Raw genomic sequence first — 114,932 nt, 5'->3', positions numbered from 1 at the left:
TCGAAGGATTGTAGGCCTCTGCAGTGGAATTGACCCGCACGGGCGTACCGAAGGTTTGCCCTCCATCAGTGGATTTTGAACACCAGGTCCAGCCGTTGGAGGTTATCACGTAAACCGTGTCCCCCCTCACTCCGATGTAATGCTGACCTGAGCTTTGAAAACCCAATAGGAACTGCACTCCCAGGTCCACATCGCCGGAGAAGGTGTAGATATTGGGGGGTTGGGAAAAAACCAAAGTTGCGTTAGCGATAACAATTAAAAAGAGAAACGCCCACGTTTTCCTGCCCCGGCACGGTATGCGCATACCATCCTCCTTTACTTCTGATACGCAGCGAACCGGACACATTATAACACTCCTCACCTCTTAACACTAATATAATCAGCAGATTTAGATAATCCACTGACTCTATTAGTATAAATACCAGCCCCCCTGTGTCAAGAGATTTTTAGAGCGTCTCGCTTGATTTCCGTCAAGCATCACTAAGGGAGCGAAGAAGAAGGTTTTTGATTTAAACCAATGAAGGTCAGCTTGTTGCAATGCGAAAGGGAACGATTTGAAAGTTGGCAGTTACTCCGGCAAATGCAGGGCGGCCATTTTGAGGCAGGTCATTTCCTCGATGGCGTAGCGCACTCCTTCGCGGCCGGAGCCGGATTCCTTGACGCCGCCGTAGGGCATCAAATCGGCGCGGTAGGCGGGGGAATCGTTGATAATGACGCCGCCGACTTCCAGTTCGCGGAAGGCGGCAAAGGCGCGGTTCAAATTCTTGGTGAAAATGGCGGCCTGCAGCCCGTAGCGGGTGGCGTTGACGGCGGCTGTGGCTTCTTCAAATTTTTCATACGGCGTGACGGTGACCGCCGGGCCGAAGAGCTCTTCCGTGCCGATGCGGCAGCCGGAGGGGTCGCCGTATAAAACGGTCGGCTCGTAGAATGCGTTCTTGCGGCGGCCGCCGCATTTGGCCTCCATTCCCGCCGCTTTGGCTTCCGCCACCCAATCCTCCACGCGGCGGGCGTCCGCTTCTGAAATGAGGGGGCCGACGTCCGTGGTGCCCAGTTTGGGGTCGCCGGTTTTGAGATTTTTGGCCAGCTTCACCAGCTTATCGACGAAGGGCTGTGCGACCGATTTTTCGACGTAAATCCGCTGGAGGGAGATGCAGACCTGGCCGGCATAGGCAAAGGCCCCGGCGGCACATCTTTGCGCCGCCCAGTCCAGATCGGCGGTCTCGTCCACAATGGCGGCGGAGTTGTTCCCCAGTTCCAGAAGCGTTTTCTTAAGCCCGGCTTTTGCGCGAATTTCTTTTCCCACCTCGGCCGAGCCGGTGAAGGTGACCATCGCCACATTGGGATGGGTTACCAGCCAGTTGCCGACCGTTCCTCCGGAGCCGACCAAGACGTTGAACGCGCCGGCCGGAGCGCCAGCGAATTCGACAATTTTGGCGATCTTCAAGGCGGTCAGCGGCGTCAAGGAGGATGGTTTGAGAACAACCGAGCAACCGGCGGCGAGCGCAGGGGCGAGTTTGTGGGCGACCAGATTCAAAGGGAAGTTAAATGGGGTGATGGCGGCGACGACGCCGACGGGGAAACGATGGTAGAAACCGAATTTTTTTTCCGAGCCGCTCTGGGCGTCCAGCGGTACGGTTTCGCCGTGGATGCGCTTGGCTTCCTCGGCGGCAAATTTGAAGGTCTGGATGCTCCGTTCCACTTCCTGGCGGGCCAGACGGGCCGGCTTGCCCGCTTCGGCAATTAGTCCCGCACCGAATTCATCCGCCGCTTCGCGCAGGGCGCCGGCGATTTTCTCCAGCAATTCGGCGCGTTTTATGGCGGGGAGGGTTTTCATGGCGGCAAAGCCGGCCTCCGCGGAGCGGACGGCCATTTCCACCAACTCCTCGTCGGCCGTGGAGATGGCGGCTATTTGCTTGCCCGTGAACTTGTCGGTCACCTCGAGGAAGTTTCCTCCGGAAACCCAGGCCCCCCCGATGAAGAGCCGTTCCCCCGGATGTTCCCTAACCGTCGGCGATTCCATCAGTTATAGTAATATCGGCATTTTAGGTCAGGGGTGCACCTGGTAAATGATGCCCCAGATTTCGTTGTCAAAGGAGCCGCCGGTCAAAGTGGAATGGGCTATGGCATCCACCGCCACGCGCCAAAAGTTGTAATCCAAGCGGGAATCGGCGACCAGTTTGAAACCGCCCTGAAATTCTCCCGGACTAACTTCCCCGAGTTGTATTCGCCGGATGGAGGAGAAATCATTGATATGACAGAAAACGTATACGGTATCGAAGGTCGAGATTTTCACCCAGACGCGGACCTCGACCGAGTCGCCCGGAAGAAACTGGTAGGGATTCGTACGGACTTTGAAGACCTGCGGATCGGAAAGAGGGTCCAGGTTCGCATTGCGCGCCTGGCGGATGATCAGCGTGTCCCGGTTTGAGTTGATTCCGACCAGTTGCACGGAATCCATTATGCGATCAACACCCACGAAGGTCTGGGTGGCACCGAGCACCAGCCAGCCGCGGTTTACGAAGGCATCTGACTGCAGTTTTTGAAAGTAGCCGAACTTGGTCACCGGGAGGCGGAAATTCCGGACGGGTTTTTGGTTGCCCGCGCTGTCGATTTTCAACTGGCCGATCAACGTGTCGATGATTTCGGCGCCGGCATCGCGGGGGGATTTGGGGACGACGTTCAAGGGGCTGATCGAAATGGTATCCAAATCGTTCAAGGTGATGACGGTGTCCAGCGATTTGACCGTAAAACTGCGGGAAAAGAAAAAATCGCTGCCGGCGGCATTGACCCGCGTAGTGTCCAGAAAGGAGTTGGAAAAGATGCCGGGATTGTCGCGGATTAAAAAGCGGATGATGTCACGGGTGGTGAAGCTGACTTTTACCGATTTTTCGCAGCCGGAGGTGAAGAGCGAAATCAGGAGGAGGGCCCCGATGAGGAGAAGAACAAGCTTGTTGAAGTTTAGCAATAGCATCCGTTTCAAAAACATACCACCAGAGGCAATATAAGCCCGACGAAAGAAAAAAGAAATCAGCTTCTTTTGCCGGTTTTTTTGAACCGGGCCTTCAGCTTGGCGATTTCGTCCCGGTAGGCGGCGGCCTTTTCGAACTCGTACTGGGAGGCGCGGCGCTTCATCTCGCGGGTCAGGGCGGCGATGCGTTCCTCCAGCTCCATCCGCTCGAACAAGTCCAGCTTTTCCTCCTTCGCTTCCGGCGGGGTTTTGGAGTCCGCAAACAGGGTGGCTTTCATGATTTCCTCCCTGCTTTTGAAAATGGTCTGCGGCTCGATGCCGTGCGCGCGGTTGTACTCTTCCTGAATTTTTCGGCGGCGCCCGGTTTCGGCAATTGCTTTTTTCATCGAGTCCGTGATGGCATCGGCATACATCACCACCTCGCCGGCCTTGTTCCGGGCGGCCCGGCCGGAAATCTGGATGAGCGAACGGTCGGAGCGCAAAAATCCCTCCTTGTCGGCGTCCATTATCGCCACAAGGGAAACTTCCGGCAAATCGAGCCCTTCGCGCAAGAGATTGATGCCGACCAGAACGTCGAATTCCGCCAGGCGTAGGTCGCGCAAAATTTCGGTGCGCTCGATGGCATCAATTTCGGCATGCAGGTAGCGTACTTTTATTCCCATCTGCGCCAGATAGTCGGCCAAGTCCTCCGCCATCCGTTTGGTCAATGTCGTCACCAAAACCCGCTCCCCCTTGGCCACCCGCTTGCGGATTTCCTCCAGCAAATCGTCCACCTGATGGGCGAGCGGCTTGACGGTAATCTTGGGGTCGATGAGTCCGGTTGGGCGGATAATCTGCTCCACCACCACCCCTTCCGATTTTTCCAGCTCCACATCCCCCGGCGTAGCGGAGACATAGACAAACTGAGGAATCAGAAATTCAAACTCTTCGAAGAAAAGGGGGCGGTTGTCCAAAGCCGACGGAAGACGGAAGCCATACTCCACCAACACCTCCTTGCGGGCTCGGTCGCCGTTGTACATACCGCGAATTTGGGGCAGGGTTTGATGTGACTCGTCAATAATGCAGAGAAAATCCTTGGGGAAAAAATCGAGCAGGGTGAACGGTCTTTCCCCGGGCTTTCGGCCGGCCAGATGGCGGGAATAGTTTTCAATCCCGGTGCAGTAGCCAACCTCCTTCATCATTTCGATGTCAAAACGGGTGCGGGACTCGAGCCGCTGGGCTTCCAAGAGCTTTCCCTGCGAACGAAAAAACTCCAGTCGTTGGGCCAGTTCCTCCTCAATGGTTTTTACAGCCCGCTCGATTTTGGGCATCGTGGTTACAAAATGCTTGGCGGGGTAAATGCTGGCCTTCTTTTTTTCCTCCAGCACTTCGCCCTTCAAAATATCGATGACCGAGATTTTTTCGATTTCGTCGCCGAAGAACTCCACCCGGGCGGCGTTTTCCTCGTAGGCCAGGTGCACCTCCACCACGTCGCCGCGGACGCGGAAAGTGCCGCGGCCGAATTCGAAATCGTTGCGGTTGTAATGGATATCTATCAACATCTTCAAAAACTTGTCCCGGTCGATTTTCTGGCCGACTTCGACAAACACCATCATTTCGCGGTAGTCCTCCGGCGACCCCAAGCCGTAGATGCAGGAGACCGAGGCGACGATAATGGTGTCCTCCCGTTCCAAAAGGGAACTGGTGGCGCGCAGGCGGAGCCGGTCGATATCCTCGTTTACCGAGGTGTCCTTTTCGATGTAGGTGTCCGACTGGGGAACATAGGCCTCCGGCTGGTAATAGTCGTAGTAGCTGATGAAAAACTCAACGGCGTTTTTGGGGAAAAAACTTTTCAGCTCACCGTAGAGCTGGGCGGCCAGCGTCTTGTTGTGGGAGATGACCAAAGTCGGCTTTTGCACCGCCTCCACGACCTTGGCCATGGTGAAGGTTTTGCCGCTGCCGGTGACGCCCAAGAGGGTTTGATAGCGGCGGTTTTCCCGGATCCCCTTGGCAAGAGCCTCAATCGCCTGCGGCTGATCCCCTTTCGGCTCGTAGGAGGAGATTACTTGAAACGGAGACATCGGTTCTTATTGCGGGTTTAAAGGCCGACTATTTTCTTGAAGTCGGGATCGTTCCAGAGCGAGTTGAAGGCGCCGTCTTTTTGGGCTTCCATTTTATAAAAATCCCCCCCCCACTGGATCGCCTTTTCCAGGGCGGCCAGCGATTCGGCTTTCTTTTTCAGCCGGGCGTAGCAGCCGGACTGCCAGAAGAGGGCCCAAGGGTTGGCGGGATTCAGCTCCAGCGATTTTTCGAAACTCTTTATGGCCTCTGAATAAAAGCCGGTCTGGTTCTGGACTTTTCCCAGTCCCTCGTAGTTTTTGGGATATTTGGAGGCGGCGGCGATTCCCTTTTTAAAAATTTCGGTTGCCTCCTTGAACTGCTGATGGTTGGCCAGAGTCGTCCCCCAGTTGAAGTAGGCGTCGCCGTACGTGGAGTCGATTTTTATCGCCTCCTGGTACTTGGCAATCTCCTCCTCCGTGCGTCCCAAATTGGCCAGGGCGATCCCCCATTCGGTCCAAGCCTCCGGGAAATTGTGGCGGATGATGACCGCCCGTTTGAACTTCAAAACCGCCATCCGGTAGTTGGCGGAATCGCAAAGGGCTTTGGCCCATTTGAAATAGAAATCGGCAGAGTCGGCAGTCTTGGCCTGAGGGGGCTGGACAGCCTTTCCGGAAGTTTCCAATGAATTGGCTGGCTTTTGCTCCTGGGCCGGGGCGGTGGAAAAAAGGATTACGAGAATCAAGCCGGCGAACGGGATTTTCATATCAGCCACCTAATATAACAGTTTTAAGCGCATAAAACGGGCCCGGTAACCGGGCCAAATAGGTTTTGACAAAGGGGGCCTGGCCCTGCTTTTTGGCCGTATGGCCGGGCTTGTTTTAGCTTTGGATATAGGAAACACCACCTCAACGGCGGGGCTTTTTCGGGGTTCCCGGCTGATGCATTCCGACCGGTTCGGCTCCCGACTGGAGCTGGCGGTTGAAGAATGTGCGGAAATGCTTTCCACCTTTCTTGCAAAAAAGCTTTCAAGCACCCCCTACCTCGAGAAGGCCGTAGTCGCCTCGGTAGTGCCGCGCCTGACCAATGTTTATACCACGGTCATCCAGACAAGGTTCGGGATAAAGCCGCTTTTGGTTTCCGCCGCCCTGCCGGTTGGACTGAAAATCGGCTACCGAAAACCGGAACAGTTAGGAACGGATCGGCTGGCGAATGCCATCGCGGGGTTTTATCTCTACGGCGGGCCCATCGTTGTGGTCGATTTGGGGACGGCGACCAAGTTTGAGGTCGTCACCAAGAAAGGAGAGTATCTGGGGGGCGCCATCGGGCCGGGGGTGGAGACCGCCTCGGCGGATTTGGTGCGCAGGACAGCGCTTTTGCCCAAAGTGGCTTTGAAAAAGCCGCGGAAGGCCATAGGGCGTTCAACGGAGGAGGCCCTGCAATCCGGAATTCTCATTGGCGCGGCGGGGGGGATTGACCGGATGGTGATGGAAATTGAAAAGGAATTGCGCACCAAAGTCAAGGTCATAGCCACGGGGGGACTGGCGAAAACAGTGACCGGGTTGTCCAAGCGGATACAGAAAGTTGATGCGGATTTGACGCTGAAGGGGTTGAGAATTATAGCAGACCTTACCCCCTAACCCCCTCTCCGATACAGAGAGGGGGAATGAGGATGCACTGCAATACATCCCTACATTTGTGCGCCTCCTTGCACAGCGGTTTTTTGACGCTTCCTCGTCAATTTCCGCCGTTTTGGATGGACGGAAAAAGTATGGGGATTCGCCCATACCATAATCGGCTTATCCGCAACTGATTAACGGGAATTTTTAATGGGGTTTTTCCGTCGAATATTCGTCTCCAAAATTCGGTTCTGTGGCACAGCGGTTGCAAAATGCAGAAAGCGGAGGGTTAAAGGAGAAAATGGGGAATGCTTTCCAACGGAATAGCGCCGGGATTCACACCGGAAAAAATGCGCTTCCTTTCAGACCCTCGCGTGGGGAAAGATGAAGCAGGGCTTTACATCCTTTCCGTCAACGAAAACGTAAAAGTTCATTTTGCCGATTACTATCGCTTTTTAGAACAGGTAGAGCTGCGCTGTCTGGAGGAAAAAGAGGCCCTGAACGCCAAACTCGCGGCCACCGACCCGCGGATGAGCGAAACAATTGCCTATTACCGGGCGCGCAAGGTCATCGTGGACGTGGTTTTGAAAACCGTTTATGCCTTTTACCCCGAATCCGGCAATCTGGCCGTGGTGATGAGCCCGTGGTGCTTCGGCACAGTCGTTTTGGAGCGGGTGGAGATTTACAAGGAGCGGCTGGCCAAAGGGGAGACGACCGACCCGAACATTCCCGACTTTCCGTTTTATGTCTTGAAATACGTGGAGGAGATTTACAAACGGACGCTACTCGAGCTTTTCGAATTCCCGGAAAAGGCCTTTTCGATGCGCTGGCAGTACACCGAGCTTTTGAAACGCTATTCCAAGGTTTTGACCAACGTCACCACCTCGCTGCAGAACATTCTGTCCATCGTCAAGAAGGAGAAAAACCCGTAGGTTTTTGAGTTCAACCCGCGGCTGCGCCCGGGATAAAGCTTGGCCTTTTTCCTCCCAAGGCAAAATGGGTCTTCCGTCCCCCTCCTCCGGAAGGCCCGTTTTTGTTTCCAAAAAAAGAGCGGGTGTTCCAGCGAGGGTGGTTTTTCTTGACTCCCCTCGGATTTCCCCTAATATTCGCTGTCTATGACGGAAGTGCCGGAACAATCAAGGGGGCAAGAACAACACGAAAGACCTTTGAATGGGCTTTTGGCGCACCGGCGGGAGAAGCTGGGGCGGCTGGTCTCCAAAGGGATAAACCCCTACCCCCATAAGTTTGAGCGGACGCATTTTTCGGAGGAGATAAAAGCCGGCTTTGCCGCTCATGAAGAAAAAGAAGTAAAAGTCGCCGGGCGGATCCGGTCGTTCCGGGAGCACGGCAAGTCCACCTTTTTTCATATCCAAGATGATTTGGGGCAGATTCAAATCTACGCCAAGGCGGATGTTTTGGGGAAGCAGTATGAATTGCTTAATGATTTGGATGTCGGGGATTTCGTCGGCATCACGGGCGCAGTTTTCAGAACCCACAAGGGAGAAATTTCGGTGCGGGCGGCGCGTCTCGAAGTTTTAGCCAAGTCACTCCGCCCCTTGCCGGAAAAATGGCATGGGCTGAAGGATGTGGAGCTGCGCTACCGGCAACGGTACGTCGATTTAATCGTCACCCCCGGCGTCCGTGAGGTTTTTGTCCAGCGGACGGCCATCTACCGGGCGATGCGGGAGTATCTGGATGGAGAGGGATTCCTTGAAGTGGAGACCCCGATTCTGCAGCCCCTCTATGGAGGGGCGACGGCAAGGCCTTTCAAAACCTTTCACAACGCCTTGGGCATCCCCCTTTACCTGCGGATTGCGGATGAGCTGTACTTGAAGCGGCTGGTCGTGGGCGGGTACGAGAAGGTATACGAGGTGTGCAAGGACTTCCGCAACGAGGGGATTGACCGCTTCCACAACCCGGAGTTTTCGATGATGGAGCTGTACTGGGCGTACCACGACTACCGGGATATTATGAAGCTCACTAAAAATCTCATCCTCCACATTGCGCAGAAAGTTTTGGGGAAGCTGGAAGTGCCGCATCAGGGGAAAACCATCAATCTGGCCGGGGAGTGGAAGGAGATTTCGCTTCTGGATTCCATCCAAGAGGCGACCGGTGTGGATTGTCTTTCGCAAGACGAGAAAGCGCTGGCTTCCGCCGTCAGAAAAATGGGGCTGGAGGTGCCCGCGAATCCGACCTGGGGGGTTCTGGTCGATATTCTCTTTTCGGAAAAGGTGCAGCCGGGGCTGCAAAATCCGACTTTTGTGACCGATTATCCGGCGGAGATTTCGCCCCTTGCCAAGAAACATCGTTCCAATCCCCGCCTGACCGAGCGGTTTGAGCTTTTCATCATGGGACAGGAGATGGCCAACGCCTTTTCCGAACTGAACGACCCGCTTGACCAGCGGGAGCGGTTTATGCAGCAATTGGCTTTGAAAGAAAAAGGGGATGAGGAGGCGCACGAATTGGACGAGGATTATTTGAACGCGCTCGAATACGGGATGCCGCCGACCGGCGGGCTGGGATTGGGGCTGGACCGGCTGGTGATGTTTTTGACCGACCAGAGCTCCATCCGGGATGTTTTGTTCTTCCCGCAGATGCGCCCTCTCGGACACGAGCCGCCGGAGGAGACATAGTGCGCTGGGAGTTTCTGGTGGCGGGGCGCTACTTCCGTTCCCGCCGCCGGGAGCGCTTTGTTTCCGCCACAAGCTTCATTTCCATCGGAGGGATCGCCATCGGCGTGGCGGCCCTCCTTTTTGTTTTGTCGATGATGAACGGCTTCGAGGCGGAAGTCAAAGACCGCATCCTCGGAACCACCGCCGACGTGGTGATTTTCACCTCCGGCGACGTGGGACTTACCGACTGGCAATCCCTCGACTCGCTGCTCGCTTCATTTCCCGGATTCGTAGCCCGGGCGCCGTTCGTTTACTACAAGGCCGCGATCTCTTCCCGCTTGGAAAACGACGGCATCATCGTGCGAGGCATTTTGCCGGAGGAAGAACCGAAGGCAACCAAAATTGCGGAGCGAATCGTCGCCGGGGATTTCAACTTAAACGCTGGCCCCGATTCGCTGCCGAAAATTCTTTTGGGAAAGGGACTGGCCCAGCGGCTGGGGGTCACGCTCGGGGATTCGGTGCTGCTCTTTTCCCTGCGGGGGCAGGTTTTTATGGGGGGGAGTGTTTCCCCCAAAGTAAAGAAGTTCAAGATGTCGGGCGTTTTCGAGACCGGGATGTACGAGTACGACGCCAATTTGGCCTACGTGCATTTGTCCAAAGCGCAGGAACTGTTTGATTTCGACGGGCGGGTGACCGGGCTGCAGATTCGTCTCCAAAACCCCAACGAGGCGGAGCGGTATTCGGAAACGTTAAACCAATTCTTGCCGTCGCCCGCTTACAGCGTTTCTTGGCAGGAGATGCATAAAAATCTTTTTTCCTGGATGAGCTTGGAAAAATATGCGATGTTCGTGGCTTTAAGTTTAATCGTGGCGGTGGCGGCTTTCAGCATCGTTTCTTCTTTAGTGATGCTCGTTTTGGAGAAGAAAAAGGAGATTGGGATCCTGGTGGCGATGGGGGCAACGGCCCAAAACATCCGCACCGTTTTTATAAGTTTGGGGACGGGGATTGGGATTCTGGGGATTTTCTTCGGCAATCTCTTGGGGTATGCCGTGGCCTGGCTGCAGTACCAATACCATTTCATCCGGCTGCCGGCGGAAATTTATTTCATCGATTTCCTGCCGGTGGGGTTCAAGCTGGCGGACTTTGCGGCGGTTTCGGCCGCTGCCATTTTACTTTCGTTTTTGGCCACTTTGTATCCGGCGAAAAAGGCCTCGTCCCTTCCGGCCGTGGAGGCAATTCGTGCCGGCGGATAAAGGAAAATTATTTTCGGGCGACAATAAAAACAGAGGCCGGCGGCGCGGCAATCGCGCAGATGCAGGACGGGGGAGCCGGCTTGACGGGGGATTTTCGGGAGGAGATATTTAAAGATGCCGGTTTTGCAGGCGGTCGGTTTGAAAAAAACCTACGCGACGGCGGCCGGACGGCTGGTGGTTCTGGACGGGCTCGATTTCTCCGTCGAACCCGGGGAGATGGTGGCGGTGGTGGGGGCCTCCGGCGTGGGAAAAACGACCCTGCTTAATTTGCTGGGGCTTATGGATCAATCGGAGGGAGGAGAAATCATCTTGGACGGCGAGCTAATCGGCAAACTGTCGGGCGAAAAACAGGCCCAAATCCGCAACCGAAAATTCGGGTTCATCTTCCAATTTCATCATCTTCTGGCCGATTTTTCGGCCGGGGAAAACGCCGCCTTTCCGCTCTTGATGCGGGGAGAGGAAAAAACGTCGGCTTTGGCGACCGCCTTCCGTTATTTGGAGCGGCTGGGGCTGAAGGAAAAAGGGGCGGAACCGGTGTATAATCTTTCGGGAGGGGAGGCGCAGCGGGTGGCGGTGGCGAGGGCCTTGATCGGCTCTCCGCGCGTGGTTTTTGCCGACGAGCCGACCGGAAATCTGGATTCCTCCACCGCCGGGGAACTGCATGCGCTCTTTTCCGAGTTAAAACAAGAGGGACGGACCTTCGTGGTCGCAACCCACAATCCGGAACTGGCCCGCCGGGCCGACCGGGTTTTGGAACTTAGAGATAGAAAGCTGGTGCAACAATAATGCTCTGTCAGGAATGCGGAAAAAACGATGCGGGGGTCCACCTGACCCAAATCGTAAACAACAAGAAAACGGTGTTGAATCTGTGCCGGGAGTGCGCCGAGAAGCGGGGAATGACCGCCAATCCGCTCGTGCAGGTTCCCTTTCCTTTGGCCGAAATTTTGTCCTCCATGATGGGGGAGGCGACGGAAAAGAAAAGGGGGCGGGGGGGAGAGGCGCGCTGCCCGGGATGCGGCTTCACTTTTGCCGAGTTTTCCAAGGTGGGGCGTTTTGGCTGCGGGCAGTGCTACCGGACCTTCCAGCCGCAGGTTTCCGATTTGCTCCGGCGAATTCACGGTTCCACCCGGCACATCGGGCGGAAGCCCACCCAGGTGCCGCAAAAAGAGACCGTTTTAATCGAGGAAAAAAGATTGGAAGACGAGCTTAAAAAAGCGATTGCCGCCGAGGATTTTGAAAAAGCGGCCCGGCTCAGGGATCGCATCAAGACTTTGATGAGGCAGGACTGACATGTTCGAAGAACTTTCCGGCAAACCGGCCGCCTGGCTTTCCGGCATCGGTCCCCAGGCGGGCATCGTTCTCTCCTCCCGCATCCGGCTGGCGCGCAATTTGTACCGTTTCAAATTTCCCCCCGCGACGGACGCCGAACTGCGGAAGAAGGTGGTGGGTGAGGTGCGCTCGGCCGTGGAGCGTTCCATTTTGTTGAAAAGCGGCAAGTTTTTCCAGAACGGGGAACTGGCGGGGATGGACCGGGACTTTTTGGTGGAGCGGCACGTCATCTCCCCGGAGTTTATGAAAAGCGGCGAGGGATACGGACTCTTTTTGGGGGAGGATGAGTCGCTCTCCGTGATGGTCAACGAAGAGGATCACTTGCGGATTCAGGCCCTCACTTCCGGACTGGAGGTGGGAAAGGCGCATGAGCTGGCGACCCAGGCGGATGCCGAGCTTTCCGCCAACCTGGCCTTTGAATATGATGAAGAATTCGGGTATTTGACCGCCTGTCCGACCAACGTCGGCACGGGGATGCGGGCCTCTGTTCTCATTCACCTGCCGGCTTTGGTTTTGACCCGGGAGATCGATTCGGTCATCAACCGGGTCACCAAGGTGGGCTGGGCGGTGCGGGGGTTCTACGGCGAGGGGACGGACGTTCTGGGGAATTTGCTGCAGCTTTCCAACCAGACCACCCTGGGGCGCTCGGAAGAGGAGATTTTGGAAGGGCTGGAAAAGGTGACCCGCCAGGTGATCGAATACGAGGAAAACGCCCGCTACGTGCTTTCGCGGGACGCCAAGGAGCAGATCGAGGATAAAATCTGGCGGGCGTACGGGATTTTGCGCTTCGCCAGGGTTTTGACCTCCAGCGAGGTGATGAATCTGCTTTCGGCCGTGCGGCTGGGGCTGGGAATGGGGGTCATCAAGGACGTCCCCCTTGGACTGGTCAACGAGCTGCTTTTGCTCTGCCAGCCGGCCCATTTGCAGAAGTTCGCCGGGCGGGAGATGGAGCCCGGGGAACGAGACGCTTTGCGGGCGGAGCTGGTCCGCTCCCGCATCGAAAAAGGGGCCCCCAACGGGGCGGGGAACTCCAAGACGGTTTAAGGGGTTTTAGTTTTTAAAGGGGAAAATGATTGCATTTTCCTTGAACGAGCGTATTATTGGATAGGAGAAGGAAGGATAACGCATGAACGAGATGTTCACCGAAAGAGCCCGCCGAGCGATCGAATACGCCCGGGACGAGGCGGCCCGTTTAAAGCACGACTACATCGGAACCGAGCATTTGCTTCTGGGGGTAATCAAACTGGGAGAGGGCCGGGCGGTGGAGATTTTAACCAACATCGGGCTGGATCTAAACGAGTTGCGTCAGTCCGTGGAGGACGTGGTGCAGCCCTCCGGCGGGACGATGGTGATGGGGCAGCTTCCCCTGACCGCCCGGGCCAAGAAGACGCTCGAGCTGTCCGGGCAGGAGGCGCGGGCTTTAAAATCGAAGGATATCGACACCGAACATATACTTTTGGCACTCCTGAAAGAAGAAGAGGGGGTCGCCGCGCAGGTGCTCTCCATGTACGACGTGGATTACAAGGAGGCATACGAAGAACTCAAGAACATCATCACCGGAAAGCCCTCCGCCTTCGGCAAAAAACGGAAAAAGAGCAAAACGCCGGCTCTGGACCATTTCGGCCGGGATTTGACCGAGCTGGCCCGCCGGGGGAAACTGGACCCGATTATCGGCCGGGAGAACGAAATTGAGCGGGTGACGCAAATTCTATCCCGCCGCAAAAAGAACAACCCGGTGTTAATTGGCGAACCCGGAGTCGGCAAGACCGCCATCGTGGAAGGGCTGGCCGAGCGGATCGTTGAAGGAAAAGTTCCGCAAACCCTCGAGAATCGTCGGGTGGTGACCCTCGACATGGCATCCCTGGTGGCCGGCACCAAGTATCGCGGTCAATTCGAAGAACGGCTCAAAGCGGTGATGAACGAAATTGTCAATTCCAAAGACGTCATCATCTTCATCGACGAGCTGCACACCATCGTAGGTGCGGGGGGGGCGGAAGGGTCGCTCGACGCTTCCAACATTTTCAAACCGGCCCTTTCACGGGGAGAATTACAGTGTATCGGCGCCACCACCTTGAACGAGTACCGCAAATACATCGAAAAGGACGGAGCTTTGGAACGGAGATTCCAGACCGTGATGGTGGAGGCCCCCTCGGCAGACGACACGCTGAAGATTCTGCAGGGGCTGCGCCCCAAGTACGAAGAGCATCACAAAGTGAAAATCTCCGACGAGGCGTTGGACGCCGCCGTCAAGCTTTCCGACCGGTACATATCCGGCAAGTTCCAGCCGGATAAATCGATCGACGTTCTGGACGAGGCGGGGAGCCGGGCGCATTTGTCCAGTTTCACCAAGCCGCCGGTATTTTCCGAACTGGAGCAGGATATTCTGTCCATCCAGAAAGACAAGGAACAGGCGGTCAAAAACCAGGAGTTTGAGCGGGCCGCCCAGTTGCGGGATGAATTGAAGTTGAAAAAGGAAGAAGCGGAAAAGATGAAGAAGGGTTGGGAGGAGGAGCGGAACAAGCAGATGGTGGAGTTGAAAACCGAGGAGATTGCCAAAGTCGTCTCCGTGATGACCGGCATCCCGATTTTCCGCCTCGAGGAAAAAGAATCGCAGAAGCTGCTCCGGATGGAAGAGGAGCTGACCCGGCGGGTGGTGGGGCAGAAGGAAGCGATTGAAATTGTCTCCAAGGCGATCCGGCGCAGCCGGGCCGGGCTTTCCGACCCGCGCCGCCCCATCGGCAGTTTCATTTTTTTGGGCCCCACGGGGGTCGGCAAGACCGAACTTGCGCGGGCTTTGGCCTCCTTCCTTTTCGAGGACGAAAACGCGCTGGTGCGGATTGACATGTCCGAGTACATGGAAAAATTCGCCGTCTCTCGTTTAGTCGGCGCGCCGCCGGGGTATGTGGGCTACGAAGAAGGGGGACAGTTAACCGAAAAGGTGCGGCGCAAGCCGTACTCGGTCGTGCTTTTGGATGAAATCGAGAAAGCCCATCCGGAGGTTTTCAATATTTTATTGCAGATGTTGGATGACGGCGTTTTGACCGATTCATTCGGGCGCAAGGTGGACTTCAAGAATACCGTTGTGATTATGACTTCCAACGTGGGGGCGCGGGAAATCCGCCACTCCAAGTCGCTCGGGTTTGCCAAGGAGTCGGAAGAATCCTCCTACGGGCAGATGAAAACCAAGGTCACGGAAGAGCTGAAGCGGCTTTTCAACCCGGAACTGTTAAACCGGATTGACGAGACGGTGGTTTTCCATGCTTTGGGACGGACCGAGATTCTTTCCATCATCGACATCATGCTGGCGGACGTGGCCAAGCGGATTTCCGAGAAGGGAATTTCGTTTGCCCTGACCGACCGGGCCAAGGAATTTTTGGTCGAAAAAGGGTTTGATCCGGTCTTTGGGGCGCGCCCCTTGCGCCGGGCCATCCAGAAGCACTTAGAAGACCCGCTGGCGGAAGAACTGCTCCGCGGACAGCACACCTCGGACGCCGACGTTTCCATCGACTGGCCGGAAGGGGCGGAAAAGCTGGTCTTCACCTTCAGCCCCAAAACCCGTAAAAAGCTGGAAAAAGCGGCGCGGTAAATTAGACGCGAAACGAAAAAAGCCCCGCCAAAGCGGTGCTTTTTTGTTTGATTCGGGTTTAGTTCTGTCGTGATTTAATACCGGCCGCGCCGGCCGCCGCCGCCACCGCCCGGACGCCGGGGACCTCCCCCGCTGCGCCGGCCACCGCCCCCGCCGTACCCACCGCCAAAACCGCCCCCTCCGCCGCCTGTGCGCGGGGCCTGGGGACGGGCTTCGTTCACGACTATCGGCGAGCCGCCCAAAACCTGGCCGGAGAGTTTTAGAATCGCCTCATCCGCCTCTCCCTTGCTGGACATTTCCACAAAGCCGAAGCCGCGGGAACGGCCGGAGAACTTGTCATTGATGATGTTCACCGACTCCACCGTGCCGACCTGGGCAAAGAGGGCTTGCAGCTCCTCCGTGGTGACCTGCGGGGAGAGTCCACCTACGTACAACTTTACTGCCATACCAAAAACTCTTTTCCGTTTCCACTTTTGGAAACGGCAATCCCTTCCGCAATTGTATGGCCTCTTTGAGGCGGAAGAAGCCCAGGGAGGCAGAACCCCGTACCGACGGAGTCGGGGGGCAGTATAGCGGATGGGGAGGGCAATAACAAGGGACGGGCCAAAATCAAAAGGCTTGACCTAAGGCGGAAAACTTCTTTTTTCCCCGATATGCTGAAATACGCCCGGCTGGTGAAAATCGAGCATACCCTGTTTTCTTTGCCGATGGTGTACGCCGGGGCCTTTTTGGCCAAGGGGTTTTCGGTAACGCTGAAAGAGTATTTGTTGATTCTTCTGGCCGCGGCCGGGGCGCGCTCAACGGCCTTTGCCCTGAACCGCATCATTGACGCCCGGATTGATGCCTTGAACCCGCGCACGGCGACGCGGGAGCTGCCGGCGGGAAGAATCAAAGTCGGCGAAGCATGGGGATTTGCGGTCGTTTCCGCACTCGTTTACATCATCGCCGCGGCGATGCTAAATTCCTGGTGCTTCATTCTTTCGCCGATTCCCTTGGTCATTTTCTTGGTTTACCCGTATATGAAGCGCTTTACACCCTTGGCGCATTTTGGGCTCGGCGCGGCTTCCGCCATCGCACCTTTGGGGGGATGGATGGCGGTGATGGGCACCTTTTCCGGCTGCGGGCCTTCGATTCTGCTCGGACTTTTCTCTTTTTTTTGGGTTTCCGGGTTTGACATCATTTATGCCGTTGGGGACGAGGAGTTTGACCGGAAACAGGGTTTGCATTCGCTCGTCGTTTTGCTTGGAAAGGCAAAGGCGCTTGTGGTTTCAAGCATATTGCACGTACTCGGTTTTGCTTCGCTTGCGGTTTTAATGGTCTGGCAATTTCCCAACCTCTGGTCGGCCGCGCTACTTGTGGCCGTGGGGGTGCTTTTGGTCTGGCAGCATCGGGTGGCGGAAAATATTGAACTGGCTTTTTTCAAAATCAACGCCGCCGTGGGGTTTGTCGTTCTGGGCGTGGTGGCAGTTGGGAGAGCAAACTTTTGAGAACCATCATTGCGATGACCGGGGCTTCCGGCATCATCTACGGGGTCGATTTTCTCAAACGCTGTCCGGGGGAGAAGTATCTGGTTATTTCCGACTGGGGGAAGGCGGTTTTAAAGATGGAGACCGGGCTTTCGCCGGAAGATTTGGCATCCCACTGCGCCAAGATTTTTTCCAACAAGGAGCTGGCGGCGCCGTTTTCCTCCGGCTCCAACCCCTTCGACTATCTGGTGGTGCATCCCTGCTCCATTTCGACTCTGGCCAAAATCGCGGCGGGGATTGCTGACACCTTGATTACCCGCGCGGCGGAAGTGGCGCTGAAGGAGCGCCGAAGAATCATTTTGGCCGTGCGGGAGACGCCGCTGTCCTCGATTGCTTTAGAAAACGCGCTTAAAGTTTCACGGGCGGGAGGGATTGTGATGCCGATTTCGCCGCCGTTCTACACCCTGCCCAAAACGCTCGAGGATACCTACCGGGATTTTTCCAACAAAATTTTTCGTTTGATGGGGGTGGAAGTGCCGGGCGGCTGGAGAGAAGAGGAGCTTTGAGCTTCCACTCGCTTCGATCTTTTCTTGATTTCCTCGAATCCAAAGGGGATTTGCGGCGGGTCAAAGCGGAAGTCGATCCGTATCTCGAAATCACGGAAATCGTCACGCGGGTGGTGAAAAACGAAGGCCCGGCTTTGCTTTTTGAAAACGTCAAGGGGTCGTCGTTTCCTCTGGCGGTGAATATCCTTGGCGCAAAAAGGCGGGTTGAATGGGCGTTGGGAGTTCCCCCGGCGGAACTGGGAGCGTCGCTTGTCCGGTTGGCGCAGGATGTTCCGAATTTTTCGTTTAAAAGAATGTTTGGACATCGGCCGCTGATTAAGCGCTTTTTAAAAAGCGGAACGAAAAGACGCTCCGCCGCGCCGGTGCAGGAAGTCATCGAAGAGCCGGATTTGGACAAACTCCCCTTTCTTTTTTGCTGGCCGAAGGACGGCGGGCGGTTCGGGACACTGGGGTTGATGTTCACGGAAAGTCCCAAGACCAGAATCCGCAACGTCGGCATCTACCGTATGCATGTTTATTCGCCGACTACGACCGGGATGCATTACCAGATTCAAAAAGGGGGCGGGTTTCATTATTTCGAGTGCGAGAAGATGGGAATTCCGCAGGAAGTGGCGGTAGTTTGCGGCGTGGATCCGGCCTTGATTCTATCCGCCGTGGCGCCCCTGCCGGAAGGGATAGATGAAGTGCGGCTGGCGGGGTTTTTGCGGCAGGGAGCGACGCGGATGGTGAAGGCCAAAAGTTTGAATTTGGAAGTGCCGGCTGAAGCGGAACTGGTCATCGAAGGAGTTTGTCCGCCGAATGAACGCAAAGAGGAAGGGCCGTTCGGCGACCATTTCGGCCATTATTCCCATCCGGCCCCCTTCCCGGTTTTTCACGCCCAAAAAATCACCCGCCGCCGGGATGCGATATTTGTCGCCTCCATTGTCGGCAAGCCGCCGCAGGAGGATCGCTGGATGGGGGACGCCGTACAGGAGGTGCTGGGCCCCTTGATAAAACTGATGCATCCGGAAATCGAGGATATGTGGAGCTACTACCAGGCGGGGTTTCACAATCTTTTGGCCGTTTCGGTGAACAATCGTTTTGCCAAGGAAGGGGTGAAAACGGCGCTTTCGCTTTTGGGGCAGGGGCAGTTGGGCTTGACCAAAATCGGCGCGGTGGTTTCCGGCGGGGTGGAGGTCAAAAACTTCCGCGCCGTTTTGCGCGAAATTGCGGCGAATTTCGATTCGGCGGAAGATTTCCTGCTTCTGCCCGGCGTGCCCTTGGATACGCTCGATTTTACCAGCTTCAAAATGAATCTGGGAAGCAAGATGATTCTGGACGCCACCCGCAAATCGGGTGCGGCGTCTGTATCCGAAAAGCCAAAGCTGGATTGGCTGAAATCCGTGCCGGGAATAGAGGAATTTGTTCTTTTGGAAAATTGTCTGCTGGTGGTCAAAACTAAAGTTAACGGCCGCCGATTGGTGGAGGATTTGGTGCAGAAGCTGGATGCGCCGGTCAAACTGGCCGCGGCCGTCAGCGCAGACGTGAATTTGCAGGACGAAGAGAATCTGCTCTGGGGAATTTTCACCCGCTTTGATTGCGCGCGGGACATTGTTTTCACCTCCGCCAAACTCATTGGTGCCGCGCCCGTCTACCGCGGAGTTTTAGGTATTGACGCCACTTTTAAAAGCGGTTATCCTCCCCCCATTGAAATGGACTTAAAAGTGGTCAAAAAGGTGGATGCGCGTTGGAACGAATACCGGATATAAGATTCAAAGATAAAAAACTCGAGCCGATCTGGGAAAAGGTCACCTCCGGCAGGCCGCTTGAAAGGGAGGATGGGCTTATCTGTTTGCAGACGCGCGATTTGATTGCGCTCGGCAAAATGGCCTCCTGGGTCAAGGAGCAAAAATCGGACAACTACGTCTATTTCGTCATTAACGCCCAACTGAACCCCACCAATCTTTGCGTTCTGGACTGCAAGTTTTGCGATTTTGCGGCCAAGCCGGGGGACAAACATGCCTACAACATGACCACCGAGGAGGCGTTGGCGCGCCTGAATGATGAGTTGCACGAAGTGCACATCGTAGGCGGGCTTTGGCCGGATTGGGATTTGAGTCACAGCTTGGAATTGATGGACCGGATTCGTGTGCATTTTCCGAAAGCGCAATTAAAAGCGTTCACCGCCGTCGAAATCGATTTTTTCGCCAAACGGGCCAAGCTTTCCATCGAGGAGGTTTTGAAAAAACTGATGGAGCACGGGCTGGTCGCCCTGCCCGGCGGCGGAGCAGAGGTCTTTTCGAAACGTGTGAAGAAAGAACTGTTCGACAAAAAAATCGGCGAGGAGCGCTGGCTGGAGATTCATGACACGGCCCACCGGCTAGGGTTGAAATCGAATGCGACACTGCTCTACGGCCATATCGAAACGCTCGAAGAACGGATTGACCATCTGCTCAAGCTGCGGGCCCAACAAGAACGCTCCGGCGGCTTTTTGACCTTCATTCCGCTGGCCTTTCAGCCCGGCAATACCGGCATCACCGACCGGTTTACTTCGGCCATCGACGATTTGCGCACCTTGGCCACCAGCCGGCTCGTTCTGGACAATTTCCCCCATATCAAATCGTACTGGGTAATGTTGGGAGAAAACACAGCTTCCATTGGTTTGAACTTCGGCGGGGATGATTTGGACGGCACCATCGGGGAGGAGAAAATCGCCCATCTGGCCTTGGCGGAAAGCCCGGCGGGGCTTACGCGCAGCCGCTTGATGGCGATGATTCGGGAATCGGGGAGAATTCCGGTGGAGCGGGACGCCTGCTACAACGTGTTGCACGTGTACGAAAACGGCGCCGCGCCAAAAAAGGAATTGCAGCCGCAGGTGGCATGAAGCCGGTCATTGGCAAAATCCCCTATTTGAATTCCTTTCCGTTTTATTCCGGCTGGGAAAGGCTGCCGGTCGAAACGGTGGAGCTTTTCCCCGGCCAACTGGGGAATCTGGCGCGGGAGGGGAAAATCGACGGCGGACTTTTGTCCCTTTACGACTTTTTCACCGTCGAGGATGAATTTTCCGCTCTGGACTTGGGGATTGCCGCCCGGGGACCGGTAAAAAGCATTCTGCTTTTCACCGACTGCCCGCTGTGGGATTTGAGCGACAAGCAGATTGCCGTCACCGACCAGACCGCCACCTCGTTCCGGCTTATGCGTCTCATTTTGGAAGGGAAGGAAAAGCAAACGGGGCTGCGCTACACCACCGACATTACCCAAAAATCGGCCGGGATGCTTTTAATCGGCAACCAGGCGTTGGCGGAGAAACGGAAAAAGCTGCGCACGTATCGTTACCTTTACGATTTGTCGGAATTCTGGTATCACTGGACGGGGCTGCCTTTTGTTTTTGCCGTCTGGGCCTTCCGCAAAACGCTTCCGTCCGCCGTTTTGGAAAAAATAAAAATCCAACTGGAAAGTTCGCTGGAAAAATGTCTGGCGAATCTGGAAAATGTGGCGGCTCTGGGTTCGGATGATTTGGGGACGCTGGAAGAACGGACGGCCTATCTGCGGGGCATTATCTATCGTCTCGGCCCGGAAGAGAAAAAGGGGCTGGAACTCTTCAAGTCGGCTTTGGTTAAGGCCAAAATGTTGGAGGAGGCGGGTGCCGTTGTTTGAAGTCTTAAAAGAAAAAATCCGCATCGGGGAACGGCTTTCCTTCGACGAGGGCGTTCTCCTTTACAAGGAAGCGTCCCTTTTGGATTTAGGGGAGCTGGCGGCGGAGAAAAAAGCGGAGCGGCTGCCCGAGGATGTGGTCACCTTCGTGGTTGACACCAACCCGAACTACACGAACGTCTGCAACTACGACTGCGTTTTCTGCGCTTTTTATCGCCACGCCGATGCGGCGGATGCCTATACTCTGGAGCACGATGAAGTCCTGAAGAAAATAAAATGGTCGGAGGAACAGGGGGCGACAACCGTTTTGTTGCAAGGAGGCGTACATCCCGATTTACCGATGGATTACTACACCGGTTTGGTTCGCAAAACCCGGGAGCTTTTTCCGAAGTTGACGCCGCATTTCTTTTCGGCGCCGGAAATTTGGGGGATGGCGGAGGTTTCCGGACTTTCCACGCGGGAGGTTCTGCGGCGTTTGAAAGAGGCGGGACAGTTCACCCTGCCGGGGGGTGGGGCGGAGATGCTTTCCGACCGGGTGCGGCGGAAATTTTCCCGCATTAAAGGGACTTCCAACAAATGGCTGGACGTGCACCGGGAAGCGCATGAGTTAGGTTTCCGTTCCACTGCCACGATGATGTACGGGCATATCGAAACGGCGGAGGATGTCATCACCCACCTCGATTCAATCCGCACCCTGCAGGATGAGACCAAAGGGTTTACGGCGTTTGTTCCCTGGAGCTTCAAGCCGGGGAACACCAAGCTGGAAAAGCATATCCCCTTTTACGCCGGGGCGAACGCCTATTTGCGGATGATTGCCGTCTCCCGTTTGTATCTTGACAACTTCGATCACATTCAGGCCTCCTGGTTTTCTGAGGGGAAAAAAGCGGGGCAGGCGGCACTCTACTTCGGAGCGGATGATTTCGGCGGGACGCTTTTTGAAGAGCATGTCCACGAGGCAACCGGGTTTGTAAATCAGGTGACGGTAGAAGAAGTTGTTACTTTGATAAAGGAAGCGGGCTTCCGTCCCGCCCAGCGCACCACCCTATACGAGATTATCCGGTACTGCTAAACCAGTTCCACTTCCGGTTTAGTTTTTAGAATTCCCTTTTTAGCTGCTTTGTCGAAAAGCAGCTTCAAGGCCCTCTCCCCTTTTTGTCCCATATCGAGGGTGTAGTCGTTGACATACATCCGCACAAATTTGCGGCCCGTGGCCATACCGATGCCGCGGCCGAACTGCAGGGCGTAGTCCAGTGCCGCCGGTTCATGGGCAAAGCCGTATTCAATGCTTTTTTTAAGTCCGGTGGAAATTTCCTCCGCCAGCGTTTTTCCCAGATCCTTGCGCACCACGTCCAGCCCCAAGGGGAGAGGGAGTCCGGTTTCGGCAAACCAAAGCTGGCCAAAGTCGGCGATTTTGTGCAAACCGGTTTCCGGATAAGTCAACTGCCCTTCGTGGATGATGACGCCCGCTTCCGCCTTACCACTCTTGACTGTTTCAAACACGTTGGCAAAATCGACCGGCACCGGTTCAAACGGCGGCAAGTAGATTTGCGCCAAAAGATAAGCCGTCGTCCAAACGCCGGGGATAGCCACTTTTTTTCCTTTCAAATCCTCGGTTTGAATCGGTTCACGCGCCACCAGAATCGGGCCGTAGCCCTCCCCCATGCTGGCGCCGGTTTTCATTATCCAGTAATCCCCGGCCATCTGCGTGAAAGCAAAGGCGGAAACGGCGGTGACTTCCAATTCCTTTTTGAAGGCCCGCTCATTTAAGGTCTGAATGTCGGCCATAACATGCTCGATTTCAAAGTCCCGGATTTTGACCTTTCCCTTGGCCAGCCCGTAAAACATAAAAGCATCATCTGGGTCAGGGGAATGGCCGATCTTAAGCATTTTCTTTTCCACGTCTGGAAGATAGAGAATTCTGGCCGTTACGCCATATTGCCATCCATTCGGGCATACGTATATTCCCGTCTTAAATGAAAGAACGGCCGGGAGGGTGCGGGCCGTTGAATTGTTTGCTCAAGGGAGGATGTATGCGCCGTTGGTTAGCCGCCGGACTTTTCGTACTCGTTTCGATTCCCCCCCTTGCGGCCCGCGGGCGGTGGGGGGACCGGTATTCCGATTTTCACTACGCCCGCGACCGGGTCTTCGACTTAATCCACGTCAAACTGGAAATTGCCTTCAACGAAACGGAACGCTCGTTATCCGGCAAGGTCACCCACACCTTTACGCCCCTTTTGCCCGACCAGCGATATTTGTTTCTGGATGCCGTCGGGCTGGAGATTAAAAAGGTCACCGACCCGACCGGGAATTTGCTCCTCTTCGAGCAGTTGGAGGAAGGGCTGAAAATCGATTTGCGGCTGCCGTACCGGGCTTTTGCCGACACGTTTGCCGTCACCATCGAATACGGCGGCCGGCCAAAAGCGGGGCTTTATTTCATCCAGCCGGACGCCAAATACCCGCGCAAGCGCCGCCAAATCTGGACGCAGGGGGAGACCGAAAACACCCGCTTTTGGATTCCGATTTACGATTATCCCAACGACCGGGCGACTTCGGAAATGATTGTCACCGTGCCGGAGAAATATCTGGCGGTCTCCAACGGGGAGCTGGTTTCCGACACGCGCGCCGGCGGCAAGCGAGTTTTCCACTGGCGGGAAAACGTGCCGCACGTCCCATATTTGATATCGCTGGTGGCCGGGGAATACGAAATGCACGCCGAGACAACCACCGTCTATGCCGGCGGGGAGACCAAAGTGGTGCCGGTTCTGTTCTACTACCCGCCGGGTGAAAAGGAAAAAGCGATTCGTTCTTTCGGTAAGACCGGCAAGATGATGCGCTTTTTTTCCGAAAAAATCGGCGTGCCGTATCCGTACGAAAAATATTCCCAAGCCACGGTGGACGAGTTTATGTGGGGGGGGATGGAAAACATCTCCGCCACCACCCAGACGGAAAGGACTTTGCACGACCGGCTGGCGCACCAGGATTACAAATCGGAAGGGCTGGTGGCGCACGAGCTGGCCCACCAGTGGTGGGGGGATTTGCTCACCTGCCGGGACTGGTCGCATATCTGGCTGAACGAGGGGTTCGCCACCTACTTCGACGCTTTGTTCCAGGAGTATGATCTGGGCCCCGATTATATGCCGGTGGAGATGCGGGACAGCCGGGATGATTATTTGCGGGAAGACAAACAGTACCGCCGCCCGATCGTCACCCAATACTATACCGACCCTTTGGATGTGTTCGACTCTCATGCCTATCCCAAAGGGGGATGGGTTTTGCACATGCTGCGCAACTATCTGGGTGAGGAGCTTTGGTGGAAGGGAATCAATCACTACTGCAAAAAGCATTACGCCGGCAGCGTGGTCACCGCCGATTTCGAAAAAGCGATGGAAGAAGCGAGCGGCAAGAATCTTGACTGGTTTTTCCAGCAGTGGGTCTATAAAGGAGGGTATCCGGAGCTTAAAATCCGCTCCCGTTGGGATGATTCCGCCAAGGCCACCAAAATCACCGTCCAGCAAACGCAGACAACTGATTCCCTCACACCGCTTTTCCGGATGCAGTTGCCAATTGTCGTTACGGCTGCAAAAGAGACCATTCATGACACGCTCTGGATAGATCAAAAGGAGGAAGTTTTTTACATCCCCGGTTCGGAACGCCCAAAAATGGTGGAAATCGACCCCCGGCTCACGGTTTTGAAAAAAGTGGATTTTGAACGGACGGAGGGGGCTTTGCGCTACCAGTTGGCTCAAAGCTCCTTTGCCGAATCCCGGCGGGAGGCAGCGGAGGCGTTGGGAAATTTCGTTTCAGACGAAACGGTCGAAGCACTGGCCAAGGCGCTGAAGTCCGGCCGGTTTTTCGATGTTCGCCGGGAGGCGGCTTTGTCTCTCGGCAAAATTCGCGGCGAGAAGGCCAAAAAAGCGATTTTGGCCGGTTTGTCGGATGCCGATTCCCGCGTCCGCCGCAATTGTGTAAAAGCGCTTGGAAATTTTCCCGAAGATGGGGAAGTCGTTGCCCGGCTGAAACAGGTTTTTGCCGCCGATACGAGCTACGCCGTGGCGGCGCAGGTAATGACCACTATTGCCGAACTGCAGCCAAAAGACGCCTTCGAGTTTTTGCAAAAAGGGCTTGGGCGTTCCTCCCACAACGAGGTCATCGCCACGGCTGCCTTGAAAGGGTTCGTGGAATTGAAGGATGCCAAAGCAGTCGATATTCTGTTCGCGCACACGGCCTACGGCCGTTCCTTCCCCATCCGCTCGGCCGCCATCGAGGCCTTGGGAAAACTGGGGCATTATCTGGGAAGGGATGAAGGGCTGGCCGCCTCCCGCTTGAAAGAGAAAATCAGAAAAACGCTGGTGGGTTTTTTGAGCGACCCCAAGTACAATGCCCGTCTTTCAGCCATCGAGGCCTTGGGGACTTTCGGCGACCCGGAATCAATTGAAGAGTTAAAAAAGGTTGAAACGAGCGAAGCGCACTACCAACTGGTCAAGGCCGCCCGCCATTCCATCGAGGAAATCCGCACCGGCCGAAAGGACTTTTCCGATATGGACGAGCTGCGGGCCCGCTTGGAAGGGCTGGAGGATGAAAACAAGGGGCTACGACAGCGTATTGAAGCCTTGGAAAAGAAGCGGTAATGGTCAAGACCCTGATTTATGAGTCCGGGATTGTCCGGGAAGGAAAACTGGAGGAGATAGCCAAGCCGGGAGTCATCGGCTGGGTTGATTTTGAAAACCCAACCGATTTGGAACTAACGCAGGCGGCCGGGCTCTCCAAGTTGGAAGTTCAAGAGTTGAAGGACAATCTGGGCCGGACGCAGGGGGCGGTCACCAAAAACTACGAACAGTACACCCTTTTAATTTTCCGCTCCGCCTTGCGCGGGGAGCGGGAGGCGTACACCCAGCCGTTCGTGATTCTGATTTCCAAAAAACAGAAGGACTTCATCACGCTACACCGCCACCCCTCCACCAGCATGGAGCGGATTCGACGCTATCCGCCCCAGCGGCTGGCTTCCATTTTCGCCAAGGGGCCGACGATGCTTTTGTACGTTTTGCTGGATGAGTTCATCGAAAGCTACCGGGCGGCTTTGGCGGCGGTGGAGGATGTGGTCGAAGAGGTGGAGGAGGAAGTGATTGCCGGCACGTCCCGGGATGTCGTTTTAAAACAGGTTCTGGCCATCAAAAAAGCGCTGGTTTTTTACCGCAAGGATTTGGCCGCCAACCGGGAGGTGATTTCCAGCATCGAGAAGGAGTACGCCGAAAATCTCGATCGAGGCCTGCTCTCCAAATTCCGGCTGCACTACGCCGATCTGGCCGCGCTTTACGACAGCGTTTCCATTTATCATGATGTTTTGTCGACTGCTATCGAGGTGCACCTGTCCATCGTTTCCAACAATTTGAATCAGACGATGAAAAAGATGACCTCCTGGGGAGCCATTATCTTGGTCCCCTCCCTAATCGCCGGGATTTATGGGATGAATTTCGCCCATTTGCCCCTTTCCGACAGCATCACCGGTTTTTGGATTCTGCTCGGATTTATGGCCGGCTCGGTTCTTGGGCTGGTGCGGTATTTCAAAAAACGGGACTGGATTTAATGGTTTCCGGTTCCTGATACCTTTTCCCAAAAACGCCACGCCGTTCGTTGCAAATTTGCGAGGAAAAAAATTGTTTCACGCGAAACAATTTGGATAAGTGCCGGTTTTTCAGCGGCTTGGTTGGGAGAAAAAGGATTTTTTTACGGCTCGATTAAAACCGTTCGGATGGAAAGCGTTTTTTGGAAGGGTTGACGCCGGGGAGAATTTTGCGGATATTAAGAGCGAAAAAAGACCCAAACTTGGACAAAAACCGGGGAATTATGTACGAAATTTCGGTCTTTACAACCTTTGCCGCTTCCCACCATTTGGCGGGATACAACGGGGACTGCGCCCGCGACCACGGCCACAACTGGAAGGCCGAAGCGGTGGTGACCGCCAATGGATTGGATGATGTCGGCATCGCCATCGATTTCAAGGAGGTCAAAAAGCTGTTGAAGGAGATCACCGAGCCGCTGGACCATCGCAATCTGAACGACCTGCCGCCGTTTGACCAGAAAAATCCGACGTCGGAAAACATCGCCGCCTGGATTTACGGCGAGCTGGAAAAACGGCTTCCGTCCGGCGTCAGGCCGCTAAAGGTACGGGTCTGGGAAACGGAAAAATATTCAGTCACCTATTCCAAATGAGTTTGAAGGTCAACGAAATCTACTTTTCCATTCAGGGGGAATCCTCCTACGCCGGGCTCCCCTGCGTTTTCGTCCGGCTGACCGGATGCAATTTGCGCTGTGTATGGTGTGACACGGAATACGCCTTTTACGAGGGGGAATGGAAAGCGCTCGACCAAATCGTGGCGGAAGTGAGTCAGTTCGGCTGCAAGCTGGTGGAACTGACCGGCGGGGAGCCGCTTTTGCAAAGGGAAAGCTTTGTCTTGGTGGATAAACTAATAGTAGCCGGATTCAAAGTGCTTATCGAGACCAGCGGCTCGATTTTGCTCGACAAATTAAATCCGGCAGCCATCAAGATAATGGACATCAAATGTCCTGGCAGCAAGATGGAACACAAAAACCGCTGGGAGAACATCCATTTTCTGACTCCCAAGGACGAAGTGAAGTTCGTTCTGGCCGACCGGGGGGATTATGACTGGGCGGTTGCCGTTTTGCGCAAGCATCAACTGGACAGAAGGGCGACAGTTCTTTTCTCCACCGTTTTCGGAGCGCTGGAGCCTGTGAACGTGGTGGAGTGGATTTTGCAGGACAGGTTGCCGGTGCGCTTTCAACTGCAAATGCACAAGTTCATCTGGCATCCGGAGACTAAAGGCGTATGAGGAGGCCGTTGGCCGTTGTTTTAATAAGCGGGGGGATGGATTCGGCCGTGGCGCTCGCCATGACTTTGAAGGAAGGGTTTGCCGCCGCCGGGCTGCATTTGAACTACGGGCAGAAAACAGAAAGGGGGGAGGAGCGCGCCTTTCAAGAAATTTGTGATTTTTACGGCATCCACCGGCGAATGGCGGTTCCTCTTCCCTACTTTTCACAAATCGGCGGTTCCAGTTTGACGGACGAGAAAATTCCGGTATCGACCGCCGGTGTCGATTCAACGACGATTCCGACTTCCTACGTGCCGTTCCGCAATGCCCACGGGCTTTCAATCGCCGCTTCCTGGGGGGAGGTTTTGGGAGCTTCCCGACTCGTCATCGGCGCCGTGGAGGAGGACAGCTCCGGCTATCCCGACTGCCGGGAGGTTTTTTACAAGGCGTTTGAAAAGGCAATCGATTTGGGAACCAAACCGGAGACGAAAATTGATATTTGGATGCCGGTGATTCATTTTTCCAAGGCGGAAATCGTCCGCAAGGGGAGCGAATTGGGTGTTCCGTTCCATTTGACCTGGTCTTGTTACCAAAATGAAAATTTGGCCTGCGGGGTGTGCGACAGCTGCCGGCTGCGGCTTAAAGGATTTGCCCAAGCGGGGATCGAAGACCCGATTCCCTACAAAAAGAAAGAGAGCATCCATGCGTGATTTGCAGAGCGAAAAGGATTTCCGGAACGTCCCCTTGAACCGGGTCGGCATCAAAAACCTGCGCTATCCAGTGGAGGTTTTGGACCAGAAGGCGGGGCGGCAGAAAACGGTGGCCAACATTTCGATGTTTGTCGATTTGGCCGGTGATTTGCGGGGCACCCATCTTTCCCGCTTCGTGGAGCTGGTGCACAGGCATAAAGATGAAATAGGGGTTTCCAATCTGGCTTCCATTCTTTCGGACACCAAGGAGTCATTCGGCTCTCGGGATGCTTATCTGGAACTTGCTTTCCCCTACTTCATCGAAAAACAGGCGCCCGTAACGGGGGAGCGTGGGCTTTTGGAATATCGGGCGTTTTTTGCCGCTTATCTGTCTGATTCTTATCGCGGCACGGTGGGGGTTTCGGTGCCGGTGACCACGCTCTGCCCCTGTTCCAAGGAGATTTCGGCAGCCGGGGCGCATAATCAAAGAAGTTTGGTCGGGTTGTGGGTGGAGGCCTCCCGCTTTGTCTGGTTCGAAGAACTGATTGCACTGGTGGAGGAAAAGGCCTCGTCCGAACTGTTTTCCCTTTTGAAACGGGAGGATGAGAAATTCGTGACCGAAAGGGCGTATGCCAATCCCCGATTTGTGGAGGATTTGGTGCGGGAAATCACGCTCGAACTGGAGGATGATGAAGAGGTTTCCGGTTTCCGGGTGGAGGTGGAATCGCTCGAATCAATACACAATCACAATGCTTACGCCTTGGTCGAGCGTGGGTCTGTCCTCGGCCCGGTTTCCACAATTCCCTTCTGGGCGCCGGAAAAAATAACCACGGCGTTTTAGTTCCTTGGCGAGCCAGAAAGTTTTGCTTATCGACGACCAGCTTCTGTTCATTTCGCAAATTTCGTCCGGGCTTGCAGCTTTGGGACTGGAAGTCGAATCAACCTTGCCGGGCAATAACGGACTCGTTGGAAAAGCGGCGCAAAGTTCGCTCGTTTTGGTGAATCTTGGATTTGGAGGTGAAAAAGCGCTGGAAGTGGTGCGGAGCTTGCGGAAAAATTTGCCGGATTTGCCGATTGTGGGCTACTGCGGTCACGAGGAGAAAACTATTAGGGAAGCGGGGCTGAAAGCTGGAGCGACGACGGTGGTGCCGAATTCACAGGTCACGCTGAATCTCGGGAAAATCGTTGGTCAATTCGTCAAATTTGGATGAAAAGGAAAAGTGTAAAAGAAGAAGCGGAAACAAAGCCGGAGGGTTTGTTTGTCCGAATTTACCGGCTGGTGAACACCATTCCGCCGGGAAAAGTGACCACGTACGGCACCATCGCGCGGGTTTTGGGGAATCCGCGGCTTTCCCGCCGGGTGGGGTTTGCGATGGCTTCGCTACCGCAGGGTTCGAAGGTTCCCTGGCACCGGGTTCTCGGGAAAAACGGCATTACCGTTCCTCCTCCCTATAACGCCCTTCAAAAGGCGTTATTGACGAAGGAAAAGGTGCGCTTCGACAAAAACGGCCGGCCCCTGGAGAGGCATTTTCATCTGTTTTGAAAGGGGGCGGGCTTGATTTTTCGACTAAAATTCTTACCTTAACAGTGCCCATTAAAACGGGTTTGACCCTGCTCCCTCCAAGCCCCAACGCTCGGAGGCAGCTGAACTTTTGACCGAAGGGAGAGGAATGCAAAACTACGAAACGACTTTGATTTTGTCCCCCATTCTGCCGGAAGCGGAATGGGAGGCGAAGGTTTCCCGCTACGAAGGGCTGATTACGGCCGCCGGCGGGGAAATCAAGAAGAAAGAAATTTGGGGGGTGCGCAAGCTGGCCTATCCCATCCGCCACCGCTCGCAGGGGTATTACGTCTTTTTCCAATATCAGGCGCCCGGGGAACTGCCGCGGGAGCTGGAGCGGAACATCCGGCTGGACGAGGAGATTCTGCGCCATTTGACCGTGGTGGCCAAGCCGGTTCCCACCCGCCCGGAGCCGCCGACGCCGCAGCTTGAAGCGAAAGGAGTGGAATAATGCCGCGCCGCTTTGAACGGGAAGAGGAACATTCGAGGGAAAGGGGAGATCGGGGAAGCCGTCCGCCGGCCGCCAAGAAAAGCTGCCGCTTTTGCGCCAACCCCTTTGACCCGATCGACTACAAGAACGAGCGGCAGGTGCGCCGTTTGGTCTCCGAGCGGGGAAAAATTCTGCCCCGCCGGGCCACGGGGAACTGCGCCAAGCACCAGCGGGAGGCGGCCATTGCCGTCAAATACGCCCGGCATCTGGCGATTTTGCCGTTTGTTTCGGAATTTCATAAATGAAGCAAAACGCCTTTCTTTTGGCCTTAACTTTCGGCCTGGCCGTCTTGGCCACCAGCGGCTGGGTGCCGGCGGGGCTGGTATTCGTCATTAATCTGGCGCTTACGGCGGCCTTGATCTTCCTTTTCGGGCGGCTGCCGGTGAAGACCTCGCTCGGGTGGATATTCGTTCTGACGGCGGCTTCCGGCTGGATGGGAAAAAGCTGGATGACCTCGGCGATCTATTTCGCCTTGATCCTCCTTCCGGCCGCCGCGGCCGGACTGGCGGTGGCGAAAAAAATGGCATACGGGCGGGCGTTTTGGGTCATGGCTTTTTCGGCGGTGGTTCCGACGGGTCTTTTTGTGTCGTTTGCCTATGATTCGGTCAAGCTCCAGCTTGCCTCCATGGGTGAAACGATGAAACAGCTTTTTGCCGGGTTCGGTTCGTCGGTCCAAGCCGCCGAGTTGCAGAAGGCGGTGCAATCGTATCTGGAGTTCATCATCGACGTGATCCCGGCCCTCTACTTTATATCCAGTTTTTTCTTTTTGGCGATGGCTCATCTTTTGGCCCTCTGGGCCCTGGGGCGGGCGGGTGTTTTTTCCCCGGGGCCGAAGAAGTTTGTCACCTGGCAGGCGCCCTTCTTTTTGATTTTTCTGCTTGGCGCCGGGCTGGCGGGGCATCTTTTTCTGCAGAATGGCTGGGTGCGCGCGGCGGACAACCTGCTTTTGATCGTGGTTTTCGTCTACGCCATCTGCGGAACCTCCAATCTGGAGTATTTTTTCAAAAAGCTGCGCACCCACTGGGCCATCAAGGGGCTTTTTTACATCTGGCTGGTGCTCTTCGGGCTGGCCTCTTTTTTCATTCTGTCGGCGGTCGGGTTTTTGGACAGCCGGTTTGATTTTCGGGGGCTCAAAAAAGTTGGTTTGGCAAAGGAAAGCGAGGAATAAATGAAAGTCATTTTAAAAGAAGACGTGGAAAAACTGGGAAAGGTGGGAGAGGTGGTCAGCGTGGCGGACGGCTACGCCCGGAACTTTTTGATACCGCGTCAGCTGGCCACCGTGGCCACCAAGGGAACTTTGCGCGCGGTCGAGCACATCACCCGGGAAAAGGCCTTGCGCGACCAGAAAAAGCGCCGGGAGCTGGAACGGCTGAAGCAGACCATAGAGAAACTCTCCTTAATGACCGAAAAAGAAACAGGGGAGGAGGATCGGCTGTTCGGGTCGGTCACCAGTTCGGAGGTCGCCGAGCTTTTGGCCCAGCAGGGGGTCAGCGTGGACCGGCGGAAAATCGAGCTGGAGGAGCCGATCAAGGCGCTCGGAATTTACGAAGTGCCGGTGAAACTGGGGCTGGATATCACCGCCACGGTAAAACTCTGGGTGGTGCGGAAAAAAGAGGAGATTTCGGGGTAAACGGAAGCACCTTTGGAGCGTATTACTAAGGGAAGCGGGTACAACGGATGGCTCTTATGATTCAATCCAAAATAAACGGACTGGCCCTGGACGTTTCCACCCAGTCGCCGGTGGTGATTCTGGCCCCGCTGGACGCCTCCGGCCCGAGCGGGGAGAAGGTTTTACCCATCTGGATCGGCCCCTTCGAGGCACAGGCGATTGCGATGGAGCTTTCCGGCATCCCCTCCAAAAGGCCTTTGACCCACGATTTAATCAAATCGGTCATTTCCATGATGGGGGGGAAAGTGGAAAAAATCGAGGTGACCGAGCTGGTGAACCAGACCTTTTATGCCAAAATATACGTTTCCGTCAACAGCCACATGGTGGAAATCGACGCCCGGCCTTCCGATTCTTTGGCTTTGGCTTTGAAATCGAAAGCCCCCATTTTTGTCAACGAGGAGCTTTTCCAGGACAAGAAAGACCAGATGGGGCCCATCGGCGGGCCGGAGCAGGGAGGGGAATCCCCCGATTCGCTGAGGGAACGGCTGCGGCGCATCAATCCAGAAGATTTCGGCCGGTACTCGCTTTAGTTTTTTCCCTCGTTTTTTGCAATTCAATTCCCAGAACATATAGGGAAATATTGATACCCTTTGTTGCGTCAGGAGTTACTCCTGACGCAACAGCCGCAACATTGAAAATGGAGGACTAAAGTCCTCCGCTACGCTAAAAAAGTTGATTATATTGCTTTTGGCAGTGTCGAAAACCTGAAAAACGTATCTGCCCCTTATATGATTTCTGAAGAACAAATCTGGAAAGCGCTGGAAGGCGTAAAGGACCCCGAACTGGGGATTTCCATTGTCCGGCTGGGGATGGTCAAAAAAGTGAGCGTGGAGGGGGGGAGGGTGACCGTCGATGTCGCTTTGACCATTTCCGGCTGTCCCCTGCGGGAAAAAGTGGAGAAGGATGTGACCGAGGCGGTCTCCAACCTTGATGGGGTGTGCTCCGTTCAGGTCAATTTGGGGGTGATGGCCAAAGAAGAGCGGGACGAACTGGTGGCGCAGTTGACCGGAAGAAAACAAAGCCAGCTTTTCGCCGGGCAGCGCCCGAAAAAAGTCATTCCCATCGCCTCCGGCAAAGGGGGGGTGGGGAAATCGACGGTGACCGCCAATTTGGCGGTGGCGTTGGCCGCTTCCGGTTACAAAGTCGGCGTCATTGATGCCGATGTGTATGGATTTTCCATCCCGCAAATGTTAGGCGTTTCCGGACGCCCCACGGTCATCAACCAGATGATTATCCCGCTCGAAAAAGACGGCGTCAAGGTCATCTCCATCGGTTTTTTAGTGCCGGAGGATGCCTCGGTCATTTGGCGCGGACCGATGCTGCACAAGGCGATCACCCAGTTTATGACCGACGTTTTTTGGGGGGAGCTTGATTTCCTGCTTCTGGATTTGCCGCCGGGAACGGGGGATGTTTCCATCACCGTGGCGCAGGCGTTGCCGGAGGCGGAGATATTAATCGTCACCACGCCGCAGAAGGTGGCCTTTAACGTGGCCGCGCGGATTTCCAAGCTGGCGGAGGTGGCGCACTTGAAAATTATGGGGGTGGTGGAAAATATGTCCTACTTCCAGACGCCGCAGGGGGAAAAGATTCACATCTTCGGCAAGGGAGGCGGGCGGGAGCTGGCCGGGAAACTTGGAGTGCCGCTCATCGGCGAAATTCCGATCAAAGTAGAAATCCGGGAAGGGTCGGACCGGGGGGAGCCGGTTTCGATTTACCGCAAGGACTCCGCCACCGGGCGGCTGTACGCCGAAATCGCCCGGAAGCTGGCGGCGACCTTACCTCAACCAGCCTTGGCCGTTTCGTAAATCTTTTCCAGTTTTTTCAAAATCAAAGGGAGGGCAAACTTTTCAACCACCTTCTTTTGGCCGGTGTCTCCCATTTGTTTGCGGAGGTCAGTACTCTCTGCAAGCTTGGTCACCGCTGTTGCAAGTTTTTCACCCGTGCCGCCGACAAAGTCGGACAACGGAATCAGAAACCCCTCATTTCCATCGTTGATGATTTCCGGGATGGCGCCGGCTTGGGGGCCGATGACCGGCAAACCGGCGGCCATTGCTTCGATAACCGAGAGGCCGAACGATTCCTCATACGCCAGCGAAAGAAAAATGTCAGTTGCGGCCAGATAGGGGCGCACGTCGGCCACCCCGCGCGGGCCGCTCCAGAAAAAGTAGGGGCCCAGCCCCTCCCGTTTAATTTCCTCAAAACACTGAATAAAAAGCTTTTTATCGTGGGGGTACCAGCCGCCGACAATGAGAAAACGAAGTTTCGGCTCCCTTTCCAAAAGTTTGGGCGCCAGCCGGGTTAAATCGAGATGCCCCTTCTTCGGGGTGATGCGGGAAATCATTCCGACCACGATTTCGCCACCCGTCCAACCCAATTCTTTTCTGGTTTTTTCGCGCAGTTCCGGAGCCGTTTTCCAGTTCTCCGGCAGAATGCCGTTGTGCAGGGTTTCGATTTTTTCCGGTCCGACGGGATAGACGGCGCGGCATTTTTCGGCCAGAAAATCGGAAACCGGCAGAATGCGGCTGACTTTGGAATAAAGCCAGCGGTGGTAAAAATCTTTCTTGGGGCTTCCGGGGGATTGGTGTTTGACCAAAAAGAGTTTGGATTCTGGGTATTTTCTTAGCGCCCAGACCAAATAGGGCAGGTCTTTGGGATAATGGCAAATGACCAAGTCGATTTTCTTTTCGGTCAGCAACTCACGGATTTTCGCAATCAACCCCCAACGATTTTGGGCGGTGAGCAAGTTTGGCGTTTCAGTTTGCTTTTCGGATAAGGGGGTTTTTCCCCGAACCAAAAGGTGACTCTCCTTTTTTTCCGACAGCCAGAAATTGTGCCAGTCCAAGGGGACTTTTTCCATTCCCCCCCAGCCGCCGGAGGTTATGACCTGCAGGATTTTCAAATGAAGAAAAAAAAGGCGGCCGAGACGATCAGGATGTAAACCAGAAAAATCAGAAGCTCGTAGCCCAGAATCTCCTTGAATTCCACTTTGGCCACGGTCAAAAGCGGGATGGCCCAGAAGGGCTGAATCAAATCGGTGGCCATATCCCCCCAGGCGTAGGAGGTGACCACCTTGGCGGTCGGCACGCCCAGGTTTTGGGCGGCGTCCAAAAGATACGGCGCCTCGATGGCCCACTTGGAGCCGCCGGAGGGGACAAAGTAGTTCACCAGCCCGGAGTACCAGTACACGAGCAAAGGATAAGTTTTGGCCGAAGAAATGGAAACGAACCAGTTGCCGACAATTTCCGCCAAACCCGAATCCTTGATGATGCCGTACATCCCGGCGTAGAAGGGAAACTGAACGAAGACGCCGAAAACCAGCTTCCCCCCTTCTTCCGCCGCCCGCCAGAAGCTCTGCGGGGAGGAATGGAGGGCGAGGCCCATGAAAAGGAAAACGAAATTCAGAAGATTAATATCCAGATTGGTCTTACCGGACGCAAAACGCATCCAAAGCCAAAGTCCGGCAACGAGGGCAAAGGAAACATTGAGGAACGGCGTCTTTTCCCACCAATCGAGCCAGCTTTTCGGCTTGGAAAGCCGGTAGTTTTCCCGGCTGCCGAAGGTTTCCAAAAGTTGGGGATCGACCGGGCGGCTTTTTTCGGGGGCGGGATGCAAAGCCGGGACCAGGAATGCCAAAACAAGCGTGACGAGGCCGACCAAAATCAAATTAAAACTTGAAAAAATCGTTTCCCCGGTCGAAATGACGCCGATTTTTGCCTCGAGAAAATGCCCCGGCGTGGCCACCAAAAGGGGAGCCGAGGCAGAGAGGCCGGCGTGCCAGGTGCAGCCCATTCCCAAATAGGCGGCGGCAACTAAAAGCGGATAGTCCACGCCGGTTTTTCTTTTGGCAATCTGTCGAACCAGAAGCGCCGAGCCGACCATTGAAAGCCCCCAGTGGAAAAAGGCCAGCGCGAGCGAGGCCAAGGTCATTACCAAAATGGAGCTTTTGGGGCCTTTGGCCAGCCCGGCGACTTTTTCCAAAAAAGCGGCCACCGGGGCGGAGGCGGCGACGATGTAGCCGGTCAAAATTATCAGCGCCATCTGCATGGCAAAGGTCAGAAGCTCCCAAAAACCGTTCCCCCAGAAGTGAATGGTGTCGCCCAGCGAAATCCCGACCACCCCCAAGGACATACCGAAGGTGAAGAGGGTCAGAATCAAGGCAATGACGAAAGCGGAGGGGATGAGCCGCTCGCTAAGATTAATCAGCCCGGCGGCGCTTTGCGACAGGAGTTTCATCCGTCAGGCGGGCCGGGGGTGGGCGGCAAAGAACGGCTCGTAGCTCTTTTTCAGAAAAGCCAAACTTTCCTCCACCGTGTAAAAAGGAGTTTTTAAAACGGACTGGGCTTTTTCGATGCGCACGCCCCCCAACAGGGGGCGGGGGGCTGGCTGTTTGAGCGAGGCTGTGTCAATCGGGGTGATAAGCTCGTGGTCGTAGCCGAAAAAGCGGGCGATCCGCATGGCAAAATCGTAGCGGGAAAGATAGGTCCTGCCCGCCAGGTTCAAAATTCCCTCGACGTTTTTTTCCACCGCCTCCTTCACCAAGGCCGCCAGATTGTCTGCCAAAGTCGGGTTGTTGTACTGGTCGGAGACGATTTTGACCGGTCGGTTTTGGGAAAGTTCCCCCACGAGCCACATGAAAAAATTCGGCTTGGAGGCGAGCTCGTGGACGCCGAAGAGCACGTTTGTGCGCGCCACCAGATGGCGGCAGCCGACCCGCACCACCTTTTCCTCCCCCCAGTATTTCGTCTTGGCGTAATAACCGAGCGGGTTGGGGCGGGCCTCCTCCGAATAGGGGCCGGCTTTGCCGTCGAAGATGTAGTCGGTGGAAAAATGAACCAGAAGGCTTCCCAGCCGTTTGACTTCCTGCGCCAGAAAGCCGACCGCTTCGGCATTCACCTGGTAGGCCTGCGCGCGCTCAAATTCCGCCTGATCCACCTTGGAATAGGCGGCGCAGTTGATGACCACCTCCGGTTTGAAGGAGGAAAAAAGGGCGGCGACGGCCCCGAAGTCGGCCACGCTGGCCAACTCGGACGGAATGCCGAAGGTCCAGTTTTCCTTGCTGTTCGTGAAGGTGGCCAACAGTTCGTGAGCCGGGTCCTTGGCGAAAAGCTGGGCGATTTTCAGCCCGAGCAACCCCAAGGCCCCGGTGACCAGAACACGGCTCATTTGGTCTTTTTGGTTCGGTACTCGAAGACCCGGCGCCCCGCTTCGGCCAACGCCTCGATCGATTCTCCGGCATCGGCCCAGAACCCCTTCAAAACCGAATAGGTCATTGTCCCTTTGCCGATGTAGGCGTTGTTGATGTCGGTCACTTCGAGCTCCCCGCGGGCCGAGGGCTTCAAGGTTTTTACGATGTCGAAGACCTCGTTGTCGTACATATAAATTCCGATTACGGCCAGGTCGGATTTCGGCTTTTTTGGTTTTTCGACGATGTTTAAAACCCGCCCTCCCTTCACCTCCGCCACGCCGTAGGCCCTCGGATTGGTCACTTTTTTCAGAAAAATCTTGGCGCCAGCGCGCTGGCGCTTAAAATTTTCCACATCGTCCCGGATGGAGTCGAAAATCAAATTATCCCCGAGCATCACCAGAACCTTTTCCCCCTCGGCAAAATGCTCCGCCAAGCCGATTGCTTCGGCAATGCCCCCCTCTTTTTCCTGGTAGGTGTAGTTCAAATGCTTGAGCCCGAAGGCCCGGCCGTTTCCCAAAAGGCGCAAAAAATCCCCCGCCGAGTTGCCGCCGGTGACAATCAAGATGTCCTTGATCCCCGCCTCCACCAAGGTCTGGATGGGATAAAAAATCATCGGCTGGTCGAAGACCGGCAGAAGATGTTTATTGGTAATCTTGGTTAAGGGGTAAAGCCGGGTCCCCAACCCGCCGGCCAAAATGACGCCTTTCAAATTTTGCCTTTCAACGTCCTGCTCGTTTTTCTAAAAAGCAAAGGGCGGGGAGACCCGCCCTCGGAAAACCAAAAAAGCTATTTCTTTTCGGCTTTTTTCTCTTCTTTCTTTTCTGTTTTGGCCGGTTCGGCTTTCTTTTCGGCCTTCGCTTCGGCCGGTTTCTTTTCCTTCCCTTTGGCTTCGGCCCCTTCTTCCTCTTCCTCCCCTTCGGCCGGCTTCCGCTCGGTAATCACTTCCGGCTCGGCCACTTCGGCGGCAGCCTCCAGCTCCCCTTCCTTGATGATGGTCGGCGGCACCACGGAGGCGACGGACAGGTCGCCGTCCACCAGAATCTGAATCCCCTCGGCCAGCTTTAAATCCCGGACGTGGATGGAGTCGCCGATTTTGAGCTGGGAGACGTCCACATCGATATGCTGAGGAATTTCGGTCGGCAGACAGGAGATTTCGAGTTCGCGGAAGGTGTGCTGCAAAATTCCGCCCGTGTCCTTCACCCCCACCGGGGTTCCAATCAGGTGCACGGGGACTTTCACGGTGATTTTTTTGGAGAGGGAAACGTGCTGGAAGTCAACGTGCAGAATCCTTCCCCAGACCGGCTCCCGCTGGATTTCCCGAATCAAGGTCTTTTGGGTCTCCCGGCCGCCGTTTTCAATCTCCAAGTTGATCAAGACGTTTTCGCCGCGGATGGAATGGTACAAATTTTCAAACTCGTGGGCATTGAAAACGACCGGGGTGGATTTCCCCTCCCCGTAAACCACCCCGGGCAAAAGCCCCCGGGTGCGAAATTTTTTGGCTTTCTGTTTGCCGGCCTCTTTGCGGGCCTGGACTTTAAACGAAATTTCCTTCATGGCTGCTCCTTTTACTTAGCGTTTCAATACCGGGTCAAATCAAAAAGCAACAAAAGGGGGGCAAAACCGGCCGCACCCGTTTGTTTGCGAAGGATTTAAGATAACATATTCGGGCTAATCAAACAAGGAGGAAACCGACTCTCCGCGCGAGATGCGCAGGATCGATTCCCCGAAAAGGGCCGAGGAAGAGAGCACCTCCAGATTGGAAGGCAGCCTCTTGGCGGACAAATCGATGGTGTCGGCGACCACGAATTTTTTGATTTTGGACTTCCCAATCCGCTCCAGCGCCGGCCCGGAAAGGACCGGGTGGGTGGCGCAGGCGTAGACCGCACGGGCCCCCTTTTGGGCCAACACGTCGGCCGCCTGCACAATGGTGCCGGCGGTATCCACCATGTCATCCCGGATGATGACGGTTTTTCCCTCCACGTCGCCGATGATGTTCAAAATCTCCGCCTGGTTGGCCTGCGGGCGGCGCTTGTCGATAATCGCCAGCCCGGCGTCCAGCTTTTTGGCGAAGGCCCGGGCAATCCGGATGGCGCCGACATCCGGCGAAATCACCACCGGGTCGGGAAGTTTCAAGTCCAGAAAGTAGCGGTTGAAAATGGAGGAGGCGTATAAATGGTCGGAAGGAATGTCGAAAAACCCCTGAATCTGGGAGGCATGCAAATCCATGGTTATCACCCGGTCGGCCCCCGCCACCGTTATCAAGTTGGCCACCAGCTTGGCGGTGATCGCCACACGGGGCTGATCCTTGCGATCCTGCCGGGAATAACCGTAGTAGGGGAGCACCGCCGTGATGGTTTCCGCCGAAGCCCGGCGGCTGGCTTCGATTAAAATCAAAAGCTCCATCAGATTTTCGGCCGGGGGGTTGGTGGGCTGGATGATGAAAACGTCCGCCCCCCGCACGTTTTCGTTGATTTGCACGAAAATCTCCCCGTCCGAAAAGCGGGAAACCTCGCAGGCGGTCAAGGGGAGTCCCAAAAACTGGGCAATCTTTTCCGCCAACGGCCGGTTGGCCGTGCCGGTCAACAGTTTCAGTCGGTTCGCCATCTTCTCCTTCCCAAAGGGCGCAAAATATAATCAAAACCGGCGCAAGTGCCATGGTTTTTACCGGGTGTTATATTGAACGACGATGGTTTCCATTTCCGAGGCAAAGAAATTTCGGCGCGCGCTTTTGGCTTGGTTCGAAAAAAACCGCCGGACGCTTCCCTGGCAGGATGGGGTTGGACATCTGACCCAAAAAAATCGGGAGTATCGGGTCTTTATCTCTGAAATAATGCTGCAGCAAACCCGCTTGGACCAAGCCCTGCCCTATTATGAGCGCTGGATCAAAGAAATTCCCTCTTTTGAAGTGCTGGCAAAAACGCCGATGCAGAAGCTTTTGAAGCTCTGGGAGGGGTTGGGATATTATGCGCGAGCAAGGTACTTAAAGAGGGCGGCTCAAATCATAGTTCAGAAGCACGGCGGCCGAATACCAAACGACTACGGACAAATTCGCGCCCTGCCGGGGGTGGGGGATTACACGGCGGCGGCTTTGGCCAGTTTCATTCATCATCAGCTCTATTTGGCCATCGACGGCAACAACTTCAGGGTTCTGTCGCGGGTTTTGGCAATGCCGGGAAGTTTCTCTAGTCCAAGAAACAGAAAAAGACTGGCCGAAGCGGCATTTCCCCTGCTGGACCGCAAGCAACCGGGCCTCTTCAATCGAGCTTTGATGCGGGTGGGGGTTTTGGTTTGCTTTCCCAAAAATCCGAAATGCGGGATTTGTCCGGTTCAGATTTTCTGCCGTGCGTACCAATCCGGAGAAGTGGAACGGTTTCCGTCACCCCGGCGAAGAATAACAGCGCCGCATTATCAAATTGCCGCCGGCATCGTTTGGAAAGATGGAAAAATTCTTATCGCCCAAAGAAAACCGGACGGGCTTTTAGGGGGATTGTGGGAGTTTCCGGGCGGGAAAAGAAAATCGAAAGAAACGCTGGCGGAGGCCTGCCGCCGGGAAGTACGGGAGGAAACCGGCGTTTCCGTCCGAGTAGGCGCCCGGGCGCAAACAATTCACCACAGCTATTCCCATTTTTCCATCACCCTTTCGGTTTTTCACTGCTTTTACAAAAAAGGGACACCTCAAGCGCTGGGATGCCAGAAGGTCCGCTGGGTTCGGCCGAAGGAACTGGAAAGGTATCCTTTTCCAAAGGCCAACAAAAGAATCGTGCCCTCTTTGGCGTTGGGAAGGCTTTTGCCTAACTAAAAAGCCGCCAGGCCCCCAGCGAAAGCAGCAAAGCCAGAAGAAACGAGCCGAGGATTATCAACTCGGAGCGGTGCTGAAAGAATTTCGAAACAGCATCGTTGGGTAGCTTTTCGATTCCCGTGTCCAAATTGCGCGCCCGGCGCAAGCCCAAAAACACTCACGTGCAGAAAAAGGCCTGCGAAATCCCCAGGGCGGCGAAGAACAGCAACAAGAACAAGAGGCCGTAGGCGGCATTCGGCTCGTTTACAATGGCAAATAAAAGGGTCAAAATCACGGAAAAACCAAGCGCAACCAGTCCCATCCGGAGACGCTTTTGAATCTCCTTGGGGCCGATGTTGCAGAGCGCTCCCATTGTTACGCCCGAGCCGGGGAAAAGGCCGGTTTCAGCTCATCTTCCTTGGAAAAGAAGAGGAAGTGATCCAGATAGTAGTGCAAGAGCAGAAAGGAAAGCACCACCGTGTAGTAGCTCTGGTCTACGCTGAAACCGGAAAGTTTGTATACCACGTAAATGAAGGCCCCGGCAATAAGGGTCAAAAGGACGTTGAAGCCGTAAAATTTCCGGGTGCTTTCCCCTTCCATCATTTTGTTCACGAATGGGCTGCCGATGGCCCCTTTCTGTTTGCGCAGTTGGTTAATGTGCCAGGTCAAGGCGAGATACTGCAGGGAATGCCAGGTGTTGAACCCCTGAAAGGCGGTGTCCAGATTATTGAAGGCCGGAACGACAAAAGCGACGCCGGCCGTGGTGTACACGAAAAGGATTTTTGGCCAGTTGGCGGTTTTCGTCCGGATTTCCCGAATCGTGCGGGCTGTGAAAAGGGTTAAGCAGCCGAGGAAAAATGCGAAGGCGAGATAAGTCAAAAGACGGGTCTGTAAGAAGGGTGGAAAGAGCAGCTTGGTCGGTCCTATCTGAAAGGTTCCCTCCACCAGTTTATAAACGCCAATTGGATAGAGGGAGCTGACTATGAAGGCATAATCCAACAAACGGGAAGAGCGGGACATCGGAACGGGGCTCCGGTCGTTGTACCTCCCGGCGATGTAGGAGGCCTGGTGCAAGATGTGAATGGAAGCCCAGGAGAAAAAGGTGGTCAGAAGCAGGGTGTAGGAGGTCAACGTCAGGGCAATCACGGCCGTAGGGATGACCAAAACGCCGAGAAAAAACAGGAATTTATACCGGCCGACAAAATTCGGCTCCATGGCCGTGCGGGTGGCCGTGGCGTACATGTGCGGCCCCCCCACCAAGACGGTCACAACCAAATTGATAATGATGCGGGCCTGATCGGTTTTGAAAAAACTGTACAATATGATGGGAAAGGCGACCAGAACGGCTGAACCGGTTATCCAGAGCAGGTCCCATTCTTTGTTGCGCAGCCAGATTTTGTCGGTGTCAACGGCCATTGTATTTGAACCGTTCATATTTTCACACTCCTCTTGTCATTTCACGGTTGCTTTCAAACAAATTATTGCCGGAAGGTAAAAAAAATAGGGGGGCAAAATCAAGCAAAAAATGAATGGCGACCGGTCGCTTTTAATATGGTTCTTTTCCCATAGCCATGGGGGTTTGTCCCCACAAAAAATGCCAAAATTTGTTTCGAAAACCGGCCTCTCCCTTGCTTGTTGCTGCAAAACCCCGTGAAGGACAGCCGGTTACGTTTTTAGGAAAAATTTTTCAACCCGCACGCCGTTTGCGCAAATCCAAGGACGGAAAAAGAGGAGGAAAGGAAAAAGGGTTAATTTGATAATGCTTCCCATAACATTGCAGTTTTCTATAACCGTTGGCGAAAGGGGTTGCCCATGAACCCACTGTGCAGGTTTTTCAATCATTTGCCCGGCGGCGCGGGTGTTGTCGGCATTGCGCTTTTCTTTCTGGTTTTCAGCTGCAGTCGGCAGATTCCCACGGCCCCCCAAGGACAACCGGTCGTTCTGAAATCTGTTGTGACGGAAAAATCCTCCGGCGAGTTCGTCAAAAAGCCGGTCGGAAAATACTTGGAGGCTCCCGATGAATTTATCGAGGAGCCGGAAGCCGAAACGGTGGTGGCGTTTGAGCCGGACTCGCTGGATTATGCCGCCACCGAGACCGGCGAACCGGTCGAAAGATCGGTTGGTTCTTCCGGCTACACCGTCAAGTTCCCGATCGGAACGAAGGATACCGCCCTTTTGATCGTGCCGGACGGCGCACTGGACAAAAGCTGGAATCTAAGATTACGGGCCGATCTGGTTTCCACCCGGGACGAGAAAATGTCGGTGGCGATATACGACTTTTTCCCGGAAGGGTTGGTCTACCTGAAAGATTGTTATCTGGTGCAGCCCACCCGCTTTCCGGACGGAACCCTTCTGGCACTTTCCTGGTACAACCCCCTCTCCAACAAATGGGAGGAGGAGAGCGTGGCCCGGGTTCAAAACGGCCGGGCGGTTTTTGTCATCAAGCACTTTTCCAAATACGGGGCCCCTTATGACGGCCTCGGCTCCGGAGGGCAGTAGCAAAGTGGCATATCCCGTAACGCAAAAAAGAAAAAACGAACGCTTGAATGAAAGGAGTCGGTATGCGACCACTGCGTAGGTTCCTTGCGCACATGGCCGGCGGGCTTGGGGTAATCGGCATCGCCCTTTTCTTTCTGGCTTTTAGCTGCAGCCAGAAAACCCCCACCGCGCCGGTTGTCAGCCAGGCGCCGAATCCGGCCGCTGGTCAGGTTTCCACCGTGCCGCCCGCTAATCTCCCGATCGTCGGGGACCTGTTGGGGAACACGGTCGGGAAACTGATTGGCTGGTTGGGAGGAGTTTTGGCCATTCCGGTTCAAAACACGAACCGGGTATCGCTTTTGACCTTTCCGGTCGGAAGCCTTTTGCAGCCGACTTATATCACGGCATCGGCCCGGTTTGATTCCCGCGCGAATATCACTTTCTATGACTTCGGGCCGGATGGGCTGAATTTCCTTAAACCGGTTCTTTTGGCCCACCGCGCCCCCGGACAGAACGGCAAGGTTCTGCACTTGTGGTATTACAACCCGAATACTAGGCAGTGGGAAAAAGCGGGTTCGGCCACGGTGATACTCGGCACGGCCACTTTTTCTGTTCTGCATTTCTCGAAATGGGCGGTCACCGAAGATGGGGACGGGCTCGGCTCGGGAGGACAGCAGTAAGATTCTTGCCGCAAGAAAAACGGCCCCGAAGGACTCCGGGGCCGTTTTTTATTTGGGTTGAAAGGACCGCCGGGCTAAATTTCGTCCGAGCGGGGATACTGTTTTTTGACCACCAGCGGCCAAGCGTCCCAGAAGACCGGCAGGGCGCGCAGGATGCATAGAATCACGGTGCCATAGGCCAGAAGGTCTCCGAAGAGTACGATAAAGCGGAAAAGTCCACGCGGAAGGAGGAACATCCCTTCCGCGGCGGCGGAAACCAGCGTGAGAACAAGCCCGAACCATATAAACACGGCCGCTTTGGCGAAGCCGTACAGCCCGCGGGAGAAGCGCCCGGCGACCAGAAATTTGGTCACGGGGGATTTCATCATCGTGTCCGGCCCGAAGGCGGTTTTTCCCTCGGCAAAGGCGACCGCGCGCAGGCTGTCCACGATGAAGCTTCGGGAAATCACCACCAAGGGCATCCAGAGCGGCACCATGTTGATGACCGCAAAGTAAATCCAGAGGGCGTTTTCCACGATCCGGTCGCCGGTGATGTCCAAGAGCGCCCCCAGCTTGGAGGCGATTCCCAGCTTGCGGGCCACGTAGCCATCCCAGGCGTCCATCCAGATCACCGCCGCCACAAGGAGCGTGGCAGCAAGGTTGGCCCAAAAGCCCGAACCGAAAAGGGAGATGGCGACAAAGACCAAGACAATTCGGGCGATGGTTATAATGTTGGCCTGCATCGTTTCACCTCGTTTCTGCGCCGCGCGGGGCGGATTCTGGATAGCGCCGTTTAACAAAAGCAGAGGAAACTACAAAGGCGAGCCCTCCAACTACCATCCCGGCCAGCCCGTCCACTACATAATGGTATCGGCCGTAAACGGTGGAAAAAAACAGGAGCGCAAACCAAATGACCGTTCCCCAAAAAAGTTTCTTGTTCAGCCGGGCGGCGGCAAAGATTACCGCCGTGGCGGCGGAAAGATGGGTGGAGGGAAAACAGCCCCCCACGATGGCCCCTTTGTGATGCAAATAATCGTTCAGCTGCCGGAAAATCCACTTTCCCTCAATCAGCATCGTCTGCTGCCCGGCCAGGGTTTTCCAGGGTCCTTCGGCCGGAACGAGAGGGAAAATCAGATAACCCAAATAGAGGGCTAAAAGATAATGAGCAGCGAATTGCTGGAAGTCTTTTGAAGTTTGCTTGAGATAAATCCAAAGCCCAAAGAGCGGAACAAAGTAGTAGGTGAAATAAATAAACTCGAAAAACTCAGTCGCATAGGGATTGGTAATTTGTTCCAGGGCTACGGTCGGGTGGGCGCCTAATAATTGGAAATCGGCGGCTATCAGCCAGTTGTTTTTCCAATCCGGATAAATCAAATGCACGAAGTTCTCCGCTTCCCAGAATAGAAAGGTGATTAGCAAAAAGGGATACCAGTTTCTAAAAAACCGGTAGGCCGGATGTTCCCGGTGAATGCTCGCTATAAACAGAATGGATGACGCAATCCCCAAATGCAGAAGCAAAAACCGCCACCAGCCGGGGAGCTGGGGATTGAAAAATAAAACCAGAATCGATATGATGAGAAGATAACCCAGCGTGGCAATGTCGGCGGGAAGCAGAAAACTTCGTTTTTGCGGCACGGCCAGCAATATGGCTCAAAGAAATTGCGGGGGCAACCCTATGGGGATTGCCCTTATTTACGCCGCACCGTGGTTCCGACGACCAGGCCGGCCGCAATAAGCACCAGATTTTTCACCACAAACTCTCCCAAAACCGTCAGATGCAGCGGGTTGCCGTTTTGAAAGGAGAGTCCTGGGTGGAATATCAATACCAAAAAAGTGCCGGCCATTTGCATAAAGAAAAGCAAAAGAACGAACCGGAGAGCTTTTCCGAACAAAAGGCCCAAACCAACCACCGTTTCCCAAAATCCAAGAAAGGGAACAAACCATTCGGGCGGGAACCAATAGACGGTCTGGGCGACCAAATCAAAAACCGGGGAAACCTTGAAAACCTTCAAAAGTCCGAACCAGATAAAAACGACCGCCAAAGAAGAGCGCAGAAGCTTTATCCCCCAGTTTAGCATGAATTTCACAAGGGCAGAATCCAAGCGGCCGAAGAGTTTTTGGAAAGCGTCCATCGTTACCTCCCACCAGGAATTATAACAAATTTAAGTTTTTTTACGTCCCCTCAAATATAAAACCGCCCCGATTTCTCGAGGCGGCTGTGGGGAGGTGATACCTAAAAACCGGCTCTCACGAGCGGGCCGAAAAATTTCAGTTCAAGTAGGCGCGCAAGGCCTTGGAGCGGGAGGCGTGCCGCAGGCGGCGAATCGCCTTTTCCTTGATCTGGCGCACCCGCTCGCGGGTCAAGTTGAAGCGGGCGCCGATCTCCTCCAAGGTCAGGGCCTTTTCATGGTTCAGCCCGAAATACAAATTGATGACTTCCGCCTCGCGCGGGGTCAGAGTGTCCAGGGCCTTTTCGATTTCCGAACGCAAGGAATCGCGCAAAAGCTCCTCGTCCGGGGAGGGTTGGTTGTCGTCCTCCAGAACGTCAATCAGCGAGTTGTCCTCCGAGGTGGAAAAGGGGGCATCCAGCGAGAGATGGGAGTTGGAAATCTTCAAGGTGTCGGAGACCTCCCCTTCGGTCAGCGAAAGCTGGGTGGCGATTTCGTCCGCCGAAGGATCCCGCCCCAGTTCCTGCTCCAGCGCGGCGGAAACCTTGCCGATTTTGTGGAGCGTGCCGACCCGGTTCAAGGGAAGCCGGACAATTCTGGACTGTTCGGCCAAGGCCTGCAAAATCGCCTGCCGAATCCACCAGACGGCGTAAGAGATGAACTTAAAGCCGCGGGTCTCGTCAAACCGCTTGGCCGCCTTGATCAGCCCGATGTTCCCCTCGTTGATCAAATCAGCCAAGGAAAGTCCCTGGTTCTGGTACTGCTTGGCCACCGAGACCACAAAGCGCAGATTGGCCTTGGTCAGTTTTTCCAGGGCCTCCTGGTCGCCGGCCCGGATGAGCTTGGCCAAGGTCACCTCCTCGGCGGCGGTGATCAAGGGGGTCTCGCCGATCTCCTTCAGGTACAAATCAAGCGAGCGATCCTCGTCCCGGTATTTCTTCGACTGCCGTGCCACGTTATTCCTTCTCCTTCTTTATTTTCCGGTTTGGTTCCTATCCTTTGCCGGTGAACTTCTTAAAACAGTTTTTTCGCCTCAATCGTTCCCTATTCCCCGGCCCGCAGCGCCACGTAGCTGGGCTGGGAATCCAAATCCCGAATCAAAAGCGAGAGGGGGCGGTCCTTGCGGGCCCCTTTCAAGGCTTCCTGAAAATCGTTTTCCGAGGCTACCGGCCGCCCGTTCACTTCGGAAATGATAAACCCCGGCTCAATCCCTTTCCGGTCGGCCGGGCTGCCCGGTTCCACATCCAACACGATGACGCCGGGATGATACTCCACGTCAAAGCGCTGGGCCAGCTCGCGGGTGGCGGTGCGGATGGTCATTCCCAGCCGCGCATCGGCCGGGGCGGAAGGACGCTGCCGGCCGGAAATGGAGGCCAAGGAGGCGTTCCGTTCAGCCAGCCGGACGGTAAAGGACATCGGTTTGCCGTTGCGCAACACCTCCACCGTCACGGCTTTTCCCGGTCCGGCGGAGGCGACCCAAAAACGGAACTGGGTCACGTCCGTTACTTTCTTGCCGTCGAACTTTATAATCACGTCCCCTTGCCGTAGTCCTGCGGCGCCGGCCGGGCCGGACTCAAAAACCTCGGAAAGAATGACCCCTTCGTTGGTTTTCAGCCCGTACGAGGCGGCCAAATCCTTGTTCAAATCCTGCAGGGACACCCCCAGCCATCCCCGGGTGACCTTGCCGGAGCGCATCAATTCCGGGAGAATCTCCTTGACTAAGTTAATCGGAATGGCGAATCCGATTCCCACGTTGCCGCCCGACGGGGAGGCGATGGCGGAGTTGATTCCCACCACCTGTCCGTGAATGTCCACCAGGGGCCCGCCGGAGTTCCCCTGATTGATGGCGGCGTCGGTCTGGATGTAATCCTGGTAGGCGGGGGTCTCATCCCGGCCGAACTGCAGATTGGAGCGCCCCTTGGCGGAGACCACCCCAACGGTCACCGTCCGGTCCAGATTTTCCTGGGGAAACGGATTGCCGACGGCCAAGGCCCAGTCCCCGACCCGCAACGAATCGGAATTCCCCAAATCGAGCGCCCGCAGTTTCTGATCCGGTTCAATCTTCAAAACCGCCACATCGGTCTCCTTGTCGGAACCGACCAGCCGGGCCTTGAGGCGGGATTGGTCGGAAAGGGTCACCCAGATTTCGGTGGCTTCCGCAATCACGTGATTGTTGGTCAGAACATAACCCTCCGGGTCGAACACGAATCCGGAGCCGAGCGAAAAACTTGGGACCCGGCGCCGGTCGCCGAAGGGAAACCAGGAATGATAGCGGCTCAAATCTTCCACCTTTTCGGCGGAGATGTTCACCACCCCGTCCCGCACCCGGTCCACCACCGCCACAAAGGGGGAAACCACCCCGGCATTAAGATAGGTGGCACTTCTTTTTTCCTGACTGAAGCTCCGGCTGGGCAAGTCCAGCCCCGTGGCGATAAAAATGCCGACCAGAGTGAAAAAGCCGGCAATAAAAAAATAGCTCAGAAACCGCTGGTTTTTAAGACGAACCAACTCTCTTCCTCCTCCACGGCCGGTGCTCTCCGGCCGCTCAATCGATTTTTAAGACAAAACCTCAATATACCTCAATTGCACTTTCTGTCAAGATTCTTGTTTCCAAGACCTCGATTTTAATGCAAGCCGTTGACCGGCAAACAGTTAATTCGCGCAAACGACCATTTCCACAAGATTATACGCAGGATTTGCGATTTTGGTTGCTTTGAAACAAGACTTTTGCCTGTAAAAGAAAGACGCGTAAAGGGTGTATTTCCACAGTCGTTGGAGTGCTGTCGATACAGTGCCATCGGCGTCAGGCTGAATACTGTCTGTTGTCAAGCAATCACTTAGCCCGTTCTGGCTTGGCTTCAGAAATCAAATCGCAAACTGGAATAGACATTGTCATTTTGGTCGAACTGGCCCCAGAAGGAGGTCTCTTTTTTACCGCCGAAGAGATTGCCGCCCAAAATCAGGCACAATTTGTCCGAAAGTTTGTACTGAATTTCCGGAATCAGGTAGTAATCCTCGTCCGAAGGGCTGTAAAAGCCGAAGCCGGAAAGCTTCAAGGTTTGGTACTTCAACCATTGGGTCAGCCGCAGGGTGAGCATTTGCCTAAAGCGATCCTGCTTGGGAAAGCCGGGGGGGAGGGCGGCCTCGTAGGATTTATAGTCCTGCATCACTTCGCCAAAGAATTGCAGGGCGTAGGCAAAATCGGTCCAGCCCTGCCTTTGGTATCCGGCCAGAAAACGGTGGGAGGAGTTGGGAATGAGAAGATTATCCCCACGCCTATCCTGCCGGGAGTCGTAGAAGCCGTATTCCAAGCTCAAAATGCCGCTCTGAACGGTTCTTTGGGCGCTGGCGCCATAAACGGAAAGCTTGGGAAAGAAGTACGTTACAGAAACGCTGTCCGCTCGGGCTAACGGGCTTTTGAAAAAGCCGCAGTAGGCGTATAGAGCAAGTTCAATTCCGGCAACGTTGCGATACAGCCGGCCGGCCGCTTCTACATTTTCAAACTGGCGCGAGGGTTTGGTTTCCATCTGATTCGGCATTGACGCGAACGGATTGTAAAGGAAAAAGCGGTCGGGGGTCGGCAGGCGGTCCGGCTCGAAAAAGGGAAGGGCGGTTAGTTCGGCCGAAAAAAGGGAGGAGGTGAAGGTTGTTTTGAGCCCGTCCACCCCGACTTTCAGATACTCCACCGGCCGGCCGGAAAAAAAGGCCTGCCAATCCTTGGGAAAAAGGTCGTTGACAAAAAGCAGATCCCCCAAGCCCCAGGTGATTATCTGCCGCCCGGCGCGGAGGTCGAAATTTCCGGCGCGGTAGTCCAAAAACGCCTCGCGCACTTCCAATTCAGATTCGGAGGTCAAGGCGTCTTGAAAAAAATCGATTTTGGCAAAGGCCCGGCCTTCCCCTTCTGCGGCGGAAAGCTTCAACTGCAACCGCTGGTCGGCCAAGAGAAAATCGCCGAAGGTTGGATTCGGCGCGGCTTTGGCCGTGCGCAGGGCATAGTTGGCCAGAACAAAGCCGTGCCAGTCGATTTCTTGAGCGGCCGCCCGTCCAACAAATGTGAACAGGAGGGCGGCCGCCCAAAAGCGGAAAGTCCTCATGCCGTCGCTTTCTCCTTCATTCCGCACTTGCGTAAAATTGTCATCATTGGGCACCAGTTGGTCAGGCCGGATTGAAAGAGATTCAAGCCAACGAAAAGCGTCAACAAAAGCCAGTAATAGGAAACGAAGTAGGCCAACGCCAGGCTGACGAGAATGAACGTGCCGGCAATCAGCCGCAGGGTCTTTTCGAGTTGCATTTTTTTCTCCTTTCTATCGTTTAATCCATTTGGCGGGCGGTCTTTTCAAAAACCGCTCGGTGAACAAGTCCGCCTCCAGCCCGAGGTTGTATTCCACCTGGCCGTAGGCGACCGTGGTCTGGTGTTTATTTTTTGTGTTTTCCATTTTGCGGCGGACGATGGTGGGAACGCCGGCGACTTCCTGAATTTCCTCGGCGGTGAAGATTTTATACAGCCCACCGCGGAGATCGTAATATTCCTCCTTCAAGGGGAGGAAAGTCGTTTTGTCAATCCAGGAAAGCTTGTAGCCGTAATCGGCGCTTTTGGGGTTTTTGGGGACCGACTTCAAGACGTAGCAGTCCTTCTCCCCGACTTTCTCCTCTTTGATCACCGAGAAGTCATCCTCGCTCAAATCCCGGCCGGAGACATCCTCGTAGGTGAAATCGGAGCCGACGAAGCTGGAGCGCTTGTCGTTGGCGGCGATTTTTTTGACCAAATCCAAAGCGGGCATAAAAAGCCAGCGATCGTCGTCTTTTTGGGGGTACTTGTAAACCAAAAAAGTCATCCCCTCCACGTCGGCCGGCTGGTGGAAAAAGATGAAATATTTCTGGTCTTCGGAGCCCTCCGTATTTTTGCGCAACAAGGTCAGCTCCCGCGTCCTTTCCTTGCCCCCTCCTTCCACCAGGCGCATGGAGACCACGGTCTTCATATCCTTGCCGGGATAGTAAAAGGCCTTTTGGTACTGCGCGGCGATTTCCTGCGGGGTCGGTGTTTTCTGGGCCAGAACGAGTCCCGGCAGGGCCAAAAAAGCCGGCAGAGCCGTTCGGCGCAAAAATCTGTTTATTGTTTTCACATTACCTCCTGTTTTGCTGGTTGTATTGCAACGGGCACAAGCGATTTTCGGAACGTCATTATCAAAGCCGGCAGGTAGGTTAAAGTCAAAAAGGCGGATACCGTCATCAAGGCGGCGATGAAAATGCCCACCGTGATGTACGGCGTTAGATGGGCAAAAATCATCACCGAAAAGGCCAGCGAAAACAAAAGGGCGTTGCGCAAAATCCCCTTGCCGGGGCGCTCCACGGTCCAGACCAGGGCCTCCTCCAAGTTCGGGGTTTCTGTTAGGCGCTGCTTGAAGCGCTTGACGAAGTGGATGGCGAAATCGACCGCCATCCCCAGGGAGAGGGTGGAGAGAACGGAGACCGGCATATCGAAATCCTTTCCCACCCAGCCGATGAAGCCGTAAATCAAAAGAATGGTGAAAACCAAGGGGACGTAACTGGCCAGCCCCCATTTGAAGGAGCGGAAATTTACGCTCAAAATCAGAAACACCAATACCAGGGCGACGGCAAACATCCGCACGACGTCGTTTAACACTTCGTTGTTCCAGATCAGATTGAAATAGGCCGTGCCGGCGGGCTGGAAGGTTAGTTGACTCCCCGGATTTTCTTTCTGGAAGTGTTCAAGTTTGTCAATCACGGCCTGCATGGCGGCGGCGTCCCAGGTTTTCAACTGCACGAACAGGTTGGCTTCCTGATAGGGGTAGTCGATCAGGTTGTTTAGCGTGGCTGGTTTGGCGGCCATGCCGAACATAAATAAATACTGGGCGACCACTTTTTTATCCTCCGGCAGGCGGTAGTATTCCGGATTATTTTGGTTCATCACCTGATGCATCCGTTTGACCAAGTCGACAATTGATGACGCTTTTCCCACCACGGGCAGCGTTTGCAGCTCTTTTTGCAGCTTTTCCAGGTGGTTCAGATTGGCCGGCTCGATGATGGTCCCCTCCGCTGCGCCTTTGGCCACCACGTAGCCCAAGGAGGTTCCGCCCAGGTTGGCGTTCATCACCCGGTCGGCGGTGCGCAGTTCGCTACCACTTTTAAACCAGTTCACCATGTTGTTGTTGACGTGGATTTTGGTGGTGCCGATGAAGGCCAAGAGAGCCAAAACCAGCCCGCTTACCAGCAGCAGCTTGCGGCGGCGGATGGCGAAGCGGCCCAATTTGCCGAGCCAGGCGGAGGCACCGTGCTCCAGCGTGTCCCGTTGGGCGGCGCGGGTCAATTTTTCCTCTTTCTGCAGGACCATCACGGCGGGCAGGAAAGTGAAACTCATCAGCCGGATGGCCATTGTGCCGAAGGCCACAAAAAGCCCGAAGACCCGCACCGGGATGATGCCGCCGATGGCCAGAACGGCAAAACCCAAAGCGGTGGCCAGGGCCGTGTAGCGCACCGGCGCGCCGACGGCGTCGATCGTGTCGATGACCGCCTTCTTTTTGTCCTTTACTTCATTGAAGCGGAAGTAGAATTCGTTAAAAATGTGGATGCTGTCCGTGCTGATGGCCATCAAAAAGACCGGAATCATGGAGCTCATAATGTGCACCGGGAAACCCAGCCCGATTAAAAGCCCCATCGTCCAGGTTACGGACATCATTGCCACGGCGAGGATGGAGAAAACGAGGGGCAAATTTCCAAACATCCAGAAAAGGGCCACGAGCATAATCACGCCGGCCAGCGGGGAGAAGAGGGCCATCTGCTTGAACATCTCCTCGCCGAAGGTGTCGCGCGCCACCGGGTCGCCGGCGATGTAGAATTGCTCCTCCCCTTTTTCCTTTGCAACCAGTTCCCGCAGCCGGTCGGCAATCTGTTTGGCGTTGGCCCCCGGTTCCAGCGGAATGTAGATGGCGGTCGTCTTTCCATCTTGGGAGATTAACCGGCCGACCCAAATGGGGTTGTCCAAGAGCTCCCGGCGGAAGACCTCCATTTCCTGCGGCGTTTGGGGAACGTCGGTCAGAAGCGGCCGGACGGTCAGGTTATCCCCTTCCGCGACCACGTTGTCGGCCGTGGTGAAACTCTGGATGTCATCATACACAACGCCGGACAGGCGGCTTATCGAATCGGTCAGACGCCCAATTCTTTCCAGCGTAGCTGAATTGAAAATCGTGGATGGATGAACAATGCCTAAAACGATGACGTCTTTGTGCAGGGCAAAGTTTTTTTCCACCCGGTCGTTCCCCACCCGGACGTCGGAAGTGGCGGGGAGCATGTTCTTCGGGTCGGTATCCGTTTTTACCCGGGGAATTTGGGTGGCGAATAAAACGGTTACCAGCAAACTTAAAACGATGGTCAGCTTGGGATGGTTGATGGAAAAAGCGGTCAGGCGGTTCATTCGTCCCCCTTTTAGGTTCTTCCTCCGGCCAAAAGCCGGCTTTGCTCTTCAATTTGTTCCAAAAGAATTTGGCGCAGCAAGTCGAAGGCCTTGAGCAGTTTGGGATTGGCCACCCGGTAAAAAACCTGATTGCCGGCTTTGCGAGCCTCCAGAATCCGCCGTTCCCGCATCATGGCCAGATGCTGGGACAAATTTCCCATTCCCAAGCCCAGTGTTTCGGCCAGCTCCCCGACGGACAATTCTCCCTCCCGCAGGGCGCAGAGGATTTCCAACCGGGTGGGGTGGGAAAAGACTTGGCACATTTCCGCGTGGTAGGCGCACAAGGCCTTTTCCTTTCCGCCCAGCCGTCTCTTCTTCGTATTGTATTTTCGCATAATCTAAAATACTAATACACTAAAATGCAACAAAAAGTTCCAGGCCAAACGAGGAGATTCGCCGGTTGTTTGTTGGGAGCGATTAAGCCCCGCCGGGATTCTGATGAAAGTTGGGCGACAACCGGTGGCGGCTGTCGCCCAATGAATTTGGTAGCGGGGGTTGGATTTGAACCAACGACCTTCGGGTTATGAGCCCGACGAGCTACCGGACTGCTCCACCCCGCGATCTGCCAAATTATACCGGTTCGCCAAGGGGAAGTCAAGCCGGCGCCGGCCGCCGGTGTGCCGCCAAAAAGATGTTGACAAAGAAATGACCGGGGTGTAATTTCAATCTTTTGTTGAAAAGAGGTTCGCCTCGGCTCTGTTGGTAAAGCGACTGAAAAGTCGAAATAGAAAAACTATACATAAGAATCGGTAAAGTCCGGATTCGTGAGGTACAGGGTATGAGAAGTGGCCGATTTTTCTGGGGGGTTCTTTTTTTTGTTTTGCTTTTTGCCGAATCCGGCCGGACGGGCGGGTATGCCCTCTCCGGCGTGGGGTCCCATGCCAACGCCATGGGCGGGGCCTACCGGGCCATTGCCGATGACTGGTCGGCGGCTTATTGGAATCCGGCCGGTTTGGCCTTCCAAACCCGTTCCGAAGTCACCGTGGGAGGGGCCATCGGATCCAGCCGGGTGAAATACATCCCCCGTGCCGCCAGCGGCGGCTACAGCTTCGGTTTTGCATCCGACAGCACCCAGGAGCGCTTCCCTTTCGACCAGAACATTCCCTTCGGCAACGCCGCGCTTTCCCTGCGCTTTCCGCAGCTGGGCCGGCTGAATCTGGGGGTTTCGGTCTTCGTTCCCTACCATTCTGCCTCCCAATGGGATTTGTTTTCCCTCCCCTACCCTTTCCGAGGGGATACCATCCCGGTATTTTCCTTCCCGGAGAGGAATTTTTCCAACCGGCTGCGGGTGGCCGACATCCATCCAACCGCCGCGCTTTCCCTTATGGGGGGCAAGCTGGCCTTGGGGGCCGGAGTTTCCATCGACCGGGCGGACTGGAATTTTTCCCGGCCGGTTCTACTTCCGGTGGAGGACAGCTACGAGCCCTTAACCGGCACCGTGGACACGGTGGAGCGGGTTTTTGAAAACCACCCGGAGTTAAAATCCCGCCCCGAGGAAAACGTTGTCACGGTCATGCGGCTGGGTTTGGGCAGCTGGGGCCTCGGGGGGAATCTGGGAGTTTTGTACAAACCGACCGAAAAACTGTCGCTCGGATTTTCCTATCATTCCCCCGTGCGTTTCAACCTCAAAGGGGAATACGACCAGAAATTCTTTTTCCCGTACAATGAGTCCAAGCTCAATTATTTTCCCGTGGATGACCAGGCGCTGGACGGGTTTCGCTTCATCTTCAGCGGGCAGGGGGAGCAGATTTTTCTGGGGCCGGACCTCGCCCGGGCCCGTTTGGACCTCCCCCAGGATTTGGGCGCCGGCATTGCCTTACGGCCCAACGAGCGCTGGACGATGGCGGCCGATTTTGCCTGGTTAAATTGGAAGTCGATGGACAGCGTCGTGATAACGTTTGAGGATACCGCCTTAACCGCCCAGCTTAAGCATCCGACTTTCCACTTCGGCTGGAAAAACACGATCCGCTTTTCCACCGGGGCCGCTTACCGTTTCAAGGACCGCTGGGTTTTCCGGCTGGGGTATTTCTTCGATCAATCCCCCATTCCGGATTCCACCTTCAATCCTCTCTTTTTGGATGTGGGAAACAAGCACTCCTTCAACGGGGGGGTTTCCTGGCTTTTGGGGAATTGGGAGCTGAATTACAATTTCGAGATTTTGACCGCCCAGAAAAGGGATTTTTCCAACGTCAACGGCATTTTCACAAACCTTCCCGGTACCTACCGGGATACCCGCTTCATGTCGGCGGCTACCGTGACTTACCGCTTCGACATTTCGTCCCCTTCGGATTAAAGGAATCGTACGATGCGACACGCAAAATATCTTGTAGCGGTTGTTTTTTTGGGAATGTTGCTTTTCTTCGGCTGCAGTAAACGGAAAAACCCGGCCAAGCCGGGTGCCCCACCGGCGGGGCTGGTCGTGTCCAACACCCCGCAATTCGTGAACACACTGGATGCGGACAATAACGCCTTGATTTTGAACAACCTCCGCCCCGAGCCAGAGGTCCGGCGGGTGCGGGTGTATCTTCCCCCGGGGTATCGCCCGCGCGGTCAGGGGCGCCCCTTTCCAACCCTTTATCTTCTGCACGATTTCGGCATTTATCCAGATAATTTGGGGAACCCGGCAGCTAACGACGCCTATTTTGGTTTTTATCAACTGGCCCATTTGATGGACCGGTTGATTGCCGACAGCCAGATTCAGCCGATGATAGTGGTGCAGGCCGATTTGCCCAGCTATTTTTACGGGGGAAGTTTTTACACCAATTCCACCTCCACGGCCCGGTTTTTCACCGCCGTGGACAGCTTTTTGGTGAACTATATCGACCAGACCTATAACACCGTCTTCGGCCGCCGCTCCCGCGCCGTTTCCGGCCACGGCATGGGGGGGTACGGGGCCTTGAAAATGGTTTTGGCCGGCAATGACACCTCCTTCGGTTCGGTTTCCGCCTTGAGCGCTCCCTTGGCCTTTGGGGATTCTGGAAGCGGCATGGGTTTCCAGAGCCCGTTTTACATAAACGGGCTTTTTGCCGAGAACGGGGTCGCGCCGGGGGACTGTGTACGGTTCCGCCGGGATACGGTTCTGTTTCCGGACCCGCGGCTGACGGAGAAGATTCGAACCAACATTCTCTTCGCCGTGGGGGCGGCCTGCTCGCCGGTGGCGGACACGGCATTGTTCAAGCAGCTTTTGGCGCAGGGGCGGCGGGATTCGCTTCTGGCCGCGATGCCGGAGTACTTCCAGTTTTCCAAAAGCCCCAAGGATCCGGGATTTCTTTTTCCCATCACCTGCAACGGAACCGTCATTGATTCGATCTGGCGGAAATGGCTGACCCATGACATCAAGACCATGCTTTCCAATCCCGCTCAGGCAGCCCGTTTGGACTCCACGCCGCTTTATTTTTCCTGCGGTTTGCAGGATGAATTGGGGATGCTGGAGCAAAACCGGGATTTTCTGGCCCGTCTTTTGGCTGTTCAGGGGGCCTCGCAGCGGGCACCCAACTTTATCGGCATGGGGCGGGATCAGTTCTACTATGAGGAATATTCCGGCTATCCCGGGTACCCCGCCAACCACACCACCTTTATTTCCGATCAGATGTCCAAGGTTTTGCGGTTTCACTCCCAATTTCTGGATACGGCCGCGGCGCCATAGCATTTCCCTTTCGGAAAAAAGCCCCCGGCTCTCGGGGGCTTTTTATTGGGGCATCGCCGGCGATTGCGATTCGAAAAGGCTGGCCGACAAAAGCCGGGCCATGGTCTGATGGGCTTGGGCCGAAGGATGAACGAAATCTTCCGGCAGGTTTTCCCAGACGGACAATTCGCCAGCTAGGGCGGAATCGGCATCCACCAGCGGAATGCGGCCGACCAAAGCAAGTTCTTTGAATATGACTGCGTATTGCCTGAACGGTTCATAGAACAGTTTGCGATATCGTTCGGCTTGAATATTAAGCCATTCCGGTTTGGGGGCGGGGGGAAGGAGCAGAACCGGTCGGACTTGGCGTGCCCGGCAGCTATCCAACATCTCCTGCAGATACGTTCGATATTCATCCGGCGGGACGCGTGGCGTTTCGGAGGCCAAGGGTGGCCTGGAGGTGAACTTCAAAAAAAAGAACCGCCCCCAGCGATAAGCAGCGGAATGGGCGAGTGCGTTTTGCAGGGAAAGGACGGCCTGTGGAGGAAGCTTCTGCTTGGAATCCGCAACGCCGTTGGCGGCCGGCAGCAAATCATTCCAAATGTAAGCAAGGGTAACCACATCGGGCTGGTATTTCTGCAAAAGCTTCCCAAGCAACCGTTTTCCCTGAAAAGTCGTATAGCCGGTCTGGGCGCAGTTGTAGACCTCGAATTTGTCCGACAGGAGTTTTTGCAGCACCTGCGGATAGGCCTCTTCTTCCGCCACCCGCCAGCCAAAGGTGACGGAATTCCCCAGGCAAAGCACTCTTTTTTTATCTGCAATTCGATTTTCCATGAATTCCCGGTCGCGGAAACCCTCCGCATTTGTCCGGTACTCGCCGTAGACGACGAAGCCGCTTTTGAGATGCTGGTTGGGGCGCAGCCGCCAGAAAAGTTGTTGGTCCTTCAGATAAAACTTGGGAAAGTCCAACTCCGGGTTGTAAATCAGTCTGTAGCCCTGTGTGCGGGGCGGTTCGGGCAGGAGCCAGAAGAAAAGTTCAATGGCCGTAAGCGCGAGAAATGCCCATAAAACCGAGAAAAGTGCTTTCTTCCCTGCCGTTAAATTGTCCACTTAAAAAAGGGAATAGATGAAGGGGGCCAGGACCGAACTTTCGGCGAAGAGAATGAAAACGGAAAGCAAAACCAGAAAAGCGAAGACCGGAAAAAGCCAGAGCCGCTTTTGCATCCGGGCAAAAAGCCAGAACTCCTTCAGAATTTGCAGGCGTCGGGTATATTCCTTGAATGCCATTCTTAATCCGGTTCCAAAGCCCGCTCCGTGGCGGTTTTCATTTCCGCCTGCGCCATCTGGGCCTTGTCCAAAAGGAACGACCCCAAAACAAGGTAGTCAAGCCCGGAGGCCAGAAAAGAGTGATAAGCATCCTCCGGGGACGACACAATCGGCTCGCCGCGCAGGTTGAACGAAGTATTTAACAAAACCGGACTGCCGGTTTTTTTCTCGAATTCTGCCAGCAAATCGTAAAAAAGGGAGTTTTGCTCCCTTTTGACTGTTTGCAGCCGGGCCGTACCGTCCACGTGGGTGATAGCGGGCAGGCCTGAATTCTTTACCGGCGCCGTCAAAAGCATATAGGGAGAATCACTATTCAAGTCGAAGTATTTCTGACTTTCTTCAGAGAGTACAGAAGGGGCGAAGGGACGGAAGCTTTCGCGGAATTTGATTTTGGCGTTGACCAAATCCTTCATCCCCGCTTTGCGCGGGTCGGCCAGAATGGAGCGGTTCCCCAAGGCCCGCGGGCCAAACTCCTCCCGCCCGGCAAACCAGCCAATCACCTTTCCTTCCGCCAAAAATGAGGCCGTTTTGGAAAGCAGTTCCGGTTTCTCGTATTTGACCGCTCGGACATTTTTTTGCGCCAGAAAGGTTTCAATCTGCTGGTCGGAGAACTCCGGCCCCCAAAAAGCGTGCGGCCAGACGAAAGTTCGCGGCTTTTTCAAAAACAAATTCCAGATGGCAAAGGCCGCCCCGATCGCACCGCCGGCGTCCCCGGCGGCGGGCTGGATGAAAAGCCGTTCAAAACCCGCCTCGTCCAAAATTTTCCGGTTGGAAACGCAATTGAACGCCACGCCCCCCGCCATACAGAGGTTTTTCAGTTTGGTTTTTTGCTGAACGGAACGTGCTAAACGCACCATCACCAAATCGGTCACCTTTTGCAGCGAGGCGGCCAGATTTCTATGAAAATCTCCTATGGATTCTTCCGGTTTGCGCAGCGGATGGCCGAAGAGCTTTACGAACTTTCGATTGGTCATCGTAAGGCCATACGGGTAGGTAAAGTAGTCGAGGTTCAGTCGGAAAGTCCCGTCCTCTTTGACATCAATGAGCTTTTTCAAAATAAAATCATAATACTCCGGCTTTCCGTACGGGGCCAGTCCCATCACCTTGTATTCCGCGGAGTTGACCTTGAAACCGAGATAATAGGTAAAAGCAGAGTAAAAAAGCCCGAGCGAATGGGGAAAATCGAGCTGGCCCAAAATCTCAATCTCGTTTCCCTTTCCAACTCCATAGGTGGTTGTGGCCCATTCACCCACGGCGTCCGCCGTCAAAATTGCGGCTTGGTCAAATTCGGATACCAAAAACGAAGAGGCGGCATGGGAAAGATGGTGCTCTGGAAAAAGAATTTCGCCGTCGTATCCCAATTTCTTTTTGATAACCTCCTTCATCCAGAGTTTTTCCTTCAGCCAAACGGGCATCGCCAGCATAAAAGCCCGAAGCGAGCGGGGAAAGGTGGCGGCATAGGTTGTGATGATACGGTCGAATTTCAAGAGAGGCTTTTCATAAAAAGCGACGCAACTCAAATCCTTGGCTGTAATTCCGGCGAAGTTCAAACAAAAGCGGGCGGCATTTTCCGGAAAACTTGAGTCGTGCTTTTTGCGGGTGAACCGCTCCTCCTGCGCGGCGGCAATCAGCTCGCCATCTTTAATCAAGGCGGCAGCCGAGTCGTGGTAAAAGCAGGAGAGCCCGAGAATGTACATCAGAACTGCCTTCTAAAACTTTCCGGTTCAGGCACGTCGGAGCGGGGCTTCCAAAACGAGTTGGCCCTCGATTTTCGTTTTCCCAAGGGGTCCTTGAAAGTTAAAAGCATATAAAGCTTCAACAGGCCCATTCCAATCAAATAGAATACAAAAAGAATCAGCCCCGCCTGCAGTTTTCCCAAAAACCGTAACGCCTTCCAAAACCCGGCTTTGAGGCGCTCGAGGAGTTCCATAAAGGAAAGTTACGCAAAAAAAGAGAGGCGCAAAACAGGAAAACCGAATTTGCTCTTGGACAAGGAGAAGGAAATCTTTGACTTGTAAAAATTGTTTCACGTGAAACAATTTTTACCGGCTACAAAAACACAATTAAAGGGCCTTATTTTTTGAAAGCAGTTGTGAATTTTAACGGAAAAGCATAGCGATTTTTTGGTTTTGGGACTATTTTTGAATCGCCGACGAAGTAGTTATATTGGGGGTTCGGTAGCGATTACCGTAATAACATACGATGAAGCGCATACGCAACTTTTCGATCATTGCCCATATCGACCACGGCAAGTCCACCCTGGCCGACCGGCTCTTGGAGGCGACCCACACCTTGGAGGCGCGGGAGATGAAGGAGCAGGTTTTGGACAATATGGACTTGGAGCGGGAGCGGGGGATAACCATCAAGGCCCACGCCGTCAAAATGAGCTACCCGGCCAAAGACGGTCAGACCTACATCCTCAATTTAATCGACACCCCCGGCCACGTCGATTTCACCTACGAGGTTTCGCGTTCTCTGGCTTCCTGTGAAGGGGCGATTCTCGTCGTGGACGCCTCGCAGGGAATCGAGGCGCAGACCCTTTCCAACCTCTTTCTGGCTTTGGACAACAATCTGACCATCGTGCCGGTGGTGAACAAAATCGACCTGCCCGGGGCGCAGGTAGAAGATACGGTTCACCAGCTCTCCGAGCTTCTGGGGGTTGAAAAAGAAGAGGTGCTTTTGGCCTCGGCCAAGATGGGGAGCGGGATCGAGGAGATTCTGGAGGCCTTGGTTTTGCGCGTCCCGCCGCCGAAGGAAGCGGATGAGAAACCGCTTAGAGCTTTGATTTTCGATTCGGTCTTCGATTCCTACCGCGGGGCGATTGCCTACGTCAGGATTTTCGAGGGTACAGTCAAAAAGGGGAACTGGATCAAGTTTTTCTCCCATGAGCAGACCTATGAAGTGGACGAGGTCGGCTATCTGAAGCTCAAAATGTTTCCGGCCGAGGAGCTTTCCTCCGGCGAGGTGGGGTACATCATCGCCAATGTCAAACGGGTGGCGGATACGCGGGTAGGCGATACCATCACCTTGGCCAACAACCCGGCGGCGGAACCCCTGCCCGGCTTCAAGCACGTCAAGCCGATGGTTTTTGCCGGGCTGTACCCCTCCAATTCCGAGAACTACGAGGAACTGCGGGATGCGATGGAAAAACTGGTGCTGAACGATTCGGCACTCGTATATGAGCCGGAAACTTCGAACGCGCTCGGTTTTGGCTTCCGCTGCGGCTTTTTGGGGCTTTTGCATTTGGAAATCGTGCAGGAGCGGCTCTCCCGCGAGTACAACCTTTCCATCATCTCCACCGTCCCGAACGTGGAGTATCGAGTGGTGAAGACCGACCGGAGCATCGCGCTGGTGGATAATCCCGCCTTTCTGCCGCCGCCGGGAGAGATCGACCATATCGAAGAACCGTTCGTTCTGGCGCACATCATCACGCCGGCGGAGTTCATCGGCAATGTGATGAAGCTTTGCATGGACCGGCGCGGCGTCTATCGCACCACCGAATATCTGGACTCCAAACGGGCCCGGCTGGTGTACGAGCTTCCCTTGGCGGAAATCATTTTCGATTTCTACGACAAGCTGAAATCCACCACCAAGGGGTACGCCTCGTTGGATTACGAATTTCTGGAATACAAGGAGGAACCGCTGGTCAAACTCGACATTTTATTGAACAGCGACCCGGTGGATGCTTTAAGCTCCATTGTTCACCGAGAAAAGGCATACTTCTGGGGGAGGGAGCTTTGCGCCAAGCTGCGACAACTCATTCCAAGGCAGCTTTTCGAGGTGGTTATTCAGGCCGCCATCGGCAGCAAGGTGATAGCCCGGGAATCGGTCAAGCCGCTGCGCAAAAACGTGACCGCCAAATGCTACGGCGGGGACATCACCCGCAAGCGGAAGCTCCTCGAACGCCAGAAAGAGGGGAAAAAGCGGATGAAGCAGGTCGGCACGGTGGAAATCCCTCAGGAAGCGTTTCTGGCGGTTTTGAAAGTGGAGCGGTAAGTTTTTTTGCGATCTTACAATGACCGCCGCCGATAACGCTGAAAAAGAAACCGGGCGGATCGAGGCGTTCAGCGACGGGGTTTTCGCCATCGCCATCACCCTTTTGGTCATCGACCTCAAAGTTTCCCCTCCCAGCAGTTCGGAGGGGCTGGTTTACAAGCTGTTGGAGGAATGGCCCCGCTTCCTGGCTTTTTTAACCAGCTTTGCCACCATTCTCATCCTCTGGGTGAACCATCACAACCTCTTCAACCACATCGTCCGATCCAACACCCTCTTTATGTTTTTAAACGGCTCCCTTCTGCTGTGCGTCACTTTTGTTCCGTTCCCCACCTCGCTGGTGGCGGAGTATATGGGAGATACCGGGGAGACCACGGCGATGGTTTTGTACTCGGGAACGATGCTAGGGATGGCCTTTGCTTACAACATCCTCTGGCGCTACGCTTCCCACAAGCACCGCTTGCTTTCCAAAAGCGTCACCGCCGGACAGGTGAAAAGCATCAACCGGCAGTACCTGGTCGGCCCGCTGTTTTACGGGCTGGCTTTTGTTCTGGCCTTTGTGAACGTGACCGCCAGTTTATTTCTAATGATTGGGCTGGCCCTCTTTTTCGCCGTCACCGCCTCCGTCAGCCGGGAAAAGTAGCTCCGAGCCGGAATTGCTCCCGGATTCCCCCAAAAATGCCGATACAAGGACAAAAAGGAGGGTTTGTGAAAAAGTTTTTCGCGATTGCATTGGCGGTACTCTTTTTGGCCGCCCTGGTTTGGGCCCAAACAGCCAACAAGCAGGCCGTCACGGGGCAAAGCAAGACGGGGTCCAAAACCAAGTCTAACGCCGCCAAGATTGCCGACATCAAAACGCTTTTGACTCTGACAAAATCGGGAGAGCTGGCCGTTTCGATGATGCAGGAGATGATCAACGCCTACCGGCAGGGGCTGCCGCAGGTACCGGACGAGTTCTGGCTGAACTTCGCCAAGAAAGTAAAAACGGAGGATTTGGTGGAAATGCTGGTGCCGATTTACGACCGGCACTTGACCCCTGCGGACGTGACTTCCTTGATTGAGTTTTTCCAAAGCCCGGCGGGAAAAAAGCTCGTTTCCGTCCAGCCGGAAATCATGAAAGAATCGATGCAGGTGGGGCAGGCCTGGGGGGAAAAGCTGGCCAGCGAAGTGACCGCCGAACTGCAGAAGCAGGGGTACCGCTAAAAAAGCCGCCGCCGGTTGGGAGGCCGTTTCCCGGAGCGTTGGGGTTGACGGCCTTCTTTTTTGCCTTATTATGTGAATGCGTTCACAAGCCCGTCGGGTGAGGGAATGCAGGGTAGACCATGCCAAAAAACCGCCGCATATCGGAATCGACCATCCGCCGCCTCTCGGTGTATTACCGCCTTTTGTGCGGGCTGGAAAAGGAGGGAGCGGCCACGGCCTCCTCGCGCGAGCTGGCCCAGCGGGAGAAGCTGACTCCCGCGCAGGTGCGGAAGGATTTGTCCTTCTTCGGCAGCTTCGGCACGCGCGGGCTGGGGTATCCGGTTCGTGAACTGCGGGAAAAAATCGCCAAAATTCTGGGCCTGAACCGCACTTGGAATGTGGCGGTCGTTGGGGCGGGGAACATCGGCTCGGCCTTGGTTTCCTACAGGGAGTTTCAAAAACAGGGATTTTTAATCAAGCAGATTTTCGACAACGACCAGCGGAAAATCGGCTCCAACCACAAGGGAATCGTCGTTTCCGACGTGAAAAACCTGCGGGAGGAACTGAAGGCCGGCAAAATCGACATCGTGGTGGTGGCCGTCCCCGGTTCCGCCGCGCAGGGGGTGGTGGATGAAGCGATTGCCGCCGGGGTGCGGGCGGTTTTGAATTTCGCCCCGGTCAGCATCAACGTGCCGGAACATATTTCGCTACGCAACGAAAATATGTCGATGGAGTTGGAGCAGCTTTCCTATTTTTTGGTCAGCGGCAACGGCTGAAAGCGGTTAAGACCGCTCGTTTATCAGCTTTTGGAAGCGGGCATGGCCGCGCAGAGGCGCCCACATGGGGTCGAGGCGGAGCAGGGCGGGGGATATTTGTGATGGGATGGAGAAAAGATATTCCAGCTGGTCAATGGCCTTATCGTATTCGCCAACCATCGTGTATACTTGGGCTAAGTTTTGAATATACGTTGGGGCAAGGACTGCATTCTTGGACACGGGCATCAACTCCCGTGCTTTCAAGGCTTCCCGTATGGCTACTTCTTTGTGCCCAACACCGGCATAGGCACGGCTGAGTGCGGCGTGAAAATCCGGGTCACCATCCCTTGTCGGTGCCTGTTTTTGTAAAATCATCAGAGCCGAATCGTAAAAAGTTTTCATCAACTCAATTCGGTTCATCAAGCCAAAAATAAAAGCATTGGCCATAAAGTAATCGCGTCTGCGCTCGAACGCTGTGTCAGCCGCTGTAAGCTTCGGAAAACACTTTTCATAGTTTCCTTCGATCATGTCACACAAGTAGTGCGACTCAAGTCCGAGTTCTTTAGGGGCATCCCGGAAAACCTTCCGCGCCTTTTGCGTGCTGCCTTGCCAAATAACATATAAAACAAGCTTATCTGCGTAGGGTTGAATTCCACCGGGTGCGACGGCTATCGCACGATTAAGATAATTTTCCGACTTTTTATAGTCCCGCAGGAAGAGGAAAGTTTTGGCAATCTCCAGATTCACAACTATATCGCGGGGGTCAAGTTCCAAAGACCTTTCAAGATTGGCAACCGCCTGATGCCACAACCCTTGACGCCTTTGCATATAGCCCCATTCCTCCCAGAGGTCGCTATTGTTGGGTATCCCTTGTGAGGCGATGGAAAAATGGGTGGTGGCGCTGTCATACTCAAAAATATGGTAATAATATGCGGCCAGGGCCAGATGGACTTCCGGCAGGTCCGACTGAAGCCGGGTGGCTTTATCCGCGGCCTGCTTTGCCGGAGCTTGAAAGTCACTTAGATAGTGCCCGAAGATTTCGGTTAAGCATCTTGAAAGCATGCAGTAGGCAAGAACGAAGTTCGAATCCAATTCAATTGCTTTCTGGTACATTTGGGCGGCCTTTTGCATAGGTGACAGAACTCGAGATTGAAAATATAGGTTGCCTTTGACGAAATATTCATAGGCCTGAATGTTTCCGGTTGGACAGCTTTCCAAAGCCCGGCGTTCCGGTTCCAAAAGGGCCACATTCAACGTGGCGGTTACCTGGCGGACAACCGTTCCCGGAAAACTGCAGAGTTCCTCATCAAGAATTTCAAAGCTATCTCTCCAGAACTCGGTTTCGTCACTTGTCCGAATAAGCTTGGGGACAATCTTGATTTTCGCCAGTTTTCCGGCTGTATCCCAGCGGATGGCACCGGTCAAAAAATAATCGACCCCAAGCTCCTCGCCGATTTGCCTGGGCCTCTTATTTGTGCGTTTGTACTGCGCCGAGCTGGTGGAAGAGATTATCCCCACGGCGCTCACCTTTTCAAAGTTTCTGGAAATATCATCAACCGATCCTTCGGCGAAGGATTCCTTTTCCGCTGGACCGGAATATTCAAACGGCAAAACAGCCAAATTAGGCCCCTTTGAACTGACCGGCAAATTGAGCAAAACCATTAAAAGCAAAGCGGCGGCGGCGGGAACGGCATACCAGAACTTTCGTGCGGAGAGAAAGACCCACCGCCGGGCAGCGGGTTTTTTAGAGGTTTTTTCCGGGCCTCTTAATTCCTCCCGGGCGGCCTCCAACGTTTTCAGTTCGGTTTGGCACTGGCTGCAAAGGGAAAGATGAGCTTCCATTCGCTCCGGAAGCCATTGAGGTTGACCGGCCAAAATCGGGGAATCTTTGCCGGTGTGGTGATATTCCAAAAGTAAATCAACGGGGATATGTTCATCGACCAAGTGGGCAAAGCCCTTGCGCAAAAGCCGGATTTGTTCAATGTCCGAACGGCAGTCCGGGCATTCCTTTAGATGTCCCTCAAGTCGTATACTTTCCTCCTTGGACAATGTTTCAGCAACGTAATCGCCGAAGGCATCTTTCCAGTTACTCTGGCAGGTCATAACCACCTATCTCTTTAATCGTTTTGGAAGCCATACGGTTACACCTTTTTTCCATTTCAATTGCGATCGCTTTGCTTTTTTTCAAGCAGCGAAAAATGGATACGCGAACGTTGACTTCGGACATTGAAAGCTTTTCAGCTATCTCCTTGTGGGCCAAGCTGTTGAAGAATTTTAGGTATAAAAGCTCGCGGCAGGGTTTGCCCAGAGCAACTAATATCTGAACGGCAAGTCCCTTATCTTCACTTTCGATGCTATTGGTCAAAGGGTCCCCCTGTGGGTCCGGGATTTGCAGTGCTTCTTCGCAAAGTTCTTTCTGATTTTTTTGTGTGCGGTAAAACTTTCGCATTTCGTTTATACAGGCAAATTCGGCAACCCGTTGAACGTAAGCCGTTAATGCCCCCGGTTGGTATTTCCCCTCTTTAAAACTTTTCAGCAGCGCCAGCCGGGCGTTCTGGATGACGTCCTGCCTGTCAATATTCTGCCCCCAAGTCTTCAGCCGCGCGGTTTGACGGATAACCCCGTCGATATAATTGTCAGGAGTGCCCTCCAAAAATTGGGCGATATGGGCTTGCTCTTGTAGGTTTTCCATTGGGTTGGGAACAATATAATATAAAAACCTGTCTGGAAATCTTGTAACAAAAATCAAACTTCGGCGATTAAAACGAATGAAAAAGATAGTTTTTTTGAACATTTTGGCAGAAAGGCCAGTGGAAAAAAGGAGGACGTGATGAAAAGAGCCGGGATGTTTTTATTCGCAGTACTGTACACATGTAGTTTCTTTTCATTGGCTAAAACTCAGGTCCCGCAGTTCGCCCATACGTGGGGAGGAACCAACCCGGACTGGGGATTTTCAATCGCATTTGATGCAAATGGCAATATCTATGTTGCTGGCGCTACGAGAAGTTCAAGCTCTGGCAATACTGACATTTTGCTATTGAAGTATGCTCCCGATGGTTCCTTCCTTTGGTACAAGAGCTGGGATTTTGGTGGCAATGAGGGCGCATCCGACCTTAAAGTTGATTATGAAAGTAATATTGTGATTACGGCCGGTATGAACGATAATTCTGATGGTCTTTTATTAAAAACGGACAGTACCGGTACCCTTCTTTGGTCAAAACAGTGGCATAGGACTTGGGAGGCCAACTCGAACCTTGAAATTGATTCGAGCGGTAATATCTACTTTTGCGGTCAGACGATAGTGGACGACATTGATAACTACATTTTCAAGTTTGACAAGAATGGAAATGCCTTGTGGTTGAAAACGTGGGATAAGAATATCAACGACGCGACCGGGTCCGATGTTGCTTTTGATTGCGCTGGCGGTGTAATACTGACAGGAGGAACAGGGGCTTGGGCGGCCTGTGACCCTCACGATGCTTTAATAATTAAACTTGACACCGCCGGTGACCTCCATTGGGACAGAGCTTGGGATGCGGGAGGAAATGAGGGGATATCGAATGTCGCCACCGACCAATATGCAAACATTTATGTTACCGGTTTTATGAGCCCACCCACGGGTTGTCCGGGAAGCAATGGTTCGGATGTTTTTATACTAAAGTTCGACAGTGCCGGAAATCTGTTATGGCAAAGATCGTGGGGAGGTTCCAGTGATGAGGGTGGACAATCTATTTCTATTGACGGCGACCTAAATATCTACGTAACCGGAAGTACCAACAGCTTTGGCGGCGGCAGGGATCTGTTTCTATTGAAAATGGACACTGCTGGAGGACTGATATTCCAAAAAGTTTGGGCGGGAGCGGGGGATGAGTCAGGCACATCGGTCCTGCTTGACAACGCGTGCAATATTCACGTGGCTGGCTATGCACTTAACTATACCGGTAGCTGGCAGATTGTATCTGGCAACTTCAGTACACCACTGGGAAGCGTGGATAGCCTTGGTGGAGCTGTTGAGGCACCACCATACACTGTTATTTCAATACCTGGTACTACTACTCCAGTGAATCCGGTTCCTGATTTCGGGGGTGGAGCCGATGATTTGCTCCTGTTAAAACTTCAAAACAAGGGGGACATTAATCAAGATGGCAGTTTCTCCCCCGCGGATGTCGTCCTTGAACTAAATTGCATTTTTTTAAGTTCGGGTGACTGCAGTCGTTGCTTTACAGATCTAAACTGTGATGGTAATTTGACTCCCTCTGATGTAGTTCTCGAACTCAACTTCGTTTTTTTGGGTATCAACACTCCCTGTCAATAAGGCCAATTAAAAACACATAAAACCTGGCTCAGAGAAAGGAGGCAGCCGAATTATTGAGATCGGTTTATTGGAGGGGATGCAGAAAAACAGAAAGGGCGGCCACTGGCCGCCCTTTCTGTTTGACGTTTGCAGAGCAAGCATTACATCTTTATCGCTTCAAAGCGCTTCTGGATGGCGGGCCAGTCCAAGTTTTTCATAAAGGCATCGATGTAGGCGCCGCGATTTACCCCGTAATCAATGAAATAGGCATGCTCGTAGGTGTCCAAGGCGACCACCGGCACGGCGTTCCAGACCGGAAAGGTGTTTTGGGCGTCCCCCAAAAAGTTGAAGAGCCGCCGCTCGTCATAATCCCAGGCCAGCCAGGTCCAGCCGCGCGCGGCGATGCCGGTGGCCTTCAAGTCCGCCGCCCAGGCGTCATACGAGCCGAAAAACTCCTTGATGGCATCCGATAGTTTGCCGGTCGGCTGCCCGCCTTTGCCGCCCAGGTTGTCAAAGTAAATCTCGTGGTTTTTCACCCCGCCGATGGCAAAGGTCAGCTCCACTTTCAGAACCCGCAGGTCGGAATAGACCTGGTTGGCGGTTTTTTGGTCGGCGGTTTCGAGCTTGGTGCGAATTTCGTTCGTTTTGTTGATGTACCCCTGATACAGCTTGTAATGCTCCTCCATCGTACGCTTGGAAATGCCCTCCATTTCCATAATCCCCGGCTTGTACGGTTTGGCGACCAGTTGCGGCGCAGCCATAGATTTGCTCCTTTCTTCTTTTTGCAAAGCATTTATAAGCTTGGCGGGGCCGGCCACGGCAATTCCGGCCGCCGTCGCTCCGATCCCTTTCAAAATTTCCCTTCGCGAAAACTTTTTCATTACACCTGCGGGCGAATATAGGCCGGTTGCAAGGGCCGGTCAAGCTTGGGGCATCGATTTTAGAAATTTTGACGATAGGAAATGCTAAAATTACGCCGCTGCCCTGCGCCCGGAGGAAAACCCGGGTTATCAAACGAGATACAAAGCCAAAACTTAAAGCTCTTTTTTGGGCGGCATCGCCCGGTAGGAAAAGCCGATATCGGCTTTGGGGCGAAGGTAGTTCTGATAAAAATAGATTTGTCTTTTAGGTCCGTTCCCCCGCACCACAATCGGGTAGTTCTCGGTTTTCACTTCCATAATACGGGTCTTCTCCTCGATGTCGGCAAAAAAGGCAAAGGAGCGGATGCCCCCCCCGGTTTTAAAGCTTTCCTTCAGGGGGAAACGGTAGCGAAGCTGGTTGCCGGCCGTGTCCGGCGCCGTCTGGTAAACCAAAAGAACCGTGGCGGTCTCGCCGGGCGCCAACTGAAAGCCGGGGGGCTGCGTTTCGACGGAGTCGGGATTTTCCGCAAACGTCTCCAGCGCCGCCAAAGGGGGGGAAGAATCGGCCGCGCTTCCAAGCGGATTTACGCTCCGGAGGGAAAGCCCGAAATCGACCAGAGTGTCCCTTTCGGTAAACGGAAAGGAAAAACCGGTGGCAAGGGCCGATTGGGCCGGGTTTCTCAAAACCAGAAGGACTTTGGTGATCGCCGCGCCGTTTTTGACGTTTACCCGCACCGTTTCAGCCAGAATTTCCAATTCCGGGTGGAGCGGTTGGGTGAGCTTGCCGGACAACTCCGTCAAGGAATCGGCGACTACAGCCGGACTTAAAACCAGAAACAGAGCAAGAAGGGCAAAGGCCGTTTTCACGATTCTCATAATTTTATTATCGGTTCCGTTTTCAAAAAATTGCCGGCGTAGGTTTGCTTTTCGGTACTTTGCCGCATCGCCATTGCCATCTTCCTTCTTTCTGCTTATACCCCGAAAAAAGAGTCGGAACGAACAATGCGGCTTGCACTCAAGGTCTACTTAGCCGTTATACCCCAAGCGATTAGAAATCCATTCACAGGCGGCCGGCAAAGAAAAGGCAAAAAATAGAGGTAAACTCCCCCGCCCGAATAGCCGATTTAATAACGAAGGGGTGAACTGTTTGAAAAAAATGTTTTGGAGGGGGAGCGAACATGCTGGAAACCGCTAAAGTGCCGCCGGCTTTCGAAGCCGTTAAAGACAACGACGAAGTCATCTACTGGTCGGGGAAGCCGGAGTTTATTCCGTTCATTTTGCGCGGCGTGCCGTTTCTGGTTGTCGGGTTTTTGGCCGAGATGTTTTACAAGGGGCGGCATATTCAGGGCCTGCCCCTTTTTATGGATGCCGGAACGTTGGTTTTTCTGGCCAGCGCCCTCTACATGGTCTATTTGTTTTTGGTTTACGGCAACACCGCCTACGCCGTTTCCAGCAAGCGCTTGATGATGCGGAGCGGCTTTTTTGGCATCGATTTCAAGGCCGTGGACTACGACAAAATTTCCGACATCGAGGTGAACGTCAACCCGATTGAAAACCTCTTCGGCGTCGGCACGATACAGGCCTTTTCCGGCCGCACCACGGAAAAAGGGGTGCGGATTTACGACCGCTTCATCTCGATTGCCAACCCCTATGAGGTTTTCAAACAAATCAAGGAAGTTGCCGTGGATGTGAAAACCGACTGGAACTATCCGAACGCCCTGCGCCCGGAGGAAAACCCCGGCTACCGCACCAAGTACAACCCAAAAAAAGGGGACGCGATCAGTAATGTTTAATTCTGCGGCGTTGAAGAAAGTCTGCGCGTCCGCCGGCGGCTTCCGGCAATTTTGGAAGTGGATGCTGCCAGCCCTTGCCGTGTTTTCACTTTTCCCCGTTTTGGGGCAGGCCCAATCCGCTCCCGGCAAGGTGGTTTATCTGAAGGAAAACCGGCTGTACGTCGACTGGGATAAAAGTTCCGGCATAAAAAAGGGAAAAACGGTTTTCGTGACCTTGGGGCAGGAAACCTTGGGGACGGCAACCGTCGGCTGGGTATTGGATGATTTGACGATGGTGGAGATGGCCACCGGTTTTTCTCGGCTGACGGGCCTTTCGCCCGAGGCGTTGAGCATCCAGCCGGAAAAGGAGAAAATCGTGACGCGCGGCGGCAGCTTCGCCGTCGGGATGGCCAACCCTATAGAGACCGACTGGACGAAAAAAATCCCGGCTCCGGATACTTGGGCGCTTTTGGCCTGCATCTACGAAGGGCTGGTGGCGGAAACGGAGGAGGGGCGCTTCCGCGCGGTTCTGGCCGATTCGTTCAAAACCGGCGAACGTTGGGTGGTTTTCTACCTGAAACCGGGATTGTTCTTTCATTCCGGGCGGCGGCTGACTGCCTATGAGGTCAAAAAGGTTTTGGACGGAAATTTGGACAGCCGCTCGCCGGAATATGTCCGTTTTGCGGGACTTCTGGCTCCCAAGACCGCCTGGCCCAAGCGCTTTCCGCCACTCACCTCGCCAATTGAAGCCCGGGACACCGGCACTTTGATTGTCCATTTGAAGGGAAACCCCGCTTTGGCTCTCGCCTATCTCGCATCCCCGCTGGGCTGGGTGAAAGATCTTTTGGATACGCTTCCCCGTTTTCCGGCCGGCAGCGGGCCTTTTCGTGTGGATGTGATACGGGCCAGCGGGCTGCGGCTGGTCCGCCACAAAAGTTATCACGGCCCGCCCCCTTTGGCGGATACCGTGACTTTTCGCTGGTTCGGTCAAAGGGAGGATGCCGAAACCGCCTTTCTCCGCGGAGAAATAAGCATGGCCTGGTTTAAGGCCGGGGAGCTTTCACAAGGCCTGCGTTTCGAAACCGGCAACAAGGAACGGGAATTGTGTCACTTCCCGACCCGCAAAAAAGTGGCCGCTTTCTTTTTGCGCCCGGTTTCCCCGGACAGTGCCCGGATGCTGGCCACCAGTGCGGCCCATGCCACCGAAAATTTGGGGCCGGAACTCTACCGCGGCGACTGGCTTTCGGAAGAACCGAGCTCGGCGCGTCCCGATTCAGTCAGAGTGACCTTTTTGGTTGACCGGGAACTGGATTCCACCGGCCTTTTGCCCGCCTATCTGTCCACCAGCCGCTCCGATTTGCCGCTTTTTGAAATGCAACTGGCACAGGTCGAGACCTTCGTTTGGGCGCGAGAGGTGCGTACGGCGGCGCTTCTGGGAAAGTTGAAGGAATACACCGGCAGCCGGGCGGTCGATTCGCTGTCGGCCGTATTGGGGAGGGCCTTATTCGCCCCGGCAAAGGAAAAGGAGCCGCTTCTTGCCGGCATTGAAAAGTTTCTGAAAGACCGGTTTGGGCTCGTTTTTCTCTACCGGCCGGCGATGGTGGCTTTGGCCCGTCCGGAGCTTTCCGGCTTCGACTGCTCCAGTTTCCCCTACTACCCGCGGATGTCGAAAACCGGCCAGGCCGTCGGGCTGCGGTAGAACTCCGGCATTAAAGTTTCTCGATAAAATAACTGACGATTAAAACGAGAAGCACCCCCACCGAGATCCAAGCGTACTTTCTCTCCCGCTGACGGAAAAAAGCAAGCATCAGGGTGAAAACCCGCAAGCCCGGGGTGGCCAACAGGGTCCAAAAACCGGCCTTCAAGAAGATCTCGGGATCAGCAACTCCGGTCAACTGAAGCATGAACCCCACACCGACGGCCAGAAGAGAGACCACCAACCCGGTCTCCAGCACTTTTTGCGCCCATTTTTCCGCTGTGCCGTTCATTTAAACCCCTTTGTGAGCATTTCAACAGCAACTGCAAGAAGAACAACCACAAAGGCAAGTCGCAGCCAGCGGGTGGGGACTTTTTTCACCGTACGCGCCCCCAAAAAAGCGCCAATTGCGGTTCCCAAAACCAGCGGTGCCGCAGTCGGGAAATCGACATCCCCCCGAGAGAAGTAAACCAAAGCCCCGGCCGCGGCGGTGACGCCAATCATCAGATTGCTGGTGGCAAAGGCGACCGAGAGGGGGACCTTCATTATCAAGTTCATCGCCGGGATTTTTATCACCCCGCCCCCCACCCCAAAGATGCCGGAGAGCACCCCGGCCAGCGAGGAAACCCCCGCCCCCCAGCCCCAGTTTTGATAAGTGCCGGTGGATGCGGTATGGTTGAAATCCGGTCTTTCCTTGGAGCGCAGCATCTGGACGGCAACCAGAATCAAAAGCAGCCCGAAAAAGAGGAAAATGGTCTTTTCCGCCAAAAAAGCGGCCGTGAGCCCTCCCGCCAGCGCCCCCAGCGTGGTGAAAAGCTCAAGAACGATTCCCAAGCGGACATCGGCCCGGCCGGATTTTAAATATTCCTGCGCTGCGCCGGTGGAGGTGGTGATGACGGTGAGCAAACTGGTGCCGACGGCCACTTTGGCCGGAAAGCCTAAAAAAAGGGTCAGGAACGGAACCACCAAAAGACCGCCTCCCAACCCAAGGTATGCGCCGAAGAGGCCGACCCCTACGCCGAAGCCGAAGATTCCAAACTCAAGGGGCACGGGTTACCGGGCGGAGGCCAAAAGCTTATTGTACTGCTCCTTTGAAACCAGTATTTCCTTGGCTTTGACCAGTTCCGGATGGGTTTTCATCCAGACGAGGGGATACTTGGCTTTATCGCCGAAAACCTTGGTTAAAATCGATTCCTTCAGCTGCCGGCGGATGAAGGGGAGCGAGGCGCTAAACTCTTTCTCCTTTTCGACTTCCAGCGCCAGCTTCAATTCATCCAGTTTCTTTTGCGTGGTTGCGGAAAATTTCCCTTCCCGTGCCAGCGAATCCAATTTTTTCAACTCCTCTTCGGCTGCCGAGCGATAGGAGAATTTCTTCTCCTTCAAAAAACGCCGGAATTCGGCGATAACCGGTTCGGTCACCTCGAAGTTCTCCCGGATTTCCGGATGGTCGTCCGAGTAATGCACGCCGAACTCCCAAATCAAGGCGCGGCGGCCGAGCTCGATTTCCAAGGGAGAATACTTCGATTTTTCAGTTTCCACGTCCGGGGTGATTCCTCCACCTCCAGCCACTAAGCGACCGGACTTTTTGGTTTTGAATTTCTCCGCCGTGGCGGCGGAGTCGTTTTTCAGCCCGCCGGCCCGCTCCTGCTTTTGTATGGAGCGGCCGCTCGGAGTGTAGTAGCGGGCGGTGGTCAGCTTCAAGGCCCGCCCTTCCGGCAGACCGAGCAAGCTCTGCACCAGCCCTTTGCCGAAGGTCTGGTTTCCCACGACAACGCCCCTATCCCAATCCTGCACCGCTCCGGCCACGATTTCCGAAGCGGAGGCGGAACCCTCATCCACTGCCACCACCAAGGGAACGTCCGGCAGGATGGGGGGGCGGCCGGAGAAGAATTTCTGGTTCTGATCCGTGCGACGGCCGCGGGTTTCCACCACCAATTGATTCGGCTGCAGGAACAGTTCGGAGATTCCCACGGCTTCCTCCAAAAGTCCACCCGGATTGGAGCGGAGGTCCAAAATCAGCCCTTTGGGATTTTCTTTTTTCAACGCTGCGACAGCCTGTGCCAGTTCCTCGGAGGCCTGGTTGGAGAAGCGGGAGAGGCGGATATAGCCGATGCCGTCCCCGACCATTCCATAGTAGGGTACGGCCTTTAGTTCGATGAGCCCGCGGGTGATAGTGAAGGGGATCGGCTCGGAGGCCCCGCCCCGCATAATCCCCACGTTTACTTGGGTTCCCTTGGGGCCGCGCAATTGCTTGGCGGCCTCCTCCGTGGAGATTCCAGCGGTCGACTTGCCATTTATCGTCACAATCCGGTCTCCCGCCACCAGACCGGCGCGGGAGGCGGGGCTTCCCTCCAAAGGAGAAACCACCGTCAAACTGTCGGCCTGGATGGCGATTTCTATCCCGATTCCTTCAAAGCTTCCCCGCGTGTCCTCGATTAATTGGTCGAGCGGCTTCGGCTCCAGGTATTCGGAATAGGGGTCCAGCTGCCCCAGCATTCCGTAGATGCCGGCGGATACGAGGGTATCGATGTTTACGTCCTCCACGTAGTTTTCGCTGATTTTGGCCGCCACCTGGTCCATAATCCGGACACTGGAGTAAAAATCGCCGCTGCCGGCCAGAACCAGACTGAAAACAACGAGCAAAGTCAAAATCCCCCCGAACAAAACGGCGTAAAATTTCCTACTTTTCATATTCACTCCTTTACTTACTTTTCGACTTTTTTCAGATAATCATCCACCAGTTTCTTCACCCCCTTGGCGACCTCCGCCGGTGCAGGAGTCCCATCCATTATACGAATGCGACTGTGCCTTTTGGCGATTTTGAGGTAACCCTTGAATACCTTTTCTTCAAAAGCTCTTCCTTCCTTTTCAATTCTGTCGGGCAGATCCCCTTTTTTCCTGTCGAGTCCGACTTTGACGGGAACACGCAATTCAATTGTTAAATCCGGCAAAATCTCGCACGCGCTCCACCGGTTGAGCTTCTCCACCCACTGCGGGGAGAATCCCCGACCGTACGCCTGATAAGCGGTTGTAGAATCGATAAACCGCTCAAGAATCACGATTTTTTTTGCCTGCAAGGCGGGAAGGATGGCTTGTTCCACAAGCTGCGCACGGCTGGCGAGAAACAGAAGAATCTCGGCTCTCGGGGATAGCGGTTCGCTTTTCTCCTCGAGAAGAATACTTCTTATCTGTTCGGCAACGGGCGTGCCCCCGGGCTCGCGTAAAAGAACGACGGACCGGCCTTCCTCCTTCAAGGCCTCATAAAGCAGTTTGGCCTGGGTGGTCTTCCCCGACCCGTCAATTCCTTCAAAGGTGACAAAAACCCCCCGCCCAAGGCGGGGGGTTTTGGTTTTGGCCATTCAAAAAACCTATTTCTCCGGGGAGACCCGGAGCTTTCCCTTGGCCAGCTTGAGGGTCTGCGGTTTGGATTTCTTTTTGCCGTATTTGGCAATGAATTCCTCAGTCAGCCGGCGGGCCTCCTCGTCCGTGTACTGAATCGGCGGGGATTTCTTGAAATAAGAAGAGGGGGCGGTCAAAGCACCGGAAAGGCCGTGATCCAGGCCCAGCTTGCAGCAGCGGACGGCGTCAATCACCACGCCGGCGGAGTTGGGGGAGTCCCAGACCTCCAGCTTCATTTCCAGATTCAGGGGGACGTCGCCGAAGGTTTTCCCCTCCATCCGGATGTAGGCCCACTTCCGGTCGGTCAGCCAGGCGACGTAGTCGGATGGCCCGATGTGGACGTTATCCTCGCCGATGTCGTAGTCCAACTGGCTGGTGACCGCATTGGTTTTGGAGATTTTTTTGGATTCCAAGCGGCTGCGCTCCAGCATGTTCAAAAAGTCGGTGTTGCCGCCCACGTTCAACTGGTACGTCCGCTCCATTTTGACCCCCCGCACGCGGAACAGATGGGTCAAGACCCGGTGGGCGATGGTGGAGCCGACCTGCGATTTGATGTCGTCCCCAATCACCGGCAGCCCCCGGTCTTCGAAGCGCTTCTGCCAGTACTTTTCTCGGGCAATGAAGACCGGGATGCAGTTCACAAACCCGCACCCCGCTTCCAGAACCTGTTCCACGTACCATTTTGTGGCTTCCTCACTGCCAACGGGCAGATAGTTGACCACCACGTCCGTGCCGGTGTCCTTCAAAATCTTCACAATGTCGGCGGTGGGGCCGGGGGCTTTCTCGATTATTTTGGACAGATAATATCCCAACCCGTCGTGCGTCATCCCACGCTGGACTTTGATGCCCGATTTGGGAACGTCGGCAAAGCGGAAGGTGTTGTTCGGCTTGGTGTAAATCGCCTCGCTCAAATCCTTGCCGACTTTGTTTTTGTCGATATCGAAGGCGGCCGAAAACTCGATATCCCGGATGTGGTAACCCCCCAAGTTGACGTGCATAATCCCCGGGATGAATTCCTTCTCCTTGGCGTTTTTATAGTACTGCACCCCCTGCACGAGCGAAGAGGCGCAGTTGCCGACACCGATGATGGCCACTCTCACTTTATCCGACATTTTTTATCTCCTTTTATCAAACTACTTTTTCAGCAACTGAAATGATTGACGCTTAAGTTTATCCAAAACCGCCGTCCGGCGCAAGGCCTCTTCCCAGTCCAGTTCAAAATCCGGCCCGGTGTTCTCCACCATTATCGAGGCGACCGAGGAGGCAAAAAGCCCGGCCCGTTCCAAGTCATACCCCTTGGTTATAGCCGAGACGAATCCTCCCGCATACGTATCCCCCGCGCCGGTGGCATCCACGGCCTCCGTCTCAAAAGCCGGAATTTCGTAAAAATCCTTCCCGTCGTAAATCACGGAGCCCAGCTCGGCCAGCGTGATGATGACGATTTTCGGCCCCCAGCTTTTGATCTCCTCCGCCGGGGTGTAGGGGTCCAGTCGCGGGTCGATGCCGGTTAAAACTTTTGTTTCCAGTTCGTTCGGCTTTACCACATCCACCTGTGAGATGATTTTTTTCACCTGGGGCGTCGATTCGTGGTAGATTTTCCCTTCCCGCACGCCGCGCAAAAGCCCCTGCGGGTCCAAAAAGATTTTGGCGGAAGAATTATTCTTTATCCAGTCGAAAAGTTTTTCGTCAATTTCCTGCAAAATCGGCCCCAGCATAATCCAGTCCGCCTTCAGGTGGGCTTTGTCAAACGATTTGATGGGGTCGGCTTCGCCAAGCAGGGTCAATTCCCGTTCCCCATGGTCGCCGTAGTAACGGAGCGAAAAGCCGCCGGTTTGTTTGGAAGGCAAAAGCTGATACTGGATGCCGAAACGCTTCAAATCTGCTTCGAACTTCTCCGCAAAATCCGGCCCGGCGCTGCCTATCAAAGTCACCGGGATTCCCAGCTTGGCCAAAACCAAAGCGAAGTTTGTTGAACAGCCCGACAGAACGCGCCCGTCGGTCGAAATGCGGGGGGTGACGATTAAATCGTAAACCGGATTGCCCACCGCCGTTATCATTCTTCCCTCCGGTCACCCAGATGTTTTTTGGCAAAGGTTAAACGCTGAATGGAGGTTATGTAGGAGACGGCACCCATCAGAATCAGAGCATACATCAACGGCTGGTATTGCGGGATGAATTCCTGCAGAATCGCCCCGGCCACCAAGAAGATGAACTTCTCCAGCCGCCCGGCGATCCCGACGGCGCAGGTTTGCATTTTGCCAATCGATTCGGCCGCCGCCCGGGTGTAGCTGGCGATGATGATGCCAAACTGGGCAAAAAGCACCCAGCCCGGATGAACGGCGCCGGAAAGCAGAATTCCCATCAAGACAAAAAACTCGGCATACCGGTCGGACACGTGGTCCAAAACCCCGCCAAAAACCGTCCCCATCTTCCCCGCACGGGCCGTCGCTCCGTCCAGCATATCGGTCAGGGCGTTCAAAAGAAGTGCCGCCGTTCCCAGGAGAAATTCCTGCTTCCAGAATAAAACGCCCGCCAGAACCGAAAAGCCGAAGGAAAGGGCGGTCAAAACGTTGGGGGTCAGCCCCAGCCGGACGCACACCTTGCCGAAGATTTCCGAACGGGCTTCGTAAGTCGCCCGGCGCTTATAGTGCAAAAGTTCCCTCCAGTTTTAAAAGCACGGCTAAATAGCGAATATAGGTTTATACCAAGAAACCGGTCAAGCGGAAATATTGATGTTTTTTAACTGGTGGGGAAAAGATTAGAGTTGCCGGGATAACTTTCTCCTTTTACTTTATCGCCTATGTTGGCTTTCCGTAAACCTATTGATGATTTTCTCGGTTTTGTTTTCCCGCCTGCCTGCCGGATTTGCCGGGCACGATTGGAAAACGGCAGTTTAATTTGCTCTCAATGCGAAAAACTTTCCTCCCGTCTGCAAGCCCCCTTTTGCTCGGCGTGTAAACAAATTATTTCGGTAGGGGCAGGGTCTCCCTGCCCGTCCTGCAATAAAACAGCAGCAATGCCGGTCTTCGCCCTCGGTGTTTTCGATTTGCACAACCGTGAACTGATTCATCGGCTGAAATACTACGGTGATGAGCCAGCGGGAAAATTTTTAGGTGCTGAACTTGGAAAATTGGTGATGGGATTCGATTCAAGACCAGTTTGGGATGCCATCGTCCCTGTACCCCTGCACTGGACGCGCAAATGGAGCCGGGGATTCAATCAAAGTTTGATTCTGGCGGGTGCTCTTTCAAAAACCACCGGACTTCCGATATTGCCTGCTCTCCGCAGGATAAAGCGAACCAAAGACCAAACCCGGCTCACCCGCAACGAACGCCTAGCCAACGTGCGTGGGGCGTTTCGGGTTGTAAGGGATGTTAAAGAGAAGAAGCTCTTGCTTTTGGATGATGTAACGACCACCGGCGCCACGCTGGAAGAATGCCGCCGGGTTTTGGGGAATGCCGGCGCTTCCCAAATTTCCGCCGCCGTTGTGGCTGCGGCCAGTGAAAATTGAGGAGAAGTAATGACTAATCAAGTAGAAGAGGAGATTATGATTGACGAAAAGTTATTTGAGAAACTCACAACTCGCATCAAAAATTCCCGCAACGACTTCATCGAACTGGAGCGGCTCTTGACCTCCATCCCGGCCTTGGGGCCCATCAACGGCGGCAAGGGGGAATGGCCGAAAGCCAAGGTGCTTCGCCAATATCTTGAAGCGGCCGGATTTGGCAAACCGGAGGAATACAACGCGCTCGATCCCTCGGTTCCCGAAGGAACCCGCCCCAACATGGTGTTCCGCATCCCGGGCCAAAAAAAAGCCCCCACGATTTGGTTTTTGACCCATCTGGACGTGGTTCCGCCCGGGGAAGGGTGGAATCAGGACCCGTTTACGCTCAAAGTCGAGGCGGACCGGGTCATCGGCCGGGGGGTGGAGGACAACCAGCAGGGACTGGTCGCCACGGTGATGGCCGCGCGGGCCTTTCTTGAGGAAAAAATCGCGCCGGAGTTTCCCATCGCTCTGGTTTTCGTCTCGGACGAGGAGACCGGCAGCAAGTTTGGCGTTCAATATCTGCTCGATAATCACAAACTGTTTGCGAAAGACGACATCATCGTGGTGCCGGATGCGGGTCTGCCGGACGGCACGATGATTGAGGTGGCCGAAAAATCGATTCTCTGGCTGCGCATCGATACGCAAGGTCAGCAGTGCCACGCTTCGACGCCGTATCTGGGGAAAAACGCCTTGTTGGCGGCGGCGAAATTGATGAGCAAAGTGGAGGAAATCCGCCAGAAATTCGGGCAAAAGGATGAGATTTTTGACCCGCCCCACTCCACCATCGAGCCGACCAAGAAGCCCTTCAACGGCATCGACAACGTCAACACCATCCCCGGAAAGGACACTTTTTTCCTCGATTGCCGAATCCTGCCCAACTATAACTCACTAGATGTTTTGGAATTCGTCAAACAGAAGGCGCGCGAAGTGGAAGCCGAGATGGCGGGGAACGGCTACTATTCCAACACGCCGGTAAAAATCGAGGTTTCCATTTTCCACCACGAACCCTCCGCCCCGCCCACCCCGGCGGATGCCTCCGTGGTCGGCGCGCTGAAAGAGGGAATTAAAAAAGTGTATGGCGTGGAAGGGAAGCCGATGGGAATCGGCGGCGGCACGGTGGCCGCGCTTCTACGCCGCAAGGGGTTCAAAGCCGTGGTCTGGTCCAAAATGGACGAGATGGCCCACCAGCCGAACGAATACGCCAAAATCGACAACTTAATCGGAGACGCCCAAGTATTCGCTCATCTATGCCTTAAACCCAGTTGGTAATGCCGAAAAAGAGAACCTTATCGGAAGAGGTTTTGTCCCCAGAAAATAGGAGCTGGTGGGGGAAGTTCACCCTAACGCTCAAGTCGGAAAAACGGCTGGCCGCCAATACAGAGGCCTCCTATGGACTCGATTTGCTCAAATATCTTCTATTCCTGCAAAAAAAGGGGTTTTCCTCGCCGGAAGGGGTCGGCTTGAAGGAAGTGGACGGCTTTCTTTCCGCCGAGATGGCTTCCGGCCTTAAGGCCGCCAGCTTGGCCCGGCGGCTTTCCACCGTGCGGAATTTCCACCGCTTTTTGCTCAAAGAAAAAGTGAAAACGGACGGGCGGATTTTGGACCAGAAATCCCCCAAAATCAAAACCTTTGCCCCTTCCGTTTTGACCAGCGCGGAGGTGGAAAAAATCTTCTCTCTGCCCCCCAAGACCCCCCTCGGACTGCGGGACCGGGCAATTCTCGAGTTCCTCTACTCCACCGGCTGCCGGATTTCCGAGGCCTTGAACCTTCCCTTGGCGGCGGTGGATTTGGGCTCCGGTTTGGTCGAAATAGAGAAAGGGAAGGGAGGGAAGCCGCGCAAGGTATTTTTGGGAAAGCAGGCCATACTCTCGACGGCGGAATATTTGAAGAAAGGGCGGCCGCTTTTGGTTAGGGAAGAGAAAAGCTCCAAGGGGCGAATTTTCACCAACCGTTTCGGTCGGCCGCTTTCGCGGATGGGGGCTTTGAAAATCATCCGCGGCTACGTCCGCGCGGCGGGCATCAAAAAGCGTGTGACCCCGCACACCTTCCGCCACACCAAGGCCACCCACTTTCTCGAGGACGGGGCGCCTTTGCGCTTTGTCCAAGAATATCTGGGGCATTCCGACGTTGCCACCACCGAGCGCTACACCCACCTTAGGCCGGAGCATCTTAAGAAGGTTTTCCGGCAATACCACCCGCGTGAAGGCCGCTAAGAACTTCCACGCCGCCCTGTATGAATCGGGCGTCAAGGTGCAGGCGGAACTTTGCAAAACCCTTTCCATCCGGCCGGAACGGCTGCATCTTTTCCATTCCGACGAGGAACTTTACCGCGGCTCCCCCAAGCTTTTTTTGGATTTCATTTTCATGGCCGCTTCCGGCGATTTGAAGGCGGAAGCGGAGCAAATCGAGCGGATCAAGGCCCATCCGTCGCTCACTTCCATCCCTTTGATTTTGTACCATCCCAATCCGACCCGCACCGTCGAGCTTTTCGGGCTGAAATGCGGGGCGGATGAGTTTCTCTCCGGCGAGTGGGATTCCCAGCGCATCGCCGCGCGCATCGAAATGGTTCTTTCCCGCTCCCGACGAGATGTTTCGGTCAATCCCTCCTCGCGCCTGCCGGGGCCGCAGGCGATCGAACTGGAGCTGCGCCGCCGCTTGTCCGAAAAGGAGAGCTTTGCCGTCTGCTACGCCGATTTAGACAATTTCAAAGCGTACAACGACTACTACGGCTATTCCGGCGGCGACCGGGTCATTCAGTTGGTCGCCTGGATTATCCGGGATACGGTGTATGATTTGTGCCCCACCGGGTTCGTCGGCCACATCGGCGGGGATGATTTCATCTACCTCGTTCCCTTGAACAAAGCCGAGCCGGTTTCCGCGGCCATTTGCCGCACCTTCGATTTGTTCATCCCCACCCGCTATGCGGAAAAGGATTTGCAAAGGGGGAAAATAATCGCCACCAACCGCAAGGGGGAGCTGGAGGAGTTCCCGATTATGACTTTGTCGGTCGCCATTTTGCCCAACCGGAACAAAGCGTTTACCCACGTGGGGGAAATCGCCCATATGCTGGCGGATTTGAAAAAGCGGGCCAAGCAGGTGCAGGGCCCCCCCAGCCGCTTTGTGGTGGAACGGCGAAGGAAGTATTAATTCATACGCTCATCAATTCCATCGAGTCAAAAACGCAGGCAGTTCGCTTGCGATTTTGAAAGTTTGGGCGCAGGTATAGCGGGAGGATTGGGGAAGGTTTTTTAAAACCACCCCTTGGGACTTCGTCTCCGTCCCCCTTAAGTACAGGGGGACAGGAAGTTCATTTTAAGGAGAGGGAGGGGCAGAGCGGGAGCTCTACCCCTCTCGCCTTTCCTTTTTTCCCCTCAACCCGCCTTGGGCGGGTTTGGGGCTTTGTGTTTCTTTTTTTTACGTGCGACAGGTTTTAAAACGGCCGTGAAAGTGGGAGACGGAACCTACTCTTTTGCGGGGTTTCAGAACCCTCGTATGGTGGTCCTCTCCGTACGGCCCGCCTGTATATTTGTTCTGCCCTGCGCGCGGCAGGCCCCCGCGAAGGCGCTTTGGGTCTAAAACCGCTTATCCCTTTCAAGGATAAAGCGGGGTTACCGGTTGGTAAGAAAAGTCAGCCGTCCTTTCCCCTCAACCACTGGGGGGAAATCAACCCCGGAAGGGAGGGTGGCCGTGTTTTGTGGTTGATACCGGCACCCTTAGTCCTTACGGGGTTCGGCATAGGCACGCCCAATGCGGCGCCATTACCGACCCGTTTGCACGAGAGGGTTTGCGGTTTGGGGGTTAGCCCGAGCCACGTCCCTCTACTATAGGCCCACCCTGCAATATTCACTCCGAAGTTGTGGTGAATTTGCCAGCGAAGACAGACGGCCGCCCTGCATTGGCCGGAGTAATGGCCAACTTTTAAATCCGTTTCGCTTCACCTTGTAACAAGCGGTATTACATCGGCTTAAATTAAAAGCCCGCTTTTTTCTCCAGAATCATGACTTGACGAAAATCAAGCGCGAAGCGCTAAAAAACTCTTGACACAGGGGGGCGGCATCTATACTAATAGAGTCAGTGGATTACCCAAATCTGCTGATTATATTGGTATTGGGAGGTAAGGAGCGCCATCATGCGTCCGGTTCGCTGCGTATTCCAAATAAAGGAGGATACTATGCATAAATCGACCCGGGCGCTTTTAACTTTTGTACTGGTTTATTCCCCTGCAATGCTTTTCTCACAGCCTGTCTTTTCCCCACCGGTCAACTTAGGTCCGAAAATTAACACTTCAGATGTGGAGTCCGACCCTTTTCTGACGGCGGATGGCAAGGAACTCTTTTTTACCAGAAGTTTGGACATCTGGGTTTCGGAGTGGTCTGATACCGGATGGACGGTGGCGCAGAAGCTGGGCCCCCAAATCAACTTGAGTGTTTTTTTCCAACAATCCCCTAGCGTTTCCCCGGACGGACAACGGCTCTATTACGTTGACGCTGAAAGAGACGGCTATAACTGGGATATTTGGGTCTCCACTTGGAATCCCTCCATCAATGATTGGGGAACGCCCGTTAACTTGGGTCCCCCCGTAAATACCTCGGGCGTGGAATTTTCAGCTCATATAGCCCCGGATGGGATGCACCTGTATTTTTATTCAGAAACTTCAGACCCGGACAGCTTGAACCCTTATGGCCGCTGCGGTTTCTACGTAAGCGAATGGAACGGCAGCAGTTGGTCGGTACCGATGCAGGTGGCTCCGAACCTGGGGCATTGTGGCAATGGTTCGCAATACCCTTCAGTAACGCAGGAGGGTATGTGGTTTTATTATGACCGATACGTTGAAGATGGGAAAAGTATTTTTGTTTGCGAGTGGGACGGCCTCACTTGGAAGCCGGGGATTGACCTACGATCGCAGATAGGGGGACGGGCCGGCACTCCATCAATTCTTCCGGACGGGAGCCGGTTATTTTTCGCTTCGCCAGACCTTGGGGGTTATGGTAGTAATGATATCTTTGTGGCTAGTCAGATAAACTTGGAAAGAGTACCGGGATTAACGAAAGAGGGACGGGCATTGTTGGCCGCTTCGTTAATACTGATTGGAATTTGGTCACTATTTAGGGTTAGGGCACCATGAAAGAAAGAGACCCTCCGGGCTTATAGCTTGAAAGCCGTCTTAATTGGAGAAACGTTTTTTTTCGCTGGAAGCCATTAACAAGGAGGGATTTATGTCGCGGCTTCAAAAGTTTTCGTGGATTCTTGCCTTCGGTTTTCTTGTTTTCCTTCCCTTACAAGTAAAAAGCGATGAAGCGGAACCGGACTTCGAATGCCGGTTTTCGGTCGATACAACGGCAACTCCGACCGTAGCACCATCCACCGGGGTTGCGAAAGGAGTGGCCATCTATGCTACCTGGGATTCAACCACTCATCCAAAAAGAGACACCCTGCCCTTCTGGTGGAAGAATATCTGGGATTCCACCCAGCAGTTGAGCGTGCCGAAATATTTCAAGGACAACTCGCAGGGAAACTACCGCATGCAAATAACCCCCTTCGGGCGGGACGGGGATACGCTTTTCTGCTACAAGACGGCCATCTTTCCCGATACGGAGTTTGACCCGGTATTTTTTGAGGAATTTATAGACAGCATACTCACGCAGGCCGATGAAGACATAAACTTTGCGAACTACGATGCGGACAGCGATAACGTGGTGGATGCGGTGTTTTTGATAGTGACCAACATGAACGTGAGCGCGCGGGGCACCACCCTAATAAAGGCGTCCTTCGAAACCAAGGACTCTTCCGGTGGTCTGCCGATGCTTATCGTGGGTGGGGAAGGGCATATTGGGGGGAACGGGCTGAACATTTTTGCCAATTCGGACCAATTGGCTTTGGCCATATCCGCGCATGAATGGGGCCACTGCCTCGGTTTGGATGATTTATACGGAGGCTTGGGCAACGTTTGGTGGGGTTTGGGTTCTTTTTCCATTATGGGGGCGGGCTGGCCCAACAATCGGGCCGTGCCGATCGACCCCTACCACCGCATCAAGCTCGGATGGGCGACAGCCACCGAAGTAACGGCCCCCCGCTATGTAGAGACCATCCCGGACTATTTGACAACCGGGACCATCTACAAAGTGTCCAAAAGCTCCGGGGAGTATTTTCTGGTGACCAACCATCGCGGGGTTAATCCCTTTTCGGATCAAAGGGGAAAATGGGAGGAATTCTTCAAGGGCTATGGCTTGCTCATCTGGCACATAGATACAACCGGCAACACTCGTGTACGGTCTAACAAGCTTATCGACGTTGAGCTGGCGCACGGCTTGTGGAATCTGGATACCTTGTGCCGAAGAGTTGGCGCCGATACCCTTCCCAATCCTGTTTATGGACGGGACAGCTTGGACTGCGCAAAAATCATAAACAAGTTCTATTACGGTTATCAACCGAATGAGGTGCAGAGCGGAACCTGCTTTTGGAATGGAAGTCCGAAGGCCACCTTCGATGGATTGAGCAATCCTTCCAGCGACGGATACCGGGATTCCATTGTTAACTCTATGCGCGTTCAAAATATCCCTTCCCATCTGGCCAATCGAAATATTTCGGACACTTTGTACCATTCAGCCACCGCCGACCTTCTGGTCAACAACTGGTATGGGCATGTTTCAGCAAACACTACGTGGGGACCGGGGGTATATGCGATAACGGGGGATATCACCGTGGATTCCGGGGTCACCCTAACCATCGAGCCGGGAACGACCATTATATTCCAGAAAAACGAGGATAACCAAAGCTCGGGGGGCTATAGCACTAAAAGCGAGCTGATTGTCAAACGGAACCCTGACTTGCCTAGGAACGGTGGATGATTCCATCATTTCCACTTCATCCGCCAGTTCCCCCTCGAATACGGACTGGGGCGGGGTCGTGATTAATCATCCGGGCCGGGCGAACATCGAATTCACCCGCTTCAGCTATGCGGATACCGCTTTGGCTGTTCGCGGAGACACGGCCACGGTGGTGGTCTATAACTCCACGTTCAATTATTTCGACAAGGCCGCGGTTTCGAGTAGAAGCTACAAGACCAAACTGGGGGGGATATATCCGGTTCCCAATCCTCCGGATTGCGGGAGGAACAACTTCTGGATGAGCACCGCCACCTCCGGGGCCAAGGCAGTCATCAAGTCCTCTTCCCCAACCGGTACCATAAAGGCGGAAGGGAACTGGTGGGATTCGGTTCCCCCTCCCAGCAGCTACTTCTCCGGGAACGTGGATAGAACCCCCTATCTGACGGCGGAAGCCACGCCCGATTCCTGCGGGGCGGGGCAGCAATTTTCCGAACCGCCGCCGGAGGAAAAGGTGGCCGTACGGCCCACCGTGCCCACCCACTTTGAATTGGGGCAGAACTACCCGAATCCGTTCAACCCGACGGCGACCATCCAGTATGCCCTGCCCCAAGCAGTAAAGGTTGAATTGAGGGTGTTCAACATTCTGGGACAAGTCGTGACAACGCTGGTGAATGAGGAAAAAGGAGCCGGATATTACCAAGTGGTTTGGGATGGAAAAGACCAGACGGGACAGGCCGTTTCATCCGGCATTTACTTATACCAAATCAAGGCCGGGGATTTCGTCAAGACGATAAAGATGAGCTTTATCAAATAGGCGAAACCGAATTGTAAAAAAGCCGCTCCGGTTGGGGCGGCTTTTTTATTGGCACGGAAGACAAGTCGAAGGGGACGCCGCTACTCGTAGCGGAGGGCTTCGATGGGATCGAGCGAGGCGGCTTTTTTGGCGGGGTACAACCCGAAGAAAATGCCGACCGTGGCGGAAAAGATAAAGGCGAGCAGAATGGAGCCGGAGGAGATCAGCGTGCTCCAGCCGGCGAGCTTGGACATCAAAACCGTCGCCCCGACGCCCAAGCCGATGCCAATCAAGCCGCCGACCAGCGAGAGGGTTACGGCTTCGGTCAAAAACTGGGCCATCACGTCCCGGCGGCGGGCGCCCAAGGCGCGGCGGACGCCGATTTCGCGCGTCCGTTCCGTCACCGAAACGAGCATGATGTTCATAATGCCGATGCCGCCGACCATCAAGGAGACGAAGGCGACGGAGGCCAGAAGCCAGGTTAAGGTTTTGGCGGTTTCCGTGCGGGTGGCCATGATGTCGGACTGGTTGCGGATGGAGAAATCGTTGTCCTCGCCGGGGGCGAGCTTGTGGCTTTTGCGCAGGGCCTGCTCGATATCCAGCGAGACCTGCTCCATCAGAGTCACGTCCGCCACCTGCACGTTGATGTTGCTGAAGAAATCGAGCCCCAAAAGCCGCTTCTGGGCGGTTTGCAACGGAATCACCACGATATCGTCCTGATTGAACCAGCCCTGCTGGCCTTTGGGTTTCAAGACGCCGGTGACTTCGAAGGTGATGTTGTTGATTTTAATCGGGCGGCCGAGGGGGTCTTCCTCCGGCTCGAATAGATTTTCCACGATGGTTTGGCCGATTATCGCCACTCTCCGTCGGGTGGCGTCATCCTGCCTTGTAAAAAAACTTCCTTTTTCCAGCCGGGCGTTGCGGACGAACTCGTATTCCGGAGTGGTGCCGACGACGCGGGCGTTCCAGTTTTTGTTGCCGTATTTCAACTGGCCGAAGCGGGAGAGCTCCGGGGCGGTGGCTTGGATGCCCGATACTTTGCTTTGAATCGCCTTCAGGTCGTCCTCGTTCAACCGTATGGAGGAGCCTGCGCCCAAGCGCACCATCCCCTGCCGGGCGGAGCCGGGGTTTATCATCAGCAAGTTCGTCCCCAAAGCGGAGATGGAGTCCTCGACCGCTTTTTTGGCCCCCTGACCCAAGGCAATCATGGCAATCACGGCCCCCACACCGATGATGATGCCCAACATCGTCAAGCTGGAGCGGACCTTGTTGGCGCGGAGGGCGGCGAAGGCAACCAAAAAACTTTCCCAAAGGTTGATGTTGCCGCGGGCCGGGCGGGGAAGCGCAACGGCTGAAGTTCCGGCTTCCAAGCCTGGGGCGACGGCGGTTTGCGATTTCATCGCCGAGCGCTTCCGCTCGTGCCGCCGCTCATGCCGGGGATGCCGCTCATGGAGCGGAAGCGCTGAAGCATCGCCTCGCGCTGCTCGGCCAACATCGAAGTGGGCTGTGCAATCACTTCGACCCCTTCCTCCAACCCGGCGATGATTTCGGTCTGATCCAGATTGGAGATGCCGGCCAAGACCTGTTTGGGGGTGATTTTGCTTCCCTCCTTCACCAAGACCCAGCGGCGGGCCGCTTCCACCTCCGCGCCCCCTTGGGCTTTGCGCTCCGCAAGTTTGGTTTGAAATTCCCGCATCCGGGCCTTGGTTTCCGAATCCAGTTTGGTGGTGTCCATTTTGGAGGGGTCGAAACTGCGCCGAATCTGACGGCTGCCGCTGGAGCGTCCGCCGCCCCCGCCACCGGGCCCCCCCTGTTGAACGACGACCATCTGTCCCCCGCCGCCTCCGCCCGTCTGGGTGCGGACGCGGTTCTGGCCGCCGCCGGCAAGCATGGCGGCGAACTTTTTCTGTTCTTCCTCGGAAAAGTACTGCATCACGTCCATCAACTCTTTAACCGACTCGTTGGGGACCAGCAAGACATCGCGGGCCTCGGCGGTCATAATCTGGACGTTGGCGTTCATACCGGATTTCAACAAATGCCGGGGGTTGTCCACCTCGGCGGTCACTTCAAAAGTCGTGACGTTCTGGTCCACTTTGGCCAAGGGGGCGACTTTCAAAACCCGGCCGACGAACTCCTGATCGGGGAAGGCGTCCGCCACGGCCTTCACGGTCTGCCCGACTTTCACCCGGCCGATGTCGGTTTCATCCACGTCCGCCAACACGTTCACCTTGTCCAAATTCGCCAGCAAAGCGATGGTGGTTCCGCCGGAAACCGAAGAGACGCCGGAGGAGATGACCTGCCCTTCCTCCACGTCTTTGCGCAAAATGATGCCGTCGATGGGGGCCTTCAGTTCCGTCTCCGCCAGCCGCTCGGCGGCGGTGGAGAGGGCGGCTTGCGCGCGGACCCTTTGCGAACGGGCCTGCTGGTAGGCGAGTTCAGCGTTGTCCCGTTCCGCTTCGGAGACCAGCTTCTTTTCATACAATTCCAAGATTCGGTCGAGTTCCTTTTTCTGTTTCTTCTCGGCGGCCAAGCCCACTTCGTAGTCGGCCTTGGCCTGTTCGTGGTCGTTTTTGGCGGTGGTCTGGTCCAGCTTGCAAATCAAATTCCCTTTTTTGACGTAGTCCCCCGCGTCGACGGGCAACGCGATGATTTCGCCGGAGGCCTTGGATTTCAGCTCGACGGTCTGGATGGGGCGGACGATGCCGGTGGCGGTTATGGAAGCGAGGAGATTGCCGCGGGTCACCTTGGCGGTTTTCAAGGCGGCGGTGCCGTTTTTTCCTTTTTTGTCTGCGCGGGTGAAGGTGTACACCCCGCTCGCCACGATTGCCAACAGCACCAGCCAAAACCAAAGTTTGCGAAACAGTTTCATTTTTCTTTCGTCTCCCTCAACGGCAATATAGGCCCCTCAACATAGCTTTTACAAGCGGGGAGGGAGGAAGGTTTAATTCGATTTTCGCGGACATAAAAAAAGCCCTGCCTCCTTGGAGGCCGGGCTTTTCGAATTGCCTTAACAGGGGGGGAGGGGTTCCATCAGAAATGCAGCGTTCAAAAGCACCACCACGTCGCTGGCGGAAGCTCCGCCGCCGTCCATATCGCAGGCGTTCACCCCGGCGGGAGGAGTGAGGCCCAAAAAGATGCAGTTCAGGAGCAGAACAACATCGGCGGGGGCCAAAGCACCGTCCCGGTTCAAATCCCCCTTCTGGAAAACCTGCACGGGGAGGGAGACGATGCCGGTGTCCTGCCCGTCCGAGGCCAAAACCTGCACCGTATAGGGTCCCAAATCGGTAATGGCGGGGGAGAGATTCAAGCTGCCGCCGCCGCCCCCCAAGTCGGTCACCATGGCAAAAGCGGGTGTCGGCGCTGCGGAAAGGGAAACGGAGCCGCTGGAATCGGGATCGGCGGCGGAGACGGCGAACGAAAGGTTCTGGCACTGGTTAATCAAAATCGTATCCGGCGCGGCAACAACGGCCTGTGGCGCGCAGTTTTTCTGCAGCACGGTGATTTCGATGGCGGTTGTATCGGCCAAAGAAGGGGTGGTGCTGTCGGCGGCCACGATATAGACGGTGTCCACACCGGCGTCGAAACAGCCGGGGGCGAGGGTTAACTGTCCCTGCCCGCCTCCCAAATTGGCAAAGGAGGCGTAGACCGGGGCCGGCGCCAGCATTTGATAAGGGAACAAAACCTCCCCGTCCGGCTCCACGGCGGTCAGGTTGACCACCAAGTTTTCCCCTTCGTAAACGCTTTGAGGACCGGGGTCGGACAAAAGGGGGCTGTGGTTTTCAAGCGTTATGGCGCCGCACCAAGTGCCCCAGGTGTTGGGCTGGGGTTTGCGGGCGTACTCATGGAAAAACCATACCTTGCGGGGCGAGACCGGGTCCTGCCAGATGCCGGCGTAATCCCCCCAGCGATTGCGGGCGCCGCAGAAGTTACAGAAATAGGTCGTGTCGCCGGCTTTCAAGATTCCGGCCGACAAATCGTTGGGAAAATTCCCGACGTAGCGGGCGGAGGGGTAGGAGTTGGCGCTGGAGTGGGAGAAGATCATGGCGACGTTGCCGCTTTTCAAGGGCATTGGAGCGGGGAAGTAATGCTCCTCGCCATCGGCGCCGTAGATGATGTTCTGGTTGACCGCGCCGGAGGTGTCCAATTCCAGGTAGCGGATGGCGGAGACCGTGCTACTGCCGAAATTGTGGGCCTGCGGGAAGGCGAAATAGAGCCGGCCGTTGCGGTAGTGCACCTCGGACTGGCCGGTTGAGCTGTTTGTATTCACCAAAGCGACGCCGAACGGCTGGACGGCGTCCGGCGGTGCCTGATAGCTGCCGATGGGGATGGTGGCGCGGTGGGTAAGCGATGGGGAGGTGAGCGGGTTGGTGAGCCGCCAGAGTTCGATGTTGCTGCCGGCCGATCCCTGTGTGTTCACGAGAAAAATGCCGGGGATGGAATCATCCCAAGGGATCATCGGCTTGATGGTGAAGGTGAAGCCGCCGTCCGAGGGATCCTGCATCCGGGTGATATCCGTATAGGTGAGCGGGGGGGCGGCGTTGCTGTACAACTCCGATTTTTTGAAAATCCGGATTTTGGAGTACATGAACCCGCCGGTCAAAAAATTGGCGAACTGGTTGGAGGCGATGTAGACCGCCTCCTGGTCGAACCCGATGCCCGGGTAGTCTGCCCCGTGGGTGGTGGGGGTGGAGCCGTCGATATGGGCCGGGGAGCTGTACTTGTACCAGGTGCCGCGGGGGTCGTCGTCATCGGAGACGGCGATCAGATAGGCCGAGGCGTTGGTGCCGATGGCCAGAATAACCGTGATCCAACGGCGGGCGAAATGGTCGTACACTATTTTGGGATCGAAGACCGAAGGGAGGGTATTAACGTTTGAAAAAAAGGTGGCGTAGCTATTGGCCGCCTGGGTGGCGCCGTTTTTGTTGTAAATGTTGAAACGGGTATTCACAGCAAGGACGATGTGGTTGGGCCCCACGGCCATGCAGGGATCCGGCGGGGCCAGGTTGGAGGCGAACAGGCCCGTGAAACTGATATCCAACGGCGGGGCGACCGAGGGGGCCTGGGTGCGTCCCAAAAGAGAGCCGGCGCGGACGACTTGGGCGCCGTTGTCGCCGGGGGCCATCTGCCGCCGTTTGATTTCGTTAAAAACCTCCGTGGGGACGTCGTAGGGATGCTGGCGGGCCACTTTTGGCGGGGCTTCCGGCTCCGGGGGCTGGGTTTCATCCAATACTTCGACAACGCCGGCCGGCCCGACGCCGGACTGGATTATTACGCCTTCCGGCACGACATCCGCCGCGCCCACCGGGAGGGGAACGAAAAACAGAACGCCGAGTGCCGCCAGTACGAATGTACCCAAACGCATAGATGCTCCTTTCGCCGTCAACGGTTTATTATTTTCCATTCTTTTGAATCATACGCACCTGGGCGTCCTTTTTATAGCTGCAAGGGACAAAAAAGCCCTTTGGCGGTTTTTTTCAACCGCGCCGGCTTGCCCCTCCGCAAGCGTATGTTTAATGACCTTAAGCTAAAGCCGTTTTGGTGGTATGTCAAGGAATTTTGGGTCAACCTCTTTGTCTTAAAACTTCGGAATCAATTACGGGACGAAGTGGAGTTGGATGCCCCCGAAGTAGTTGGGGGGAAGGCCGGGTTCCAGAAAAGCGCGGGCGGGGCCGGAACCGGAGGGGTTGATGAAGGCGGAGGCGGCGTATTTTTTGTCCGCCAGATTGTTGGCTCCCAGAAAACCTTCCAAGCGGAGATTGCCGAATTTGACGCCGTAGCCCGCCGAAGCATTCAGGATGAAATAGGAGGGGGCCCAAATTGTGTTGGCATCGTCCGCAAAGTAAAAGCCGGCGTGCTCGAAACCGAAATCGGCCGTGGCGCCGAAAGGAGCTTCGTAACGCAGGCCGCCGTTAAACAGGATGCGGGGGATGCCCGGAACTTTGTTGCCGGAGAAGTTTCCCAATTCGTTCGCGTAGTTCGTGTATTTGGCATCCATCAAGGTCAGGGCTCCCCGGGCGGAGAGGCCGTGGGTGAAAGTTGCCTTGGCGCCAGTCTCGAACCCCCAGCGGCGGGAGCGCCCGGCTGAGAAATACCAGCTGCCGCCGTCGTAGGGGACGATTTCATTTTTTATCCCTATCCGGTAGAGGGCCAAATCGTAGGAAAGAGTGCGCAGAAACGGGATGGAGGGGATTTCCGAAACACCCTTGGCGCCGATTTCAATGGTAGTGGAGCTCATCGGCTTCATAAACGGGTTCAAAATAGCGCTTGGGAGCGTGGACGGAGGGTCCACTTCGTTGAAAGCGGGAACTTCCACCCCGCCACCCAGTTGGGCATAGAGGGAGTGTTCGTCGGAGAGGGCAAAAAGAAGGGCGGCTTTGGGCGTAAGGTGGTTGAAAATCAGCTTTTCTTTTGGAGTGCCGGCAGAAGCGCCGGTGGGAAGTTCCTGCGCAAGGTAGAGTTGGTGGTCGAAGCGGCCCCCCAAAAGGACCTTGAGTTTGCCTTTCAGTGGCCGTTCCATCTGCACAAACAACCCGAACGCGCCCGCCCCTTCCTTCTGGTTGGAGCGCAAAGAATCGCCGCGCTGACCGCTGGTGAGTTCATAAAACTGAATCGAGCCATCCTGATAGCCGGCATCCGCCCCGGCCGATAGCCGCAGACCGGAATCATCCTTTTTTTCTCTCCAAGACCATACTGTTCCGCCCCCGATGTTAAAGCGGTTGAAGTTGCGGAAGGTGTTTCGCTCGGAACGTTCCAAAACCTTCGGCTCCACATAACCCAAAACCTCAAGGGTGTGCCGCCCGGATACGGTCTTGGTCAAATTGAAGCCGAGTTTGCCGGTGCGGTTGAAGCGGCGCTCGTCGCGCGCCAAATAAGTCGGGTTGGACTGCTCGGGGTCGACATTGAACTGGGATTGGGTCAAGGCCCCGGCTATGCGAAAACGGACGTGCACATAGCTGGCCAACAACTTGAGATGGGTATTAGCGTCTGGATTGGAGTTATAAATGGCATAATATTGCGAGGAGGAGCTGCCGGTATGCTCACGCCAGCCGTCAAAAATAGTGCGGGAGCCGGAAAACAAAAGCCGTCCGGAGCCGAGGGTCAAACCGGCGGCCAAGCTGTTTTTTTCCAAGCCGAAGCTGCCCAAGGCGGCGTTGTTTTCGACGAACGATTCCGGGAAGCGGCTTTTGGACTCGACGTTCACCACGCCGCCGGAGGCGTTGCCGAAAAGGGTGGAAGCGTTGGAGCGGATGACTTCAATTCGTTCGGCTGCGTTCAAATCGAGCTGGTCCAAGGCGGTGCGGCCGTCCGGCTCGGAAGCCGGGAAACCGTCTACCAACACCTTGACTCCGCGGATGGTGGCGGCGTTAGAACGCTCGCCGTTGCCCCTTGAGCCGAACCCCCGTATCGTCAACCGGACATCCTGCCCCCCGGCGCGGCTTTGGGCGAAGACTCCGGGAACATCCCGCAGGGCGTCATTCAGTCCGGCCTTGCGGCTTTTCGAAAAACCCTCCGCCTCGATGACCGAGACGGCCATCGGCAGCTTGAGCCGGTTTTTTTCGCCGCGGGCGCCGATGACCAGCACTTCCCCGGGGAGGTGGTAGGTTTTCAACGAATCGCGGCGGGTGGAATCCGGCGTTTGCCCGAAAAGGGGGGAGGAAATCAAGAAAAGCGGAATAAAACTAAAAAGCGGGTTTGGCGGCGACAGGCGCAATTTTTCTCTCCGTGTTTTTTTTCAGCCCGGCAACAAAAAACGGCTTTCCCCATCCGAAAGCCATTGGATACCGTTTAACTTAAGGGGTTTTGGGGCCAAGTCAACGAATTTTTTGCGAGGGAAGTTCGGGGTTCGGCGAAATCCGGGAAGGTTTTTTTCCGATAAAATAAAGAGGGTTCCCTCCCCACAAGGGAACCCCTCGCTACCACCTGGTTGGTCTGCCTGAAGTTTTGAAATCACTTTCAACTCTTCAGTCCACCAGAACTGCTACTGCGTTGTTAGTCGCCGAAGGATACAAGTATCAATTCCCGTGCCGTCCGACCGGATTTTGCCGTTTAAAATAAATCCGTTGCGCCGAAAACGGTTAGCAGGAGCAAAAACTTTTTGGCGGATGATTTTTCGCGGCTTCTTCGCAGAAACTGCGAGTGAAAGCTCTTGAAAACCGGCAAAAAGTATTGCCTAACTTCAAGAATTTTAGCCGGTTAAAGATAATTCGCAGATTCTGCGCGGGTTTGGGCTATTTTGTGATCTGATAACCGAGCGATTCGATCGCTTCTTTGACCGATTGCAGGTTCAGAGTATCGGATTTGTCCGATTCGACGGTCACCGTTCCGTTCGTGCGGGAGGCGGTGACTTTCCTCACACCGGGGAGTTGGGATACGGCCTGTTGGACTTTGGCTTCGCAATGACCGCAGGTCATGCCGGCGACTTTGAGCTCGATTTTTTCCTTGCTTCCAAAAAGCATAAAATTCCTTTCAGTTGGTTTGGGCGAAAAACTTCTTCAGTTTTTCCTCGGTCTTGGCGGTATCGGTTATCGGCGGGGAGCAGAGGGACTGGCGGCAGGCGAAGAGGGCCGGAGATTCCATCTCGGGAAATTCAATTTCGCCGACTTTCAAGGGTTTGGCTGTCCTATCCAAAAAGATGACGACTTTGTTTGGGTCGTAAAAGCGCAGGGCGGCGGTGTGCAGGGCTTGCGCAGCTTTATCCTTCGGGCTGCCGACGATCACGATTTGGTTCGGGTAGGTGCTGAATTGGCGCAAGGCCAAAGCAAAGGTGCCTGCCATATAGCCGCGAGTGGGATAAAATTTGGACAAGAGTTTCAAAGTATGTTCGGCGGCTTTTTTGTAGGCGGCGTCGCCGGTCAGACGATAAAGTTCGACTAAGGCCAAGGCCGTCTCTGAATTTTCGTCGAACGGTTTATCGGGGTAGGAGAGATTGCCGTAGGACAAGTTTGCAAGCGGGGCGGAATAGAAGCCCCCCCCCTTGGCATCCTGCAAGTTCTTCAAAACCCAGGCCATAATTTCTTTGGCAAAGTCGAGATATTCTTTCTTTCCGGTGACTTGATAGGCCATAGCCGCGGCGCGGGCGATTTCCACGTTGTCCGCAATAAGTCCGCGCAGGATGGTTTTGGCTGTGGGGTTGTGACCCATTCCCAATTTTGCATCCCAGGCGGTTTTTTTGATTTTGTTGAGGGACAACAGGGCGAAGTCGAGGAGTTTCTTTTCCCCCAGCACCGGATAGGCCGTTAGATAAGCGCGGATCATCCGGCCGTTCCAGTCGGAATAGATGTTTTTGTCCACGTGGGGGATGCCCAATTTGCGGCGGGCGGCGTCGTCCAGCAGGAAATACTCTTCGCCGGCGATGAAATCCTTCTCCGGCTCGTGGCTGCCCAAGTCGGCATCCTGACTGCCGTAAAAGCCGCCTTTGGGGTCCTGCATAAAGCCCTCCAGCCAGCGGATGATTTCGAGGACGGTTTTTTTGTAACTCTCTTCGCCGGTTGCCTGATAGGCGTTGATATAATTTTCCAACAACTCGGCGTTGGCGAAGAGCATTTTTTCGTAGTGCGGGTGGCTCCAATCCGGTTTGGTGGCGTAGCGGTAGAAGCCGCCCCAGACAGGGTCCAACAGTTTTTCTTGATTTTTCAGCGTGAGATAAAGAACGTTTTCGATTTTCGGGTTTTTCTTTAGGTTGTTTTCCAGAAGCAGAAGCGCCATAGTCCCGGGGGCGGGAAATTTTTGGCCGTCGCCGAAGCCGCCGTGGGCGGCGTCCAGATTGTCGATGGCGGAATTGACCACATCGTCAACGGCTTCCGGTTTCAATTCGCCCTGCAAGGGGGCGGGATTGGCCAAGGATTCGGCCACTTGAGTTTTGAAGGAGTCAATTTTGGCCTGAACGGTCGGCTTGTTCTTTCGATAGTAATCCTCCACTTGCGCCAAGACCTGCCGCAACTGCTCCGGCGGGAGGTAGGTGCCGCTCCAGAGGACTTCACCGGTGGGAACCAAAACGGCGGTGGTGGGCCAGCCGCCGGAAAGATAGCGGTTCTGCACGTCCGGACGCTGGTCGGCTTCCACCCGCACCGGAATGAAGCGCTCGTTCAACAACCGGATGACTTGTGAATCGGAGTAGGAGGTTTCGTCCATCACGTGGCACCAGTGGCACCAGACGGCGGTGATGTCCAAAACCAGAAGCTTCTCTTCCTTTTTGGCGCGGGCAAAGGCAGCGTCCGACCATTCCATCCAGCGGATTTCGTGGTCTTTTTTCTGACGGACACCTTTCGGGGCGAGCCCTTCGAGCGTTCCGGCCCCCCCTTTGGTCATTTGCACTTCCTGTTCCTTTTCTGATTTCTGTGCGCGGCTCATTTCAGCAAAGATATTTATTGTTAGTAAAACGCCAAGCAGTATTATGACTTTGCTCTTTGACATCTACAAATACCGGGCCAGACTTTCCGCGTAGAGGGCGCCGGAGCCGGTATTGAATATAACAATCTTTTGTTCCGGTTGGAGCCAACCGGTTTTTTTCAACTTCCAAACCGCGGCCAAAGCGGCACCTCCCTCCGGAGCGGCAAAGATGCCTTCGCTTCCCAGTTTTTTGACCCCTTCGACCAGTTCTTCTTCCGTGACGGAGACGGCTGTGCCCCCGGAGTCGCGCAAGAGCTTGAGCATAATGAAATCGGCCAAGGCGGAGGGGACGCGCAGGCCGTAGGCCATCGTGAAGGCGTTTTCCCAGAAGTCCGCTTTTTCTTTGCCTTCCTGAAACGCTTTTACTATTGGGGCGCAACCCTCCGCCTGCACGGAGACCATTTTGGGGCGCTTATTCCCAATCCAGCCCAACTTTTCCATTTCGTCAAACGCCTTCCACATTCCGACCAAGCCGGTGCCGCCGCCCGTGGGGTAGATGATTACGTCCGGCAGTTCCCAATCAAACTGCTCGGCCAGTTCGTAGCCCATCGTTTTTTTCCCCTCGACGCGATACGGCTCGCGCAAGGTGGAAAGCAGATAAAAACGGCCGTTGGCGTTCAGCTCATTTATTCTTTTTCCGGATTCGGCAATGGTGCCGTCCACCAGTTCTACGATCGCCCCGGCGGAGCAGGCAAACGTTACGAATGCGGAAGGGGTATCCTTGGGCATTGTGACATAGCATTTAATTCCAGCCCTTGCGGCGTAGAGGGCGGCGGCGCCTCCGGCGTTGCCGGCCGTTGGCAGGGCGACTTCCCTGGCTCCCAATTCAAATGCTTTCGACACGGCTAACGAAAGGCCGCGGGCTTTGAAGGAGCCGCCGGGATTGCCGGATTCATCCTTTACAAAAAGATGGGGCAGACCGAGCTCTCTGGAAAGTTTCGGAACGGAGCGTAACGGAGTCCAGCCCTCGCCCAAGTTGAGACGGAATTTTTCGTCGCAAATCGGCAGAAGAGGAGCATAGCGCCAGAGCGTATCGCCTTTAAGTTTGTCCTTGTCCAGCTCATTTTTGGCGCGGGGCCAATCATACTGCGCCAGAAGAGGGGCGCCGCACGTGCAGAGGAATTGGGGCTCGTCCGCCGAATATTCCTTGGCGCAGCGGCTGCAGGCGAGCCCCACAAGGTAGCTTTTCACTTCTTGGTCGTTTTCAGACGGCTTAAACTAAGCCGAGCGGGCGCCTCAACCGGGTTTCAGTTCGACGACGTTTTCCTCCGGTGAGAAAAGCCCCACGATTTCGACGCCGGTTTTTTGGGCCAGCAGGGTGGCCAGGTTCACATATTCCTTCTTGACCCAGGATTCGCCAACGGCGAGGACTTTCAGGTTGACGTCCACCAGATACCAAGTTGGCACAATCGAGATGCCGTAGATTTTGGAGGTGAGGTAGGGGGTGTCGTCAATCAAAATCGGGAAGGTAATGCCGTATTGTTTGGCAAATTCATGTGCCTTGTTCAGCGGATCCTGCACGATGCCCCAGAAGGGGATGCCGGAAGCTTTGATTTTCTGATATATGCGTTCCAAAAACGGAAAGGCATATTGACAGGTGGGGCAGGTGACTTTGAAGAAGGCGAAAAAACCAAGCCCCTTGGCCTTGATTTCGTCCAAGCTGTGTTTTTGGCCGTCCGTGCCTTGGAGCGCAAAGGCAGGGGCGGTGTTGCCCGTTTTTATCATGACCATCTCCTTGCCAATTTACAGGCATCCCCGACACTGAAGTGTCGGCTACCATTGGTTGGGGAGAAGTTAAAAAGTTTGGGGAGGAAAGTCCAATTTCGAAGATTAGGACAGCCTGCGGGGGTTGAAATTGGAGGGGAGAAACATATATTAGCGGGGAGGAGAAGGAGATTTAATGGCGTACGTAATAGCGGAACCGTGCATCGAAGTCAAGGACAAAGGGTGTCTGGCGGTCTGCCCCGTCAACTGCATTTACGAAGGGCCGGATATGCTCTACATCAACCCGGACGAATGCGTCTCCTGCGATTTGTGCGTAGCGGAATGCCCGGTGAACGCGATTTTCAATGAGGACGACATCCCGGAAAAGTGGAAGCATTTCATCGACATCAACAAGAACTTTTTCAAGCCGAAACCGGCGGGAGAACAACAGCCCACCAAGTAATACTTGATTTTGCCGCTTTGAAAAGCCCCGTTTTTGGCGGGGTTTTTTTCTTTTTTCACTTCGTAACAAGGGGATAATATTCCGGCCATTTTGACGCCAGCGGTGGCGAGGATATGTGGAAAGATAACCACAGAATTGCACACCGGCTCAAAAGTCGCCCCTATAAGCCCTTGTCCGGCAATAGAAAAGAAAGTTTCATACAGGGCAGGCGGCTTGCGGATAAAAACAGCTTGGGAGGCGATTTATGGAGAACCCGGAGAGACCGGAAACGGGGCTGTCCCAAGAAACCGGGGCGGTCGCAAAACCAAAAAGGAAGATAAAAAAGCACTGTCCCGTCTGCGGAAAACGGCTGTATCAGGATTCCCACGAGCGCTGGTACTGCCCGAGATGCTTGGCGGAGGTGGACGGGGAACGGGTGAGTTTCAACTACGTCCCCGAAGAAGAGTTGGACACGCAACTGCAAACCGGATGAAGTAAGCCGGTTTTTTAGTTTTTGAGCGCAGGATAAAGCCCCGGGAAACGGGGCGTATCCTGCGTTTTTCGTTTGGGAAGCGGCATTTGACCCCACCCTTCGGCTGTCCAGCTTATAGCGGGGCGGCCTAAATCCTTCCCCTCAAGGGGAGGGAACTTGTGCTATTCATCGGTCTTGGCGGAAAATGGAGGTCTGAAGACCTCCGCTACGCTTCTTAATCATAAGAAAGAGCGTATGGGGCAATACGCCCCTTCGAAAAACGGTTATATTCGGCGGGATGAATTTTGACCCCAAAATTTTCAAGGCATACGACATTCGGGGAACCTATCCGGAGCAGATTAACGGGCAGATCGCCTACGAGTTCGGCCGCGCCTTGGCTTCATATTTGCGGCCGTCGGCGGTCGTTGTGGGGCGGGATATGCGGCTTTCGGGAGACGAGCTTTTCGACGGGCTTTCACGGGGGCTTGTCGATTCCGGCGCAAATGTCATCGACATCGGGCTTTGCTCCACGGATGCTTTGTACTTTGCCGTCGGTAAGTGGGGGGTGCCAGCGGGGGTGATGATTACCGCCTCGCACAACCCCAAAGAGTACAACGGCTTCAAGACCTGCAAAGCAGAAGCGGTGCCGCTTTCGGCTTCCGAGGGGTTGAACTTAATCCGGGACCTAATGAAGCGGGGGAAGTTTGAGCCGGTCAGTGTGAAGGGGAAAATCGTCCAGCGGGAGGTGCTGCCGGAGTTCATCCAGCATATTTTGAGCTTTATTGATCCGAAAAAAATAAAGCCGTTCACCGTCGCCGTGGATGCGGGGAACGGAATGGCGGGGAAACTGGTTCCGGAGCTTTTCAAGAACCTGCCGTGCAAGCTCACGCCGCTATATTTTGAACTGGACGGTTCTTTTCCAAACCATCCGGCCAGCCCGATTGAGCCGGAGAACACGGAGGAATTGCGGCGGCTGGTCGCGGAGCAAAATTTAGATTTAGGGGTGGCCTTTGACGGGGACGCCGACCGGATGTTTTTGGCGGATAGTTCCGGTAAACTTTTGGGCGGGGACGTGGTCACCGGGCTGGTTGCCAGGAAGCTTTTGGAAAAAGCGCCGGGAGCGGCGGTCGTTTACAATTTAATCTGCTCCCGTCTCGTTCCAGAGACCATAGCGAAGGCGGGCGGCCGGCCGATTCGCTCGCGGGTGGGGCATGCGTACATCAAACCCTTAATGAAAGCCGAGAATGCCATTTTCGGCGGAGAACATTCCGGCCATTTTTATTTCCGGGAGAACTGGTTTGCGGATTCGGGCGTCATTGCGCTCATAGTTTGTTTGGAACTGCTTTCGGAGGCGGGAAAGCCCTTGACGGAGTTGGCGCAAGAAATCGACCCGTATTTTCGCTCGGGGGAAATCAATTTTCGGGTTTCCGATCAGCAGGGAGTCATCGAAAAAGTGGCGCAGAAATTTTCCGACGGCAAGGCGGACCGGGAGGACGGACTGACCGTCGAATATCCTGACTGGTGGTTCAACTTGCGGCCATCGAATACGGAACCGCTTCTGCGGCTGAACATGGAGGCGGAATCGGAGGAGCTTTTGCAGGAAAAGCTCACGCTACTGCGGCAGGAAATAATGTCCGCATAAGAAATTGACCCCACCATTCGGCCCTCGCTTTTGGCGACGGCCTGAATCCCTCCCCTTGAGGGGAGGGAAAGTTTTTTTGGGGAACCGGGCGGGGTTATTGCTGTTTAGGTTATGAAGAATGATAACGCTTAGACCGGCGAAGGAAAGAGGACATACACAAATCGGCTGGCTGGACAGCTGGCACAGTTTTTCGTTTGACCAGTATTACGACCCGAAGCATATGGGTTTTCGTACCCTGCGGGTCATCAACGACGACCGGGTGGCGGCCGGGGAGGGGTTCGGGATGCATCCCCACCGGGATATGGAGATTTTGACCTGGGTTCTGGAAGGGGCCTTGGAACATTCCGACAGCATGGGGAACGGTTCGGTCATCCGCCCCGGCGAGCTACAGAAAATGAGCGCGGGGCGGGGGATTGCCCACAGCGAGTACAACCAATCTCCTTCCGAGCCGGTGCATCTTTTGCAAATCTGGATACTGCCCAATAAAAAGGGAGTCGTGCCGAGCTACGAGCAAAAGTCGTTTGCCAAGGAGGTTGAAGGAAGGCTGCGCTTGGTTGCCTCGCCGGATGGGCGGGAGAACTCCATTGTTTTATTGCAGGATGCGGAACTGTATATCGGGCGGTTGAAAGCCGGGCAAAAAACCAGTCACGAATTGAAAGCGGGAAAATACGCCTGGGTACAGACGGCGCGGGGCGCGGTGCTGCTCAACGGCGTCGAAATGAAAGCGGGAGACGGGGCGGCGGTCAATGACGAAAAGAAACTGGAAATTACCGCCAAAGAAGATTCCGAATTTTTGCTTTTTGAATTGGCGTAAAGTTTAGGTGGGTTGCCTCCTGCCTGTAAAAGAGGCCGTCCCAACAAGCTGCCGGGACGGCTTCATTGGTTTACGACCAGCCAAGAAGTGCTTGATTCCGTCATTGATTCACCTTAAATTCCCGCTTTCCGCTGCGCGAGCGGTATTTGTGAAAAGATCTTAACAAGAAAGGTTTGTCGATTCTATGGGTTTGAATAAAGGGGAGTTTTTGGAAACCGTTTCCATCGGTTTGGGGAGCATCATGATTTTGCCGATTTTTTCGACCAAGATGCCGGCGGGCTTTCCGCACGGAGGGGATACCTTATACGCCTCGGATTATGGAAAAAAGCGGAATGGCAAAATGGAAGGCACGGCTTATCCGTTCGTTGCTTTTCCTTCCAGAATTGTGCCGGAGCTGGTGCAACATTTGCAAAACTTAAGAAGAAATTAAGCATTCCTCAACATGCGGTTCAGGTTTCGGCAGCAAATTCTGACAGGGGTTTTGCTTTTGTCCGCATCATCTGTCCGGGCTGATTTTCGGGCGCTTGCTGCGCAATCGGCCTATATTTTACCCGAGACGTTCCAGTTCAGCATAACCTCCAGCGCCTTGCGCCGGCCGGGGGATGAGGAGCTTTTTTCCTTTCCCGAATTCGGGGTCGATTACGCCGTGGCGCAACGAGTGGAACTTTCCGGTCAATGGGGACTTTTATTTTTGGATCGAATCGGGCAAAAGGCGCTGGGAGGCGGGGGAGACGTTTTGCTTTCCACGAAAACGGCCTTGTTCGCTCATCCAAAAAACTGGGCGGCGGCCTTTCGGTTCGCCGTCAAGCTGCCAAACGCCAAGGCGTACAAAGGGCTGGGGACGGACGAGGCGGATATTTTTTACGGACTTTTGCTTTCGCAACGTTTAAGCCGTTTTGAATTTTCGCAGAATTTGGGGATGGGGATTTTGGGAAATCCTGTGACGGGACGAGGGCAGGAGGATGTTTATACCTATGCAATATCTGCCAATTTCAAACCTTCACGATTCGAGCTTTTTGCCCAATGGTATGGGCAGACGAATACCCATCCGGAGTTTGTTTTTTCTCACGTTGCTGCGGGTGCAGGGTATCGAACCGGCAAAGTCGGCTTTATTCTTTCCAGTTTGAAAAGTTTGACCACCATGCCGAAGGGATATCAGAATACCTTGGGGGCGGATTGGGGGGTGAGTTTAAAGATTGAGTGGCGGCCAATTTAGGGCATGCAGCCGCATGCCTTCAAAAATTCAGGCCGAGGCCCACGCTGAAATCGAAACCGGTAAATTCGACTTTGATATCCCCTTCGTTATCTGTAAAGGCCATTCCGTTGGAATAGCGATAGCGGGCCTGCCAAATTGTTGAAACGGACGAGCTAAGCCGGGATTGGAATCCGATTGTCCCGTGCAGGCCGTATCCAGTGCCGGTTCGCTTGGCCTTGTATGAAAAAAAAGAGTCGATTACTTCTCCTTCTACCTTGCTGAAAAAAATGGAAGCACCTGCACCCAAATAGGGTGAGAAGGTTTCTGAAACAGAAAATGGACTTACTTCATATCCAAGAGATATGGGGATGCCGCGGAATTTCCATTTTACTGTTGAGAACCAAGACCCAATTGTGTCACCCGTTCCGTCCGTTTGGTACATAAGAAAGCCCATCGAAGCAGAAGCCCGAACCAGTTCAGAGCCCAAACTTACCGAATGGTGGGGGGTAAACTTATAATGGACGGAGAGAGCATAGAGGGGATTGGGATTGTTTTTTTGGTAGTAGTGGGGGTTTGCTGTGCTTTCGATAAAGTTTGACCAATCTGACAGAGGCAAGTGAGCAACGCCAGCCATGGCACGAATGGAAAAGGAACCGGCAGAAGCAGATGTTGAGAGCAAGAAGGAGGAAAACACTAAAGCAGCGAGAGCAACTAAACTGAATGTTTTGATAGAACAAGGCTTCAATCCACGAAGTATATAAATCCTGCCCATAACGCTGCATTCAATTTGGGTGTTTCATTCCTTTTAGTCAAGTCAAGAAATCGTAGAACGGAGAGTTGCGAACGGAGCGGCTCTACGAGGTGTTCTGGATGGCGGCAAGGGTTTTCAGCAAATCGGCGGTTTCGGCCACATCGTGGGCGCGGATGATGTCGGCTCCTGAAAGGGCGCCCCAGGCGGCGGCGGCCAAGGAGCCGGAAAGGCGGCCTTCGGCCGGGCGGTCGTTCAAAGCTTTGCCGATGAAACTTTTGCGGGAAACGCCCAAGAGAAGTGGAAAGCCCAATTCCTTGAAGCGGGCGTGGTAATAGAGCAACTTTAAATTATCCTCAAAACGCTTGCCGAAGCCGATGCCGACATCGAGGATGATATTTTCCGGTCTGATGCCCGCTTTTTGGGCTGATTTTGTTCGCTCTTCGAAATACTGATACACCTCTTCGACCACATCGTCATAATGCGGATTTTGCTGCATCGTCTTGGGGGTGCCCTTGATGTGCATAATCACCACCGGGCAGTTTCGCTTGGCCACCAACTCCGGCATTTTGGCGTCGAATTGCAGACCAGAGATGTCGTTCACCAGTTCGGCGCCGGCATCCAACGCCTTTTCTGCAATCGTCGAGCGATAAGTATCAATGGAAATGGGAATCGGATAGTTCGCCTTGACGAGTTTTTCAATCAGAGGCACGGTGCGGCGGAGTTCTTCGGCTTCCTCCACCGGCTCGGAGCCGGGGCGGGTGGAAAGGCCGCCGACGTCCAGAAAGTCGGCCCCTTGTTCAGCGACCTCCGAGGCGCGGCGGTAGGCGGCGTCCAAATCGAAAAAAAGGCCGCCGTCAAAAAAAGAATCGGGCGTGGTGTTCAAAACCGCCATCAGATAGGTTTTTTTGCCGAGCGGATAAACTTTGTTGCGAAAGTGAAGGGTTCGGGAAGCGGAAACTTCCACGGTTTTCACAAAACTTACTTGTGAACGGCGGGGGTGGGGCTGGGGAGTTCTTGGCCGTTCAAAAGCTTGTCGATTTCCTCGCCATCCAGCGATTCGTGCTCCAGAAGGGCCTTGGCCACCAGATGCAGCTTGTCGATACCCTTGGAGAGCAGGTCGGTGGCCTTGGCTTCGGCACGTTCCACAACGGAGCGGACTTCGTCGTCAATCATCTGAGCGGTCTTTTCGGAGTAATCCCGGTGGCGGGCGATTTCCCGCCCCAGAAAGATTTCCTCCTCCTTTTTGCCGAAGGTCAGAGGCCCCAGCCGGTCGGACATGCCCCATTCGCAGACCATTTTGCGGGCCAGTTCGGTGGCCCGTTCCAAATCGTTGCCGGCGCCGGTGGTCAACTGGCTGAAAACCAGTTTTTCGGCCACCCGGCCCCCCATCAAGGTCACCAGCACGTTTTCGAGATAGGGACGGGAGTGAGTGTGGCGTTCGTCAATCGGCAAATAGTGGGTCAATCCCAAGGCCCGGCCGCGGGGGATGATCGTGACTTTGTGCACCGGGTCGGAGCCGGGGGAAAATTTGGCGACCAAGGCGTGGCCGGCTTCGTGATAGGCGGTGATGCGCTTTTCTTCCGGGGAAATCACCAAACTGCGGCGCTCGGTGCCCATCATCACCTTGTCCTTGGCGTCCTCGAAATCCTCCATCGAAACCTTGTCGTGATTGCGGCGGGCGGCCAGAAGCGCCGCTTCGTTGACCAGATTGGCCAAATCGGCGCCGGAAAGACCGGGGGTGCCGCGGGCCAGAATTTCCAAATCGACGTCCGGTCCAATGGGAATGCGGCGGGTGTGGACCTTCAAAATTCCCTCGCGTCCCTTCACATCCGGCGAATCCACCACCACTTGCCGGTCGAAACGGCCGGGTCGCAAAAGTGCGGGGTCCAAAACGTCCGGGCGGTTTGTGGCGGCCATTATGATCACGCCTTCGTTCGATTCAAAGCCGTCCATTTCCACCAATAACTGGTTTAGGGTCTGCTCACGCTCGTCGTGACCGCCGCCCAGTCCCGCGCCACGATGACGGCCCACGGCGTCAATCTCATCAATAAAAATGATGCAGGGAGCGTTGCGCTTTCCCTGATCGAACAAATCCCGCACGCGGGAGGCGCCGACACCAACAAACATTTCCACAAAATCGGAGCCTGACATCGAGAAGAAGGGAACCCCTGCTTCACCGGCGACGGCGCGGGCGAGCAGAGTCTTTCCGGTTCCGGGAGGGCCCAAAAGCAGAACGCCTTTGGGAATTTTGCCGCCCAATTTCTGGAACTTGGCCGGTTCGCGCAGAAACTCGATGATTTCGTGCAGTTCCTCCTTGGCCTCGTCGGCACCCGCCACGTCGGCAAAGGTGACTTTTGGTTTTTCCTGATTGGCCAAGCGGGCGCGGCTTTTGCCAAAGGAGAAAAGTCCCTTGGGGCCCCCCTGCATCTGGCGGAACATAAAAACCCAGAACAGAATCAAAAGTATCCAAGGTAAAGTCGAGAGCAGAATGGTGCCCCAGTTCAAGTTTTCCGACTGGGCGTACACTTCGGCGTTATGGCTGCGGAGCCGCTCCAGAAGCTGGGGATCTTCGAACGGGATATAAAGCTGGTAGCGGCCGTACTGCGCCGTGCGGTTGGAGTTGGGATCGGTCCGGGTGATTTTCTGTTTGAATTCCCCTTTTATGGTTTTTTCATAAAAGGTCGCTTTTTTGATGTTTTCCTTGTCGACTTCCGCGATGAAATCCGAGTAGGATATATTCCAGACGTCTTTGCCCTCCGGAGAAAAGAAGCGCCAGGCGAAGATGGCCAAAAGCAAAAGAACAATCCAGAAAGCGGCCGCCTTGCCGCCCCGCTTCCAGCCCGGTTCCTCCTTCAGAATCGGGGGAAGCCGGCGGCGGCCCTCCGGGCCGCGGTTTTCTTTATTTTCGTCCATTTCACCCATATTTAGATTTATCGACACTCCCTTTCTATTCTACGCTTGCTTTTTGGACGGGTTTAAACTTTTGGCCAAAAAAGCCAGGCCGGGAAGATGGCGGTATTTCTCGTTGTAGTCAAGTCCGTAGCCGACCACGAAGCCGCCCGGCACCCAGAATCCCCGATAACGGACAGCAACTTTTACCCGTTTGGGATGTTTTCGTTCCAACAGGGTCGCCACGGCCAACTTCTTCGGCTTTTTGGCAAGCAAAGTCCGCTCCAGATAGGACAGAGTCAGACCGGAGTCCACGATATCTTCCACCAAGAGCACCTCCCGGCCGGTTATTTCCGAGCGGAGGTCCTTCAACAACCGCACCACGCCGGAGGTGAGGGTGGAGTTTCCGTAGCTTTCGGTTTCCAAAAAGTCCACTTCATGGGGAATGGTCAATTTGCGGGACAAATCGGAAAGAAAGACGAAGCTTCCCTTTAAAACCCCCACCAAAACCGGCTTTTTGCCTTCGTAGTCGCGGGAAATTTTTTTGGCCAGTTCGGCCACCTTTTTTTGGATTTGGGAAGTAGAAAGAAACGGTATCAGTTCATCGTCCATTGGGCTCCGCTTTCAAGTAAAGGACTTCTTTGGTATCCGCTTGCACTTTGAAATCCTCTGCAATCCGGTAGCCGACGACCCAGCAGATTTTGCCGGCGGAGGTCAAAAGCAAGGCGTTGCGGCGCTGAAAAACCGGCACTTTGGCATCGGTAAAAAAATCCCCCACTTTTTTAGGGGCCTTCATTCCGAGCGGGATGAAGCGATCGCCTTTTTCAACCGGACGCAAAAGCAAGGGCGCTTTGAGCCGGGCGGCATCCAGATAGGCCTGCCAGCCGGTCGGCAGCAGCAGAGTTTTGAGCCGGTTGCGGGGGATTTGTTTTGATTCCAGTATAAGGCCGTTGGCTTTCACTACCTTGTCAAACGGCAATTTGAGTTGGAGCGGTTCCGGCTTTTTCTCAAGCTGGTAAAACCACAAAAGTCCTTTTCGAGTTGAATCGGCAAAAAGGTTTTTGGCCAGTTCGATTTTGCCGGGAGTTTCTAATAACTGCAAAAGCCGTTCAATGGCGGAAAACTCAAGATCCAAATCAAAGTAACGCTTACAAACGGTTTGAAAAACTTCACGCTGGAGAGCTTTGGGGGCTTTCGATAACGCTGAAATTTTTAGGCCGAGGGCTTCGTTATTCATCACGAGTCCTTTTTTAATGATTTTTTCGGCTTCAACTTGCAGGAAGGTCTTTTCGTCTTCAAAGATTTGAGCCAAGCGGAGAAGGACTTGGCGAATTTGGGGATTGTATCTTTTTTCTAAGAGTGGCAAAAGTTCGTTACGCACCCGGTTGCGGGTGAATCTCGTTCCTTTGTTGGAGGGGTCGGTGCGGTAGGCAAGCTTTTTTTGCTTCAGGAACGCCAAGACATCAGCGCGAGCGGCCCAGAGGATGGGGCGAATGATTTTGCCGCGCTTGGCCGGGATGCCAGTGGGGCCGCCGGTGCCGCGAAGAATTTGCAGAAGCACGGTTTCGGCCGCATCATCGGCCGTGTGGGCGGTAGCGATTTTGCCATATTTTTCGTCCTTGGCCATCTGCACAAAGAACTCGTAACGCAAATTCCGACCTGCTTCCTCCAGCGACCATTTGTTTTCTTTGGCCATGGTTTTGGTGTCCACTTCGGAATAGAAAAACGGGAGATTCAGCTTGTGCGCCAGTTTCTTGACGAAGGCGGCATCCTTTGCGGTTTCCGGGCGGAGGAGGTGGTTTAGGTGTGCCACGCCGAGCTTCAACTTCAAGGGTTCGGACAATGCTCTCAAAGCAAAAAGCAGGGCCACCGAATCCGGCCCGCCGGAGCAGGTGACCAGAATTTTTTCATCAGCGCCGAGCAGTTTCTTTTTTTGGATAAAGTCGGCGGTTTTTTGGATAAAATCGGGTTCCATTGAGAGTAATCTAAAAAATTACAGAGGACAATCCAAGAGGGAAAATCTACCGGCGGGCCCAGAAAAGGAGGGAGAGGCCGGCGAAAAAGAAGAGTACATCGACGCCCCAGGCGGCGACCAAAACGGGCAGGCTGCCCGTTTCCCCCAAGGTTTGCGCCAGACGGAATAAGATGATGCCTAGAAAGGCGATGGCGACGGCAATGATGAAATTCAGGGCAAAGCCGGATTTGCGGATTTTGACGGCAATGGGGGCGCCGATGAAGACAATCAGGGCGTTCAGAAGCGGCAGGGAGATTTTCATATGCAGACCGACTTCCTCCCGTACCGTGGGCTGGCCGGCCCGCTTTTTTTGGGCAATTACGGCGGAGAGTTCGGCAAAGGTCATCTGGTCGGGCTTTTCCCGCCGGCGCAAAAGCTTGGCGGGACTGGTGGTCATATCCAGCATTTCAAAACGGCTGAAGGTGGTGAAGTTTTCCCGGCCTTCATCCGGAAAGTGGCGGTGGCGGCCCTGCTCCAAGACCCAGTGTTTACCGGAAAAATCGAGGGCCTCCGCTTCCAGAACCTCCGCCAGCCGGCCTTCTTCAAAACGCTGGGCCAGAATGGTGTAGGCCCTTTTTTCGTTGGGATCGAAGCCGCCGAAAAAGAAAATCCAGCCGCCGGGGGCGGCCAGAAAGACGGAGGCCTGCTCCGGGTCGGCGGCGGCCTGCTTTTCGATTTCGATTTTTTTAATGTATTCGCTCTGGCTGGAAGAAAAAGGAACCACATATTCCCCCATTAAGAACACCAATCCGGCCAGAAAGAGGGAAAAAAGAAAAACCGGCCAGAAAAGGCGGAAAAGCCCGAATCCGGAGGAGCGGATGGCGACCAGTTCGTTGTATTTCACCAGCGAGGCCGTGGCGAAGAGGATGGCCAAAAGCATCGCCACGGGTACCACGCGGACGAACTGGGTGGGGGCCCAGTACATATAGTAGGAGAAAATCTGGCCACCGGTGGCGTTGCGGTCCAGAAAACGATCTATGTTGTCCACCATGTCGATAATCACCACCAGGGCCAAAAAGCCGATGAGGGCAAAAACAAGAACGGCCAGAAATTTTTTGAAAAAATATTTCTGCAGGATGTAGAGCATCGCTTAGCGAATGGATGGCATAAAGAGGCGTTTCAACTTCGTTCCAATCAAAGTGACCAGTTCCTGGGTCCAGTCCCAGAGCCGCAGGCGGTTTTCCTTTTCCATCATATAAAAGAAAAAAAGGCCGAAGCCGGCCAGAACCACGTTGGAAAACCACATCGCCCAGAAGGGGGAGATTTTGCCCCGGTCGGCCAGCTCCTCGCCGCCAATCAAGCAGGCCCAGTAGAAGATGAAAAAGCCCAAGGAAAGCCCGGCGGCGGTGCCGAAGCCCCCTTTGCGAACGGCGGCGCCGAGGGGCGCGCCGACCAGAACAAAAATGAAGCAGGCGGCGGCGAGGGAGTATTTCTTATGAATTTCCACCCGGTAGGCGTCAATTTGACCTTTTTGCACGGCCAGCCCCGCGGCGGCATCCTGCAGTTGGGTTAAAACCATTTTTTCCTCTTCTGCCGGTTTTTTCCCGACGGTCAAAAGCGCAGCCGGTTTTGCGGCGCCTAAGAAACGATAGCGAGCTTGTTCGGCGGCCAGAGTTTTCAATTTCTGGCGATAACTTTCGGCCGAGGCGGCGAGCGGCTTAATCCGCTGGCGCATCATTTTGGTGCTCATTTCCCGCTCACCGTAGTAGTTTTCTTCACCGAAGAGGGTTTGCTCCGATTCCTTCAGCATCACTTTTTGGCGATGGAAGAAGACCCGGCGATACTGCTCCGGATTTTCCGGGTCCCCCTCGGCCACTTCGCCGTCGAACAGTTCAAAGACAATTCCGGAGCCGCTTTTGGTCACGCCGGGCTGGCGGACGTGGACCCATCCTCTTGGCGCGGAAATGGTGCGCGGCACCCTGCGGCCGGTCTGCTCGAAAATCCGGATATCCTTCACTTCGCTGGTTATGGGATTGATTTCCTTCAAGTAAATCTGGTAGCCCGGAATCTGGTTATTGAAAACCCCCGGCTGCAAAACGACCAGCGGTTTTTTTTGCGCCAGGCGGGTCATCTTCACCCGGGCCTGATGGTTCGATTCCGGAAGGACGTGGTTGTTGAACCAAAACATAAAAAGCCCCATTACCGCGCCCCAGAGCAACCCGGGTGCGGCCAGCCGCCGCCAGCTCCAGCCGGCGGACTTCAGAGCGAGAATCTCGGAATCGGAGGCCAGCCGGCCGTAGGCCATCAACGTGGCGACGAGCACGGACATCGGCACGGACAAGGCCAGCATCCAGGCCAGGTTCAGCCCGAAAATTTCCAGAACCTCCCAGACGCCGACCCCTTTGGTGATGATGGACTGCATCACTTCCAAGATGAAATCCATCACCAAAACGAGGGTGATGACGGCAAAACCGAAGAAAAACGGGCCGATATGCTCTTTCAAAATATAGCGGGCGACAATCACGGCTTATGAATATAGCCGGAGGGAGGGGTTTCTCAAGCGGTTTTGGAGGGCGTTCGAGTTTGAGGTCAATGACCCCATCCTTCGGCCTTTACCGTAGGTGGCGGCCTTAATTCCTCCCCTCGAAGGGAGGAAAAAGCAGGTTACGAAACTTCCAGCGCTTCGACGTTCACGGGGACGGCTTCCCAGTCGGCAATCTGCTTGGAGATGTGCATGCTGCAGAATTTGGGGCCGCACATTGAGCAGAACTCGGCGTTTTTGTGAGCCGGATGGGGAAGGGTCTCATCGTGCATCTTTCGCGCCGTCTCCGGGTCCAACGAAAGCTCGAACTGCCGCTCCCAGTCGAAATTGAAGCGGGCGTGGGAAAGCTCGTCGTCCCGCTGGCGGACGCCTTTTTTCTTCAGGGCGACATCGGCGGCATGGGCGGCGATTTTGTAGGCGATTACTCCTTGGCGGACGTCCTCCGCATTGGGCAGTCCGAGATGCTCCTTGGGGGTTACGTAGCAAAGCAGTGAAGCGCCGGCCCAGGCGGCCATTGTGGCGCCAATAGAAGAGGTGATGTGGTCATAACCGGGGGCCACATCGGTCACCAAAGGTCCCAGAACATAAAAGGGGGCTTCGTTGCAGATTTCCTGCTGGCGCTGGACGTTCATGGCAATTTCATCCAGCGGAATGTGGCCGGGGCCTTCCACCATCACCTGCACGTCGGCCTCCCAGCATCTTTTGGTCAGCTCGCCCAACGTATCCAGCTCGGCAAACTGGGCGCGGTCGGAGGCATCCGCCAGACAGCCGGGGCGCAGCCCGTCGCCCAGCGAAATCGTGACGTCGTACCGGCGGCAGATGTCCAAAATTTTGTCGAAATGGACGTACATAGGATTCTCTTTTTTATGAGCCAGAATCCAGGCGGCCAGAAGGGAGCCACCGCGGGATACAATGCCGGTGATGCGACCTTTTACCAACGGCAGGTGGCGCATCAAAACGCCGGCGTGGATGGTCATATAGTCGACCCCCTGCCGGGCCTGATATTCAATCACGTCGAGAATCAGCTCCGGGGTCAGGTCTTCGATTTTCTTGATTTGCTGAACCATCTGATAAATCGGCACGGTGCCGATGGGCACGGGGGAGGCGTCGATAATTGCCCTCCGGATTTCGTTCAAGTGCCCGCCGGTGGAAAGATCCATCACCGTGTCGGCGCCGTATCTCACCGCGAACTGCAGCTTTTCCAACTCCTTGTCGATGTTTGAGGTTATCGCCGAGTTACCGATGTTGGCGTTGATTTTGGTTTTCAGCATTTTGCCGATGCCCATCGGCACGAGGGATTTGTGATTGATGTTGGCCGGAATAATCAAGCGCCCGCGGGCGACTTCCGAACGGATTAATTCAGCGTCGAGCCCTTCCAGTTCGGCCACGTATTTCATTTCCTCGGTGATTATGCCGTTTTTGGCAAAAAAGATTTGGGTGGGGGTTTTATTCCCGTTTAAGGATGTGCGAAAAGGCATATTAGAACTCCTTTCTTAATTTTTGGTCCCGAATTGCATCGAATCCGGCATTGCAGGAAAACAAAAAAGCGCATCCGGGGGGTGTGCGCTTTCGTCCCTACGCTGGCATTACCCAGATCAGGTTTTACGGGACTCTCTCAGGCCCGCTGTCAATTCCGACTCGTCGGAACGCTCGGACCACCCCGGCTTTGGCAATTTGAACAATCGCAAGCAAGGTGTCAATGGGGCACCTTCAGTTTTTGTACAGTACCCAGACATGGGTAACACTTGTTAGTTTTGGGTTTGGAATGAAAAAACAAGGAGGGTACCCGTGCCTGGTAAGGGGCAGTATACGCAGATTCGCTGGCGGTTGCAATGGATTCGGGAGCATGAGGGTGGTCGGCCGGTAGCCGGGATTTGCCGCCGGTATCCGATTCGGCCCAAGACGTTTTACAAGTGGTGGAAGCGGTATCGGCAATCGGGGAAGGATCCGAAGAGTTTGGCGGACCGTTCCCGAAGGCCGCATCGGTCTCCGCACCGAGCGGGCAAGGCACTTTCCCGACGGGTC

At 54.8% G+C, this 114,932-nt stretch carries 110 protein-coding genes, 1 tRNA gene, 1 pseudogene and 1 riboswitch (1 of these 113 running past the window's edge); of the genes and pseudogenes, 54 read left to right on the top strand and 58 right to left on the bottom strand.

Translation table 11 applies throughout. The features are described 5' to 3' along the window. The 5 genes from VNL73_10900 to VNL73_10880 form a co-directional block, all read right to left on the bottom strand. Positions 1-304, bottom strand: the 5' end (the start) of a protein-coding gene (locus VNL73_10900) for a sialidase family protein (protein HXF49914.1). It extends 1,085 nt beyond the left edge of the window; only the first 304 of its 1,389 coding nucleotides appear in the window; the start codon lies at positions 302-304; its stop codon lies off the left edge, out of view. Between the two features lie 264 nt (positions 305-568). Further along, on the bottom strand, positions 569-2,020 hold the full coding sequence (locus tag VNL73_10895) for an aldehyde dehydrogenase family protein (protein ID HXF49913.1): 1,452 nt from the start codon (positions 2,018-2,020) through the stop codon (positions 569-571). A gap of 27 nt (positions 2,021-2,047) precedes the next feature. After that, the gene (locus VNL73_10890) at positions 2,048-2,986 is read right to left on the bottom strand and encodes a hypothetical protein (GenBank protein ID HXF49912.1); all 939 of its coding nucleotides are present in this window, start codon (positions 2,984-2,986) and stop codon (positions 2,048-2,050) included. Positions 2,987-3,027: 41 nt separating this feature from the next. Then, positions 3,028-5,028 (bottom strand): excinuclease ABC subunit UvrB, encoded by a 2,001-nt coding sequence (gene uvrB / locus VNL73_10885; GenBank protein ID HXF49911.1) that lies wholly within the window; start codon positions 5,026-5,028, stop codon positions 3,028-3,030. A 17-nt stretch (positions 5,029-5,045) separates the two neighbouring features. After that, positions 5,046-5,771: a tetratricopeptide repeat protein gene (locus tag VNL73_10880; GenBank protein HXF49910.1), complete on the bottom strand. Its 726-nt coding sequence runs from the start codon at positions 5,769-5,771 to the stop codon at positions 5,046-5,048. A gap of 100 nt (positions 5,772-5,871) precedes the next feature. Between VNL73_10880 and VNL73_10875 the strand changes: the two genes are divergently transcribed. From VNL73_10875 to VNL73_10840, 8 genes are all read left to right on the top strand, one after another. After that, positions 5,872-6,645 carry a type III pantothenate kinase gene (locus tag VNL73_10875; GenBank protein HXF49909.1) on the top strand — a complete coding sequence of 258 codons (774 nt, stop codon included), beginning with the start codon at positions 5,872-5,874 and terminating at the stop codon, positions 6,643-6,645. A 287-nt stretch (positions 6,646-6,932) separates the two neighbouring features. After that, positions 6,933-7,556 (top strand): hypothetical protein, encoded by a 624-nt coding sequence (locus tag VNL73_10870; protein HXF49908.1) that lies wholly within the window; start codon positions 6,933-6,935, stop codon positions 7,554-7,556. A gap of 234 nt (positions 7,557-7,790) precedes the next feature. Continuing rightward, a complete protein-coding gene (gene lysS, locus VNL73_10865; protein ID HXF49907.1) occupies positions 7,791-9,257 on the top strand; it encodes a lysine--tRNA ligase in 1,467 nt (488 codons plus the stop codon). Continuing rightward, the gene (locus tag VNL73_10860) at positions 9,257-10,489 is read left to right on the top strand and encodes an ABC transporter permease (GenBank protein HXF49906.1); all 1,233 of its coding nucleotides are present in this window, start codon (positions 9,257-9,259) and stop codon (positions 10,487-10,489) included. The genes lysS and VNL73_10860 overlap by 1 nt, the downstream gene beginning before the upstream one ends. Before the next feature lie 114 nt (positions 10,490-10,603). Further along, the gene (locus VNL73_10855; GenBank protein ID HXF49905.1) at positions 10,604-11,275 is read left to right on the top strand and encodes an ABC transporter ATP-binding protein; all 672 of its coding nucleotides are present in this window, start codon (positions 10,604-10,606) and stop codon (positions 11,273-11,275) included. Next, positions 11,275-11,778 carry a UvrB/UvrC motif-containing protein gene (locus VNL73_10850; GenBank protein HXF49904.1) on the top strand — a complete coding sequence of 168 codons (504 nt, stop codon included), beginning with the start codon at positions 11,275-11,277 and terminating at the stop codon, positions 11,776-11,778. Before VNL73_10855 ends, VNL73_10850 begins: the two co-directional genes overlap by 1 nt. Position 11,779: 1 nt before the next feature. Beyond that, positions 11,780-12,862 carry a protein arginine kinase gene (locus tag VNL73_10845; protein HXF49903.1) on the top strand — a complete coding sequence of 361 codons (1,083 nt, stop codon included), beginning with the start codon at positions 11,780-11,782 and terminating at the stop codon, positions 12,860-12,862. An 82-nt stretch (positions 12,863-12,944) separates the two neighbouring features. Then, positions 12,945-15,404, top strand: a complete 2,460-nt coding sequence (locus VNL73_10840; GenBank protein ID HXF49902.1) for an ATP-dependent Clp protease ATP-binding subunit — start codon at positions 12,945-12,947, stop codon at positions 15,402-15,404. 74 nt (positions 15,405-15,478) lie between these two features. Here VNL73_10840 and VNL73_10835 read toward each other — a convergent pair whose 3' ends face one another. Next, the gene (locus VNL73_10835; protein HXF49901.1) at positions 15,479-15,850 is read right to left on the bottom strand and encodes an RNA-binding protein; all 372 of its coding nucleotides are present in this window, start codon (positions 15,848-15,850) and stop codon (positions 15,479-15,481) included. Positions 15,851-16,057: 207 nt separating this feature from the next. On the opposite strand from VNL73_10835, the gene VNL73_10830 reads away from it, so the two are divergent. From VNL73_10830 to mqnC, 6 genes are read left to right on the top strand one after another with little or no spacing between them, the layout of a single operon-like run. Next, entirely contained in the window at positions 16,058-16,891 is an 834-nt protein-coding gene (locus VNL73_10830) for a UbiA-like polyprenyltransferase (protein ID HXF49900.1), read from the top strand. Beyond that, positions 16,888-17,436, top strand: coding sequence for a UbiX family flavin prenyltransferase (locus tag VNL73_10825; protein HXF49899.1), 549 nt, complete (start codon positions 16,888-16,890; stop codon positions 17,434-17,436). Before VNL73_10830 ends, VNL73_10825 begins: the two co-directional genes overlap by 4 nt. Further along, entirely contained in the window at positions 17,433-19,184 is a 1,752-nt protein-coding gene (locus tag VNL73_10820; protein ID HXF49898.1) for a UbiD family decarboxylase, read from the top strand. Before VNL73_10825 ends, VNL73_10820 begins: the two co-directional genes overlap by 4 nt. Beyond that, positions 19,163-20,299 (top strand): CofH family radical SAM protein, encoded by a 1,137-nt coding sequence (locus tag VNL73_10815; protein HXF49897.1) that lies wholly within the window; start codon positions 19,163-19,165, stop codon positions 20,297-20,299. Before VNL73_10820 ends, VNL73_10815 begins: the two co-directional genes overlap by 22 nt. Continuing rightward, positions 20,296-21,072, top strand: a complete 777-nt coding sequence (locus VNL73_10810) for a menaquinone biosynthesis protein (protein ID HXF49896.1) — start codon at positions 20,296-20,298, stop codon at positions 21,070-21,072. The genes VNL73_10815 and VNL73_10810 overlap by 4 nt, the downstream gene beginning before the upstream one ends. Before the next feature lie 16 nt (positions 21,073-21,088). Then, positions 21,089-22,138 carry a cyclic dehypoxanthinyl futalosine synthase gene (mqnC, locus tag VNL73_10805; protein ID HXF49895.1) on the top strand — a complete coding sequence of 350 codons (1,050 nt, stop codon included), beginning with the start codon at positions 21,089-21,091 and terminating at the stop codon, positions 22,136-22,138. Here the strand turns inward: mqnC and VNL73_10800 are convergent. Then, entirely contained in the window at positions 22,135-22,956 is an 822-nt protein-coding gene (locus tag VNL73_10800) for an MqnA/MqnD/SBP family protein (GenBank protein HXF49894.1), read from the bottom strand. The two genes, mqnC and VNL73_10800, sit on opposite strands and share 4 nt — an antisense overlap. 143 nt (positions 22,957-23,099) lie before the next feature. Between VNL73_10800 and VNL73_10795 the strand changes: the two genes are divergently transcribed. The 14 genes from VNL73_10795 (at position 23,100) to VNL73_10730 (ending at position 34,110) form a co-directional block, all read left to right on the top strand. Then, positions 23,100-25,697: a M1 family aminopeptidase gene (locus tag VNL73_10795; GenBank protein ID HXF49893.1), complete on the top strand. Its 2,598-nt coding sequence runs from the start codon at positions 23,100-23,102 to the stop codon at positions 25,695-25,697. After that, complete coding sequence (locus VNL73_10790) at positions 25,697-26,653, top strand: CorA family divalent cation transporter (protein ID HXF49892.1); 957 nt, start codon at positions 25,697-25,699, stop codon at positions 26,651-26,653. Before VNL73_10795 ends, VNL73_10790 begins: the two co-directional genes overlap by 1 nt. Positions 26,654-26,913: 260 nt before the next feature. Then, positions 26,914-27,279: a 6-carboxytetrahydropterin synthase QueD gene (gene queD, locus VNL73_10785; GenBank protein ID HXF49891.1), complete on the top strand. Its 366-nt coding sequence runs from the start codon at positions 26,914-26,916 to the stop codon at positions 27,277-27,279. Next, complete coding sequence (locus VNL73_10780; GenBank protein ID HXF49890.1) at positions 27,276-27,917, top strand: radical SAM protein; 642 nt, start codon at positions 27,276-27,278, stop codon at positions 27,915-27,917. Before queD ends, VNL73_10780 begins: the two co-directional genes overlap by 4 nt. Next, positions 27,914-28,606, top strand: a complete 693-nt coding sequence (queC, locus tag VNL73_10775) for a 7-cyano-7-deazaguanine synthase QueC (GenBank protein HXF49889.1) — start codon at positions 27,914-27,916, stop codon at positions 28,604-28,606. Before VNL73_10780 ends, queC begins: the two co-directional genes overlap by 4 nt. Then, entirely contained in the window at positions 28,599-29,426 is an 828-nt protein-coding gene (gene folE2, locus VNL73_10770; GenBank protein HXF49888.1) for a GTP cyclohydrolase FolE2, read from the top strand. The genes queC and folE2 overlap by 8 nt, the downstream gene beginning before the upstream one ends. Before the next feature lie 4 nt (positions 29,427-29,430). Continuing rightward, entirely contained in the window at positions 29,431-29,796 is a 366-nt protein-coding gene (locus tag VNL73_10765) for a response regulator (protein ID HXF49887.1), read from the top strand. 44 nt (positions 29,797-29,840) lie between these two features. Beyond that, complete coding sequence (locus VNL73_10760; GenBank protein HXF49886.1) at positions 29,841-30,128, top strand: MGMT family protein; 288 nt, start codon at positions 29,841-29,843, stop codon at positions 30,126-30,128. A gap of 127 nt (positions 30,129-30,255) precedes the next feature. Continuing rightward, entirely contained in the window at positions 30,256-30,597 is a 342-nt protein-coding gene (gene rpsF / locus VNL73_10755) for a 30S ribosomal protein S6 (GenBank protein ID HXF49885.1), read from the top strand. Beyond that, a complete protein-coding gene (gene rpsR, locus VNL73_10750) occupies positions 30,597-30,881 on the top strand; it encodes a 30S ribosomal protein S18 (GenBank protein ID HXF49884.1) in 285 nt (94 codons plus the stop codon). Before rpsF ends, rpsR begins: the two co-directional genes overlap by 1 nt. Next, positions 30,878-31,804, top strand: a complete 927-nt coding sequence (locus tag VNL73_10745; GenBank protein HXF49883.1) for a DUF2232 domain-containing protein — start codon at positions 30,878-30,880, stop codon at positions 31,802-31,804. Before rpsR ends, VNL73_10745 begins: the two co-directional genes overlap by 4 nt. Then, complete coding sequence (gene rplI, locus VNL73_10740; protein ID HXF49882.1) at positions 31,805-32,266, top strand: 50S ribosomal protein L9; 462 nt, start codon at positions 31,805-31,807, stop codon at positions 32,264-32,266. A 56-nt stretch (positions 32,267-32,322) separates the two neighbouring features. Next, positions 32,323-32,835 (top strand): bifunctional nuclease family protein, encoded by a 513-nt coding sequence (locus VNL73_10735; GenBank protein ID HXF49881.1) that lies wholly within the window; start codon positions 32,323-32,325, stop codon positions 32,833-32,835. Positions 32,836-33,033: 198 nt separating this feature from the next. Beyond that, the gene (locus tag VNL73_10730) at positions 33,034-34,110 is read left to right on the top strand and encodes an Mrp/NBP35 family ATP-binding protein (protein HXF49880.1); all 1,077 of its coding nucleotides are present in this window, start codon (positions 33,034-33,036) and stop codon (positions 34,108-34,110) included. On the opposite strand, the gene VNL73_10725 is transcribed toward VNL73_10730, so the two are convergent. The 6 genes from VNL73_10725 to VNL73_10700 form a co-directional block, all read right to left on the bottom strand. Continuing rightward, complete coding sequence (locus tag VNL73_10725; protein ID HXF49879.1) at positions 34,086-35,204, bottom strand: glycosyltransferase family 4 protein; 1,119 nt, start codon at positions 35,202-35,204, stop codon at positions 34,086-34,088. The genes VNL73_10730 and VNL73_10725 overlap by 25 nt on opposite strands. Next, complete coding sequence (locus VNL73_10720; protein ID HXF49878.1) at positions 35,201-36,538, bottom strand: TIGR00366 family protein; 1,338 nt, start codon at positions 36,536-36,538, stop codon at positions 35,201-35,203. Before VNL73_10720 ends, VNL73_10725 begins: the two co-directional genes overlap by 4 nt. Positions 36,539-36,541: 3 nt before the next feature. Continuing rightward, positions 36,542-37,468 carry an SDR family oxidoreductase gene (locus tag VNL73_10715; GenBank protein ID HXF49877.1) on the bottom strand — a complete coding sequence of 309 codons (927 nt, stop codon included), beginning with the start codon at positions 37,466-37,468 and terminating at the stop codon, positions 36,542-36,544. After that, positions 37,465-38,199 (bottom strand): sugar phosphate nucleotidyltransferase, encoded by a 735-nt coding sequence (locus VNL73_10710; protein ID HXF49876.1) that lies wholly within the window; start codon positions 38,197-38,199, stop codon positions 37,465-37,467. Before VNL73_10710 ends, VNL73_10715 begins: the two co-directional genes overlap by 4 nt. 77 nt (positions 38,200-38,276) lie before the next feature. After that, a complete protein-coding gene (locus tag VNL73_10705) occupies positions 38,277-39,044 on the bottom strand; it encodes a 50S ribosomal protein L25/general stress protein Ctc (GenBank protein HXF49875.1) in 768 nt (255 codons plus the stop codon). 114 nt (positions 39,045-39,158) lie between these two features. Further along, a complete protein-coding gene (locus VNL73_10700) occupies positions 39,159-40,094 on the bottom strand; it encodes a ribose-phosphate pyrophosphokinase (GenBank protein ID HXF49874.1) in 936 nt (311 codons plus the stop codon). A gap of 82 nt (positions 40,095-40,176) precedes the next feature. Here VNL73_10700 and mutY point away from each other — a divergent pair, with 82 nt between their 5' ends. Then, complete coding sequence (gene mutY / locus VNL73_10695) at positions 40,177-41,289, top strand: A/G-specific adenine glycosylase (protein HXF49873.1); 1,113 nt, start codon at positions 40,177-40,179, stop codon at positions 41,287-41,289. Here mutY and VNL73_10690 read toward each other — a convergent pair. Genes VNL73_10690 through VNL73_10680 form a run of 3 tightly spaced genes read right to left on the bottom strand, consistent with a single transcriptional unit; the run spans position 41,282 to position 42,702 of the window. Continuing rightward, positions 41,282-41,446, bottom strand: coding sequence for a hypothetical protein (locus VNL73_10690; GenBank protein HXF49872.1), 165 nt, complete (start codon positions 41,444-41,446; stop codon positions 41,282-41,284). The two genes, mutY and VNL73_10690, sit on opposite strands and share 8 nt — an antisense overlap. Continuing rightward, positions 41,447-41,641, bottom strand: a complete 195-nt coding sequence (locus VNL73_10685; protein HXF49871.1) for a hypothetical protein — start codon at positions 41,639-41,641, stop codon at positions 41,447-41,449. It lies immediately after the preceding gene. Between the two features lie 2 nt (positions 41,642-41,643). Further along, on the bottom strand, positions 41,644-42,702 hold the full coding sequence (locus tag VNL73_10680; GenBank protein ID HXF49870.1) for a hypothetical protein: 1,059 nt from the start codon (positions 42,700-42,702) through the stop codon (positions 41,644-41,646). Positions 42,703-43,080: 378 nt separating this feature from the next. Here VNL73_10680 and VNL73_10675 point away from each other — a divergent pair, with 378 nt between their 5' ends. Next, entirely contained in the window at positions 43,081-43,767 is a 687-nt protein-coding gene (locus VNL73_10675) for a hypothetical protein (GenBank protein HXF49869.1), read from the top strand. 62 nt (positions 43,768-43,829) lie between these two features. Next, complete coding sequence (locus tag VNL73_10670) at positions 43,830-44,426, top strand: hypothetical protein (protein ID HXF49868.1); 597 nt, start codon at positions 43,830-43,832, stop codon at positions 44,424-44,426. A gap of 74 nt (positions 44,427-44,500) precedes the next feature. Here VNL73_10670 and VNL73_10665 read toward each other — a convergent pair whose 3' ends face one another. From VNL73_10665 to VNL73_10615, 11 genes are all read right to left on the bottom strand, one after another. Further along, the gene (locus VNL73_10665; GenBank protein ID HXF49867.1) at positions 44,501-45,148 is read right to left on the bottom strand and encodes a CDP-alcohol phosphatidyltransferase family protein; all 648 of its coding nucleotides are present in this window, start codon (positions 45,146-45,148) and stop codon (positions 44,501-44,503) included. 4 nt (positions 45,149-45,152) lie between these two features. Beyond that, on the bottom strand, positions 45,153-46,040 hold the full coding sequence (locus VNL73_10660; protein HXF49866.1) for a phosphatase PAP2 family protein: 888 nt from the start codon (positions 46,038-46,040) through the stop codon (positions 45,153-45,155). A 53-nt stretch (positions 46,041-46,093) separates the two neighbouring features. Further along, positions 46,094-46,537, bottom strand: coding sequence for a DoxX family protein (locus VNL73_10655; GenBank protein ID HXF49865.1), 444 nt, complete (start codon positions 46,535-46,537; stop codon positions 46,094-46,096). Between the two features lie 136 nt (positions 46,538-46,673). Next, positions 46,674-47,528, bottom strand: a complete 855-nt coding sequence (locus tag VNL73_10650) for a sigma-70 family RNA polymerase sigma factor (GenBank protein ID HXF49864.1) — start codon at positions 47,526-47,528, stop codon at positions 46,674-46,676. Positions 47,529-47,617: 89 nt separating this feature from the next. Continuing rightward, a complete protein-coding gene (locus VNL73_10645) occupies positions 47,618-49,081 on the bottom strand; it encodes a Do family serine endopeptidase (GenBank protein HXF49863.1) in 1,464 nt (487 codons plus the stop codon). 350 nt (positions 49,082-49,431) lie between these two features. Then, positions 49,432-50,667, bottom strand: coding sequence for a hypothetical protein (locus VNL73_10640; protein ID HXF49862.1), 1,236 nt, complete (start codon positions 50,665-50,667; stop codon positions 49,432-49,434). After that, a complete protein-coding gene (locus tag VNL73_10635) occupies positions 50,664-50,864 on the bottom strand; it encodes a DUF2892 domain-containing protein (GenBank protein HXF49861.1) in 201 nt (66 codons plus the stop codon). The genes VNL73_10640 and VNL73_10635 overlap by 4 nt, the downstream gene beginning before the upstream one ends. Before the next feature lie 13 nt (positions 50,865-50,877). Then, positions 50,878-51,696, bottom strand: a complete 819-nt coding sequence (locus tag VNL73_10630; GenBank protein HXF49860.1) for an outer membrane lipoprotein-sorting protein — start codon at positions 51,694-51,696, stop codon at positions 50,878-50,880. After that, positions 51,693-54,005 carry an MMPL family transporter gene (locus VNL73_10625; GenBank protein ID HXF49859.1) on the bottom strand — a complete coding sequence of 771 codons (2,313 nt, stop codon included), beginning with the start codon at positions 54,003-54,005 and terminating at the stop codon, positions 51,693-51,695. The genes VNL73_10630 and VNL73_10625 overlap by 4 nt, the downstream gene beginning before the upstream one ends. Positions 54,006-54,016: 11 nt before the next feature. Continuing rightward, positions 54,017-54,379, bottom strand: a complete 363-nt coding sequence (locus VNL73_10620) for a metalloregulator ArsR/SmtB family transcription factor (protein ID HXF49858.1) — start codon at positions 54,377-54,379, stop codon at positions 54,017-54,019. Positions 54,380-54,527: 148 nt separating this feature from the next. Then, a tRNA-Met gene (locus VNL73_10615) sits at positions 54,528-54,604 on the bottom strand. A 218-nt stretch (positions 54,605-54,822) separates the two neighbouring features. On the opposite strand from VNL73_10615, the gene VNL73_10610 reads away from it, so the two are divergent. After that, positions 54,823-56,337, top strand: a complete 1,515-nt coding sequence (locus VNL73_10610; protein HXF49857.1) for an outer membrane protein transport protein — start codon at positions 54,823-54,825, stop codon at positions 56,335-56,337. A gap of 12 nt (positions 56,338-56,349) precedes the next feature. Continuing rightward, a complete protein-coding gene (locus VNL73_10605) occupies positions 56,350-57,690 on the top strand; it encodes an alpha/beta hydrolase-fold protein (protein ID HXF49856.1) in 1,341 nt (446 codons plus the stop codon). Positions 57,691-57,732: 42 nt separating this feature from the next. Here the strand turns inward: VNL73_10605 and VNL73_10600 are convergent, their stop codons facing one another. Genes VNL73_10600 through VNL73_10585 form a run of 4 tightly spaced genes read right to left on the bottom strand, consistent with a single transcriptional unit; the run spans position 57,733 to position 60,925 of the window. Then, entirely contained in the window at positions 57,733-58,779 is a 1,047-nt protein-coding gene (locus tag VNL73_10600; GenBank protein HXF49855.1) for a GDSL-type esterase/lipase family protein, read from the bottom strand. Next, the gene (locus tag VNL73_10595) at positions 58,780-58,956 is read right to left on the bottom strand and encodes a DUF5989 family protein (protein HXF49854.1); all 177 of its coding nucleotides are present in this window, start codon (positions 58,954-58,956) and stop codon (positions 58,780-58,782) included. Positions 58,957-58,958: 2 nt separating this feature from the next. Beyond that, positions 58,959-60,692: a carbamoyltransferase gene (locus VNL73_10590; protein HXF49853.1), complete on the bottom strand. Its 1,734-nt coding sequence runs from the start codon at positions 60,690-60,692 to the stop codon at positions 58,959-58,961. Beyond that, positions 60,692-60,925 (bottom strand): hypothetical protein, encoded by a 234-nt coding sequence (locus VNL73_10585; GenBank protein HXF49852.1) that lies wholly within the window; start codon positions 60,923-60,925, stop codon positions 60,692-60,694. Before VNL73_10585 ends, VNL73_10590 begins: the two co-directional genes overlap by 1 nt. Positions 60,926-61,197: 272 nt before the next feature. Here VNL73_10585 and lepA point away from each other — a divergent pair, with 272 nt between their 5' ends. The 4 genes from lepA to VNL73_10565 all read left to right on the top strand — a co-directional run bounded on the left by lepA (position 61,198) and on the right by VNL73_10565 (position 64,946). After that, a complete protein-coding gene (gene lepA / locus VNL73_10580) occupies positions 61,198-62,991 on the top strand; it encodes a translation elongation factor 4 (protein HXF49851.1) in 1,794 nt (597 codons plus the stop codon). 19 nt (positions 62,992-63,010) lie between these two features. Continuing rightward, on the top strand, positions 63,011-63,631 hold the full coding sequence (locus VNL73_10575) for a TMEM175 family protein (protein HXF49850.1): 621 nt from the start codon (positions 63,011-63,013) through the stop codon (positions 63,629-63,631). A 65-nt stretch (positions 63,632-63,696) separates the two neighbouring features. Beyond that, positions 63,697-64,191 carry a DUF2059 domain-containing protein gene (locus VNL73_10570; protein HXF49849.1) on the top strand — a complete coding sequence of 165 codons (495 nt, stop codon included), beginning with the start codon at positions 63,697-63,699 and terminating at the stop codon, positions 64,189-64,191. A 119-nt stretch (positions 64,192-64,310) separates the two neighbouring features. Beyond that, on the top strand, positions 64,311-64,946 hold the full coding sequence (locus VNL73_10565) for a redox-sensing transcriptional repressor Rex (GenBank protein ID HXF49848.1): 636 nt from the start codon (positions 64,311-64,313) through the stop codon (positions 64,944-64,946). 6 nt (positions 64,947-64,952) lie between these two features. Here the strand turns inward: VNL73_10565 and VNL73_10560 are convergent, their stop codons facing one another. Next, positions 64,953-66,596 carry a hypothetical protein gene (locus VNL73_10560; protein HXF49847.1) on the bottom strand — a complete coding sequence of 548 codons (1,644 nt, stop codon included), beginning with the start codon at positions 66,594-66,596 and terminating at the stop codon, positions 64,953-64,955. A 415-nt stretch (positions 66,597-67,011) separates the two neighbouring features. Then, positions 67,012-67,719, bottom strand: a complete 708-nt coding sequence (locus tag VNL73_10555; GenBank protein ID HXF49846.1) for a sigma-70 family RNA polymerase sigma factor — start codon at positions 67,717-67,719, stop codon at positions 67,012-67,014. A 36-nt stretch (positions 67,720-67,755) separates the two neighbouring features. Here VNL73_10555 and VNL73_10550 point away from each other — a divergent pair, with 36 nt between their 5' ends. Further along, positions 67,756-69,240, top strand: a complete 1,485-nt coding sequence (locus tag VNL73_10550) for an SBBP repeat-containing protein (protein HXF49845.1) — start codon at positions 67,756-67,758, stop codon at positions 69,238-69,240. A gap of 140 nt (positions 69,241-69,380) precedes the next feature. On the opposite strand, the gene VNL73_10545 is transcribed toward VNL73_10550, so the two are convergent. Together VNL73_10545 and VNL73_10540 are read right to left on the bottom strand one after the other, a co-directional pair. Then, complete coding sequence (locus VNL73_10545) at positions 69,381-70,100, bottom strand: Fe-Mn family superoxide dismutase (GenBank protein HXF49844.1); 720 nt, start codon at positions 70,098-70,100, stop codon at positions 69,381-69,383. 153 nt (positions 70,101-70,253) lie between these two features. Further along, complete coding sequence (locus tag VNL73_10540) at positions 70,254-70,955, bottom strand: hypothetical protein (GenBank protein ID HXF49843.1); 702 nt, start codon at positions 70,953-70,955, stop codon at positions 70,254-70,256. Positions 70,956-71,257: 302 nt separating this feature from the next. On the opposite strand from VNL73_10540, the gene VNL73_10535 reads away from it, so the two are divergent. Then, positions 71,258-71,872, top strand: a complete 615-nt coding sequence (locus VNL73_10535) for a PH domain-containing protein (protein HXF49842.1) — start codon at positions 71,258-71,260, stop codon at positions 71,870-71,872. Further along, on the top strand, positions 71,865-73,550 hold the full coding sequence (locus VNL73_10530; GenBank protein ID HXF49841.1) for an ABC transporter substrate-binding protein: 1,686 nt from the start codon (positions 71,865-71,867) through the stop codon (positions 73,548-73,550). Before VNL73_10535 ends, VNL73_10530 begins: the two co-directional genes overlap by 8 nt. Before the next feature lie 10 nt (positions 73,551-73,560). Here the strand turns inward: VNL73_10530 and VNL73_10525 are convergent, their stop codons facing one another. From VNL73_10525 to VNL73_10495, 7 genes are read right to left on the bottom strand one after another with little or no spacing between them, the layout of a single operon-like run. Then, the gene (locus VNL73_10525; protein HXF49840.1) at positions 73,561-73,839 is read right to left on the bottom strand and encodes a DUF1634 domain-containing protein; all 279 of its coding nucleotides are present in this window, start codon (positions 73,837-73,839) and stop codon (positions 73,561-73,563) included. Then, on the bottom strand, positions 73,836-74,597 hold the full coding sequence (locus VNL73_10520; protein ID HXF49839.1) for a sulfite exporter TauE/SafE family protein: 762 nt from the start codon (positions 74,595-74,597) through the stop codon (positions 73,836-73,838). Before VNL73_10520 ends, VNL73_10525 begins: the two co-directional genes overlap by 4 nt. 3 nt (positions 74,598-74,600) lie before the next feature. Then, positions 74,601-76,238: a S41 family peptidase gene (locus VNL73_10515; GenBank protein ID HXF49838.1), complete on the bottom strand. Its 1,638-nt coding sequence runs from the start codon at positions 76,236-76,238 to the stop codon at positions 74,601-74,603. A gap of 14 nt (positions 76,239-76,252) precedes the next feature. Beyond that, on the bottom strand, positions 76,253-76,906 hold the full coding sequence (tmk, locus tag VNL73_10510; protein ID HXF49837.1) for a dTMP kinase: 654 nt from the start codon (positions 76,904-76,906) through the stop codon (positions 76,253-76,255). A gap of 9 nt (positions 76,907-76,915) precedes the next feature. Next, on the bottom strand, positions 76,916-78,058 hold the full coding sequence (locus VNL73_10505; protein HXF49836.1) for an inositol-3-phosphate synthase: 1,143 nt from the start codon (positions 78,056-78,058) through the stop codon (positions 76,916-76,918). A gap of 21 nt (positions 78,059-78,079) precedes the next feature. After that, a complete protein-coding gene (locus tag VNL73_10500) occupies positions 78,080-79,003 on the bottom strand; it encodes a PfkB family carbohydrate kinase (protein HXF49835.1) in 924 nt (307 codons plus the stop codon). Beyond that, the gene (locus VNL73_10495; protein HXF49834.1) at positions 79,000-79,599 is read right to left on the bottom strand and encodes a CDP-alcohol phosphatidyltransferase family protein; all 600 of its coding nucleotides are present in this window, start codon (positions 79,597-79,599) and stop codon (positions 79,000-79,002) included. Before VNL73_10495 ends, VNL73_10500 begins: the two co-directional genes overlap by 4 nt. Before the next feature lie 363 nt (positions 79,600-79,962). On the opposite strand from VNL73_10495, the gene VNL73_10490 reads away from it, so the two are divergent. The 7 genes from VNL73_10490 (at position 79,963) to VNL73_10460 (ending at position 88,134) form a co-directional block, all read left to right on the top strand. Further along, positions 79,963-80,457 (top strand): ComF family protein, encoded by a 495-nt coding sequence (locus VNL73_10490; protein HXF49833.1) that lies wholly within the window; start codon positions 79,963-79,965, stop codon positions 80,455-80,457. A 9-nt stretch (positions 80,458-80,466) separates the two neighbouring features. Beyond that, positions 80,467-81,762, top strand: coding sequence for a M20 family metallo-hydrolase (locus tag VNL73_10485; protein HXF49832.1), 1,296 nt, complete (start codon positions 80,467-80,469; stop codon positions 81,760-81,762). Then, entirely contained in the window at positions 81,762-82,706 is a 945-nt protein-coding gene (locus VNL73_10480; GenBank protein ID HXF49831.1) for a tyrosine-type recombinase/integrase, read from the top strand. The genes VNL73_10485 and VNL73_10480 overlap by 1 nt, the downstream gene beginning before the upstream one ends. Then, positions 82,693-83,640 carry a diguanylate cyclase gene (locus VNL73_10475; GenBank protein ID HXF49830.1) on the top strand — a complete coding sequence of 316 codons (948 nt, stop codon included), beginning with the start codon at positions 82,693-82,695 and terminating at the stop codon, positions 83,638-83,640. The genes VNL73_10480 and VNL73_10475 overlap by 14 nt, the downstream gene beginning before the upstream one ends. A 1,024-nt stretch (positions 83,641-84,664) precedes the next feature. After that, positions 84,665-85,618: a hypothetical protein gene (locus VNL73_10470; GenBank protein ID HXF49829.1), complete on the top strand. Its 954-nt coding sequence runs from the start codon at positions 84,665-84,667 to the stop codon at positions 85,616-85,618. Between the two features lie 91 nt (positions 85,619-85,709). Beyond that, positions 85,710-87,341 (top strand): hypothetical protein, encoded by a 1,632-nt coding sequence (locus tag VNL73_10465; GenBank protein ID HXF49828.1) that lies wholly within the window; start codon positions 85,710-85,712, stop codon positions 87,339-87,341. Next, positions 87,334-88,134: a FlgD immunoglobulin-like domain containing protein gene (locus tag VNL73_10460; protein HXF49827.1), complete on the top strand. Its 801-nt coding sequence runs from the start codon at positions 87,334-87,336 to the stop codon at positions 88,132-88,134. The genes VNL73_10465 and VNL73_10460 overlap by 8 nt, the downstream gene beginning before the upstream one ends. A gap of 80 nt (positions 88,135-88,214) precedes the next feature. On the opposite strand, the gene VNL73_10455 is transcribed toward VNL73_10460, so the two are convergent. The 8 genes from VNL73_10455 to VNL73_10420 all read right to left on the bottom strand — a co-directional run bounded on the left by VNL73_10455 (position 88,215) and on the right by VNL73_10420 (position 100,227). After that, positions 88,215-89,513, bottom strand: coding sequence for an ABC transporter permease (locus tag VNL73_10455; protein HXF49826.1), 1,299 nt, complete (start codon positions 89,511-89,513; stop codon positions 88,215-88,217). After that, complete coding sequence (locus VNL73_10450; protein ID HXF49825.1) at positions 89,510-90,982, bottom strand: efflux RND transporter periplasmic adaptor subunit; 1,473 nt, start codon at positions 90,980-90,982, stop codon at positions 89,510-89,512. The genes VNL73_10455 and VNL73_10450 overlap by 4 nt, the downstream gene beginning before the upstream one ends. 138 nt (positions 90,983-91,120) lie before the next feature. Continuing rightward, the gene (locus VNL73_10445; GenBank protein ID HXF49824.1) at positions 91,121-93,475 is read right to left on the bottom strand and encodes a hypothetical protein; all 2,355 of its coding nucleotides are present in this window, start codon (positions 93,473-93,475) and stop codon (positions 91,121-91,123) included. A gap of 231 nt (positions 93,476-93,706) precedes the next feature. Further along, entirely contained in the window at positions 93,707-95,824 is a 2,118-nt protein-coding gene (locus VNL73_10440; GenBank protein ID HXF49823.1) for a TonB-dependent receptor, read from the bottom strand. A 517-nt stretch (positions 95,825-96,341) separates the two neighbouring features. Continuing rightward, complete coding sequence (locus tag VNL73_10435) at positions 96,342-96,569, bottom strand: heavy metal-associated domain-containing protein (GenBank protein ID HXF49822.1); 228 nt, start codon at positions 96,567-96,569, stop codon at positions 96,342-96,344. Positions 96,570-96,579: 10 nt separating this feature from the next. Beyond that, a complete protein-coding gene (locus VNL73_10430) occupies positions 96,580-98,463 on the bottom strand; it encodes a DUF255 domain-containing protein (protein ID HXF49821.1) in 1,884 nt (627 codons plus the stop codon). Between the two features lie 63 nt (positions 98,464-98,526). Beyond that, positions 98,527-99,693: a threonine synthase gene (locus tag VNL73_10425; protein HXF49820.1), complete on the bottom strand. Its 1,167-nt coding sequence runs from the start codon at positions 99,691-99,693 to the stop codon at positions 98,527-98,529. Between the two features lie 45 nt (positions 99,694-99,738). Beyond that, positions 99,739-100,227 (bottom strand): redoxin domain-containing protein, encoded by a 489-nt coding sequence (locus VNL73_10420; protein ID HXF49819.1) that lies wholly within the window; start codon positions 100,225-100,227, stop codon positions 99,739-99,741. Between the two features lie 175 nt (positions 100,228-100,402). Between VNL73_10420 and VNL73_10415 the strand changes: the two are divergent. From VNL73_10415 to VNL73_10390, 6 genes and pseudogenes are all read left to right on the top strand, one after another. Further along, positions 100,403-100,630: pseudogene (locus tag VNL73_10415) on the top strand (4Fe-4S binding protein). Between the two features lie 283 nt (positions 100,631-100,913). Beyond that, a complete protein-coding gene (locus VNL73_10410; protein ID HXF49818.1) occupies positions 100,914-101,141 on the top strand; it encodes a hypothetical protein in 228 nt (75 codons plus the stop codon). Between the two features lie 277 nt (positions 101,142-101,418). Next, positions 101,419-102,762: a phosphomannomutase/phosphoglucomutase gene (locus VNL73_10405; GenBank protein ID HXF49817.1), complete on the top strand. Its 1,344-nt coding sequence runs from the start codon at positions 101,419-101,421 to the stop codon at positions 102,760-102,762. Positions 102,763-102,880: 118 nt separating this feature from the next. Further along, positions 102,881-103,576: a pirin family protein gene (locus tag VNL73_10400; protein ID HXF49816.1), complete on the top strand. Its 696-nt coding sequence runs from the start codon at positions 102,881-102,883 to the stop codon at positions 103,574-103,576. A 184-nt stretch (positions 103,577-103,760) separates the two neighbouring features. After that, entirely contained in the window at positions 103,761-104,006 is a 246-nt protein-coding gene (locus VNL73_10395; GenBank protein ID HXF49815.1) for a hypothetical protein, read from the top strand. Positions 104,007-104,018: 12 nt separating this feature from the next. Next, positions 104,019-104,792, top strand: coding sequence for a hypothetical protein (locus VNL73_10390; protein HXF49814.1), 774 nt, complete (start codon positions 104,019-104,021; stop codon positions 104,790-104,792). 19 nt (positions 104,793-104,811) lie between these two features. On the opposite strand, the gene VNL73_10385 is transcribed toward VNL73_10390, so the two are convergent. The 8 genes from VNL73_10385 to thiC form a co-directional block, all read right to left on the bottom strand. Beyond that, on the bottom strand, positions 104,812-105,543 hold the full coding sequence (locus tag VNL73_10385) for an outer membrane beta-barrel protein (GenBank protein ID HXF49813.1): 732 nt from the start codon (positions 105,541-105,543) through the stop codon (positions 104,812-104,814). Between the two features lie 82 nt (positions 105,544-105,625). After that, positions 105,626-106,495, bottom strand: a complete 870-nt coding sequence (gene folP / locus VNL73_10380; GenBank protein HXF49812.1) for a dihydropteroate synthase — start codon at positions 106,493-106,495, stop codon at positions 105,626-105,628. A 5-nt stretch (positions 106,496-106,500) separates the two neighbouring features. Next, positions 106,501-108,435, bottom strand: coding sequence for an ATP-dependent zinc metalloprotease FtsH (gene ftsH, locus VNL73_10375; protein HXF49811.1), 1,935 nt, complete (start codon positions 108,433-108,435; stop codon positions 106,501-106,503). 39 nt (positions 108,436-108,474) lie between these two features. Continuing rightward, a complete protein-coding gene (hpt, locus tag VNL73_10370; protein HXF49810.1) occupies positions 108,475-109,023 on the bottom strand; it encodes a hypoxanthine phosphoribosyltransferase in 549 nt (182 codons plus the stop codon). Next, positions 109,013-110,386, bottom strand: coding sequence for a tRNA lysidine(34) synthetase TilS (gene tilS, locus VNL73_10365; protein HXF49809.1), 1,374 nt, complete (start codon positions 110,384-110,386; stop codon positions 109,013-109,015). Before tilS ends, hpt begins: the two co-directional genes overlap by 11 nt. 46 nt (positions 110,387-110,432) lie before the next feature. Next, entirely contained in the window at positions 110,433-111,512 is a 1,080-nt protein-coding gene (locus tag VNL73_10360) for an LptF/LptG family permease (protein HXF49808.1), read from the bottom strand. Positions 111,513-111,515: 3 nt separating this feature from the next. Next, the gene (locus VNL73_10355) at positions 111,516-112,889 is read right to left on the bottom strand and encodes an LptF/LptG family permease (protein HXF49807.1); all 1,374 of its coding nucleotides are present in this window, start codon (positions 112,887-112,889) and stop codon (positions 111,516-111,518) included. A 140-nt stretch (positions 112,890-113,029) separates the two neighbouring features. Continuing rightward, the gene (thiC, locus tag VNL73_10350) at positions 113,030-114,385 is read right to left on the bottom strand and encodes a phosphomethylpyrimidine synthase ThiC (protein HXF49806.1); all 1,356 of its coding nucleotides are present in this window, start codon (positions 114,383-114,385) and stop codon (positions 113,030-113,032) included. A 94-nt stretch (positions 114,386-114,479) separates the two neighbouring features. Next, positions 114,480-114,570: riboswitch (TPP riboswitch) on the bottom strand. A 125-nt stretch (positions 114,571-114,695) separates the two neighbouring features. Between thiC and VNL73_10345 the strand changes: the two genes are divergently transcribed. After that, positions 114,696-114,932 (top strand): helix-turn-helix domain-containing protein (locus VNL73_10345; protein HXF49805.1); only part of this gene is annotated, 237 nt, incomplete at its 3' end.

Source organism: Verrucomicrobiia bacterium, from assembly GCA_035574275.1.
Taxonomy (GTDB): Bacteria; Zixibacteria; MSB-5A5; order DSPP01; family DSPP01; genus DSPP01.
This window is presented reverse-complemented; position numbering and strand designations above follow the sequence as displayed.

What these genes read in the sequence shown, in the direction of transcription:
- VNL73_10895 (HXF49913.1), bottom strand. Translation starts at nt 2,020, where the DNA reads ATGGAATCGCCGACGGTTAGGGAACATCCGGGGGAACGGCTCTTCATC.
- VNL73_10890 (HXF49912.1), bottom strand. Translation starts at nt 2,986, where the DNA reads ATGTTTTTGAAACGGATGCTATTGCTAAACTTCAACAAGCTTGTTCTT.
- uvrB (HXF49911.1), bottom strand. Translation starts at nt 5,028, where the DNA reads ATGTCTCCGTTTCAAGTAATCTCCTCCTACGAGCCGAAAGGGGATCAG.
- VNL73_10880 (HXF49910.1), bottom strand. Translation starts at nt 5,771, where the DNA reads ATGAAAATCCCGTTCGCCGGCTTGATTCTCGTAATCCTTTTTTCCACC.
- VNL73_10875 (HXF49909.1), top strand. Translation starts at nt 5,872, where the DNA reads ATGGCCGGGCTTGTTTTAGCTTTGGATATAGGAAACACCACCTCAACG.
- VNL73_10870 (HXF49908.1), top strand. Translation starts at nt 6,933, where the DNA reads ATGCTTTCCAACGGAATAGCGCCGGGATTCACACCGGAAAAAATGCGC.
- VNL73_10855 (HXF49905.1), top strand. Translation starts at nt 10,604, where the DNA reads ATGCCGGTTTTGCAGGCGGTCGGTTTGAAAAAAACCTACGCGACGGCG.
- VNL73_10850 (HXF49904.1), top strand. Translation starts at nt 11,275, where the DNA reads ATGCTCTGTCAGGAATGCGGAAAAAACGATGCGGGGGTCCACCTGACC.
- VNL73_10845 (HXF49903.1), top strand. Translation starts at nt 11,780, where the DNA reads ATGTTCGAAGAACTTTCCGGCAAACCGGCCGCCTGGCTTTCCGGCATC.
- VNL73_10840 (HXF49902.1), top strand. Translation starts at nt 12,945, where the DNA reads ATGAACGAGATGTTCACCGAAAGAGCCCGCCGAGCGATCGAATACGCC.
- VNL73_10835 (HXF49901.1), bottom strand. Translation starts at nt 15,850, where the DNA reads ATGGCAGTAAAGTTGTACGTAGGTGGACTCTCCCCGCAGGTCACCACG.
- VNL73_10830 (HXF49900.1), top strand. Translation starts at nt 16,058, where the DNA reads ATGCTGAAATACGCCCGGCTGGTGAAAATCGAGCATACCCTGTTTTCT.
- VNL73_10810 (HXF49896.1), top strand. Translation starts at nt 20,296, where the DNA reads ATGAAGCCGGTCATTGGCAAAATCCCCTATTTGAATTCCTTTCCGTTT.
- VNL73_10800 (HXF49894.1), bottom strand. Translation starts at nt 22,956, where the DNA reads ATGCTTAAGATCGGCCATTCCCCTGACCCAGATGATGCTTTTATGTTT.
- VNL73_10795 (HXF49893.1), top strand. Translation starts at nt 23,100, where the DNA reads ATGCGCCGTTGGTTAGCCGCCGGACTTTTCGTACTCGTTTCGATTCCC.
- VNL73_10790 (HXF49892.1), top strand. Translation starts at nt 25,697, where the DNA reads ATGGTCAAGACCCTGATTTATGAGTCCGGGATTGTCCGGGAAGGAAAA.
- queD (HXF49891.1), top strand. Translation starts at nt 26,914, where the DNA reads ATGTACGAAATTTCGGTCTTTACAACCTTTGCCGCTTCCCACCATTTG.
- VNL73_10780 (HXF49890.1), top strand. Translation starts at nt 27,276, where the DNA reads ATGAGTTTGAAGGTCAACGAAATCTACTTTTCCATTCAGGGGGAATCC.
- queC (HXF49889.1), top strand. Translation starts at nt 27,914, where the DNA reads ATGAGGAGGCCGTTGGCCGTTGTTTTAATAAGCGGGGGGATGGATTCG.
- folE2 (HXF49888.1), top strand. Translation starts at nt 28,599, where the DNA reads ATGCGTGATTTGCAGAGCGAAAAGGATTTCCGGAACGTCCCCTTGAAC.
- rpsF (HXF49885.1), top strand. Translation starts at nt 30,256, where the DNA reads ATGCAAAACTACGAAACGACTTTGATTTTGTCCCCCATTCTGCCGGAA.
- rpsR (HXF49884.1), top strand. Translation starts at nt 30,597, where the DNA reads ATGCCGCGCCGCTTTGAACGGGAAGAGGAACATTCGAGGGAAAGGGGA.
- VNL73_10745 (HXF49883.1), top strand. Translation starts at nt 30,878, where the DNA reads ATGAAGCAAAACGCCTTTCTTTTGGCCTTAACTTTCGGCCTGGCCGTC.
- rplI (HXF49882.1), top strand. Translation starts at nt 31,805, where the DNA reads ATGAAAGTCATTTTAAAAGAAGACGTGGAAAAACTGGGAAAGGTGGGA.
- VNL73_10735 (HXF49881.1), top strand. Translation starts at nt 32,323, where the DNA reads ATGATTCAATCCAAAATAAACGGACTGGCCCTGGACGTTTCCACCCAG.
- VNL73_10730 (HXF49880.1), top strand. Translation starts at nt 33,034, where the DNA reads ATGATTTCTGAAGAACAAATCTGGAAAGCGCTGGAAGGCGTAAAGGAC.
- VNL73_10720 (HXF49878.1), bottom strand. Translation starts at nt 36,538, where the DNA reads ATGAAACTCCTGTCGCAAAGCGCCGCCGGGCTGATTAATCTTAGCGAG.
- VNL73_10715 (HXF49877.1), bottom strand. Translation starts at nt 37,468, where the DNA reads ATGAGCCGTGTTCTGGTCACCGGGGCCTTGGGGTTGCTCGGGCTGAAA.
- VNL73_10705 (HXF49875.1), bottom strand. Translation starts at nt 39,044, where the DNA reads ATGAAGGAAATTTCGTTTAAAGTCCAGGCCCGCAAAGAGGCCGGCAAA.
- VNL73_10700 (HXF49874.1), bottom strand. Translation starts at nt 40,094, where the DNA reads ATGGCGAACCGACTGAAACTGTTGACCGGCACGGCCAACCGGCCGTTG.
- mutY (HXF49873.1), top strand. Translation starts at nt 40,177, where the DNA reads ATGGTTTCCATTTCCGAGGCAAAGAAATTTCGGCGCGCGCTTTTGGCT.
- VNL73_10685 (HXF49871.1), bottom strand. Translation starts at nt 41,641, where the DNA reads ATGGGAGCGCTCTGCAACATCGGCCCCAAGGAGATTCAAAAGCGTCTC.
- VNL73_10680 (HXF49870.1), bottom strand. Translation starts at nt 42,702, where the DNA reads ATGAACGGTTCAAATACAATGGCCGTTGACACCGACAAAATCTGGCTG.
- VNL73_10675 (HXF49869.1), top strand. Translation starts at nt 43,081, where the DNA reads ATGAACCCACTGTGCAGGTTTTTCAATCATTTGCCCGGCGGCGCGGGT.
- VNL73_10670 (HXF49868.1), top strand. Translation starts at nt 43,830, where the DNA reads ATGCGACCACTGCGTAGGTTCCTTGCGCACATGGCCGGCGGGCTTGGG.
- VNL73_10665 (HXF49867.1), bottom strand. Translation starts at nt 45,148, where the DNA reads ATGCAGGCCAACATTATAACCATCGCCCGAATTGTCTTGGTCTTTGTC.
- VNL73_10655 (HXF49865.1), bottom strand. Translation starts at nt 46,537, where the DNA reads ATGGACGCTTTCCAAAAACTCTTCGGCCGCTTGGATTCTGCCCTTGTG.
- VNL73_10640 (HXF49862.1), bottom strand. Translation starts at nt 50,667, where the DNA reads ATGAGGACTTTCCGCTTTTGGGCGGCCGCCCTCCTGTTCACATTTGTT.
- VNL73_10635 (HXF49861.1), bottom strand. Translation starts at nt 50,864, where the DNA reads ATGCAACTCGAAAAGACCCTGCGGCTGATTGCCGGCACGTTCATTCTC.
- VNL73_10625 (HXF49859.1), bottom strand. Translation starts at nt 54,005, where the DNA reads ATGAACCGCCTGACCGCTTTTTCCATCAACCATCCCAAGCTGACCATC.
- VNL73_10620 (HXF49858.1), bottom strand. Translation starts at nt 54,379, where the DNA reads ATGCGAAAATACAATACGAAGAAGAGACGGCTGGGCGGAAAGGAAAAG.
- VNL73_10610 (HXF49857.1), top strand. Translation starts at nt 54,823, where the DNA reads ATGAGAAGTGGCCGATTTTTCTGGGGGGTTCTTTTTTTTGTTTTGCTT.
- VNL73_10605 (HXF49856.1), top strand. Translation starts at nt 56,350, where the DNA reads ATGCGACACGCAAAATATCTTGTAGCGGTTGTTTTTTTGGGAATGTTG.
- VNL73_10595 (HXF49854.1), bottom strand. Translation starts at nt 58,956, where the DNA reads ATGGCATTCAAGGAATATACCCGACGCCTGCAAATTCTGAAGGAGTTC.
- VNL73_10590 (HXF49853.1), bottom strand. Translation starts at nt 60,692, where the DNA reads ATGTACATTCTCGGGCTCTCCTGCTTTTACCACGACTCGGCTGCCGCC.
- VNL73_10585 (HXF49852.1), bottom strand. Translation starts at nt 60,925, where the DNA reads ATGGAACTCCTCGAGCGCCTCAAAGCCGGGTTTTGGAAGGCGTTACGG.
- lepA (HXF49851.1), top strand. Translation starts at nt 61,198, where the DNA reads ATGAAGCGCATACGCAACTTTTCGATCATTGCCCATATCGACCACGGC.
- VNL73_10575 (HXF49850.1), top strand. Translation starts at nt 63,011, where the DNA reads ATGACCGCCGCCGATAACGCTGAAAAAGAAACCGGGCGGATCGAGGCG.
- VNL73_10565 (HXF49848.1), top strand. Translation starts at nt 64,311, where the DNA reads ATGCCAAAAAACCGCCGCATATCGGAATCGACCATCCGCCGCCTCTCG.
- VNL73_10555 (HXF49846.1), bottom strand. Translation starts at nt 67,719, where the DNA reads ATGTTCAAAAAAACTATCTTTTTCATTCGTTTTAATCGCCGAAGTTTG.
- VNL73_10550 (HXF49845.1), top strand. Translation starts at nt 67,756, where the DNA reads ATGAAAAGAGCCGGGATGTTTTTATTCGCAGTACTGTACACATGTAGT.
- VNL73_10545 (HXF49844.1), bottom strand. Translation starts at nt 70,100, where the DNA reads ATGAAAAAGTTTTCGCGAAGGGAAATTTTGAAAGGGATCGGAGCGACG.
- VNL73_10540 (HXF49843.1), bottom strand. Translation starts at nt 70,955, where the DNA reads ATGAGAATCGTGAAAACGGCCTTTGCCCTTCTTGCTCTGTTTCTGGTT.
- VNL73_10535 (HXF49842.1), top strand. Translation starts at nt 71,258, where the DNA reads ATGCTGGAAACCGCTAAAGTGCCGCCGGCTTTCGAAGCCGTTAAAGAC.
- VNL73_10530 (HXF49841.1), top strand. Translation starts at nt 71,865, where the DNA reads ATGTTTAATTCTGCGGCGTTGAAGAAAGTCTGCGCGTCCGCCGGCGGC.
- VNL73_10525 (HXF49840.1), bottom strand. Translation starts at nt 73,839, where the DNA reads ATGAACGGCACAGCGGAAAAATGGGCGCAAAAAGTGCTGGAGACCGGG.
- VNL73_10515 (HXF49838.1), bottom strand. Translation starts at nt 76,238, where the DNA reads ATGAAAAGTAGGAAATTTTACGCCGTTTTGTTCGGGGGGATTTTGACT.
- tmk (HXF49837.1), bottom strand. Translation starts at nt 76,906, where the DNA reads ATGGCCAAAACCAAAACCCCCCGCCTTGGGCGGGGGGTTTTTGTCACC.
- VNL73_10505 (HXF49836.1), bottom strand. Translation starts at nt 78,058, where the DNA reads ATGTCGGATAAAGTGAGAGTGGCCATCATCGGTGTCGGCAACTGCGCC.
- VNL73_10500 (HXF49835.1), bottom strand. Translation starts at nt 79,003, where the DNA reads ATGATAACGGCGGTGGGCAATCCGGTTTACGATTTAATCGTCACCCCC.
- VNL73_10490 (HXF49833.1), top strand. Translation starts at nt 79,963, where the DNA reads ATGCCGGTCTTCGCCCTCGGTGTTTTCGATTTGCACAACCGTGAACTG.
- VNL73_10485 (HXF49832.1), top strand. Translation starts at nt 80,467, where the DNA reads ATGACTAATCAAGTAGAAGAGGAGATTATGATTGACGAAAAGTTATTT.
- VNL73_10480 (HXF49831.1), top strand. Translation starts at nt 81,762, where the DNA reads ATGCCGAAAAAGAGAACCTTATCGGAAGAGGTTTTGTCCCCAGAAAAT.
- VNL73_10470 (HXF49829.1), top strand. Translation starts at nt 84,665, where the DNA reads ATGCATAAATCGACCCGGGCGCTTTTAACTTTTGTACTGGTTTATTCC.
- VNL73_10465 (HXF49828.1), top strand. Translation starts at nt 85,710, where the DNA reads ATGTCGCGGCTTCAAAAGTTTTCGTGGATTCTTGCCTTCGGTTTTCTT.
- VNL73_10455 (HXF49826.1), bottom strand. Translation starts at nt 89,513, where the DNA reads ATGAAATCGCAAACCGCCGTCGCCCCAGGCTTGGAAGCCGGAACTTCA.
- VNL73_10450 (HXF49825.1), bottom strand. Translation starts at nt 90,982, where the DNA reads ATGAAACTGTTTCGCAAACTTTGGTTTTGGCTGGTGCTGTTGGCAATC.
- VNL73_10445 (HXF49824.1), bottom strand. Translation starts at nt 93,475, where the DNA reads ATGCGTTTGGGTACATTCGTACTGGCGGCACTCGGCGTTCTGTTTTTC.
- VNL73_10435 (HXF49822.1), bottom strand. Translation starts at nt 96,569, where the DNA reads ATGCTTTTTGGAAGCAAGGAAAAAATCGAGCTCAAAGTCGCCGGCATG.
- VNL73_10430 (HXF49821.1), bottom strand. Translation starts at nt 98,463, where the DNA reads ATGAGCCGCGCACAGAAATCAGAAAAGGAACAGGAAGTGCAAATGACC.
- VNL73_10420 (HXF49819.1), bottom strand. Translation starts at nt 100,227, where the DNA reads ATGATAAAAACGGGCAACACCGCCCCTGCCTTTGCGCTCCAAGGCACG.
- VNL73_10410 (HXF49818.1), top strand. Translation starts at nt 100,914, where the DNA reads ATGGAGAACCCGGAGAGACCGGAAACGGGGCTGTCCCAAGAAACCGGG.
- VNL73_10405 (HXF49817.1), top strand. Translation starts at nt 101,419, where the DNA reads ATGAATTTTGACCCCAAAATTTTCAAGGCATACGACATTCGGGGAACC.
- VNL73_10400 (HXF49816.1), top strand. Translation starts at nt 102,881, where the DNA reads ATGATAACGCTTAGACCGGCGAAGGAAAGAGGACATACACAAATCGGC.
- VNL73_10395 (HXF49815.1), top strand. Translation starts at nt 103,761, where the DNA reads ATGGGTTTGAATAAAGGGGAGTTTTTGGAAACCGTTTCCATCGGTTTG.
- VNL73_10390 (HXF49814.1), top strand. Translation starts at nt 104,019, where the DNA reads ATGCGGTTCAGGTTTCGGCAGCAAATTCTGACAGGGGTTTTGCTTTTG.
- VNL73_10385 (HXF49813.1), bottom strand. Translation starts at nt 105,543, where the DNA reads ATGGGCAGGATTTATATACTTCGTGGATTGAAGCCTTGTTCTATCAAA.
- ftsH (HXF49811.1), bottom strand. Translation starts at nt 108,435, where the DNA reads ATGGACGAAAATAAAGAAAACCGCGGCCCGGAGGGCCGCCGCCGGCTT.
- hpt (HXF49810.1), bottom strand. Translation starts at nt 109,023, where the DNA reads ATGGACGATGAACTGATACCGTTTCTTTCTACTTCCCAAATCCAAAAA.
- tilS (HXF49809.1), bottom strand. Translation starts at nt 110,386, where the DNA reads ATGGAACCCGATTTTATCCAAAAAACCGCCGACTTTATCCAAAAAAAG.
- VNL73_10360 (HXF49808.1), bottom strand. Translation starts at nt 111,512, where the DNA reads ATGCTCTACATCCTGCAGAAATATTTTTTCAAAAAATTTCTGGCCGTT.
- thiC (HXF49806.1), bottom strand. Translation starts at nt 114,385, where the DNA reads ATGCCTTTTCGCACATCCTTAAACGGGAATAAAACCCCCACCCAAATC.